The organism is Bacillus sp. 11C (assembly GCF_055486375.1).
Map to the genome: position 1 here is coordinate 1 of NZ_JBUPVZ010000009.1, position 115,343 is coordinate 115,343.

79 protein-coding genes, 2 pseudogenes and 2 riboswitches (1 of these 83 running past the window's edge) are annotated in these 115,343 nt (G+C 44.6%); of the genes and pseudogenes, 66 read left to right on the top strand and 15 right to left on the bottom strand.

From position 1 onward, the window contains the following. Nucleotides 1-254: 254 nt before the first annotated feature. From thiL to tsaD, 5 genes are read left to right on the top strand one after another with little or no spacing between them, the layout of a single operon-like run. The gene (gene thiL / locus ACY3LV_RS13630) at nucleotides 255-1,232 is read left to right on the top strand and encodes a thiamine-phosphate kinase (RefSeq protein WP_464863977.1); all 978 of its coding nucleotides are present in this window, start codon (nucleotides 255-257) and stop codon (nucleotides 1,230-1,232) included. Between the two features lie 14 nt (nucleotides 1,233-1,246). Beyond that, entirely contained in the window at nucleotides 1,247-1,723 is a 477-nt protein-coding gene (tsaE, locus tag ACY3LV_RS13635; RefSeq protein WP_333561758.1) for a tRNA (adenosine(37)-N6)-threonylcarbamoyltransferase complex ATPase subunit type 1 TsaE, read from the top strand. Then, nucleotides 1,704-2,393, top strand: coding sequence for a tRNA (adenosine(37)-N6)-threonylcarbamoyltransferase complex dimerization subunit type 1 TsaB (tsaB, locus tag ACY3LV_RS13640; protein ID WP_333561759.1), 690 nt, complete (start codon nucleotides 1,704-1,706; stop codon nucleotides 2,391-2,393). Before tsaE ends, tsaB begins: the two co-directional genes overlap by 20 nt. A 9-nt stretch (nucleotides 2,394-2,402) precedes the next feature. Continuing rightward, a complete protein-coding gene (gene rimI / locus ACY3LV_RS13645; RefSeq protein WP_333561760.1) occupies nucleotides 2,403-2,858 on the top strand; it encodes a ribosomal protein S18-alanine N-acetyltransferase in 456 nt (151 codons plus the stop codon). Next, on the top strand, nucleotides 2,851-3,891 hold the full coding sequence (gene tsaD / locus ACY3LV_RS13650) for a tRNA (adenosine(37)-N6)-threonylcarbamoyltransferase complex transferase subunit TsaD (protein WP_087991307.1): 1,041 nt from the start codon (nucleotides 2,851-2,853) through the stop codon (nucleotides 3,889-3,891). The genes rimI and tsaD overlap by 8 nt, the downstream gene beginning before the upstream one ends. A 227-nt stretch (nucleotides 3,892-4,118) precedes the next feature. Here tsaD and ACY3LV_RS13655 read toward each other — a convergent pair whose 3' ends face one another. Then, on the bottom strand, nucleotides 4,119-6,047 hold the full coding sequence (locus tag ACY3LV_RS13655; protein WP_464863978.1) for an ABC-F family ATP-binding cassette domain-containing protein: 1,929 nt from the start codon (nucleotides 6,045-6,047) through the stop codon (nucleotides 4,119-4,121). A 125-nt stretch (nucleotides 6,048-6,172) separates the two neighbouring features. Here ACY3LV_RS13655 and moaC point away from each other — a divergent pair, with 125 nt between their 5' ends. The 4 genes from moaC to tatC are packed head-to-tail and all read left to right on the top strand — an operon-like array spanning nucleotide 6,173 to nucleotide 8,295. Continuing rightward, entirely contained in the window at nucleotides 6,173-6,685 is a 513-nt protein-coding gene (gene moaC / locus ACY3LV_RS13660; protein ID WP_087991309.1) for a cyclic pyranopterin monophosphate synthase MoaC, read from the top strand. Further along, nucleotides 6,682-7,329, top strand: coding sequence for a redox-sensing transcriptional repressor Rex (locus ACY3LV_RS13665; RefSeq protein ID WP_087991310.1), 648 nt, complete (start codon nucleotides 6,682-6,684; stop codon nucleotides 7,327-7,329). The genes moaC and ACY3LV_RS13665 overlap by 4 nt, the downstream gene beginning before the upstream one ends. Nucleotides 7,330-7,350: 21 nt before the next feature. Beyond that, the gene (gene tatAY, locus ACY3LV_RS13670; RefSeq protein WP_003234072.1) at nucleotides 7,351-7,524 is read left to right on the top strand and encodes a sec-independent protein translocase protein TatAY; all 174 of its coding nucleotides are present in this window, start codon (nucleotides 7,351-7,353) and stop codon (nucleotides 7,522-7,524) included. 6 nt (nucleotides 7,525-7,530) lie between these two features. Next, complete coding sequence (tatC, locus tag ACY3LV_RS13675; protein ID WP_333561761.1) at nucleotides 7,531-8,295, top strand: twin-arginine translocase subunit TatC; 765 nt, start codon at nucleotides 7,531-7,533, stop codon at nucleotides 8,293-8,295. 39 nt (nucleotides 8,296-8,334) lie between these two features. Here tatC and ACY3LV_RS13680 read toward each other — a convergent pair whose 3' ends face one another. Both ACY3LV_RS13680 and ACY3LV_RS13685 read right to left on the bottom strand, forming a co-directional pair. Continuing rightward, nucleotides 8,335-8,526, bottom strand: a complete 192-nt coding sequence (locus ACY3LV_RS13680; RefSeq protein WP_003225680.1) for a YdiK family protein — start codon at nucleotides 8,524-8,526, stop codon at nucleotides 8,335-8,337. Continuing rightward, nucleotides 8,523-9,257 (bottom strand): type II CAAX endopeptidase family protein, encoded by a 735-nt coding sequence (locus tag ACY3LV_RS13685; RefSeq protein WP_333561762.1) that lies wholly within the window; start codon nucleotides 9,255-9,257, stop codon nucleotides 8,523-8,525. Before ACY3LV_RS13685 ends, ACY3LV_RS13680 begins: the two co-directional genes overlap by 4 nt. A gap of 237 nt (nucleotides 9,258-9,494) precedes the next feature. Here ACY3LV_RS13685 and groES point away from each other — a divergent pair, with 237 nt between their 5' ends. From groES to ACY3LV_RS13700, 3 genes are all read left to right on the top strand, one after another. After that, a complete protein-coding gene (groES, locus tag ACY3LV_RS13690) occupies nucleotides 9,495-9,779 on the top strand; it encodes a co-chaperone GroES (protein WP_003155970.1) in 285 nt (94 codons plus the stop codon). A gap of 46 nt (nucleotides 9,780-9,825) precedes the next feature. Then, nucleotides 9,826-11,463: a chaperonin GroEL gene (gene groL / locus ACY3LV_RS13695; RefSeq protein WP_333518825.1), complete on the top strand. Its 1,638-nt coding sequence runs from the start codon at nucleotides 9,826-9,828 to the stop codon at nucleotides 11,461-11,463. Nucleotides 11,464-11,788: 325 nt separating this feature from the next. Continuing rightward, nucleotides 11,789-14,104 (top strand): glycoside hydrolase domain-containing protein, encoded by a 2,316-nt coding sequence (locus tag ACY3LV_RS13700; protein ID WP_333561763.1) that lies wholly within the window; start codon nucleotides 11,789-11,791, stop codon nucleotides 14,102-14,104. A gap of 586 nt (nucleotides 14,105-14,690) precedes the next feature. On the opposite strand, the gene ACY3LV_RS13705 is transcribed toward ACY3LV_RS13700, so the two are convergent. Continuing rightward, a complete protein-coding gene (locus ACY3LV_RS13705) occupies nucleotides 14,691-17,165 on the bottom strand; it encodes an NB-ARC domain-containing protein (RefSeq protein WP_333561764.1) in 2,475 nt (824 codons plus the stop codon). A 201-nt stretch (nucleotides 17,166-17,366) separates the two neighbouring features. Here ACY3LV_RS13705 and gutB point away from each other — a divergent pair, with 201 nt between their 5' ends. From gutB to ACY3LV_RS13730, 5 genes and pseudogenes are all read left to right on the top strand, one after another. Continuing rightward, nucleotides 17,367-18,428: a sorbitol dehydrogenase gene (gutB, locus tag ACY3LV_RS13710; protein ID WP_333561765.1), complete on the top strand. Its 1,062-nt coding sequence runs from the start codon at nucleotides 17,367-17,369 to the stop codon at nucleotides 18,426-18,428. 73 nt (nucleotides 18,429-18,501) lie between these two features. Continuing rightward, nucleotides 18,502-19,878 (top strand): glycoside-pentoside-hexuronide (GPH):cation symporter, encoded by a 1,377-nt coding sequence (locus ACY3LV_RS13715; protein WP_333561766.1) that lies wholly within the window; start codon nucleotides 18,502-18,504, stop codon nucleotides 19,876-19,878. 101 nt (nucleotides 19,879-19,979) lie between these two features. After that, a complete protein-coding gene (locus ACY3LV_RS13720) occupies nucleotides 19,980-20,942 on the top strand; it encodes a carbohydrate kinase (protein ID WP_333561767.1) in 963 nt (320 codons plus the stop codon). Between the two features lie 165 nt (nucleotides 20,943-21,107). Continuing rightward, nucleotides 21,108-21,251, top strand: a pseudogene (locus ACY3LV_RS13725) (PspA/IM30 family protein); the annotation flags it as partial. A 29-nt stretch (nucleotides 21,252-21,280) separates the two neighbouring features. Then, nucleotides 21,281-21,643 (top strand): annotated as a pseudogene (locus ACY3LV_RS13730) (SPFH domain-containing protein); the annotation flags it as partial. Nucleotides 21,644-21,690: 47 nt separating this feature from the next. Here the strand turns inward: ACY3LV_RS13730 and ACY3LV_RS13735 are convergent. Further along, entirely contained in the window at nucleotides 21,691-22,695 is a 1,005-nt protein-coding gene (locus ACY3LV_RS13735) for a potassium channel family protein (RefSeq protein ID WP_333561768.1), read from the bottom strand. Nucleotides 22,696-23,299: 604 nt separating this feature from the next. Between ACY3LV_RS13735 and ACY3LV_RS13740 the strand changes: the two genes are divergently transcribed. Further along, nucleotides 23,300-24,721 (top strand): sugar porter family MFS transporter, encoded by a 1,422-nt coding sequence (locus ACY3LV_RS13740; RefSeq protein WP_333561769.1) that lies wholly within the window; start codon nucleotides 23,300-23,302, stop codon nucleotides 24,719-24,721. Between the two features lie 48 nt (nucleotides 24,722-24,769). Here ACY3LV_RS13740 and bdhA read toward each other — a convergent pair whose 3' ends face one another. After that, a complete protein-coding gene (bdhA, locus tag ACY3LV_RS13745; protein ID WP_464863979.1) occupies nucleotides 24,770-25,810 on the bottom strand; it encodes a (R,R)-butanediol dehydrogenase in 1,041 nt (346 codons plus the stop codon). A gap of 439 nt (nucleotides 25,811-26,249) precedes the next feature. Here bdhA and walM point away from each other — a divergent pair, with 439 nt between their 5' ends. Further along, nucleotides 26,250-26,621 (top strand): cell wall metabolism protein WalM, encoded by a 372-nt coding sequence (gene walM, locus ACY3LV_RS13750; RefSeq protein ID WP_087991324.1) that lies wholly within the window; start codon nucleotides 26,250-26,252, stop codon nucleotides 26,619-26,621. Nucleotides 26,622-26,686: 65 nt separating this feature from the next. Beyond that, nucleotides 26,687-27,727, top strand: a complete 1,041-nt coding sequence (locus ACY3LV_RS13755) for a hypothetical protein (protein WP_464863981.1) — start codon at nucleotides 26,687-26,689, stop codon at nucleotides 27,725-27,727. Nucleotides 27,728-27,758: 31 nt separating this feature from the next. Here ACY3LV_RS13755 and ACY3LV_RS13760 read toward each other — a convergent pair whose 3' ends face one another. The 6 genes from ACY3LV_RS13760 to gabP all read right to left on the bottom strand — a co-directional run bounded on the left by ACY3LV_RS13760 (nucleotide 27,759) and on the right by gabP (nucleotide 33,426). Continuing rightward, nucleotides 27,759-27,917: a hypothetical protein gene (locus ACY3LV_RS13760; RefSeq protein WP_333561772.1), complete on the bottom strand. Its 159-nt coding sequence runs from the start codon at nucleotides 27,915-27,917 to the stop codon at nucleotides 27,759-27,761. Nucleotides 27,918-28,107: 190 nt separating this feature from the next. Continuing rightward, the gene (locus ACY3LV_RS13765; protein WP_087991327.1) at nucleotides 28,108-28,317 is read right to left on the bottom strand and encodes a cold-shock protein; all 210 of its coding nucleotides are present in this window, start codon (nucleotides 28,315-28,317) and stop codon (nucleotides 28,108-28,110) included. A gap of 83 nt (nucleotides 28,318-28,400) precedes the next feature. Further along, the gene (locus ACY3LV_RS13770; protein WP_464863982.1) at nucleotides 28,401-29,216 is read right to left on the bottom strand and encodes an alpha/beta fold hydrolase; all 816 of its coding nucleotides are present in this window, start codon (nucleotides 29,214-29,216) and stop codon (nucleotides 28,401-28,403) included. A gap of 12 nt (nucleotides 29,217-29,228) precedes the next feature. Continuing rightward, nucleotides 29,229-30,218: a DUF4003 family protein gene (locus tag ACY3LV_RS13775; RefSeq protein WP_333561773.1), complete on the bottom strand. Its 990-nt coding sequence runs from the start codon at nucleotides 30,216-30,218 to the stop codon at nucleotides 29,229-29,231. Nucleotides 30,219-30,318: 100 nt separating this feature from the next. Next, nucleotides 30,319-31,863 carry an outer spore coat copper-dependent laccase CotA gene (gene cotA / locus ACY3LV_RS13780; protein ID WP_333561774.1) on the bottom strand — a complete coding sequence of 515 codons (1,545 nt, stop codon included), beginning with the start codon at nucleotides 31,861-31,863 and terminating at the stop codon, nucleotides 30,319-30,321. A 153-nt stretch (nucleotides 31,864-32,016) separates the two neighbouring features. Next, nucleotides 32,017-33,426, bottom strand: coding sequence for a GABA permease (gene gabP, locus ACY3LV_RS13785; RefSeq protein WP_148963473.1), 1,410 nt, complete (start codon nucleotides 33,424-33,426; stop codon nucleotides 32,017-32,019). 411 nt (nucleotides 33,427-33,837) lie between these two features. Here gabP and ACY3LV_RS13790 point away from each other — a divergent pair, with 411 nt between their 5' ends. The 24 genes from ACY3LV_RS13790 (at nucleotide 33,838) to purD (ending at nucleotide 60,185) form a co-directional block, all read left to right on the top strand. Beyond that, on the top strand, nucleotides 33,838-34,710 hold the full coding sequence (locus tag ACY3LV_RS13790; RefSeq protein ID WP_087991332.1) for a cation diffusion facilitator family transporter: 873 nt from the start codon (nucleotides 33,838-33,840) through the stop codon (nucleotides 34,708-34,710). Between the two features lie 151 nt (nucleotides 34,711-34,861). After that, nucleotides 34,862-35,824, top strand: coding sequence for a MoxR family ATPase (locus ACY3LV_RS13795; protein ID WP_333561775.1), 963 nt, complete (start codon nucleotides 34,862-34,864; stop codon nucleotides 35,822-35,824). Continuing rightward, nucleotides 35,821-37,017, top strand: coding sequence for a DUF58 domain-containing protein (locus ACY3LV_RS13800; RefSeq protein ID WP_333561851.1), 1,197 nt, complete (start codon nucleotides 35,821-35,823; stop codon nucleotides 37,015-37,017). The genes ACY3LV_RS13795 and ACY3LV_RS13800 overlap by 4 nt, the downstream gene beginning before the upstream one ends. A 20-nt stretch (nucleotides 37,018-37,037) precedes the next feature. Beyond that, nucleotides 37,038-39,242 carry a DUF4129 domain-containing transglutaminase family protein gene (locus ACY3LV_RS13805; RefSeq protein ID WP_464863983.1) on the top strand — a complete coding sequence of 735 codons (2,205 nt, stop codon included), beginning with the start codon at nucleotides 37,038-37,040 and terminating at the stop codon, nucleotides 39,240-39,242. Nucleotides 39,243-39,403: 161 nt separating this feature from the next. Next, nucleotides 39,404-40,945, top strand: a complete 1,542-nt coding sequence (gene guaA, locus ACY3LV_RS13810) for a glutamine-hydrolyzing GMP synthase (protein WP_087991386.1) — start codon at nucleotides 39,404-39,406, stop codon at nucleotides 40,943-40,945. Nucleotides 40,946-41,059: 114 nt separating this feature from the next. Next, complete coding sequence (locus tag ACY3LV_RS13815) at nucleotides 41,060-41,593, top strand: sigma-70 family RNA polymerase sigma factor (protein ID WP_464863984.1); 534 nt, start codon at nucleotides 41,060-41,062, stop codon at nucleotides 41,591-41,593. Next, on the top strand, nucleotides 41,575-43,041 hold the full coding sequence (locus ACY3LV_RS13820; RefSeq protein ID WP_333561778.1) for a DUF4179 domain-containing protein: 1,467 nt from the start codon (nucleotides 41,575-41,577) through the stop codon (nucleotides 43,039-43,041). The genes ACY3LV_RS13815 and ACY3LV_RS13820 overlap by 19 nt, the downstream gene beginning before the upstream one ends. A 146-nt stretch (nucleotides 43,042-43,187) precedes the next feature. Continuing rightward, a riboswitch (purine riboswitch) is annotated at nucleotides 43,188-43,289 on the top strand. Between the two features lie 142 nt (nucleotides 43,290-43,431). Beyond that, nucleotides 43,432-44,754: a hypoxanthine/guanine permease PbuG gene (gene pbuG / locus ACY3LV_RS13825; protein WP_333561779.1), complete on the top strand. Its 1,323-nt coding sequence runs from the start codon at nucleotides 43,432-43,434 to the stop codon at nucleotides 44,752-44,754. Between the two features lie 207 nt (nucleotides 44,755-44,961). Next, nucleotides 44,962-45,768 carry a hypothetical protein gene (locus ACY3LV_RS13830; RefSeq protein WP_333561780.1) on the top strand — a complete coding sequence of 269 codons (807 nt, stop codon included), beginning with the start codon at nucleotides 44,962-44,964 and terminating at the stop codon, nucleotides 45,766-45,768. 159 nt (nucleotides 45,769-45,927) lie between these two features. Then, a complete protein-coding gene (locus ACY3LV_RS13835) occupies nucleotides 45,928-46,095 on the top strand; it encodes a Fur-regulated basic protein FbpA (protein ID WP_052245624.1) in 168 nt (55 codons plus the stop codon). Nucleotides 46,096-46,309: 214 nt separating this feature from the next. Then, a complete protein-coding gene (locus ACY3LV_RS13840; RefSeq protein ID WP_148963481.1) occupies nucleotides 46,310-46,864 on the top strand; it encodes a DUF2179 domain-containing protein in 555 nt (184 codons plus the stop codon). Further along, nucleotides 46,864-47,061, top strand: a complete 198-nt coding sequence (locus tag ACY3LV_RS13845; protein WP_148963482.1) for an NETI motif-containing protein — start codon at nucleotides 46,864-46,866, stop codon at nucleotides 47,059-47,061. Before ACY3LV_RS13840 ends, ACY3LV_RS13845 begins: the two co-directional genes overlap by 1 nt. 79 nt (nucleotides 47,062-47,140) lie before the next feature. Beyond that, nucleotides 47,141-47,242, top strand: a riboswitch (purine riboswitch). 140 nt (nucleotides 47,243-47,382) lie between these two features. Next, the gene (gene purE / locus ACY3LV_RS13850; RefSeq protein WP_087991339.1) at nucleotides 47,383-47,871 is read left to right on the top strand and encodes a 5-(carboxyamino)imidazole ribonucleotide mutase; all 489 of its coding nucleotides are present in this window, start codon (nucleotides 47,383-47,385) and stop codon (nucleotides 47,869-47,871) included. Beyond that, a complete protein-coding gene (gene purK, locus ACY3LV_RS13855) occupies nucleotides 47,864-49,006 on the top strand; it encodes a 5-(carboxyamino)imidazole ribonucleotide synthase (protein ID WP_148963483.1) in 1,143 nt (380 codons plus the stop codon). The genes purE and purK overlap by 8 nt, the downstream gene beginning before the upstream one ends. Continuing rightward, nucleotides 49,003-50,298 (top strand): adenylosuccinate lyase, encoded by a 1,296-nt coding sequence (gene purB, locus ACY3LV_RS13860; protein ID WP_148963484.1) that lies wholly within the window; start codon nucleotides 49,003-49,005, stop codon nucleotides 50,296-50,298. Before purK ends, purB begins: the two co-directional genes overlap by 4 nt. A 73-nt stretch (nucleotides 50,299-50,371) precedes the next feature. Continuing rightward, nucleotides 50,372-51,097 carry a phosphoribosylaminoimidazolesuccinocarboxamide synthase gene (gene purC / locus ACY3LV_RS13865; protein WP_148963485.1) on the top strand — a complete coding sequence of 242 codons (726 nt, stop codon included), beginning with the start codon at nucleotides 50,372-50,374 and terminating at the stop codon, nucleotides 51,095-51,097. Continuing rightward, complete coding sequence (purS, locus tag ACY3LV_RS13870; RefSeq protein ID WP_003219409.1) at nucleotides 51,090-51,344, top strand: phosphoribosylformylglycinamidine synthase subunit PurS; 255 nt, start codon at nucleotides 51,090-51,092, stop codon at nucleotides 51,342-51,344. The genes purC and purS overlap by 8 nt, the downstream gene beginning before the upstream one ends. After that, a complete protein-coding gene (gene purQ, locus ACY3LV_RS13875; RefSeq protein WP_087991343.1) occupies nucleotides 51,341-52,024 on the top strand; it encodes a phosphoribosylformylglycinamidine synthase subunit PurQ in 684 nt (227 codons plus the stop codon). The genes purS and purQ overlap by 4 nt, the downstream gene beginning before the upstream one ends. After that, the gene (purL, locus tag ACY3LV_RS13880; protein WP_333561781.1) at nucleotides 52,008-54,236 is read left to right on the top strand and encodes a phosphoribosylformylglycinamidine synthase subunit PurL; all 2,229 of its coding nucleotides are present in this window, start codon (nucleotides 52,008-52,010) and stop codon (nucleotides 54,234-54,236) included. Before purQ ends, purL begins: the two co-directional genes overlap by 17 nt. Continuing rightward, nucleotides 54,212-55,642, top strand: a complete 1,431-nt coding sequence (gene purF, locus ACY3LV_RS13885; RefSeq protein ID WP_148963487.1) for an amidophosphoribosyltransferase — start codon at nucleotides 54,212-54,214, stop codon at nucleotides 55,640-55,642. The genes purL and purF overlap by 25 nt, the downstream gene beginning before the upstream one ends. Before the next feature lie 99 nt (nucleotides 55,643-55,741). Continuing rightward, nucleotides 55,742-56,782, top strand: a complete 1,041-nt coding sequence (purM, locus tag ACY3LV_RS13890; RefSeq protein ID WP_087991346.1) for a phosphoribosylformylglycinamidine cyclo-ligase — start codon at nucleotides 55,742-55,744, stop codon at nucleotides 56,780-56,782. Then, nucleotides 56,779-57,366, top strand: a complete 588-nt coding sequence (purN, locus tag ACY3LV_RS13895; protein WP_148963489.1) for a phosphoribosylglycinamide formyltransferase — start codon at nucleotides 56,779-56,781, stop codon at nucleotides 57,364-57,366. The genes purM and purN overlap by 4 nt, the downstream gene beginning before the upstream one ends. Then, nucleotides 57,363-58,901, top strand: coding sequence for a bifunctional phosphoribosylaminoimidazolecarboxamide formyltransferase/IMP cyclohydrolase (purH, locus tag ACY3LV_RS13900; RefSeq protein ID WP_333561782.1), 1,539 nt, complete (start codon nucleotides 57,363-57,365; stop codon nucleotides 58,899-58,901). Before purN ends, purH begins: the two co-directional genes overlap by 4 nt. A 15-nt stretch (nucleotides 58,902-58,916) precedes the next feature. Further along, nucleotides 58,917-60,185 (top strand): phosphoribosylamine--glycine ligase, encoded by a 1,269-nt coding sequence (gene purD / locus ACY3LV_RS13905; protein ID WP_333561783.1) that lies wholly within the window; start codon nucleotides 58,917-58,919, stop codon nucleotides 60,183-60,185. A gap of 40 nt (nucleotides 60,186-60,225) precedes the next feature. Here the strand turns inward: purD and ACY3LV_RS13910 are convergent, their stop codons facing one another. Further along, nucleotides 60,226-60,648 carry an Lrp/AsnC family transcriptional regulator gene (locus tag ACY3LV_RS13910; protein ID WP_148963492.1) on the bottom strand — a complete coding sequence of 141 codons (423 nt, stop codon included), beginning with the start codon at nucleotides 60,646-60,648 and terminating at the stop codon, nucleotides 60,226-60,228. Between the two features lie 143 nt (nucleotides 60,649-60,791). On the opposite strand from ACY3LV_RS13910, the gene ACY3LV_RS13915 reads away from it, so the two are divergent. Then, a complete protein-coding gene (locus ACY3LV_RS13915; protein WP_333561784.1) occupies nucleotides 60,792-62,066 on the top strand; it encodes an amino acid permease in 1,275 nt (424 codons plus the stop codon). A gap of 15 nt (nucleotides 62,067-62,081) precedes the next feature. Here the strand turns inward: ACY3LV_RS13915 and ACY3LV_RS13920 are convergent, their stop codons facing one another. Further along, complete coding sequence (locus ACY3LV_RS13920) at nucleotides 62,082-62,315, bottom strand: YgaP family membrane protein (protein WP_148963494.1); 234 nt, start codon at nucleotides 62,313-62,315, stop codon at nucleotides 62,082-62,084. A 129-nt stretch (nucleotides 62,316-62,444) separates the two neighbouring features. Between ACY3LV_RS13920 and ACY3LV_RS13925 the strand changes: the two genes are divergently transcribed. Genes ACY3LV_RS13925 through ACY3LV_RS13935 form a run of 3 tightly spaced genes read left to right on the top strand, consistent with a single transcriptional unit; the run spans nucleotide 62,445 to nucleotide 65,526 of the window. Beyond that, nucleotides 62,445-64,187 carry an adenine deaminase gene (locus ACY3LV_RS13925; protein ID WP_333561785.1) on the top strand — a complete coding sequence of 581 codons (1,743 nt, stop codon included), beginning with the start codon at nucleotides 62,445-62,447 and terminating at the stop codon, nucleotides 64,185-64,187. A 26-nt stretch (nucleotides 64,188-64,213) separates the two neighbouring features. Beyond that, nucleotides 64,214-65,209 (top strand): DUF3048 domain-containing protein, encoded by a 996-nt coding sequence (locus ACY3LV_RS13930; protein WP_333561786.1) that lies wholly within the window; start codon nucleotides 64,214-64,216, stop codon nucleotides 65,207-65,209. Nucleotides 65,210-65,211: 2 nt separating this feature from the next. Beyond that, nucleotides 65,212-65,526: a YerC/YecD family TrpR-related protein gene (locus ACY3LV_RS13935; protein WP_148963497.1), complete on the top strand. Its 315-nt coding sequence runs from the start codon at nucleotides 65,212-65,214 to the stop codon at nucleotides 65,524-65,526. A gap of 37 nt (nucleotides 65,527-65,563) precedes the next feature. Here the strand turns inward: ACY3LV_RS13935 and ACY3LV_RS13940 are convergent, their stop codons facing one another. Next, a complete protein-coding gene (locus ACY3LV_RS13940; RefSeq protein WP_333561787.1) occupies nucleotides 65,564-67,141 on the bottom strand; it encodes an FMN-binding glutamate synthase family protein in 1,578 nt (525 codons plus the stop codon). Between the two features lie 247 nt (nucleotides 67,142-67,388). On the opposite strand from ACY3LV_RS13940, the gene pcrB reads away from it, so the two are divergent. The 18 genes from pcrB to ACY3LV_RS14030 all read left to right on the top strand — a co-directional run. Then, the gene (gene pcrB / locus ACY3LV_RS13945; protein WP_333561788.1) at nucleotides 67,389-68,075 is read left to right on the top strand and encodes a heptaprenylglyceryl phosphate synthase; all 687 of its coding nucleotides are present in this window, start codon (nucleotides 67,389-67,391) and stop codon (nucleotides 68,073-68,075) included. A 60-nt stretch (nucleotides 68,076-68,135) separates the two neighbouring features. After that, on the top strand, nucleotides 68,136-70,355 hold the full coding sequence (gene pcrA / locus ACY3LV_RS13950; protein ID WP_333561789.1) for a DNA helicase PcrA: 2,220 nt from the start codon (nucleotides 68,136-68,138) through the stop codon (nucleotides 70,353-70,355). Nucleotides 70,356-70,378: 23 nt separating this feature from the next. Continuing rightward, nucleotides 70,379-72,385, top strand: coding sequence for an NAD-dependent DNA ligase LigA (ligA, locus tag ACY3LV_RS13955; protein WP_333561790.1), 2,007 nt, complete (start codon nucleotides 70,379-70,381; stop codon nucleotides 72,383-72,385). Between the two features lie 15 nt (nucleotides 72,386-72,400). Beyond that, a complete protein-coding gene (locus ACY3LV_RS13960) occupies nucleotides 72,401-73,591 on the top strand; it encodes a CamS family sex pheromone protein (RefSeq protein ID WP_333518783.1) in 1,191 nt (396 codons plus the stop codon). Between the two features lie 125 nt (nucleotides 73,592-73,716). Next, complete coding sequence (locus ACY3LV_RS13965; protein ID WP_148963503.1) at nucleotides 73,717-74,910, top strand: MFS transporter; 1,194 nt, start codon at nucleotides 73,717-73,719, stop codon at nucleotides 74,908-74,910. A gap of 86 nt (nucleotides 74,911-74,996) precedes the next feature. Further along, entirely contained in the window at nucleotides 74,997-79,490 is a 4,494-nt protein-coding gene (locus tag ACY3LV_RS13970; RefSeq protein ID WP_464863985.1) for an amino acid adenylation domain-containing protein, read from the top strand. Next, entirely contained in the window at nucleotides 79,487-80,989 is a 1,503-nt protein-coding gene (locus ACY3LV_RS13975; RefSeq protein WP_464863986.1) for a serine hydrolase domain-containing protein, read from the top strand. The genes ACY3LV_RS13970 and ACY3LV_RS13975 overlap by 4 nt, the downstream gene beginning before the upstream one ends. Further along, entirely contained in the window at nucleotides 80,979-81,962 is a 984-nt protein-coding gene (locus tag ACY3LV_RS13980) for a cysteine peptidase family C39 domain-containing protein (RefSeq protein ID WP_289346610.1), read from the top strand. Before ACY3LV_RS13975 ends, ACY3LV_RS13980 begins: the two co-directional genes overlap by 11 nt. Then, nucleotides 81,959-82,660 carry an alpha/beta fold hydrolase gene (locus tag ACY3LV_RS13985; RefSeq protein WP_333561794.1) on the top strand — a complete coding sequence of 234 codons (702 nt, stop codon included), beginning with the start codon at nucleotides 81,959-81,961 and terminating at the stop codon, nucleotides 82,658-82,660. Before ACY3LV_RS13980 ends, ACY3LV_RS13985 begins: the two co-directional genes overlap by 4 nt. Before the next feature lies 1 nt (nucleotide 82,661). Further along, the gene (locus ACY3LV_RS13990) at nucleotides 82,662-83,516 is read left to right on the top strand and encodes a 3-hydroxyacyl-CoA dehydrogenase family protein (RefSeq protein ID WP_333561795.1); all 855 of its coding nucleotides are present in this window, start codon (nucleotides 82,662-82,664) and stop codon (nucleotides 83,514-83,516) included. A 15-nt stretch (nucleotides 83,517-83,531) separates the two neighbouring features. Next, on the top strand, nucleotides 83,532-84,593 hold the full coding sequence (locus ACY3LV_RS13995; RefSeq protein ID WP_464863987.1) for an HAD-IIIC family phosphatase: 1,062 nt from the start codon (nucleotides 83,532-83,534) through the stop codon (nucleotides 84,591-84,593). Nucleotides 84,594-84,618: 25 nt separating this feature from the next. Next, nucleotides 84,619-84,888, top strand: coding sequence for an acyl carrier protein (locus ACY3LV_RS14000; RefSeq protein ID WP_003240117.1), 270 nt, complete (start codon nucleotides 84,619-84,621; stop codon nucleotides 84,886-84,888). Further along, nucleotides 84,875-86,017: an acyl-CoA dehydrogenase family protein gene (locus tag ACY3LV_RS14005; RefSeq protein WP_464863988.1), complete on the top strand. Its 1,143-nt coding sequence runs from the start codon at nucleotides 84,875-84,877 to the stop codon at nucleotides 86,015-86,017. Before ACY3LV_RS14000 ends, ACY3LV_RS14005 begins: the two co-directional genes overlap by 14 nt. A gap of 21 nt (nucleotides 86,018-86,038) precedes the next feature. Beyond that, nucleotides 86,039-95,134: an amino acid adenylation domain-containing protein gene (locus ACY3LV_RS14010; RefSeq protein WP_464863989.1), complete on the top strand. Its 9,096-nt coding sequence runs from the start codon at nucleotides 86,039-86,041 to the stop codon at nucleotides 95,132-95,134. A 19-nt stretch (nucleotides 95,135-95,153) separates the two neighbouring features. Next, on the top strand, nucleotides 95,154-97,823 hold the full coding sequence (locus tag ACY3LV_RS14015; RefSeq protein ID WP_464863991.1) for a non-ribosomal peptide synthetase: 2,670 nt from the start codon (nucleotides 95,154-95,156) through the stop codon (nucleotides 97,821-97,823). After that, a complete protein-coding gene (locus tag ACY3LV_RS14020; RefSeq protein WP_464863992.1) occupies nucleotides 97,816-102,336 on the top strand; it encodes a type I polyketide synthase in 4,521 nt (1,506 codons plus the stop codon). Before ACY3LV_RS14015 ends, ACY3LV_RS14020 begins: the two co-directional genes overlap by 8 nt. Before the next feature lie 17 nt (nucleotides 102,337-102,353). After that, complete coding sequence (locus ACY3LV_RS14025; RefSeq protein ID WP_464863993.1) at nucleotides 102,354-109,916, top strand: type I polyketide synthase; 7,563 nt, start codon at nucleotides 102,354-102,356, stop codon at nucleotides 109,914-109,916. 1 nt (nucleotide 109,917) lies between these two features. Then, nucleotides 109,918-115,343, top strand: the 5' portion of a protein-coding gene (locus tag ACY3LV_RS14030; protein ID WP_464863994.1) for an HAD-IIIC family phosphatase. It continues 1,003 nt past the right edge of the window; the window shows 5,426 of its 6,429 coding nt (coding positions 1-5,426); it begins with the start codon at nucleotides 109,918-109,920; the stop codon falls past the right edge of the window.

A 115,343-nucleotide genomic window follows, 5' to 3' on the forward strand; every position in this document is an offset into this window, starting at 1 on the left:
CGGTAGTTCAGTTGGTTAGAATGCCTGCCTGTCACGCAGGAGGTCGCGGGTTCGAGTCCCGTCCGGACCGCCATTTTTTATTAAACGAAACGATCATGTTTTCGTTTTTTTTGTGTTTTCTTTTACTGTAGCTTCTGCTTGGTGTCATAGCCAAGCTTTCTTTTATATCAGCAACATCTTGGATATTACAGCAAAATTCGATACACTAGGAAGAGCACATATAGGTTTAAGCAGGTTGAAAGGGGTTTAGGTTCATGGATGAATTTGATTTGATACATAGCATTACTCCGCGGGCCATTCACCATTCTTCCGTTGATGTAGGAATTGGTGATGATGCAGCGCTCTATACTGCAAAACACGGCGTTCAGGAAATTGTTTGTGTTGATACTATGGTAGAAGACGTGCATTTCAAATTGCACTATTCCTCACCTAAAGATATCGGGTATAAGGCATTAGCCGTTAATATAAGTGATATTGCCGCAATGGGAGGCATTCCGAAATTTTATTTGGTATCACTTGCAGTACCTTCAAAATGGACGGAATCGGAAATTAAGGCGATGTATGAAGGTATGAATGAACTGGCGAAACTATATCATATGGATTTGATTGGAGGCGATACAGTCTCTACCTCTGACAAATTAGTTGTCACAGTCACTGTAATCGGGGAAGTTGAAAAGGGACAGGCTTGTTTGCGCAGCTTGGCAAGACCGAATGATATTGTGTTTGTAACCGGTGAAATCGGTTCTTCTGCAGCTGGACTTTCTTTATTGTTAGAAGAGATTGATCTCCAAAACTCAGCTATTGAAGCGGATTACTTTATCAACAAGCATAAACGGCCTCAGCCGAGAGTAAGCATCGGCAGATTATGCTCGAATGTTCAGCGGGCAGCTTTAAATGATATTAGTGACGGATTAGCAAGTGAATTAAATGAGATTGCGGAAGCCAGCTGTGTTTCAATTGAAATCGATGAAAGCATGCTACCAGTCCATTCTGACTTGCCTAAGCTCCATCATAACTGGAAAGAGTGGGCTTTGTTTGGCGGTGAGGATTTTGAGCTGACAGGGACGGTTTCAAAGGAGGAATGGGAAGTGTTGAAGCAAGCGTGCGAAACACTTAAACTGCCCGTTACAAAGATTGGTCATGTCAGAGAAAAAACTGAATCCAACGTGATCCTAAAAACAAATAAAACATCAAAGATCATAGAAAAAAAAGGATATAATCATTTTAAATAAGACGGGTGACTCGTGTGAAGCAATTAAAGTGGAGAACTGTAAATCCTGAAGAAACAAAAGCGATTGCTAAGCTGACGGCATCGTTTGCTAAACCGGGAGACGTCCTGACATTAGAGGGCGATTTAGGGGCCGGAAAAACGACTTTTACGAAAGGTTTTGCGGAAGGACTTGGAATTACACGTGTTGTAAACAGTCCGACTTTTACAATTATAAAAGAATATAACGATGGCACACTTCCTCTTTATCATATGGATGTGTATAGAATGGAAGATGAAAGTGAAGATTTGGGACTTGACGAATATTTTCACGGACAAGGTGTCTGTCTCGTTGAATGGGCCCATTTAATTGAAGAGCAGATTCCGAAGGAGCGACTGCAGATTGTCATTAAAAGAGCTGGCGATGATGAGCGGGAAATTACCTTTACTGCTGACGGGAATCGGTATGAAATGCTTTGTGAGGAGATAAGTGGACATGACAATATTAGCAATTGACACATCAAATTATACGTTGGGCATTGCGCTGCTTCGAGAAGACACCGTCATAGCAGAACACATTACATATTTGAAAAAGAACCACTCTGTCAGAGCAATGCCTGCTGTTCATTCATTGCTGAAGGATTGTGATATGACACCGCAGGATCTTTCTAAAATTGTGGTTGCGAAAGGACCTGGTTCATACACAGGAGTCAGGATTGGCGTGACGCTCGCAAAAACGCTTGCCTGGTCTTTACACATTCCGATTACTGCTGTATCAAGCCTTGAGGCGCTTGCGGCAAATGGACGGCATTTTGACGGGCTGATCAGCCCTATCTTTGATGCCAGACGTGGACAGGTGTATACAGGTCTGTATGAATACAAAAACGGGCTTTTGGATCAAGTTGTTCCTGATCAAAATGTGATGCTGGCCGATTGGCTGGAGATGCTAAAAGAAAAAGAACGCCCTGTTTTGTTTTTAGGTCATGATACTTCCATTCACAAGCAGATGATAGAGGATGTGCTTGGACCAAAAGGGATGATTGGAGCTGCTGCTCAGCATAACCCGCGTCCTTCAGAATTGGGTTTTCTAGGGGCGGAAAAAGAAGCAGCTGATGTTCACGGCCTTGTCCCGGAATACTTGCGGCTGGCGGAAGCTGAAGCGAAATGGATTGAAAGTCAAAAGTAGGGTGATAGGATGAAAACAAAAGCAGCGGTCAGAAACATGCGGCATGATGATATTGATCACGTATACGAAATCGAAACATCCTCCTTTACGTCTCCGTGGACGAAGGATTCGTTTTATCATGAGCTGCTGGAAAATCCGTATGCTCATTATCTCGTGATTGAAAAGAACGGCCATGTTGCTGGGTATTGCGGGATTTGGATTGTGATGGACGATGCGCAAATTACGAATATCGCGATCAAACCGGAGTATCGCGGCCAGTTTTTAGGAGAAACGCTTTTTCGCTCAGCGATGGAACTGTGCAAAGAAAAAGACGCAAGGCGGCTTTCGCTTGAAGTGAGGGTTTCTAATCATCCTGCTCAAGGCTTATATAAAAAGTTCGGGATGCAGCCCGGCGGAATAAGAAAGAACTATTATACTGATAACGGGGAAGATGCGTTAATTATGTGGGTGACGATAAATGAGTGAGCAAAAAGAGACTTACGTATTAGGAATTGAAACAAGCTGTGATGAAACGGCGGCAGCAATTGTGAAAAACGGGAAAGAAATCATTTCGAACGTAGTGGCCTCTCAAATTGAAAGCCATAAGCGCTTTGGAGGCGTTGTTCCGGAAATTGCTTCAAGACATCATGTTGAGCAGATTACTTTGGTCATAGAAGAGGCTTTTCGTAAAGCTGACATGACGTATAGTGATATTGACGCGATTGCAGTAACTGAAGGTCCGGGACTTGTGGGAGCTCTTCTTATCGGAGTGAACGCTGCTAAAGCATTGAGCTTTGCGCATAACATTCCGTTAATTGGCGTCCATCATATAGCCGGTCATATATACGCGAATCGTCTTGTAGAAGAGATCGTGTTTCCGGCATTGGCATTGGTCGTTTCAGGGGGCCATACGGAATTGGTCTATATGAAGGAACACGGATCATTTGAAGTCATTGGGGAAACGCTCGATGATGCAGCGGGTGAAGCTTATGACAAGGTGGCGCGAACAATGGGACTGCCGTATCCGGGCGGACCGCAAATTGATAAGCTTGCTGAAAAAGGGAATGGCAATATTCCGCTTCCTCGGGCATGGCTTGAAGAAGGCTCTTACAATTTCAGCTTCAGCGGGTTGAAGTCTGCCGTGATCAATACGCTTCATAATGCGTCTCAAAAAGGACAAGAGATTGCTCCGGAAGATTTGTCTGCGAGTTTTCAAAATAGCGTAATTGATGTCTTGGTGACGAAAACGGCGCGTGCGGCAAAGGAATATGGTGTTAAACAGGTCCTTTTAGCTGGTGGAGTAGCTGCAAACAGAGGACTCAGAGCAGCACTAGAAAAGGAATTTGCACAGCATGAAGGGATTGCGCTTGTCATTCCTCCGTTAGCGTTGTGTACGGATAATGCTGCGATGATTGCTGCGGCTGGTACCATTGCTTTTGAGAAGGGGATTCGCGGTTCATATGATATGAATGGGCAGCCTGGCCTTGAATTGACTTCTTATCAAAGTCTCACGATATAAATGACGTGAGGCTTTTTATCTTTTATTAACAGATAATTCTCAATTTATCCACATGTCTGTGAGTAATTATGGAGATATAGATGGATAAAGGGCTGAAGACGCTGTTAATAAAGTGAATAAATTCAGAATATTTTGTGGATAATGTGTATAAAGCGCTTACTTTGTTTACTTAAAAGGTTATTTTCTGTGGATAAAAAGCACCTCTAAAAAGAGGTGCTTGACTTTTTTTAAGCTTCTTCTGTGGATAGTTCTTCCCATTCGGATAAAAGAATCTCCAGCTCCTGATTGAGTTTCTCGTTGTCTGCATGGATGTCTTGTACCTTTTCGTGATCTTTAAAGACTTCCGGGTCACAAAGCAATTCATCATTGCGGCTGATGTTTTCTTCAATGGTTTGAACAGTGGTTTCAATTTCTTCAATCCGACGGAGCCGTTGGCGTTCTTTCTTTTTCCATTCTTTTTCTTCTTCGTAGGAACGTTTGGAGTCAGACTTTACTGTAGCTGGCGTTTTTTCAGTTTCCTCTTGCTGATTCATTTTCTCCAGTTCAAGCTGTTCTGTTTTTTTCTCTGTATAATAATCGTAATCTCCCAGATATTCTTCTATATGGTTTGAAGAAAGCTCCAAGACTCTTGTGGCGATTCTGTTAATAAAATATCTGTCATGTGAGACAAATAACAGTGTGCCTGGATAATCAATCAGCGCGTTTTCGAGAACTTCTTTGCTATCTAAGTCCAGATGGTTTGTTGGTTCATCAAGGATGAGAAAATTTGCTTTTTGAAGCATCAGCTTAGCAAGGGCCACTCTTGCTTTTTCACCCCCGCTCAGTGAATGCACGGGTTTCAATACATCATCTCCGGAAAACAAGAAGTTCCCGAGACAAGTTCTGATTTCTTTTTCCGGAAGCCCGGGGTACTCATCCCACAGCTCATCAAGGACACGTTTGGAGGAAGTCAGCTCAGCCTGCTCTTGATCATAGTAGCCGACACTGACATTTGAGCCGTATGAGATCGTTCCTTGATCTGGCTTCAGGGTGTCCATTAATGTTTTCAGCAATGTCGATTTACCGATTCCGTTAGGGCCGACAAGCGCAGCGCTTTCTCCTCTTGTGAGCATAAAAGACACTTCTCTTAAAAGCGGCGGCTGGTTTTCATAGCTGATTGTGAGTTCCTGAACACGCAGGACTTCGTTTCCGCTTTGTTTTGTAATATCAAAATGAAAGTTTGCGGATTTTTCATCGCCAAGCGGTTTTGCCTTGACTTCCATTCGGTCAAGCTGCTTTCGGCGGCTTTGCGCTCTTTTTGTGGTAGAGGCTCTTGCCAGATTTCGGTCTACGAAGTCCTGGAGCTTTGCGATTTCATCCTGCTGCTTTTCATACACTTTAAGATCTTTTTCATATTGCACGGCTTTTTGGTCGAGATAAGCGCTGTAGTTGCCGTGATACTTTTTACTTTCAGCTCTAGATACCTCGTATACTTGGTTTACCACTTTGTCCAAAAAGTAGCGGTCATGAGAAACGATGAGAATGGCGCCTGAATAGCCCTGCAAATAATGTTCAAGCCAGGTTAGTGTATCAATATCGAGATGGTTTGTCGGCTCATCAAGAATGAGCAAATCAGGCTGTGTTAACAGAAGCTTGCCTAGGGCCAGTCTTGTTTTCTGGCCTCCGCTGAGGCTTTGCACCTGTGTAGAATCGTCAAAATGGCTGAAGCCGAGGCCATGCAGCACAGATCTGACATCCGCTTCATATTGATAGCCGCCTTTATCTTTGAAATCCTGCTGAAGCCGGTCATAGGTTTTCATGATGCTTTCCAATTCATCCGGATCAGCTGCCGCCATTTTTTCTTCCATAGCCCGCATTTCCTTTTCCATTGCTTTTAAGTGGTCAAAAACAGTCAGCAGCTCTTCTTTTATGGTAAGCTTAGAATCCAAGCCCGTATGCTGGGCGAGATATCCCATTGTAATATCTTTCGGTTTAATGACTTCGCCCTTTTCATACGATAGCTGGCCTGCGATAATTTTAAGCAACGTGGATTTTCCCGCGCCATTTCTACCTACAATGGCGATGCGATCACGATTTCTGACTTCCAGCTTTATATTGTTTAAAATAGTATCAGCACCAAATGATTTGGACAGCTGATTAACTTGTAAGATCATCATATTATTTCACCTCTGCTATAATAAGTTAAGTGTAGCTTATGAATCAGAAGTCAGCAAACAATACATTGGCCGAATAAGACATAGAGAAGAAAATAGTGTATGATCTTTTTAAGGAGAGTTTTAATATGAATGGATTTTCTCATTTTAATGAACAGGGAAGAGCCCAGATGGTGGATATAAGCGAAAAATCTTCGACTGTCCGTACTGCGGCGGCTGTTTCAAGCGTACACATGAAGAATGAAGTGTACGAGAAAATACAAAGTCACGATATCGGCAAAGGAGATGTACTGGCTGTTGCACAAGTGGCAGGCATTATGGCCGCAAAGCAAACGTCCAATATCATTCCGATGTGCCATCCGCTTTCACTGAGCGGAGTAGATATATCGTTTGACTGGAAAATAAAAGAAAAAGAAGTTATACTTCATATAAAAGCACAGGTCAAAACGAAAGGGAGTACAGGTGTGGAAATGGAAGCGCTCACTTCTGCATCGGTGTGCGCTCTTACCGTTTACGATATGTGCAAGGCCCTTGATAAGGGGATGGTCATCGGCCCTACTTTCTTGCTGGAAAAGACAGGCGGGAAAAACGGTGACTTTAAGAGAGAACTATCCGAGTATAATTTGGAGGACCAAAAATGAATAAGGATCAATCAAAAATTCCGCAGGCGACGGCAAAAAGGCTGCCGCTTTACTATCGCTTTTTAAAGAATCTGCATGCGTCAGGAAAACAGCGTGTATCTTCCGCTGAACTCAGTGATGCCGTAAAGGTTGATTCTGCCACGATTCGCAGGGATTTTTCCTATTTTGGAGCTCTTGGCAAAAAAGGATATGGATATAACGTGGATTATTTGCTGTCTTTTTTCCGCAAAACGCTTGATCAGGATGAGATGACAGACGTCATCTTGATTGGTGTCGGGAACTTGGGAACGGCATTTCTTCACTATAATTTCACAAAAAATAATAACACAAAAATTTCTATGGCTTTTGACATAAATGAGAGTAAAATAGGAACTGAGGTAGGCGGCGTGCCCGTCTATAACCTTAATGACCTTGAACAGTACGTAAAAAATGAATCAGTTGCCATTCTAACAGTGCCAGCAGTTGCTGCTCAGCCTATTACAGACAGATTAGTCGCGTTAGGAATCAAGGGTATTCTTAACTTTACGCCGGCCCGCTTGAATGTGCCGGAACACATTCGAATTCATCATATAGATTTAGCTGTAGAGCTTCAATCACTGGTTTATTTCTTGAAGCATTATTCAGTTTTGGAGGAAATCGAATAGAGGGAAAGGAGGAGCCCACATATGCCGATCGGTCCTGGAAGCCTTGCTGTTATCGCAATCGTTGCTTTAATTATCTTCGGTCCTAAAAAGCTGCCTGAACTGGGGAAAGCAGCGGGAGACACACTTCGTGAATTCAAAAACGCTACTAAAGGATTAACGAGTGATGAAGAGGAAAAAAAGAAAGAAGATCAGTAGGTTAGGGTGACACGAATGAATGTGAATCAAATGTCGCTGCTGGAGCATATTGCTGAGCTTCGAAAACGATTGCTGGTTGTGGCGCTGGCGTTTGTCGTTTTTTTCATCGCGGGATTTTTCTTAGCGAAGCCGATTATTGTGTATCTGCAAAAAACAGATGAAGCGAAGGAGCTTACGCTTAACGCGTTTAACCTGACAGATCCGCTTTTTGTGTTTATGCAGTTTGCGTTTATCATAGGCATTGTTCTGACCTCCCCGGTTATTCTTTATCAGCTTTGGGCTTTTGTGAGTCCAGGCCTCTATGAGAAAGAGCGAAAAGTAACGCTCGGTTACATTCCGATCTCTGTTTTGTTGTTTTTAGCGGGCTTATCTTTTTCGTATTATATTTTATTTCCTTTTGTTGTTGATTTTATGAAGCGAATCTCTCAGGACTTGAATGTCAATCAGGTGATCGGAATTAATGAGTATTTTCATTTTCTTCTGCAGCTGACAATTCCGTTCGGACTGTTGTTCCAAATGCCGGTCATTCTCATGTTTTTGACCAGGCTTGGAATTGTGACACCCATGTTCTTAGCGAAAATCAGAAAGTATGCGTATTTTGCGCTGCTTGTGATCGCTGCCCTGATTACTCCTCCTGAGCTTTTGTCTCATATGATGGTCACTGTTCCGCTGTTGATTTTATATGAAATCAGTATTTTTATATCGAAGGCCGCCTATCGGAAAGCGCAGAAAAGCAGCGCTTCCGATCAGGACGTGTCTTCCGGGCAATAATAAAAAAATCCATTTCTCATACGGAGAAATGGATTTTCTTTATTTCTGGTTCTTTTTGATTTTAAATGAAAAGGCGAACATCTTAAATGAAATGCTGATGTTGTAAGCGGCGAACACCATCAGCAGGATGGAGTAAAATGACCACATGCTGCCTGGCGAGCTTGCGGCAAGATAAGTAAAGATGCACCCTACGGCAAAATAGATCATTCCCCAAACTACCGGGTTTCTCATAGAAATAATCCTCCAATAATCAATTGCATTTGTGTGCTTTGCTGTTCAAGGTACTTCTGAACAGGTTCAAGCTGCATGATAACGACAAATGTATTCATCATGACATGGGCGAAAATCGGCACCCATATCCGTTTTGTCCTCGCATACAAGAAGGCAAAGGTAAAGCCCATAGCTGTATAAAGAAGAAGATGCTTCAAATCAGCGTGAACAATACCGAAAATAATCGAGCTAAGCAGTCCTGCAAAAAAGAAATTCGTTTTTTCGTAAAGCGCCCCGAAAATGATTTTTCTGAAGAGGATTTCTTCTAATATAGGCCCGACGATAGAAGAAACGATAATCATGAACGGGACTGCCTGAATGACTTTAAGAATGGCTTGTGTATTTTCTGATTCTCTTCCGATGCCGAATATATAATATTCAATAGAGCCTGCTATTCCTTGAGAGAAGAGGGCAATGAAAAAACCGGCTATCGCCCATAGGATAGAAAGCCCGACGGAGTCTTTCCGGCCGTTTCGCAACGTTGTCTTCGGAACCGTTCTCAGAATAAGCAGAACGACAATGAGACAGGCGATAAAGCTGATGACGGACCATAATCCTTGTGCGTGCAGCATGTTTTCCTTGGTAGGCTGTCCTCCGGCATAACCGAATCTAAAGAACAAGGGAATCGCAATTATGTAGGAAAACTGCATAATGATATATGTCAAAATAATAAACCAATACTGTTTTCTCAAATGGTATGTACTCCTTTGTTAAATGGGTTTCGTTGTCTACAGCTATTGTAACATAATCAGAACGGGGGTGAAAAAGCTAAGGGATAAGGGTGCTGAAAAGAATCATGTAAGCGTGAAAATTTTTTTATCTTATCACTTGAAATTGGAAGTGAGATTCTTTATTATAAGAATTGTGTTAGCACTCTTTAGTGTTGAGTGCTAAAATTACATATTCATACTATTGAGGAGGTTATTACATTGTTAAAGCCATTAGGTGATCGCGTTGTCATTGAACTCGTAGAATCTGAAGAAAAAACTGCCAGCGGAATTGTGTTGCCGGATTCTGCAAAAGAAAAACCGCAAGAAGGCAAAATCGTGGCAGCTGGTTCAGGTCGCGTGTTAGAAAGCGGAGAGCGCGTTGCTTTAGAAGTAAAAGAGGGCGACCGCATTATCTTCTCAAAATACGCAGGTACTGAAGTGAAATACGAAGGTACTGAATACTTAATCTTACGTGAAAGCGACATTTTAGCTGTTATCGGCTAATTCTTAAATAAACAAATACTTAAAAATTCGAGGAGGTTTTGTAAAAATGGCAAAAGATATTAAGTTTAGTGAAGAAGCTCGCCGCGCAATGCTTCGCGGTGTCGATGCACTTGCTGATGCTGTAAAAGTAACTTTAGGACCAAAAGGACGCAACGTGGTTCTAGAGAAAAAATTCGGTTCTCCGTTAATCACGAATGACGGTGTAACAATCGCTAAAGAAATCGAACTCGAAGACGCGTTTGAAAACATGGGTGCTAAGCTTGTTGCTGAAGTAGCCAGCAAAACAAACGACGTTGCCGGTGACGGTACAACAACTGCGACAGTTCTTGCGCAAGCAATGATCCGTGAAGGCCTTAAAAACGTAACAGCAGGCGCTAATCCTGTAGGCGTGCGTAAAGGTATGGAAAAAGCTGTAGCGGTTGCGATCGAAAACTTACAAGAAATTTCTAAGCCGATCGAAGGCAAAGAGTCTATCGCTCAGGTTGCTGCGATCTCTGCTGCTGATGAGGAAGTCGGAAGCCTTATCGCTGAAGCAATGGAGCGCGTAGGAAACGACGGCGTTATCACAATCGAAGAGTCTAAAGGCTTCACAACTGAGCTTGAAGTTGTTGAAGGTATGCAATTCGACCGTGGATATGCGTCTCCTTACATGGTAACTGACTCTGATAAGATGGAAGCGGTTCTCGACAATCCTTACATCTTAATCACAGACAAAAAAATCACAAACATTCAAGAAATCCTTCCTGTGCTTGAGCAGGTTGTTCAGCAAGGCAAACCATTGCTTCTGATCGCTGAGGATGTTGAAGGCGAAGCACTTGCAACACTTGTTGTGAACAAACTTCGCGGCACATTCAACGCAGTGGCTGTTAAAGCTCCTGGCTTTGGTGACCGCCGTAAAGCAATGCTTGAAGACATCGCTGTCCTTACTGGCGGAGAAGTCATCACAGAAGATCTTGGCCTTGACCTGAAATCGACTCAAATCACACAATTGGGACGTGCTTCTAAAGTTGTGGTTACAAAAGAAAACACAACAATCGTTGAAGGCGCTGGCGAAACAGACAAAATTTCTGCCCGCGTGACTCAAATCCGCGCTCAAGTGGAAGAAACAACTTCTGAATTCGACAGAGAAAAATTACAAGAGCGTCTTGCGAAACTTGCTGGCGGCGTAGCTGTCATCAAAGTCGGCGCTGCGACTGAAACTGAGCTGAAAGAGCGTAAACTTCGCATCGAAGACGCCCTGAACTCAACTCGTGCAGCTGTTGAAGAAGGCATCGTATCCGGCGGTGGTACAGCGCTTGTAAATGTATATAACAAAGTGGCGGCAGTTGAAGCTGAAGGTGATGCTCAAACAGGTATCAACATCGTGCTTCGCGCGCTTGAAGAGCCAATCCGTCAAATCGCACACAATGCTGGTCTTGAAGGATCTGTCATCGTTGAGCGCCTCAAAAACGAAAAAATCGGCGTAGGCTTCAACGCTGCAACTGGCGAATGGGTAAACATGATCGACAAAGGTATCGTTGACCCAACGAAAGTGACACGCTCTGCACTGCAAAACGCGGCTTCTGTAGCAGCAATGCTCTTAACAACTGAAGCTGTTGTCGCTGACAAACCAGAAGAGAATGCTGGCGGCGGTGCTGGTATGCCTGATATGGGCGGCATGGGCGGTATGGGTGGAATGATGTAATTAAACGGCGAAAACTCTTGATATATTAGGGGTTTTACCGTTTCTCATCACCCGAGTAGCTGGAAAAATAACAAAAAAATAACATTCATTGAGGATGCTTCCAAAAGTCTACTGGACTTTAGAGGAAGCATCCTTTTTATTATGAGGTGAAAAGTAGGTATATATTTTATTGTTGACTCCGCTTACCTTTTTCAATAATTGCATGGTATTAATTTAAAATGTCTTAATTTTTCATTTATAAGTGTTTTAATGCAAAAAAGCCTTTTGATGGAGTTTGTCATACGCTTGCCACCTAGATATGAATACTATAAAAGAGGTGACCATAATGGATGAAATGATTCAGAAAGTTCAACTATGGGTAAATGCTGCTTACTCTGGAAAGCCCGGCTTTGTTCCAGCTCCTGAAAGTGGGAAAACTGGTTGGTCCACGATGTATGCTTTAACTAGAGCTTTGCAAATTGAACTTGGAATCTCTACACCTGCTGATAATTTTGGACCAGGAACTGAAGCAGCGTACAAATCCTGGGGAGAAATGGAAATGGGGCGTATTCCTACTGATGACAAGGGAAAAAGAATCGTACTAATCCTTCAAGGAGCAATGTATTGTAAAGGTTACAATCCAACTGGATTTACAGGAACTTTTGGGGAAGGGACTAAAGCTGCAGTAATTAAATTACAAACTGATGCGGGACTGCCTATTCGTGACGGGAAAGTTTATTCCTATATATTTAAAGCATTTTTAACTATGGATGCTTATGTGCTCACATCTGGTGGTAATTCTAGAATTAGAGAAATGCAAAGAGATCTTAATTCAAAATATTACAAAACTTCTGGAGTCCAACCATGTGATGGTTACTACCAAAGAGGGACTAATAAAGCTTTAATATACGGTATTCAAACAGAAGAGGGAATTTCTTCCTCTCTACAAACGGGATCAATTGGGCCTTCTACGACCAACCTTTTACCAACTTTGAGCATAGGGAGTACTAATGCGAACTTTGTTAAGCTCCTTCAATATGCATTATATGTAAATAACTTTAATCCAGGAGATTTCAATGGCCAGTACAGTACACTATTAAAAAATGTAGTAAGTGAATTTCAACAATTTGTTAAGTTGCCAGCTGATGGAGTTACAGGAAAACAAACTTGGCTTTCTTTGTTGCAGAGTAAAGGAGATCCTAATCGTAAAGGAACAGCTTGTGATTGTATAACAGAAGTTACGTCTGCTAGAGCTAAAGCTTTAAAAAAAGCAGGCTATGAAACTATTGGTCGTTATCTTGTAGACATTCCAGGGGGATTGGAGAAAAAAATAAAACCTGGTGAATTAAAAACTATTTTTAATGCTGGTTTAACTGTTTTTCCGATATATCAAACTTATGGGAATAATTCAAGACATTTCAGTGAAGCACAAGGGAAAAGAGATGCTCAAGATGCTTTTACGGCTGCTAAAAATTATGGATTTAAAAATGGAACAACAATATATTTTGCCGTGGATTTTGACGCTTTAGGAGATGATATAACTAACAAAATACTTCCACACTTTAAGGGTATTAATGAACAAATGAAATATCTGGGGAACCGTTACAAAGTTGGAATATATGGAGCCCGGAATGTTTGCAGTCAAGTATCGGAGAAAGGGTGGGCAACAACCAGTTTTGTAAGTGATATGTCCACGGGATTTAGTGCAAATTTAGGCTACCCATTGCCAAAAAATTGGGCATTCGATCAAATTTCAACTATTAGTGTTGGTTCAGGAGACAGTAAAATTGAAATAGACAATAATATTAAGTCCGGACTTGATGATGGGGCTTCAAGTCTTGATTTCTCAACTGATCTCAATCAAGAGCTATATAAGCAATTATATGAAATTCAACTTTTAGGACTTCAATATACAAACAATGATATTAATCAAGCGAATAAGCTTACAACCAACTATTATCGTCGCAAAAGATATGAATCATTAATATGGACATTAACTTCTGGACAATTTGATAAAGACTTTGAGGAGCATATTATTAATGCTGTAGGAGAAAATAGTTTTGTCTATGCAACTGATCCCGTTTCAAAATCTGAAGTTATTGATTTTCCTCATCTTATGGCTACATTATCTGCTCTATTGTATGCGAATCTTCCGTTAGTTGGAACTACACAGCAAGATTTAGCAGGGTGGGGTGGTGATTTATTTACTGTTGCTGCAGATGTATATAAAAATAGAGATAAGTATAGTGGCGACAATGAAACAAGAACATATAAAGCTGCCTACGAATTGATTGGTACAAAATCATCGGCTGGTAACTTTGATAATTCGGATTTCCTTGGAGATATCGATGCTATTAACATCGCACAGATCTTATTAAATAATAACACTAAGCCAATTTTAAATGCAGTTCAAGAGTATTATAATAGTCTTGTTTTCTCAAGATATAAGCTATTTTATAAAAATAAATTTAATAGTAATGAAAATAACTTGAGACTGAATGCAAGAAATATCATGATTGGAGATAATCCTGATATTACAGCGGCGAGGGTAGCTCTGAGAGGTTCAATGCAAATGGAAGTCCCTTATTACACGGAAGAAGAGGGAGAAATTATTGCAAATGCTTTCGCTGATAAAATACTAGACCTTGTAGCAAGTGAATAGAAAATTTAGAGTAGAGTACCATACATTTCAAAAAATATGGTACTCTATATTTTAAGATCTCAAGAATATATAACAAATTATAAGTTCAATTTTCTTTTTGATTTAATGGAGGAAAATAGAAAGGGGGGGGACATGAGGAAATATTCAGGAACAGTGTCGCTTATCATCCTTTTATTCACATTGTGTTTTCTACCCCATATCCATTGGGCGCTTGGAATTCTAGGGATAGTTGTGGGGAGTATTCTAGCAATCAAAGCACCTAAAGGGATTAGTAAGTATATTTCTTTTTATATTCTAATACTTTGTATTCTTTTACTCTTATTTTTAATTGTAATGGGAATTTTGATGGCGGGTTTAGTGTAAAGAATAACAATCATCCATAAACAAAACATATGGAAACAATATTTTTAGTTAAAAATAAGTAATTGTATTTGTTTCTGTGAAATATTAATTTTTTTAAAAAAGTATCTCACCAATTTGCTGTACTGGTGAGACGCCTTTTTTATCATTATAAACAACAAGGGCATGTATATTTTAAAAGCTCATACCACTAGCTAGATTATAGTTGTCTTTTAAATGGCATTAATTAATTAAATCGCTCCACCTCACCCCGAATCCCAATCGCAGGCTCCCACGAATCAATCAAACGAATCGCCTTCTGATTAGATTCCATCGCTTTCGTTTTCTTTCCTTTACGATACAACAGCTGCGCCATCCCATAATAATAATAGATCAACTCAACCTGATTCTCGTTGTGTTTGTCATAAAGCATCTGCTCAAAGGCTTCTTCCGCTTTCTCAAACTGATCACACTTCACGTAAGCGACACCCAGATTGAAATAGGCTTCTATCGTTTTTTCGCCGCCGTACGTTGAGCTGATCTCATTTGCCGCTTCGTATAATTGAATGGCTTCTTCATCATGACCTCTCGCGAAGCTTAAGTCACCGCGAACCAGTAGTACCCTGTGTTGAATTGTAGGTGAAATCTGTTGATCTTCGATTTCATTTAAAATGGTTTCTGCTTTTTCCTGTTGCCCGGCTTTTAAAAACAGCCTCGATTGCAGTGCGAGTCCCCAAACTTTTAGATCATGAGCGTCGTGATCTGCCGCGTCCGATTGTTCAAGAATCTTCAGGCCGGCTTCTATTTGCTGAAGCGCTCCGTCTAAATCATTGACTTCCATCAGTGCCCAGCCTGCTGTGTCGATTCGGAAGTATGCTTCTCGTGTGTGTTTGCCTAATTGGTTGGCGGCGTTGGCGGCTTTGCACCCGTATTCGATTCGCAAGGGCAGGTTGATTCTGCTCAGAAAATGGCTGACGCGGGTGATGAGTTCGATTAGGAATTCTTTTTGTCTGGTTTCGCTTGCCCATTTGATGACCTTTAAGATATTTGGCCATTCTTGTTTCATTTGATCTAAATTCCGTCCCAACAGGTAGCTCCAATAGATAGAGTTGGGCTGTTCCCGCTTTAAATGGGTTTCGGCATACTCAATATAATAGTGAGCCCAGCGGCTGCGGGCTTCCTTTTCATATTCGTGATGTTCGGATAAGTACTGTTCTCCGTAAGCGACAACGGTTTGATGCGCTAAGTACTGTGTTCTTTCTTCGTTTCGTTCCGGCTGAATCAGAGCATATGCCCGCATTTGTTCAATTGCATAATGAAAACGACGGGCATTTAATCCGGCCGCTGCCGCCAGGCTTTTTTCATCTGGCGGCTTGCTGAAAAAGCATAGCACCTGCCATAGCTTTCGCGTATCTTCATTGCATCTGTCCCAGGTGCGGCCAAAGAGGAACGCAAACAATTCCAACAGAGAGTAGCCCGCTTTTCCAAGTTCATGAATCAGCTGCTGAGCGGGAATGTCATCGTCTGACATATAGGCGATGCTGAGTGCCATGGCTTTCGGGTTTCCGGCAGTCGCTGATATGAATTCGTTCTTCAGTTCAGACGATAGATGTAACAGCTGTTCCAGTTTTTCCTGTTTATGTGGGAGGTTGCATGTTTGTAAGCAGCGATGCACTTCTTGATGAAAAAATACTAGGGCATCTGTTTGGTCAAGGCCGCTCAGCTGGATGGCTGCCATTTCTCTGGAGCCTTCCCGATAGGTTTGTTTTACGTTTTCTCGTGCTGTGAGCAGAACTTTCACGCCTTGCGGAAGCCCTGTGATAAATTCGTGAATGTCACGTTCTGCGGTATCGATGCTGTCAACGATCAGCAGTACTGGTTTTTCTCTTGTGTAATTGGCTAATGCATTGCGGACGACGAAGCGTTTTTCATTGATTGATTTATCGATTTGTTCAGCGCGTCCGAGCTGATAGGCGATCGTATTTAAAAAATCGCTAAAGCTTAAACCTTTCCAATCGGCGCTGACCCAGATGATGCTGTTGAATGCCGGCCAATCTGAAATATCGTCGACACAGGAATAGGCAGCTTCAAGAGCGATTGTGGTTTTCCCCATGCCGGCCCAGCCAGTTATTAAACAGACTGGTGACGGAGAAAGCATCCATTGCCGTATCGCTTCCATATCAAAGCTGCGACCAATAAAGCTCCCGGACCAGCGTGACGGTAGGTTATGCGTGATAGGCTTTTCTGTAAGCGCATTCGTTTTTTGGACGGGGATATCATGAAACAGCCGTTTTACTGCTATTTCAATATCGTCATCAATCGGAGCTCCAAACGATCCATCTTTTCCTAGCGTTTTTGCTTTTTTAAGACAAGACGCTACCCATACAGGCAATGCGGGTTTAATGACAGGAATGGTGGTGGTTCCCAGCAGGTTCGTCAGCCACTCGATATCGAAGTCGGTCTGTTCGAGAATGATCCAGATCATCCCGAACAGTTTTCCGTCCTCAATTCTTCCGGGAATATAGTTTGCACCCATCTGTCCGATCCAGCTTTTGATCGTGTTAGAGGAGACTCCCAGCTGGAGTGCGATTTTATCTATATAAGACTGTCCTGTTTTTTCGTTCTTTTTCCTTCTGACTTTATAATCAGGATGAAGCTTGAGTGATTTGACGGCAGGTGCCAGCAGTTCTGCAAATTGTTTTCGGTTTTCAAGTTCAGCCATAAGCCTGCACCTCCTATTAGTACTATTTTATCAATCCAGCGTTTTTTGTATATGAAAAAATAAAAGTACAGTGCAGCTGTCCTTTTATACAGCAGGAAAGGCTGTTGAACGTCTTGAAAAGCAGATAAAATGGGGGCAGTAACAGAGAAAACAAAAATGTATGCACTTACATTTTATTTTCTAAAGAAAGGAATTTGCCAAATGACTCACACAGTACCTCAGAACATGAAAGCGGCTGTTATGCACAACACAAGAGAGATCAAAATTGAAACATTGCCTGTGCCTGACATCAATCATGATGAAGTGTTGATTAAGGTGATGGCTGTCGGAATTTGCGGATCGGATCTGCATTACTATACAAATGGCAGAATAGGCAATTATGTAGTAGAAAAACCATTTATTCTCGGTCATGAATGCGCGGGTGAAATTGCCGCAGTCGGATCGTCTGTCGAACAATTCAAGGTGGGAGACCGTGTAGCTGTTGAACCGGGTGTCACGTGCGGACGCTGTGAGGCGTGCAAGGAAGGACGTTATAACCTTTGTCCGGATGTACAGTTTTTGGCTACACCGCCGGTAGACGGCGCGTTTGTCCAATATATTAAAATGCGTCAGGACTTCGTTTTTTTTATCCCAGACTCACTTTCCTATGAAGATGCGGCTTTGATTGAACCGTTTTCTGTTGGCATTCATGCAGCGGCGAGAACGAAGCTTCAGCCTGGATCAACGATTGCGATTATGGGAATGGGCCCTGTGGGGTTAATGGCTGTTGCGGCAGCTAAAGCGTTTGGGGCAGGCACAATTATTGTGACCGATTTAGAGCCGCTGAGGTTAGAGGCTGCGAAAAAAATGGGAGCGACTCATGTCATTAATATCCGTGAACAGGACGCGCTTGAAGAGATTAAAACGATCACGAATGATAGAGGCGTAGATGTTGCTTGGGAAACAGCGGGAAATCCAAAGGCATTGCAATCCGCACTGGCTTCTGTGCGCCGGGGCGGAAAACTGGCGATTGTCGGTTTGCCTTCACAGAACGAGATTCCGCTTAATGTGCCGTTTATTGCAGACAATGAGATTGATATTTACGGGATCTTTCGTTATGCCAATACGTATCCAAAGGGAATCGAATTTCTCGCTTCAGGCATTGTAGACACGAAGCATCTTGTAACGGACCAATATACGCTGGAGCAGACGCATGAGGCGATGGAGCGGGCGCTTCAATTTAAGAATGAATGTTTAAAAGTAATGGTGTATCCAAATCGCTGAGTGAACTGGGAGGGGCTTTGGATTCTCCCTCTTGTTTACTAGAAATAAAAACGGATTCTTGGGGTGGGAAATGATGATTGAAACAGAAAAAGCAACGGCATTAAAGGCGAAGCATCATGGCCTGTCCTGGTTTGAACGAATCGGATATGGATTCGGTGATATGTCGTATAATATTGTCTTTCAGTTTGTAAATGCATACCTATTATTCTATTATACAGATGTCGGCGGCATTCAGCCTGCGGTGATCGCCACTTTGTTTCTAGTTGTGCGGGTGCTGGATGCTATTTTTGACCCAATCATGGGATTGATTTTAGACAAAACGAATACACGGTGGGGAAAGGCACGGCCATATCTGCTGTGGGTGACATTTCCTTTTGCGTTATTTACGTTTTTATGTTTCACGACGCCTCATTTTGGTGAGACGGGGAATATGGTATATGCGTATATCACCTATATTCTGCTTGGGATGTCCTTTAGTATGCAAACGATTCCGGTGAACAGCTTAACGGGGCGGATGACGAATTCTGTGGAGGAACGAACGGTTCTGACCACAACCCGGATGATTTTGGTCTATATCGGCATCCTTTTATCCATTTCCTGTGCGACACCGCTTGCAACTGCTATCGGAGGAGAGGATCAGGCGTTTGGATTTCAGATGACGGCGCTCATTTATGCGGCGGTCAGCATTGCTTTGAATCTATTTAGTTTCTTTACTGTGCGGGAGCGGATTCAGCCTAAAAAAAGAAAAAAACAAGGAATCAAAAAGACGTTATCCGTTTTGTTTCGAAACAAACCTTTGCTTGTGTTAATTTCATCATTTTTGGCTTTTGCGATCGGATTTAATATTAAGCTCAGCACGATGGTGTACTATTTTACGTATAACGTCAATCATAAAGAATTCGTGTTTTTGGGTACCGTTTTATTTTTCGGAGCAGCGCTGATCAGCAATCTGTTTATTCCTTTCTTTTCTGAGAAGTGGGGCAGAAAACAAGTCATGATCATCACGGCGGCTCTATCGCTTCTTTCTTACGCCGGCCTTCAGTTTACATCGTATTCTTCGATTCCGCTTATTTTCTTTTGGCTTTTCGTTTCTGGATTTTTCACGACGCCTTTGAATACCCTTGCTTGGGGAATGGTTGCTGATTGTGTCGATTATGCGGAATGGAAAACCGGAGTCCGGGCCGATGGCGTGGTGATTTCGAGCATGAGCTTCATCAATAAGTTCGGAGTCGCGTTAGCCGGGTCATTTTCGGCCGTTTATCTCGGAATCGCCGGGTATGCCGCGAATACTGATCAGACGGCATCGTCATTGAATGCGATTAAAAATATGAATGCGCTCATTCCGGGATTGTTCATTCTGCTGTCTATTATTCTCATTTCTTTTTATCCTTTAACTGAAAAAAAATATAAGCAGATGATGTCTGATCTGGAGAAAAGGGCTGCAAGGTGAGTATACGTAAAATTTAAAATATTCTATGTAAACGGTTGTATTTATGACAGAAAGCACTATACTGAAACTATAATCGAGAACTGACAAATGAGTGTGATAATGTGGGAAGCCAATCTGTTGTTTGTATTGGAGAATTGTTAATTGATTTCTTTTGTACCGATGTGGATGTTGATTTAATGGAAGGCCGCCATTTCTTGAAAAGTGCCGGGGGGGCACCGGCGAATGTGTCGGCAGCGATTGCTAAGCTGGGCGGAGACGCCGCTTTCAGCGGAAAAGTAGGCAAGGATCCGTTTGGGTATTTTCTGAAGAAAACATTGGACGCTGCACAGGTGGATACCTCTATGCTGGTCATGGATGAGAAAGCGCCTACAACGCTTGCTTTTGTTTCATTAAAACAAAATGGGGAGCGCGATTTTGTTTTTAATAGAGGCGCGGACGCTTTGTTTACGCTGGAGGATATTGACCAGGATAAATTAAACGAAGCGAAAATCCTTCATTTCGGCTCAGCGACGGCATTGTTATCAGATCCGTTTTGCTCAGCCTATTTACAGCTGATGTCGATTGCGAAAGAAAATGGACAGTTTATTTCGTTCGACCCTAACTATCGTGAGGATTTATGGAAGGGGAGGGTTTCGGAGTTTGTAAGTGTCGCAAAAAGAGCGATTGCTGTAAGTGATGTTGTGAAAGTCAGTGACGAGGAGCTGGAGATCATCAGCGGTGCGAAGGATCATGAAAAGGGTGTTGCGATCCTTCATGAGATTGGAGCCAAAATTGTTGCTGTGACACTTGGGAAAAGCGGAACTCTTCTTTCGAATGGAAAAGATCATGAAATCATTCCGAGCATTCCGGTTACATCAATTGACTCAACAGGGGCGGGAGACGCTTTTGTCGGTGCTGCTTTATATCGATTGGCAAACACGGATCAGATTCAATCCGTAGATGCTGATTTTGCGAAGCTGCGGGACATTGTGTCCTTTGCCAATAAGGTGGGAGCTCTTGTGTGCACGAAAATTGGAGCGATTGATGCACTGCCAAGCATGGATGAGATTGAAGTTTCTTTGTAAATCATTGAGGATGTTTCTTGAAAGTCTTTGGACTTTTGGGAGGCATCTTATTTATATTTTTGTACTTAATTCAGGTGAAAAGTTAGTTGTTTTACCTTGAAGTGTAATTTTTTATTAAAGAATTACATTTTTAATGATTCATTAAATTTGGGTGGAAATGACATCATGAGTATAATTGTGAGATTCAAAGATATTATGTCAGCGAATATCAATGCTTTATTGGACAAAGCTTAAATTCCAGAGAAAATGGTATATCATTTAAGAAACATGACTAGCGATTTGGCTAAGGTTAAGACAGAAACAGCGGCATGCGCGCCGAGGTGCTTTTTGTCAATACGTTAGATATGCAATTAATCGGCGACGGAATGACGATCACTGGTTTTCAAATCATGAGCTTTAATTATCCTCAAGAAGTTCAGGATATGATTACGAAGAACGCTTCCTATGGTATGGTTGGGGATGTGCGCAGATACCAGCAAATGTAAATGGCTGATGGAATGGCACTCGGAAAGATGAGCGGAGGCGGAGCGGCTTCTGATATGGCTGGAATGATGATGGGAATGAATATGGCCAATCAAATGAATCAGAATCAGCAGGTACAGCCATCAGGCAACGGAGGCAAACCTAATTTTCGTCCGAACTGCGGAACAAAAACCGGTGAAGCTAATTTTTGCCCGAATTGCGGCCAGAAGCTTGTGTGAGAATGATATAGTGACAAGTCCGGAGTGATCAGACACTCCGGACTTTTTTATTCAGTAGAATCCTGAACAGGCCATTTTCGGGCACCCGCTTGGACAATGCCCAGCAGCAATTGACGACGTTCCTGTAAAGAATTGATGGTCGTTTGAAATGTTTTCTTTGATAAAGTTGGTATGCCTGATTGTTGAAGCTTTGTGATATCTGGTTCCGCCGGTACTTGTTCAGCCGAATGGATATAGGCGGTATGAACGGTATCTAAGTAGTTTTTGATACTTGAGCGTGTTTCTTTGATGTGAAGCTGATTCGGCTGATATTGTTCAGGGATGCCGTATTTCAAAATGGTTAATGCTTCATCCAATACAGTGACGGCTATAATGGATGATTCCTGACGCTGCGTGCTGTGGTAAAAATGAAGGATAGGGAAGGCGTAATGCTGAGCAGTCAGCTTTCCCAAGTCTGATGAAATCGTGACAAGAAGAAAATCAATGTCGTGAAAGTCTTTGCCATTCCATGCATTCTTGACAATTTCTGTTCCGTCGCGCCCCATACTTAATACACTTTGGGCAAATGAACGCTTTTGATTAACCGCACTCAATACAGAAATCAAATAGGTGACAGAAAATGTGATGGTAAGCAGGCCATGAGCGGTTTCTATGACCGTGACCAGCTTCCATAGGTGTCCGTTCGGTGCGAGGTCGCCATTCCCTAATGTAAACATGACATAGCCGGCAAAATAAATTCGATCTGACCAGGATGCCGGGTCATTCGATTGAGTTTCCACGAGTGAATGGGGGTCACTTGAAAAAATCAAAAACCATCCGCCCCAAAATAAAATGATCCATATCACTAACGTCAGGCATAACAGCAGAGGACCTGCCGTGCTGAGAACCTTTGCGTGGTCTCCGCTGATTTTGCGGAAGCCTTTCCACAGCCATGCTGACAAACATCTGGTGATCGGGCCTGCGCCGCTCTCTAACCATAATGTGGTCCATAAAAAATCGATCATGCCTGCTGTTAACAATAAAAGGCCTGCAATGACATAAACCTCATTCAATTTTGTTGCCTCCCTTAGCCAGCCATCTTTTCTTTTTTATTTCCTCTTACCTTTAGTCTGAAACAATTGTTCAAATGTTTGATAAGAAAGTCATTGTATAGAAGAAAAACAGGAGGAGTTACCCAACAGTTACCCATCTTGTCGTTGATAGCAGATAAACAGAAACTCACAGAGATTTTGACTAGATTTACTTATTTTCACAAAGAAAAAAGTTCATTTTCCCCTTGAATTGATGATTTTTCTTTGATTAGATAAAAAAATTTTCAGAAATTTATATTGACTGTAAGTGTTTTTATAATTATGATAATATCAGAAGTAACAAAAATGTCACTATTATATTACTAAAATAGAACTATCAAGTGACTATAAAGTAACAAGTTGTCGAGTATATGTGCAAAGAAATGCTCACTGTTCTTTTAGATGAAAATGAAATCGCTTCCAAAAGAACTGAGAGGCTAAGCAGAAGGGAAGGGTATAAGGCCATTGGATAAACATGAACAATTTTTTCTGAAGCCTGCTCACCAGATGTAAGAAAAGCAGCAACCCTAGAATAAGTTTTTGAAATACGCAGTAATCGATTTTGAAAAAGACTGGGGGAAACAGTATGAATAAACAAGGTAATCAAATGTCATTTTTACGTACAGTTATTATAGTCTCGACTTTCGGCGGTCTCCTCTTCGGTTATGATACGGGAGTGCTTAATGGAGCTTTGCCGTATATGGGAGAGCCGGACCAGCTTAACCTCAATGCCTTCACAGAGGGGCTTGTCACCAGTTCACTTCTTTTTGGAGCCGCACTGGGTGCCGTGTTTGGCGGCAGGATGTCTGATTTTAACGGCCGCCGCAAAAATATTTTGTTCCTCGCTGTTATATTTTTCATTTCAACGCTCGGGTGTACGTTTGCTCCAAATGTAACGATCATGATTATCTCCCGTTTTGTGCTCGGAATTGCGGTCGGGGGCGCATCAGTTACGGTTCCTGCCTATTTAGCGGAGATGTCTCCTATGGAAAGCAGGGGGCGGATGGTGACGCAGAATGAACTGATGATTGTATCGGGACAGCTTTTGGCCTTTATTTTTAATGCGATCCTCGGAACAACAATGGGAGACAGCTCCAATGTGTGGAGATTTATGCTCGTCATTGCGTCGCTCCCTGCGGTATTCTTGTTTTTCGGTATGCTTAGAATGCCTGAGAGTCCTCGCTGGCTCGTCTCTAAAGGGAGAAAAGAAGATGCTTTGCGGGTTTTGAAAAAAATTAGGGATGAAAAGCAGGCTGCGTCTGAGCTGGAAGAAATTGAATTCGCTTTCAAAAAAGAAGATAAGCTTGAAAAAGCGACGTTTAAAGATCTTGCGGTACCGTGGGTGCGCCGGATTGTGTTCATTGGAATCGGGATTGCGATTGTACAGCAAATTACAGGTGTAAACTCAATTATGTATTATGGTACTGAAATTTTAAGAGATGCCGGTTTTCAAACGAAAGCCGCATTAATCGGAAATATCGCGAATGGCGTGATTTCGGTATTGGCAACATTCGTCGGAATCTGGTTGCTAGGGAAAGTTGGCCGCCGGCCGATGCTGATGACAGGTTTGATCGGTACGACAACGGCATTATTGCTGATCGGGATATTCTCACTTGTGCTCGAAGGATCACCGGCTCTTCCATATGTGGTTCTGTCGTTAACAGTGACATTCCTTGCATTTCAGCAGGGTGCGATCTCGCCAGTGACGTGGCTGATGCTTTCTGAGATTTTCCCGCTCCGCCTTCGCGGTTTGGGAATGGGCGTCACGGTATTCTGTCTGTGGATGGTGAATTTTGCAGTCAGTTTCACTTTTCCGATATTGCTGGCCGCGATTGGGCTGTCCACAACGTTCTTTATCTTCGTTGTACTAGGAATTTGCTCTGTATTTTTTGTGAAGACATTTTTACCGGAAACGAAAGGGCTTTCGCTTGAGCAGCTGGAGGATAATTTCCGCGCTTATGTTCGCGGCGGGGCGAAGAAAGATTCCAGCTCTGAAGTGGTTGGATAAGGAATATAAAAAGAATCCGCATCTGTGTGCGGATTCTTTTTTGTTCCATTAGTTAGGTCTGACAAGGATTTTGACTTGGTTTTTCTCTTTAATAAGAGCCCCGAAGCCTTCCTCGATCAAATCGTCTAATACGATTTTTTTCGTTACAAGTTTGTCAGCTGCAAAATAACCTTCTTTCATTAATGACAATACAGCCGGGAAGATGTCGCGGTATCCGATAATTCCTTTGACTGTACGTTCTTTGATGACGATATCGTTCGGGTGGATTTCAGCGCCTTTTTCCCAAATGCTTACAATGACTGTTTCACCGGCAATTGTAGTGGATTGGATCGCTTGCCGCAGTACCACTGGAACGCCAGTGACTTCGAATGCTACTTCGACACCGCCTCCAGTACGTTCTGCAATTTCAGCGACTACATCATCTGTTTTGGACGGATCAACGATGATGGCTCCAAGCTCCTCAGCTTTTTGCTGGCGTTCAGGTGAAAGCTCGACAGCGTAAATGTCAGTCGCGCCAGCAGCCTTCAGCGCTTCAATCACAAGAAGCCCGATCGGTCCGCAGCCGAATACAGCCGCTTTGTCACCGGCTTTGATTTTGCTTGAGCGGACAGCGTATAAAGCGACCGCGGAAGGCTCAACAAGAGCGCCTTGTTCATATGATAATTCCTCAGGAAGTTTGAACAACAGCTCTTCATCTACAGAGACGTATTCAGAGAAACCGCCGCCTCCGCCGGCTAAGCCGAGGAATCCCATTTGTTCATCAAGGTTGTAGGCGCCCTGGTGACCGTGTGTTGCAAAAATCGGTTCGACTACGACTCGGTCTCCTGCTTTATAATTTTCAACGCCTTCGCCGACTTCAACAACTTCACCGGAGAATTCATGGCCCATTGTGACAGGTGCTGTTTCATTCGTTAATGGATGTGGTTTGTCAACCGGAATAAAGATCGGGCCGCCAAGATACTCGTGTAAATCACTGCCGCAGATACCGCACCATTTGACTTTGATCTTTACTTTTCCCGGCTCTGTTTTTGGCTCTTCAATATTTTCAATACGGATATCCTTTTGGTTATGCCATCTTGCTGCCTTCATGGATTACCACTCCTATATCTTTTTATATGAGTAATTCCGCACTGATCAATATGAACTGTTCACAAAATCGCCATTTTTAAAACCAAAAAAGAAATGAAAATTTTATATAATGTAATTTGCGTTTTTAAAAAAAGAAACTTTGAAGAAAAAAGAGTCTCGCACACTCTTTTTTCTTTATTATGAGAGAGTATGAATCGTTTACATAACTATGAAATTTGGTTTGAACAATACGGTCATGGTTCGTTCATATTGAATGCGATAACTACTCTATCAACAATTATAACGCTTATATTCCAATTATAATAGGATAATCTTCCATGGTTTATTTTAGCATTGGTAACTATTCTGACTTTGTAACATTACTGTAAGGATATTGAAATAAAAATTCCCTGGTTGATCGTGTATAATTTTTCTAGATGTTAACAAACAGGGGGACGAAATGTTGAAGAAAGTCATTTTAGCCGCTTTTATCTTAGTAGGAAGTACTTTGGGAGCTTTCAGTTTTTCAGCAGATGCCAGTGCGAAACATGTGAATGGAAATATTACTTGGTATAATGGAGTCGGGAAAAAAGGCTCTTCAGGAAAAAAACTTGGGCACTGGGACTGTGCGACCAAGATCGGATTTGATGTTCCTAAAAACGGGACAAAAATCAGAGCTTATGCAAAAGCGAAGCCTAAAAAGGTGATTACGGTTTACAAAAATGATGTTGGCAGAATGCCTCATGCAGTACTGGATGTAAGCCCTAAAGCGTTTAAAGCGCTTGGATACCCATTAAGCAAAGGAAAAGTAGCGGGACATTACAGCTATTAATCTACATATATAATCTGTAAAGCAAGAAGTCACATTCTTGCTTTTTCTATTGGTGGAGATAAGAGATGAAAAAAAGAATCATATTATTGTTAACAGTCGTGATAGCGGCAGCGGGCTTTGTGTTTTATGTTGTAAAGGATAAAAGCCATGAGAGCGTTGCTGATGTTTCAGTCAATACGGAAAGCGGTGATCAGCTGCTCGTTTCGATCACGAATACCGATCTGCTGACGAAGTATTATGAAAATGACAAGGTGATCCATGAGGAGGAGCTAACCAGCTATCCGGCATTTGCCTTGGATCAAAAGCAGCGGGTGCTCTATTATACGGGCAATAATGATCAAAATGAAATGAGGCTCTTTAAGCTGGATCTAAAGTCTAATAAAAAGATGATGCTGTATAAAGGCGCTGAGAGTGCGGACAGCTTGTTTTTATCGAGGGACCGTTCAACCATCTATTTCCGTTTAGGAAAAGCGGACGAAAGCAATTTTCGGATCGCATCCTTTGATCTGAAAACGAAGAAATACAAAAACCTTTATCCTGCCGTGAATGATCAGGATGACAGCGTCAGCAGCTTCTTTTATAACAAAAAAACAGATTCTTTTGCATTGCTTCATTATTCTGTAGAAGAAGATTACAAGAAAACAGATGAAGCGAACGAAAAGGGGATCGATCCTGAACCGACAACGATTCATTTTGCGTCAGGCCGTCAAAACAAATTTGATGAGCTTAAGAGCCTTGACCAGTTTATCAGCGATATTGCTGTTTCTGATGATGATAAACGTATGTTGTTTACATCATATACACAAAAAGGCACGGAGCAAACAGCTTCTATTCAGATGCTGAATGCGGATGCGAAAAAATATGAAAATATCATTTCGAATCAAAAAAACTTTAAGCTGTTAATTGACGCTCAGCCGCAGTTTTCTAAGGATGGAAAGAAAATTTATTTTCTCGCCGAAGCCAAGGGAGCTAAAAAACTGAAGGATGAAACAGGGCGTGAAGCGAAGGTTCGGACGATTTATTCCTATAACTTAGAAAATAAGACGTTCAAAAAAGTGTGGGAAAATCCGAACGGCATCATCAACAGCTTTTCTGTTATTAGCTGAAAAAACCACTCGGCATGGGCTGAGTGGTTTTTTAATGGACGAGATGCAGGGCTAATGATCCGAGCCATTTAAAGAAATGGATCAGCGGTATCGACAAAAACAGGAGTTCAACATATGAGTTGACGGCAAGGTTCAGCTTTTTGACCTGAGCTCTTTGTTTCAGGTCTTTTTGCTGCTGGTTTGCGATCATGTTATCACCTCTTCGGTATCTATATTATACCATAGAGAGAAACGAAAAAGCCCAAATGTTTACAGTTTTGGGCTTCTTTCTTTGTTTCAGGCCACTTTTGAAATGGAGGCTTTTAGTCTGGATATAGAATTTGCGTCTCCGTTCGGGGAATGTTTGCTTGCAGGAGACTGCATTTGTTTATAGGGAAGAGCTAGCTTGTTTTCGTTTGACCGTTGTTTTGGAGATTCACTAATGAACGGATGCCGTCAATCATTTTGCTGCCGCACAAAGGGCATGATGGCGAGTCACTGCTGGCAAAGTTTTTTCTGCTCCAGCCGTTGCAGTCTTCTTTTGTGCATTCCCAAGTACTCACATCTTCTTTAGGCAGCGGTTCTTGATTACGTTTATTATAGTAAGACATAAAGTCACTTCTTCCCTCATGTATTTTAACTGCACATTTCTTATTGTCTCATACTTTTCCCCAATCTCCTAATTCCTTTTTCTTTATGGCTTTCCAATCAGACCATCTAAAAAGGAGAGGAGTGTACTGTTAAAAGCATCAGGCTCTTCTAAAAACGGGCAATGGCTGCTGTTAGAAAAGGTGACGAGCGTTGAGTTGGAAATTTTGCCGCGCAAGTGTTCTCCAGCTGCTGTAGAGAAAAATTTGCGGTCTTCCCCGAAGCAAAGCAATGTCGGTACAGTGATGTTTTGAAGGGTGCCGCGGTAATCAGCAGCCGTTTGGTTAAATAAAATCGTGCTTGAAATGGCAGCCGGCTGTTTGAGGATTTCTGCCAGCATCCATTCTTTTTCTGTCTCAGCAGGCGGTTCCGCGAACATATTCTGAATGAAGCTTTCGTAGAATGGCAGCGGATCAGTCTGAATGGCGTGCATCGCCGTTTTTAAACCGTCAAAATCAAACGGGCCGTGTTTCCAGCCCTCCCACTGATAGTCGGAAGCGGATTGGTCGATGATCACAGCGGCTTGTATGTTATCATTCCCAAATTGATTGAGATAATCCCATACGACAAAAGCGCCCATTGACCAGCCGGCGAGAACGGCACGATCAAGCTCCATTGCTTTTAGAAACTCCCTTACGTCGCGGGCGTATTGGGAAATGGTGTGGCCGTGAAGCACTTTGTCGGATTCGCCGTGTCCTCTAAGGTCGAGACGAATAAACTGATAATTGGCAGATAGTGCTGAACATTGTTTATGAAAAAACTGCCCGCTCATCAGCACCCCGTGTATAAACAGGATCGGTGTACCGCTCCCGTGCGTTTCATAGTATAGACGTGTCTGATCTTCTAATGTGATGTATGGCATGTTTCTCCTCCTCTAGTTTCCGTCTTGAGAATGAATGGCTGCTGTTGAGCTGATGATGGCAGCTGTCGCGGCTGTCTGCTGAGCCTGAATTGCCGCTTCGATTGCGGTGTATAGGCCTGATTCCATCAGCAGATTGTTCTCCATATACTCACTGAGATATAAGCAGACAGCAATTTTAAAATTAATCTCCTTTTGCCGTTTAAATGCTTTTTCTTGGTTTAATTCGCGAGCGATAGCCAAAACGGTTTTGATATCTGGCTCTTCCAGAAATGTGAGAAAGGAAAGGTCTGGATAATGATAATCCTTAGGCTTTTTGAAAGATGCAGTGATGGATTGAAATATATGTTTGCAATGGGAAACAAGCGTTTCAGGGTCTTTTTCACTTTGCAAGGCCAGAATATGGCTGACCTGATGTAAGTACTGCCCTTTTTTAAACCCGTTGGCCGCCAGCAGCTGATAGCATGTTTCCGCCTTGTTTAGCGCCTGCAAACCTTTTCCGTTTTCGCCAAGCAATACGGCAAGCGGAACATTCTGGGGTGAAGTGAGGAAATAATGATTTTTCTTCATCTGCCGATAAACAGAAAGCCCCGTGTTCATCTGTTCTCTTAGGTTTGTTGTGTCTGATTTGCCGGTGAGCAGGATCAGGGCGGAAAGGTACGTGAATATATCCCGCTTATATCCAATCTTCACCATTTCATTGTATACGTCGATGAAAGTCAGAAACGTTTGTTTTGCCTCATGCTGAAAATGAATGTCCAGAATGGAAGCAACTGTAAAGCGGTGGTGGGAATTGAGTGTCGAGAAGCTGCCGATGTTTGATTTGATATAGCTGCTCAAATCATAAAAGCGCTCAAAATCAAACTCTCTTTTATTCACAATATATGCAGACGAAATGAGTATTAATATCTGATCTTGTGCAACTTTCCATTTTAATTTTGATTTTAATTCGGCATAAATGGAAATGTATTGTTTTGTCTTTTCGCTAAGACTGTTTGTCAGCATAAAAACGCTCCTTATTGCTGTTTTTATGTTATACGAAAAATGGGGCCAAAAGTTTCTTAAAGAAAAAACTTGCCTGCGAGAGGCAAGTTTGTCGGGTTATTTACGGGGATTGGGGATCTGTTATATCCATCGGTCTCATCATGTCATAATCTTCATGCTCAAGAATATGGCAGTGCCAAACGTATCGTCCGCTGTATGGCCCGAATGTCGCCGCGATTCTCAGGACTTCACCGGCGTGAGCTTGAATGGTGTCTTTCCAGCCCTTTTCACTTGGAGGCGGCGGAACAGCCGGGCCTGTATAGGACAATTCCCCACTTTCTTGATAACGTGCGATATCAAATGGCCGGCGGTCTAATACACGGAAGGAGACCAGATGCAGGTGAATCGGATGTGTTCCGCGTGTCGGATTGATAATGGACCATATTTCAGTTGTGCCGGCTTTTGGTGCTTCTGTGACAGGGTCGTGCCATCGTTTGTTATTGAGAAGAAGGACAGGTCTGCCGTATTCGTCCTGGGTGCCTGCCAGTTTCAGTGTTCTGATGTTTTGGATTCTTTCATTCTGCACCGAAGGGTACGAGGCGAGGTACTTCGGCTTTCTGCTTTCATCTTTTTGTGCCAATGGTTTTGTGACTCTGAATTGCATGATATTCGCATCTGTTTCGGGATTGACGTCACCGCCGCAGCCTGCGCTGTTTGCCAAAATGATCGATTGTCCTTCATAGGCTGTGAAATCAATGATGATATCATAACGTTCAGCAGGTGCAAGACTGAAAGAGTTCAGTTTAGCAGAGCGCGGAAGAAGCCCGCCGTCTGAACCGATCTGAATAAATTCTCCGCCGTTATCGAGTGACAGATTATAGGTTCTCGTATTGGAGGCGTTGATGACGCGGAAGCGGTATTTCCTCGGTTCGACCTCCAAGTATGGCCAAACCTTCCCATTCACCAGTATGGTTTTTCCGCAAAAAGCCGGAACGATTGAAGGATTGGGAAGTGTCGGGGAAGGGTTTTCCGGTCCGTTTGGATAAAACAAAGAACCGTCCTCGTTGATCGTGCGGTCTGTGATAAGAAGCGGTATGTCGTATTCGCCGGAAGGCAGCTTTAAGCGTTTTTCCTTTGGATCGTGAATGAGATAAGCGCCGACGAGTCCGGCATAGACATTCAGCCTGGTAAGCGCCATGGCGTGATCGTGATACCACAAAATAGCACCGCGCTGCTGATTCGGATAATGATAAACCTCTCGTTTGAAATAAGGGCCTGTTTGCTCAAAGTTTTTGGAAAACCAAGCTTCCGGATACCCGTCACTATCATCTGGCGTGACGCCTCCGTGTAAATGAACAACAGTCTTTACTTCGGGCTCATCATGCTGGCTGTCGCTGTGATGAATCGTATGGTCAATCGGAAGGAAATGCGTTGAAGGAAGGTGATTCATCCATTTCACATAAACGTTCTCATTTCTTTTGACCTCAATGGTAGGCCCCGGAAATAAGCCGTTGTAGCCCCAAAGGCGGGTCGGGGGGAGATCGCGGTGGAGTTGGTGAGTGCATTCTTCCATAGTGACTTCGTAGTATGTCTTTTCTTTTGTTTGCTGAACAGGCTTTAGTGTATCTGGGATTGGGAGAGCATCCGCAAATTTTTCAAGTATCATTTTTCATCTGTCCTTATCTAAATTTTCTATATTGGTATTATAGTTAATGACAATAAGGGCGTGATGGTTACAAAAAAAAATGGCGTGCCGCTGCCTGCCCGAAGAAGAAATAACAAAATCCTAAACGGGAGTCCGTTTAGGATTTGATCAGCATTAAGGGAGGATGTCGGGCTGCTGATGTGTGACAGACTTGGCTGCCGCTTTTTCGCTCACCTTGCGTTTTCTGAACACAAGATAAGAAATCAGAACGATTCCTGTGATGACGCCTGTCAGCAGCAGCTCGTCTCTCATGGAATCAATGAATGCCATAGATACTAAAATCCCGCAGATGGCGATAATGGTCACGTAGGTTAAGTATGGGAAGAGCCACATTTTAATCTTTAAAGCTTCAGGGTTCGTTTTTTCAAGTTTTTTACGCATTCTCAAATGGGAAACAGCGATGACGAGATAGACGAGCAGTGCAATTGCGCCTGATGAATTGACTAAAAATAAAAAGACGGTATCAGGAGAAAAGTAATTCATCACAACCGCGATATATGAGAAAAGTGTACCGGCAACAATCGCCTGTACGGGAGCACCTTTTTTGCTTAATTTCATAAAGCGGCGCGGTGCTTCGTTTCTTTCTGCAAGTGAATACAGCATTCTGGATGTGGTGTACAAACCTGAATTCAGGCAAGAGAGTACAGCGGTGAGGACGATAAAATTCATAATCTGGGCGGCAGCGGGAACACCGATATGCCCGAGCACAGCGACGAACGGACTTTCTAAAATATTGGCTGAATTCCAAGGCAAAAGCGCAACGACAACGGCAATAGAGCCGACGTAAAAGACAATGATGCGCCACACAACGGAACGCGTCGCTTTGGTCACGGATTCCAACGGATTGGATGTTTCTCCTGCAGCGATAGCAACGATTTCCGTTCCCATAAAGGAAAAAATAACGACGACAATGCCAAGCAATACGGAGCTGATGCCTTGCGGGAAAAATCCGCCTTGGCCCGTCAAGTTGGAGAGGCCCACTGGACTGCTTCCTGGTGCGAATCCAAAAATGAAAGCGAATCCAATAATTAAAAACAAAATAATCGTAACGACCTTAATAAGGGAGAACCAATATTCGAATTCACCGAATGATTTAACGGAATAAATATTGGTCAGTGTGAGCAATACGGTCAAAATTAAGCTTGTGAGCCACAGAGGAATATCGTGGAACCAGTATTGAATGATGCTGGCTCCGGCAATTGCTTCAATCGCGATAACGACGACCCAGAAAAACCAATACAGCCAGCCGATTGCAAATCCGGCCCATGGCCCGATGGCGTCATGAGCGTATTGGGAAAACGATCCGCTCGTCGGGTTTACGGAAGACATTTCACCGAGCATTCTCATGATGAAAATAACCAGTAAGCCGGCTAGCGCGTAAGAAACGATAGCACCAGGACCGGTCGAGTGAATGACTGAACCGCTGCCTACAAATAGGCCGGCTCCGATCACGCCCGCGATCGAAATCATGGTCATATGGCGGGTCTTTAATTCTTTTTTTAATCCTGATTGAGACTGGTTCATAAATTACCTCCTTAAAGAATGAAACTATTACTGAATATTATGATAATTGAAACTCTATCATAAATATACAGTTTGTCGAAAATTCGTGTAAGAAAATATAACAGTTTATTTCAAATTTGTAGGTTTTTGTTTGTGGTGTTTTCAGCAGATAAGCTTGGATTAAAAGAAAAAATGTTTCGTTAATTATTCATTTTTGGAGCTAGCGTAATGTTTTAAAATATTGAAGATCGCAGAGGTATTGGCGGCATTGAATTTTAAGGGATTTTTAGAGGAGAAAGTAAATTGGTTTAGAGAAACAGTGTTCCGCCATAACTATTTTTCTGTGGCGAGTGAATCATGTTTCTGTAGACCCACTGCTATTCAGCTTTGTATCATTATAATAGGAATTCACGAGCGGAGAGGAGGTTTTGTATGGAGAGATACGATGAACTGAAAAAGGGAGAAGCCGGGGCTATTGTCAGCATTTCCGCGTATCTTGTCCTGTCCGCGATTAAGCTGATCATCGGTTATTTCTTTCACTCGGAAGCGCTTATGGCAGACGGGTTTAATAACACAACTGATATTATTGCTTCTGTTGCTGTGCTGATCGGCCTTCGCATCTCTCAAAAGCCTCCTGATGAAGATCATCCATACGGCCACTTTCGGGCGGAAACGATTGCATCACTTATCGCATCCTTTATTATGATGGTTGTCGGACTGCAAGTGCTGTTCAGCGCCGGAGAATCTATTTTTTCTCCTAAACAAGAGACACCGGATATGATTGCGGCTTGGACGGCAGCGGGCGGGGCAGTCCTGATGCTTATGGTGTACCAGTACAATAAAAGGCTGGCCAAAAAGGTGAAGAGCCATGCGCTCCTTGCCGCGGCCGCTGATAATAAATCGGATGCGTTCGTCAGCGTCGGCACGTTTATCGGAATTACGGCTGCGCAATTCCGCCTTGCTTGGATTGATACGGTCACGGCGTTTGTGATCGGTCTGCTCATTTGCAAAACGGCATGGGATATTTTTAAAGAATCGTCTCACTCTTTGACAGATGGATTCGACGTAAAAGACATTTCAGCTTATAAACAGACAATCGAAAAGATTCCAGGTGTACGCCGTTTAAAAGATATTAAAGCGAGATACTTGGGCAGTACGGTCTACGTTGATGTGGTGGTTGAAGTATCCGCTGATTTAAATATTACGGAAAGCCACGATATTGCCAATGAAATTGAGCGGAGAATGAAGGAGGAGCATGCGATTGATTATTCACATGTTCATATGGAACCTTTAGAACGCAAATAATTGAGCTTCCTGTCATAGGAAGCTTTTTTGGTGTGATTTATTCTGCTTTATTGGAAACAATTTGCTAGAATCGTTTTTTTATACAAATCGCTTTTTGTGGTAAAGTTAGGTTACAATATGATGAATTTTGTAGATGACTAGGAGGAAAAGAATGGCATACCAAGAAGACCTGCATCCTTTGCTGGGGAAAGCAGTTGAACATATTAATAAAGTAATGGTTGGAAAACGAGACATCGCCGTACTCAGCTTAGCAGCCATTCTTGCCAAAGGGCATGTGCTGCTTGAGGATGTGCCCGGAGTCGGTAAAACGATGATGGTCCGCGCGCTGGCAAAGTCAATCGGCGCCGATTTCAAAAGAATTCAATTCACTCCGGATTTGCTGCCATCTGATGTCACAGGCGTGTCCATCTATAATGCGAAAACGATGGAATTTGAATACCGTCCCGGCCCGATTATGGGAAATATCGTGCTGGCCGATGAAATCAACCGTACCTCTCCGAAGACACAGTCTGCTTTGCTTGAAGCGATGGAAGAAGGAAGTGTAACGGTAGATGGCCATACGATGCCGCTTGCGGCTCCGTTTTTTGTGATGGCAACGCAAAACCCGTTCGAATATGAAGGGACGTACCCATTGCCGGAAGCCCAGCTTGACCGTTTTTTATTCAAACTTCGCATGGGTTATCCGACCTTTAATGAGGAGCTGGACGTCTTATCTCTTCAGGAAAAAAGCCATCCGATTGAGACGCTTGAGCCGGTTATTTCAAAAGAAGACTTCATCCGTTTGCAGCGGGAAGTGCAAAATGTCCGTGCCGATGACAGCATTAAAGAATATATTGTGGAAATCGTGCAGAAAACGAGACAGCATGCCTCTGTTCAATTAGGTGTCAGTCCGCGCGGATCAATCGCTCTCATGAAAGCGGCCCAAGCATATGCGCTGCTCCATCATCGCGACTATGTCATTCCGGATGATATTCAATATTTGGCTCCTTTCGCGCTTCCGCACCGGATGCTGCTGCAGCCAGAGGCGAAGTTTGAAGGAATCGAGGCAGGCGCGATCGTACGGGAGATCATGTCCATTGTGAAGGTACCGGTTCAAAGGTCGTCGATCCGCTGATGAAGAAGACGCAATGGCTGGTATATGGGTGGAAGCTGATTGTATTAACGCTATTGACGGCTGCTGTTTTTTCTTACGCGATGTTTCAAGGCGGCTTTGTCAGCTGGTTTTTGTTTTACGCGTTTCTCCCTTTTGTCGTGTATGCCGGGCTGCTGGCGTTGTATCCGCTCCGCTCTTTCCAGGCTTCACGGCAAATGGCCAAAACACAATTGCAAGCGGGGGACAGGCTGGGCGTGTCGGTAACGCTGAGAAGGAAGCTGCCGTTTCCGCTGATGTATATGGTGATTGAAGATTGCCTGCCAGAAGGAATCGAGTCATTGAACCGAGACGAAGCCGCGGCCAAACGTCTCGTTTTTCCTTGGTTTAAACGGCGTATGACGATGTCGTATGAATTAGCTCGCGTACCGCGCGGAGAACATCATTTTCATGCTGTCAGGGTACGAACCGGGGACGTTCTCGGCTTGATTGAAAAAACAGCTTTTTATGAGCTGGATGATACCCTGTTTGTCTATCCATCCTTTCAGCGTCTTTCTTATCAGGTGAATGAGAGGCATCAGGAAGATGGTGTAAGCGGTTCTTCTCCGGTTCATCAGCACCATTCCGCAGTCGCAGCGAGTGTTCGGGATTACCAGCCGGGAGACCGGTTTGCCGCGTTAGACTGGAAGACTTCTGCACGGCGGAGCCAGCTGATGACGAAGGAATTTGAACCGTCTCGAAGCAAAAATCTGTTTCTTCTGATGGACCGTTTTTCCTCTGAAGCATTCGAAGAGGTCGTTTCTGTGTCAGCTTCGATTCTTCATTCTGTTTTACAAAGCGGCGCGGGGGCAGGTTTGGCCTCAGTCGGAAAGGAAAAAACGCTTTTTCCTATTCAAGAAGGGGAGCAGCATTTTAAGCGCATGCTTCGGCATTTAGCCGTCGTTCATTGTGATGCGGCTGACCCGGTAAGCCGATATGTACGGGAGGAGCTGGGTAAGCCGTCTGTTCGCAAAGCTGATAAGGTGATCGTCACGGGGCAGTTCACGGAAGATTTGTTGAACTTAGCAGAAGCCGGGGGAGGCCGGTTTACAGTGATTCTGGCAAAAGAGAAAGACGCTGAGCTTTCTCAAGCTGAAAATGTCATGGTCGAACGCATGATGAAACGCCAAATCAGAGTTCAGGTCATGAGGGGCGGACGAGTTTCGCGTGTTGTTTAGAAAGAGGGGTGACGGTGCACATGCCGCACGATGATCAGAAGGGAAGCCGTTTGAGCTTGCTGCTATTTTATTTTCTGGCGTTTTTATTGCTGTGGGAGTGGCTCAGGCCGCTTGACCGTTTTACAGATACGAAACATACGGGCTTTTTTATTATCTTTATCGGCTTGACGTTTCTACTGAGTTTTTTCAGAATGAGGTGGTTTGTCACCGTTCCTTTTTGTGTCTTATTTACGTTGATCTCGGTGCACATCCTGTTTTATCAAGGGTCCATATTTGACTTGAACTGGGTCGGCTCTTTTTTGCGGGATGTCTATTTGAATATCACGCTGATACAATCAGGGCAATGGAATGACATGATTCCTTCGTTTCGGACCCTGCTGTTTTTTGTGCTGCTGTGGCTGCTGGTCTATCTCCTTCATTATTGGGTGATTTACCAGAGAAGAATCTTATTTTTCTTTATGATGACAGTAGCGTATATTACGATTCTTGATACCTTTACGCCATATGATGCCACTTTTGCCGTCATCCGTATCGTGCTGATCGGCTTCTTAATGCTTGGCCTTTTATACTTAGAACGCATCAAGCTGATGGAAAGAATCGCATTGCCAAAAGTATCTGTCCTGAAATGGTTTCTGCCGTTATCGGTATTCATTTTGGCTGCCGTGGGATTCGGACTTGCCGCTCCGAAATCAGATCCGGCTTGGCCTGATCCGGTGCCTTTTCTTAAAAAAATCACCAATCAAGAGCGTGTGCCGGCTGGTGAAAGCAAAATCGGATACGGGAACCATGACGAATCACTCGGCGGCCCGTTTCAGCAGGATGATACCCCTGTTTTTACTTGGCAGGGAAAAGAGCGTACGTATTTCCGTGTGGAAACGAAGGATACGTATACCGGAAAAGGCTGGATTGAAACAGACACAGGCATGTCATATCAGCTAAGCGGAGGGAAAGTTGAAAATCTATGGTTTGACCACAAGGTTGCGACAGAGCGCAGCGCCGTCCGTGTCAAAGTTGATGAACACTACGGGTATAACCATGTGATGTATCCGATCGGTGCGAAAACCATACAGCCAAAGCAGGCTGTCTCGCTTGAAATGAACGGAAACACGGAACAAATTTCCCCGATCAGTGAACAAGCCGGTGAGATCAGAAATATGGGGAGCTATACCGTAACGTACAATTCCCCGGTCTACAAGCTGGATGAGCTGAGAAAGGTGAAAGTGAGAAACAACAGTGAGGAATACACATTCAGCAACCGCTATATGCAGCTGCCGGATTCACTGCCTGAGCGGGTGAGAACCCTTGCGGCCAAGCTGACTCAGGATCATGATAATATGTTTGATAAGGTGAAAGCGGTTGAGGACTATTTAGGTTCAAATCAGTTCACATATGAAACCGAAAACGTGACCATCCCTAAGGATGATGAGGATTATGTCGATCAATTTCTGTTTGAAACAAAGATGGGCTACTGTGATAACTTTTCTTCCGCTATGGTAGTGCTCCTGCGTTCGGCCGGCATCCCGGCCCGCTGGGTCAAGGGGTATACATCAGGCGAATATAAAGAAGCGGGAAACAAAAACGGCAGCATCTACGAGGTGACCAATAACAACGCCCATTCCTGGGTAGAGGTGTATTTTCCAGAACAGGGCTGGGTCACATTTGAGCCGACTAAAGGGTTTACAAACCCGGCTGCGTTTACTTCTTCTGACACAAAGGATTCCGGCAGCGAAAGCAGCAGCTCACCGGAGAAAACAAAAGAAGAGCAGAAAGAAGAGAAAAAACAGCCGGAAAAACAAAAGGAAAAACGGGAGACACCTGTTTCTAAAAAACCGTCCGCTTCACATGAAAATGCCGGGGCGGGCTGGTATGGAGCGCTTGCGATTCTTGCAGTCCTGCTCTTGGCAGCGATCTTTCTGTATGTTTTCCGTTCGCTATGGATTCCTATTTTCATTGTAAGAAAATTGAAGCGGCGCAGCGATCAGCACGTGTTTTTTGAGGCATATGGCGCGCTGCTGAAACAGCTGAAGAGAAGAGGCATGCCGAAACGAGACAGTGAAACGCTGCGTGACTATGCGAAACGAAGCGATGGAAAATATGGCTCGGAAGACATGTCAAAGCTGACATCAAGCTATGAACGGGCGCTTTACAGAAATGAAGATTCGACGGCGCTTTGGAATGAAACCAGAGAGTTATGGGAAAATTTAATTAAAAGAAGATGGTCTTGACCGCTTATCGACGTGTTGTTAGAATTAGTGAATATTATCGGAGTCTGGGAGCGAGTTACCGGACTCCGGCAAACGGCCTTGCCAAAGAGGGCGGATCGTGCTTCATATCTGTCCTCGTTTTTTTCTGTGTCAAAAAACTTAGAGGAGATTAGGTGACAACCATGACAAAGTTAGTGAATGAAATGATTCTTGTCCTTGATTTCGGCAGTCAGTATAACCAGCTGATTACACGCCGTATCCGTGAATTCGGTGTATACAGCGAGCTGCATCCCCATACATTGACGGCTGAAGAAATTAAAGAAATGAATCCGAAAGGAATTATTTTATCCGGCGGTCCAAACAGTGTGTATGATGAAAACTCTTTCCGCTGTGACGAGAAAATCTTCGAGCTTGATATTCCTGTTTTGGGAATTTGCTACGGCATGCAGTTGATGACTCATTACCTTGGCGGTAAAGTTGAAGCGGCAAGCCAGCGTGAATACGGAAAAGCAAACATCCACATCGAAGGCGCACCTGATTTGTTCAAAGATCTTCCGAACGAACAAGTGGTTTGGATGAGCCACGGCGATTTGGTTGTAGAAGTTCCTGAAGGCTTCACTGTTGACGCGACAAGCCATCACTGCCCGAATTCAGCGATGAGCAAAGCGGACAAAAAATGGTACGGCGTTCAGTTCCATCCGGAAGTGCGCCACTCTGAATACGGCAATGACCTTCTGAAAAACTTTGTATTCGGCGTTTGCGAATGTGAAGGCAAATGGTCAATGGAGAACTTTATCGAAATTGAAATGCAAAAAATCCGTGAAACGGTCGGAGATAAGCAGGTTCTTTGTGCGCTTAGCGGCGGCGTTGATTCCTCTGTTGTTGCTGTTTTGATTCATAAAGCGATCGGTGACCAGCTGACTTGTATCTTTGTAGACCATGGTCTTCTCCGTAAAGGCGAGGCTGAAGGGGTTATGAAAACATTCAGCGAAGGCTTTAACATGAACGTCATTAAAGTAGACGCACAAGACAGATTCTTAAATAAACTAAAAGGCGTTTCTGATCCTGAGCAAAAACGCAAAATCATCGGTAATGAATTCATTTACGTGTTCGATGATGAAGCGGACAAGCTCAAAGGCATCGACTATCTTGCACAAGGAACGCTTTACACTGATATCATCGAGAGCGGTACGGCAACGGCGCAAACGATCAAATCTCATCACAATGTCGGCGGGCTTCCAGAAGACATGCAGTTTGAATTGATCGAGCCGTTAAACACGCTCTTCAAAGACGAAGTGCGCGCGCTTGGCACAGAGCTCGGCATTCCCGATGACATCGTATGGCGCCAGCCTTTCCCAGGACCGGGACTCGGTATCCGCGTTCTTGGCGAAGTAACAGAAGAAAAACTGGAAATCGTTCGTGAATCAGATGCGATTTTACGTGAAGAAGTTGCGAATCACGGGTTAGAGCGTGATATCTGGCAATACTTCACTGTTCTTCCTGACATCCGCAGCGTTGGTGTAATGGGTGATGCAAGAACATATGATTACACAATCGGAATCCGCGCCGTTACTTCAATTGACGGCATGACATCTGACTGGGCTCGTATCCCGTGGGATGTGCTTGAAGTCATTTCGACACGTATCGTAAACGAAGTGAAGCACATTAACCGCGTGGTGTACGATATTACAAGTAAGCCGCCTGCGACGATTGAGTGGGAGTAAGTAAATAGCGAGTAGAAAAACGTCCCTTTTACAAAAAAAAGGGGCGTTTTTTTTGTTACCTTTTTGAAACCGTTTCGGCGATTTTCATATCTAACAATATAGGAGGTGGATAAGGTGAAGGAAGAAAGATTGATTACAAAGGCGAGAAAAGGAAATACGCGCGCCTTTGAAAAGCTTATGCTGGCACATCAGGATACTTTATATAAAACAGCTTATCTCTATTTGAGAAATAAAGAAGATGCACTTGATGCTGTACAGGAAACGGCTTATAAAGCCTTTATTCATATAGAAAAACTAAAAGAGCCAAAGTATTTTTTAACATGGCTTACTCGAATATTGATCAATTCCATTTTCACCATGAATAAAAAGAAAGGAGATTTGGTTCCGTTAGAGAAACAGCATGATACTGGCACTGATCAAGCCAATATCGAGGAATACATGGATTTGCGAAATGCGATTGATTCACTTGATGAACATGTTCAGCTCACGATTCAGCTCTATTATTTTCAAGATTATTCGATTTCAATGATAGCTGAACAAACGGGAATGGCAGAAGGCACAATAAAAACACATTTACAAAGAGCGAGAAAAGCATTGAAACAGGAGCTGGAAAAGGAGGACCAAAACAAATGGACAAATACCAAGTAAAACAGATGTATGACGAAATAAAAGTGCCAAAGAAAGCACTCAAAAAGGCAATACATCAAGCTGTCGTTCGTGCTGAAAATGAAAGTGACAGCAGGCGCCGTTTTAAATGGGGACGAGTCCTAACAAATGGTATCGCTGTTACTGCTGTGGTAGGTATACTGTATTTAACGTCCGGTCTTTTTCTGCCATCTGTAAACAAAGCGATGGGAAGCATACCCATTGTCGGCCAAATTTATAAGGATTTTCAAGATAAAGTTGGCCTATCATTGTTTAAAAGCAATTTGGTCACAGCTTTAAATGAAAAAGCAGAGTCTAGGGGAATCACTGTTTCTGTAAATAGCTCATATTACGATGCCGGACAGCTTGTCTATAACTTTACTGTGGATAACTTCCAGTCTGATGAAAAAGAGATCATGTATGATGTGGACGAAGCGAGTTATAACGACAAGTTTTCGATCAACTACGATTCTTTAATGCTTAAAAAATTAAATAACAAGCAATACGCAGGACAATTAAGGATTTATACAAATGGTACTGAAATAAAAAATGGGGATACCGTGCCTTTTGTTATTACTCATATTAATGAAATACAGGGGAATTGGAGATTTAATCTGCCTATTACCAAAAAGAATGCAAGTTTTTTAGAAAGTTCAAAGGTGGTATCGGCTTATCATAATCGTTATCAATTTTCCAATATTCAAGTGGAAAACGGAAAACTTGGATCTGTCCTTCAATTTACAATCGATTATCAAGGCATAGCAAAGAATGATGAGGTTGAAATTAACGAGGTCAAAGATGATTTAGGAAACACATATGAGATGACAGCGTCAAACATCGAACTTGGAGATCGCAAAAAAATGAACGAGAGAACGGTAAGAGCCAAAGGCCAAACACAGTTAAAATCACCAATCAATCCAAAAGCGAAAAAGCTAACATTAATAGCAGATATTAGATCTGAGGCTGAGGGCAGTGAAATCGTTCCGCTAAATGCAGAGATGCCGTTTCGTGTTTCAGAAACAAAACATCAAAACATAGGGATTGAAATCAATAACATGAAACAAGAAGGGAGGAAAGTATTGGTTCATTACCGCTTCACTGGAGTTGATACTTCAAGTATGAACGAAGATGACTTAGTGAATATAGGTGAAATGATTGGCCTTGGTGATATAAAAAAAATGCAATCATGGCCTGATCCAATGGCTTATTATGAAGAAGGTTATTATTTGAAATGGAATAAAGCTGAAGTGAAAAATGTGAACACAGCCGAAATGTTATCTACTTTTGAACTGGATGATGCCTATCTTGATAAGCTTTCTTTAAAGCATTTTGAGTTTAATGAATACGGTCTTTATATTGATAAAGGCGTTTTAAATGACCTGTTTCAACGAAAGCCATTCTCGTTTACTGTACCAGTGCATCAGGTGAGTCAGCCTGCCAAGATAAAATAAGCATAAGTTGAAAAGCCGTATGAAGTCATACATACGGTTTTTATAATTGTTACCAATTTAGTCAATAGACGAATAAACCAATTTTTTTAATAAGTAATGTTCGTTTTTTATATTGTCATTTCAAAACGAACTTGGTACAATAGACACAGAAATCAAATAAGATAATTCGTATAATCGCGGGGATATGGCTCGCAAGTCTCTACCAAGCTACCGTAAATGGCTTGACTACGTAAACATTTCTTTCGTTTGATATAAATAAAACACGTTTATTTATTCGAACTGAAATCCGTCTGTAGTCAAGCGTCCCAAAATGCAAAATGCATTGGGGCGTTTTTTATTTGGCGTTTTCAGGGCAGGATAAATAACAAAGAGTGAAGGGAGTCAAATAGCTTGAAAAAGTTTTTTCAGTTTGATGAGCTGGGCACCAGCTATCGCAATGAAATCATTGGCGGATTAACGACTTTTTTATCTATGGCATATATTCTGTTCGTCAATCCGATTACACTTGCTTTGGAGAGCGTGAAAGATTTTCCGGAAGCGCTGAGAATTGACCAAGGAGCGGTCTTTACAGCGACAGCACTGGCGTCTGCAGCAGGCTGTATCTTAATGGGTCTGATCGCGAGATATCCGATCGCCATCGCGCCAGGTATGGGGCTAAACGCGTTTTTTGCGTTTTCTGTCGTCCTCGGCATGGGCATTTCATGGCAGGCCGCTTTGTCTGGTGTTTTCATTTCAGGTCTTATCTTTGTTGCTCTTTCGTTAACAGGTTTTCGTGAAAAAATCATCAACGCCATTCCCCCAGAGCTGAAATTGGCAGTCGGCGCGGGTATCGGCCTGTTTATTACATTCGTTGGATTACAAGGTTCAGGAATTATTACATCCAACCCTTCCACACTCGTCACCATCGGAAACATTCACAGCGGTCCTGTGCTGTTAACGATTTTCGGTGTAATTGTAACGGTTATTTTAATGGTGCTTCGCGTTAACGCGGGCGTGTTTATCGGGATGCTGTTAACTGCGGTTGCCGGCATGATTTTCGGTTTGGTTCCGGTTCCGACTCAAATCATCGGCAGTGTGCCGAGCCTTGAGCCGACTTTCGGACAAGCGTGGCTTCACCTGCCGGATATTTTCTCCGTACAAATGCTGATCGTCATTTTAACGTTCTTGTTTGTCGGATTTTTTGATACAGCGGGTACACTGGTTGCTGTGGCAACTCAAGCTGGTTTAATGAAGGAAAACAAATTGCCGCGTGCGGGCCGTGCGCTTTTAGCTGATTCATCTTCCATTGTCATCGGCGCCATGCTCGGTACGTCTACCACAACTTCTTACGTGGAATCAAGCTCAGGTGTCGCTGCGGGTGCCCGCTCAGGATTGGCGGCAATTGTAACAGGTATTCTCTTTTTACTGGCTACGTTTTTCTCGCCGCTTCTATCAGTCGTTACCTCAAATGTAACGGCTCCAGCGCTGATCATTGTCGGTGCATTGATGGTGGCGCCGCTTGGCAAAATCGCTTGGGATAAGTTCGAGGTGGCCGTTCCCGCTTTCCTTACCATGATCATGATGCCGTTAACATACAGCATTGCAACCGGGATTGCCATCGGATTTATTTTCTATCCGATTACGATGGTATGCAAAGGAAAAGCCAAAGAGGTCCATCCGATTATGTACGGGCTGTTTATCGTTTTTATCCTGTACTTTATCTTCTTAAAATAACGAATGAAACCAGCTGCCTCGGCAGCTGGTTTTTTGTTGCAAAAGGTAAAACCATTTCATACGATATACCGTCATGTAGATGTGCCGCCATGCTTTACTTAAATGGAAATGACTTGACTGTTTAGGAAGGCTTCGGTACCTTATATAAGTGTTTTATTTTCTTGCTGAATGGTATTCCGCCGTATTTTTTTGATAGGAGTTGCTGACATGACGGAAGAAAGAAAAGAAACGTTTGAAGAAGAAGTTAACCAGAGTGAAAGAATAGATACAGATGAAGAACCGCTATCGAGAATGTCCAGAAAGGCGAGCCGGCAAAGCAAGCAGAAGCAAAAACAAAAGCAGAAACCGCATCAGGAACGCGGTGGTGTATCCATTGCTAAAGACAAGCTTGCGTCTGTATGGGCAGCCATCAACAGATATTGCGGTTTTGCGTTCTCGATTTTAAAATCACCGGCGAAAACCGTCGTGGCGGATGGTTTTTCTCATTATAAGTATGGTTTGATTTCAATGCTTATATTCAGTATGATCTTTTCAATCGGGAACTGGTTTCAGTTAAAGGCCAGCTGGAATCGGCCGCTCGGTTTCGGAGAACGCCATCATGCTTTCTATGACGGATTTTTAATTGTTCTTGTCTATTTGCTTCTCTTTTTCGCGGTAATGGTCTTAGCCGTATGGGCCGTCTCCCGCTATATGATGAAGCAGAAGGTGACGTTTAGAGAAGTGGCTGCAGGTTTGGGTTCATTGCTTGTACCGGTGATTGCTGTTTCAATTCTTTGGCTGATCTTTGCGATCGTGAATATCCCGATGCTGACAGTTCTTTTTACAGTGCTGATCTTGTTTTCGATCTTTTTTATGATGGCGCTGTATGTGCAGCGTCTGTATCAGGCGGCACAAGATGCACCGATTGATTATATCTATTGTGTATTTGCAGTAGTTGCGGCCGTGCTGCTGTTTGCGGCGGTGACTTGGCCGTTTATTTCTGAATATTTCACAGCGTCGCTGATTCCGCTTTAATTTGAAAAAACCGGCTGTTCATAGCCGGTTTTTTGATGTCACAATTTTTACAAATATATCTAAAAAACATAGTTGATTTGTAGGATTAATCCGTGTATGATGAGGAAAATGCTGTAAACGTCCAGCGTACAAACCTTTATATTTTGGAGGATGATGGACATGGCTGAAGTACTTCGCCGAGCGATTAATCAAAAGAAGCAATTTTTAAAAACCAAATTACTGCTCTCGGAATTTTATCAGGGAAGAGGGGAACAGCTTGCTGATTATACGCTGAGTGAGCTTGAGAAAGAATACAAGTCCCTTCTGAAAATGAAAAAAGAGATCTGACAATATATGAGAAAAGGTGAGTCTGCTGAAAAGCGGGCTTTTTTGTTTTGATGTTGAAAAGGTAAGAAAGAGGGTAAACTACTACTGTTCAATCTGAAAAAGCGTGTCGAAATATTTTCCTTAGGCTTACGGCCTCAGTTGATTGTAAACGACGCGTTTCTCTAGTAGAATATGATTGCTTTATGCAAGATGAAGAGTAGGGGGATGAAATGAAATGATGCAAACCATCTTATCAAATGGAATAGCCATGGTTCTCATAATTCTCATTATTAATATTGTCTATGTGTCATTTTTTACGATAAGAATGATTTTAACGCTGAAAGGCCAGCGTTATTTAGCGGCCGGCATCAGTACGATTGAAATACTGGTTTATGTGACAGGATTGAGCCTGGTGCTCGATAACTTAGACCAGATTCAAAATGTGATTGCGTACGCGCTCGGTTACGGTCTTGGTGTCATTGTCGGCATGAAAATAGAAGAAAAATTGGCGCTTGGCTATATTATGGTCAATGTGATTACGAAGGAGCTTGATGTTGATCTTCCGAGGCAGCTCCGTGAAAAAGGCTACGGTGTGACAAACTGGGTGGTCGGCGGGCTTGAAGGCGACCGCACAGCCCTTCAGATTCTGACACCGAGAAAATATGAACTCCAGCTGTATGATACGATTAAGACAATTGATTCAAAAGCCTTTATTATTGCGTATGAACCAAAATCAATCCACGGCGGCTTCTGGGTCAAAGCGGTGAAGAAGAGGAGAATTAAAGAATAATGGCAAAGCCCAAGAAGAAAAAGTTTGAAGTGACAGAGCAGCAAACGATTGATGCTGTGCTTCAGCAAATGAAAGAAGAAGGATATTTGCCTGTGCGGCGAATGGAGGAGCCTGTTTTTATGGAGAAAAAGGAAAATGGGTCAATTCAGATCGTTCCATGCGGGAAAAAAATCGTATTTGAAGGGAAATTGATCTAAAACACGAACATTAGCAGAATGAATTTTTGTATCGTTCGATAATGTCGTTGACATTATCCATGTCCGTTGTTAAGATAAACATGAAATCAAAACACGACCTCATATAATCTTGGGAATATGGCCCATAAGTTTCTACCTGGCAACCGTAAATTGCCGGACTATGCAGGAAAGTGATCGATAAAACTGACATGGATATATCGCAGAAGCGAACGACTGACGATACATGTACCATGCCCGGTTTGTATTGCTTCCTCATAAGTGCAATGCAGAGCGGGTATTTTTTATTTTCTGAAAACAAAAGCATGAGAAGGTGGGAACAGAATGCAGCCGCTAGTAGGAATCATCATGGGAAGCACTTCCGATTGGGAGACAATGAAAAACGCATGCGACATACTTGACGAACTTAATGTTCCGTACGAAAAGAAGGTCGTTTCCGCTCACCGGACGCCTGATTTCATGTTTGAATACGCTGAAACCGCGAGAGAAAGAGGCATCAAGGTGATTATCGCAGGTGCCGGAGGAGCGGCGCATCTGCCAGGGATGACGGCGGCGAAAACAACACTGCCGGTCATCGGAGTTCCGGTTCAGTCCAAGGCGCTGAACGGAATGGATTCTCTGCTTTCCATCGTCCAAATGCCTGGAGGCGTGCCTGTTGCGACAACAGCTATCGGCAAAGCGGGCGCTGTGAACGCCGGGCTGTTAGCGGCGCAAATGTTGTCAGCTTTTGACGAGGATCTTGCCCGTAAGCTGGATGAGAGAAGAGAAAATACAAAACAGACAGTGTTAGAAAGCAGTGATCAGCTTGTCTAAACAAATCATCTATCCAGGAGCAGTGATCGGCATTATCGGCGGCGGCCAGCTTGGAAAAATGATGGCTGTGTCCGCCAAACAAATGGGGTATAAAGTCGCGGTCGTGGATCCGGTGAAAGATTCGCCATGCGGGCAGGTTGCGGATATTGAAATTACCGCTCATTACAATGACCGTGAAGCGATTCGAAAATTGGCTGAAATCAGCGACATCATCACGTATGAGTTTGAAAACATCGATTATGATGCGCTGCATTGGCTAAAAGATCATGCCTATCTCCCGCAAGGAAGTGAACTGCTGCTCATTACCCAAAACCGTGAAACAGAGAAAAAAGCCATTCAAGACGCGGGCTGTGAAGTTGCTCCGTACAGCATCGTCAATACAAAGGATGGATTGAAACAGGCGGTACAGGAGCTTGGACTTCCCGCAGTGCTGAAAACATGCCGCGGCGGATACGATGGCAAAGGCCAATTTGTGATCAAGGAAGAGGAGCAAATTGAGCAGGCTGCCGCTCTTTTAGAACACGGTACTTGCATTCTCGAAAGCTGGGTTTCTTTTGAAATGGAAATGTCGGTCATCGTCGTCAGATCGGTAAACGGCGAAATTTCAACATTTCCGGCAGCTGAAAACATTCACCACAACAATATCCTCTTCCAAAGCATCGCGCCTGCACGGGTGGAAAAAGCGATCCAGAGGAATGCTGCTGATTTGGCCGTTAAGCTTGCAGATGAGCTTCACCTTGTCGGGCCGCTCGCTGTTGAAATGTTCCTGACAGAAGACGGCGAGCTTTTGGTCAATGAACTGGCGCCAAGACCGCATAATTCAGGGCATTATACGCTGGACCTTTGCGAAACGAGCCAGTTTGAACAGCATATCAGAGCGGTATGCGGCCTTCCGCTCGGTAAAACAGATTTGCTGAAGCCGGGCATGATGGTGAATCTACTCGGCGATGAAGTGAAACTTGTTGAGGAAGAGCCAGAGCTTATAAAAGAAGCAAAGCTCTATATATACGGAAAACATGAAATCAAAAAAGGCCGCAAAATGGGGCATATTACATTTATGAAGCAGCCTGAAGACCAATGGATTCAGGAGATCACAAATAAATGGATGAATAGAGATGGAGGACAAGCAGAATGATCGAACGTTATTCAAGACCTGAAATGTCCGCAATTTGGACGGATGAAAACAGATTTCAAGCATGGCTGGAGGTTGAGATTCTTGCCTGTGAAGCGTGGGCGGAGCTTGGCGTCATTCCGAAAGAAGACGTAAAGGTCATGCGCGAGAACGCGTCATTTGACATCAACCGCATTTTAGAAATCGAACAGGATACCCGCCATGACGTTGTCGCTTTTACACGCGCCGTTTCCGAATCACTGGGCGAAGAAAGAAAATGGGTGCACTACGGCTTAACGTCAACTGACGTTGTGGATACCGCTCTTTCTTACTTATTAAAACAGGCAAACGATATTCTGCTCAAGGACCTTGAGAGATTTGTTGACATTATAAAAGAAAAAGCGAAAGAACATAAATACACAGTGATGATGGGGCGCACACACGGCGTACACGCTGAGCCTACAACATTCGGCTTAAAACTTGCGCTTTGGCATGAGGAAATGAAACGTAATCTTGAGCGTTTCAAACAAGCGAAAGAAGGCATCGAGGTTGGAAAGATTTCCGGCGCTGTCGGCACATATGCGAACATTGACCCATTTGTTGAGCAATATGTCTGTGAGAAGCTCGGATTGAAAGCAGCACCGATTTCAACCCAAACCCTTCAGCGCGACCGCCATGCTGATTATATGGCGACACTTGCTTTGATCGCGACAAGCATCGAGAAGTTCGCAGTGGAAATTCGCGGTCTGCAAAAGAGTGAAACACGCGAAGTTGAGGAATTTTTCGCGAAAGGGCAAAAAGGTTCATCTGCAATGCCGCACAAACGCAATCCGATCGGCTCTGAAAACATGACAGGCATTGCGCGCGTCATCCGCGGCTACATGCTGACGGCTTACGAAAATGTTCCATTATGGCATGAGCGCGATATTTCTCATTCTTCAGCAGAACGGATTATTCTGCCGGATGCGACAATCGCGCTGAACTACATGCTGAACCGCTTCTCTAACATCGTGAAGAACTTAACGGTCTTCCCGGAAAACATGAAGCGCAACATGGACCGCACACTCGGCCTTATTTACTCTCAGCGTGTGCTGCTTGCTTTGATCGACACAGGTCTGACTCGTGAAGAAGCCTATGATACAGTACAGCCGAAAGCAATGGAAGCGTGGGAAAAACAAGTGCCGTTCCGTGAGCTTGTGGAAGCGGAAGAGAAAATCACGTCCCGTCTTTCTCCAGAAAAAATGGCTGACTGTTTTGATTACAACTACCATCTGAAAAATGTTGATCTGATCTTTGAACGTTTAGGTTTAGCATAGAAGAAGCTTTTAGGCGGCTTCTTCTATGCCGCCGTGTTTGAAAATTCCCAAGATTCGGATTAGGAGGCCTTCCGTGAATATTGTGAAGAATGAACTTTTATACGAAGGAAAAGCAAAAAAGATCTACAAAACCGATGACGAAAACACGTTGTATGTCGTGTATAAAGACTCCGCCACTGCTTTTAACGGCGAGAAAAAAGCAGAAATCAGCGGCAAAGGGCGCTTAAATAACGAGATTTCAAGCCTGATTTTCAAACATCTTCACGCTAAAGGCATTAACAACCACTTTATCGAGCGCATGTCGGAAACGGAGCAGCTCATCAAAAAGGTAACGATTGTGCCGCTTGAAGTCGTCGTCAGAAATGTTGTGGCAGGAAGCATGTCTAAACGTCTCGGCATTCCAGAAGGCACCGAGCTTGAACAGCCGATTATCGAGTTTTACTACAAGGATGACGCGCTGGGTGATCCGCTCATCACGGAAGATCATATTTGGCTCTTGAAAGCGGCAACTCCTGAGCAGGTAGAAAACATTAAGTCCATTACAAAAACAGTAAATGAAGAGCTTCAAACCATTTTTGCCGATTGTCACGTCAGATTAATAGATTTTAAGCTTGAATTCGGTTTAGATCCAGACGGACAAGTGCTTTTGGCCGATGAAATTTCACCAGACACATGCCGCTTGTGGGATAAAAACACGAACGAAAAGCTGGACAAAGATTTATTCAGACGCAATCTTGGAAGCTTAACCGACGCATATGAAGAGATTTTCAAAAGACTGGGAGGCATTCATCATGTATAAAGTAAAAGTTTATGTCAGCTTAAAAGAAAGTGTACTAGATCCACAAGGGAGCGCTGTCCAGCATGCCTTGCACAGTATGACTTACAACGAAGTTCAAGATGTGCGCATCGGGAAATATATGGAGCTTACGATCGAAAAATCTGATCGTGATCTTGACGTGCTAGTGAAAGAAATGTGCGAAAAACTTCTTGCGAATACAGTGATTGAAGATTACAGATATGAAGTTGAGGAGGTAGTCGCACAGTGAAATTTGCGGTGATTGTGTTACCTGGATCCAACTGTGATATCGATATGTATCATGCTGTAAAGGATGAGCTCGGCCATGAAGCGGAATACGTCTGGCATGAGGAAACAAGCCTTGACGGCTTCGATGGCGTATTAATTCCGGGAGGATTTTCTTACGGCGATTATTTGAGATGCGGGGCTATTGCCCGATTTGCGAATATTATGCCAGCTGTCAAACAGGCGGCGGCTGAAGGAAAACCAGTTCTCGGCGTCTGCAATGGATTCCAAATTTTACAGGAGCTTGGCCTTCTGCCAGGCGCAATGAGACGTAACAAAGATTTGAAGTTCATTTGCCGGCCGGCTGAATTAATTGTTCAGAACGACGAAACATTATTCACATCTTCCTACGAAAAGGGCCAATCGATTACAATCCCGGTTGCCCATGGAGAAGGGAACTTCTACTGTGATGACGACACGCTTGCTTCATTGAAAGAAAACAACCAAATTGCTTTCACATACGGCTCCGATATTAACGGAAGTGTCAGCGGCATTGCCGGTGTCGTGAATGAGAAAGGCAACGTATTAGGCATGATGCCTCACCCTGAGCGCGCGGTCGATGAACTGCTTGGAAGCGCCGACGGTCTAAAATTATTTCAGTCTATCGTGAAAAATTGGAGGGAAACTCATGTCACTACTGCTTGAACCAAGTAAAGAACAAATAAAAGAAGAGAAAATGTATCAGCAAATGGGTGTCAGTGATGATGAGTTTGCATTGATTGAATCCATTCTTGGAAGATTGCCGAACTACACAGAAATCGGAATTTTTTCTGTCATGTGGTCAGAGCATTGCAGCTACAAAAACTCAAAGCCGATTCTGCGTAAATTCCCGACAAGCGGCGAGCGCGTGCTGCAAGGTCCGGGGGAAGGCGCTGGAATCGTTGATATCGGTGATAACCAAGCGGTTGTGTTCAAAATTGAATCACATAACCACCCATCAGCTCTCGAACCTTACCAAGGCGCTGCGACTGGCGTAGGCGGCATTATCCGTGACGTATTCTCAATGGGTGCCCGTCCAATCGCTGTATTGAACTCTCTTCGATTTGGTGAACTGACTTCACCGCGCGTGAAGTACTTGTTTGAAGAAGTAGTAGCGGGTATCGCGGGGTACGGCAACTGTATCGGCATCCCGACAGTCGGCGGAGAAGTGCAGTTTGACAGCAGCTATGAAGGAAATCCGCTCGTCAACGCAATGTGCGTCGGATTAATTAATCATGAAGACATCAAAAAAGGCCAGGCGAAGGGTCTCGGCAACACAGTGATGTACGTAGGAGCGAAAACGGGGCGTGATGGAATCCACGGCGCTACGTTTGCTTCTGAAGAAATGTCTGATTCGTCTGAAGAAAAACGCTCTGCTGTTCAAGTGGGCGATCCGTTTATGGAGAAGCTTTTGCTTGAAGCATGTCTGGAAGTCATCCAATGTGATGCGTTAGTCGGCATTCAGGATATGGGAGCTGCCGGTTTAACAAGCTCAAGCGCGGAAATGGCAAGTAAAGCCGGCTCTGGCATTGAGATGAATCTTGACCTGATTCCTCAGCGTGAAACAGGTATGACTGCATATGAAATGATGCTTTCTGAATCACAGGAGCGGATGCTTTTGGTCATCGAGCGCGGACGTGAGCAGGAGATCATCGATATTTTTGACAAATACGATCTTGAAGCGGTTTCTGTCGGACGTGTAACAGACGATAAGATGCTTCGCCTGACACACAAAGGTGAGATTGTGTGCGAGCTGCCCGTTGATGCCTTGGCAGAAGAAGCGCCGGTTTACCATAAGCCTTCTCAAGAGCCTGCTTACTACCGCGAGTTTTTAGAGACGGATGTTCCGGCTCCGCAAATTGAAAATGCGAATGAAACACTGAAGGCACTCCTGCAGCAGCCGACGATCGCAAGCAAAGAGTGGGTTTACGATCAATATGACTACATGGTGCGGACGAACACAGTTGTCGCTCCTGGATCTGACGCAGGTGTTCTCAGAATCCGCGGAACGAAAAAGGCGCTGGCGATGACGACAGACTGTAACGCGCGTTATCTCTATCTTGATCCTGAAGTCGGCGGGAAAATTGCTGTCGCTGAAGCGGCGCGCAACATCATTTGCTCAGGTGCAGAGCCGCTTGCGGTCACAGATAACCTTAACTTCGGAAACCCGGAGAAACCGGAAATCTTCTGGCAGATCGAAAAAGCGGCTGACGGCATCAGCGAGGCGTGCAATGTTCTCAGCACACCGGTTATCGGCGGAAACGTATCGCTTTATAACGAATCAAACGGCACGGCGATTTACCCGACACCTGTTATCGGCATGGTCGGCTTAATTGAAGATACAGCCCACATTACAACACAGCATTTCAAACAAGCGGGTGACCTCGTCTACGTGATCGGTGAAACAAAACCTGAGTTTGCGGGAAGCGAGCTGCAAAAAATGACAGAAGGCAGCATTTACGGAAAAGCGCCGCAAATCGATCTTGATGTAGAGCTGTCACGCCAAAAAGCATTGCTTGACGCGATTAAAAAAGGCTTTGTTCAATCCGCGCATGATGTGTCTGAAGGCGGTTTAGGCGTAGCGATTGCAGAAAGTGTCATGACGACGGAAAACCTTGGCGCGAACGTGACTGTAGAAGGGGAAGCGGCGTTATTATTCTCTGAATCTCAATCCCGCTTTGTCGTTTCTGTGAAAAAAGAACATCAAGCAGCGTTTGAAGCGACTGTAAAAGATGCCGTTCACATCGGTGAGGTTACAGCGGACGGACTTCTGGCGATTCAAAACCAAGACGGACAACAATTGATTCATGCGCAAACGAATGATCTTGAACGCGCATGGAAAGGAGCTATCCCATGCTTGCTGAAATCAAAGGCTTAAATGAAGAGTGCGGCGTATTTGGGATTTGGGGACATGAAGAAGCTCCACAAATCACGTATTACGGTCTCCACAGCCTCCAGCACCGAGGACAGGAGGGCGCTGGCATTGTGGCGACAGACGGTGAAAAACTGACGGCGCACAAAGGCCAAGGGCTGATCACTGAAGTATTTCAAAATGGCGAGCTCAGCAAAGTAAAAGGAAAAGGCGCAATCGGGCACGTTCGGTACGCAACGGCTGGAGGCGGCGGATACGAAAATGTTCAGCCGCTCCTCTTCCGTTCCCAAAATAACGGAAGCCTGGCGCTTGCCCATAACGGAAACCTAGTCAATGCCACTCAGCTGAAGCAGCAGCTCGAAAATCAAGGGAGTATCTTTCAGACCTCTTCGGACACAGAGGTTTTGGCTCACTTGATCAAAAGAAGCGGCCACTTCACGCTGAAGGATCAAATTAAAAACTCGCTTTCCATGCTGAAAGGGGCCTACGCATTCCTGATCATGACCGAAACAGAAATGATCGTCGCGCTCGACCCGAACGGGCTCAGACCGCTGTCAATCGGCATGATGGGCGACGCTTATGTGGTCGCATCAGAAACGTGCGCATTTGATGTGGTCGGCGCAACGTACCTTCGTGAGGTAGAACCGGGCGAAATGCTGATCATCAATGATGAAGGCATGAAATCAGAGCGTTTTTCCATGAATATCAACCGTTCCATTTGCAGCATGGAGTACATTTATTTCTCAAGGCCGGACAGCAATATTGAAGGGATTAACGTGCACAGTGCTCGTAAAAACCTTGGGAAAATGCTTGCTCAGGAATCCGCAGTTGAAGCCGATGTCGTAACAGGGGTTCCGGATTCCAGTATTTCAGCGGCGATCGGCTATGCAGAAGCAACAGGCATCCCGTACGAGCTCGGCTTAATCAAAAACCGTTATGTCGGCAGAACGTTTATTCAGCCGTCTCAGGCTCTTCGTGAGCAAGGCGTCAGAATGAAGCTTTCTGCTGTGCGCGGGGTTGTGGAAGGCAAACGCGTCGTTATGGTAGATGACTCGATCGTGCGCGGAACAACAAGCCGCCGGATTGTCACGATGCTCAGAGAAGCGGGTGCGACAGAAGTGCATGTGAAAATCAGTTCACCGCCAATCGCTCATCCGTGCTTTTACGGCATTGATACTTCCACTCACGAAGAACTGATCGCGTCTTCCCATTCAGTTGAAGAAATCCGTCAGGAAATCGGAGCCGACACTCTCTCATTTTTGAGTGTGGAAGGGCTGCTGAAAGGCATCGGCAGAAAATACGATGACTCTAATTGCGGACAGTGTCTCGCTTGCTTTACAGGAAAATATCCGACTGAAATTTACCAGGATACAGTGCTTCCTCATGTAAAAGAAGCGGTATTAACCAAATAAACCTTGAAAATGACATAAAGGCAGCGCAGTTCGGCTGCCTTCTCTTTCTGCCCTCGTTCGGGGAGATATTTTGAAAAGCGCCTAAAAGGAGTGAATAGGATGTCTGAAGCATATAAAAACGCAGGGGTTGACATCGAAGCCGGATATGAAGCTGTAAAACGAATGAAAAAACATGTGGAGCGTACAAAACGGCTTGGCGTTATGGGCAGCCTTGGCGGTTTTGGCGGCATGTTTGACCTGTCTGAGCTTTCTTATCAAAAACCGGTTTTAATTTCGGGAACAGACGGTGTCGGCACAAAATTAAAGCTCGCTTTTTCTATGGATAAGCACGACACGATTGGCGTTGACGCTGTTGCGATGTGTGTCAATGACGTGCTGGCACAAGGTGCAGAACCGCTGTTTTTCCTCGATTATTTAGCGGTCGGCAAAGCGGATCCTGTGAAAATTGAGCAGATCGTACAAGGTGTGGCGGACGGCTGTGAGCAGTCAGGTTCAGCCCTAGTTGGCGGCGAAACGGCTGAAATGCCGGGACTATATACAGCTGATGAATACGATATTGCCGGTTTCTCAGTCGGAGTGGTTGAAAAGGACGAAATCGTGACTGGTGAAAACATCGAGGAGGGCCATCTTTTGATCGGCCTCAGCTCGAGCGGCCTTCACAGCAACGGATTTTCCCTTGTAAGAAAAGTGCTTCTAGATGATGCGGAGCTGGATCTTGATAAAACATACGAACCGTTTGACCGCCGACTTGGCGAGGAGCTGCTTGAACCGACAAGAATTTACGTGAAGCCTGTGCTTGCCGCGGTGAAGAGCGGAAAAGTCGACGGCATGGCGCACGTGACAGGCGGAGGATTCATCGAAAATATCCCGCGCATGCTTCCAGAAGGCTTAAGTGCGGAAATCGATCACGGCTCATGGCCGATCCCGCCGATTTTCTCTTTCCTGCAAGAGTACGGCAAGCTGAAGGAAGAAGACATGTTCAATGTCTTTAATATGGGCATCGGCTTTGTTTTGGCAGTCAAAGAAGAGCATCTGACAGATGTGATCGAAACGCTTGAAAGCCATGGCGAAAAAGCCTATTTGATCGGGCGTGTGAAACAAGGTGAAGGCGTCACATTCGGCGGTGCGGCACTTTCATGAAAAAAATTGCGGTATTTGCATCCGGAAACGGTTCAAACTTCGAAGCCATCGTCACGCGTTTGAAAGAGGAGAACTGGGATGCGTCCGTATCGCTTCTCGTTTGCGACAAACCGCAGGCGAAAGCCATCGAACGGGCGGAAACGTTCCATATTCCATCCTTTGCATTTGAACCGAAGTCTTATGAAAACAAGGCCGCATTTGAACGGGCCATTATTGAACAGCTTCACCTTCATAACGTTGAACTGATTGTTCTTGCCGGCTATATGAGGCTGATCGGTGACACGCTGCTTCAGGCATACGGAGGAAAAATCATTAACATTCACCCGTCGCTTCTTCCGGCGTTCCCCGGAATCGACGCAGTCGGGCAGGCGTACCGCGCGGGTGTGAAGGTTGCCGGAATCACCGTGCATTATGTCGATGAAGGAATGGATACAGGCCCGATCATCGCTCAAAAGGCAATCGAAATTAACGAACATGATACATTGGAAACAATCGAACAGCGGATTCACAAACTTGAGCATAAATGGTATCCCAGTGTGATTAAACAGCTATTAGGATTAAATAACAGAGGTGAAAAGGCATGACCATTAAACGTGCATTAATCAGTGTTTCAGATAAAACAAATCTCGTTCCTTTCGTAAAAGAACTGACAGAGCTTGGCGTTGAAGTCATTTCAACAGGCGGAACGAAAAGGCTTCTTCAAGAAAACGGTGTGAATGTCATCGGAATTTCTGAAGTGACAGGCTTTCCTGAAATTATGGACGGGCGCCTTAAAACACTTCATCCGAATATTCACGGCGGCCTTCTGGCGGTTCGCGGCAATGAAGAGCATATGGCGCAGATCAATGAACACGGGATTCAGCCGATTGACCTCGTTGTCGTCAACCTCTATCCATTTAAAGAAACGATCTCTAAAGCAGATGTCACATATGAAGAAGCGATCGAAAATATCGACATCGGCGGCCCGGGCATGCTGCGTGCGGCATCAAAAAACCATCAGGATGTGACGGTTATCGTCGATCCGGCGGATTACAGCCCAGTGCTGAATCAAATCAAAGAAGAAGGCGGCGTATCACTTCAGAAAAAACGCGAGCTGGCGGCAAAAGTATTCCGTCATACTGCGGCGTATGATGCACTGATCGCTAACTATCTGACAGATGTTGTCGGTGAAAAAGAACCAGAGCAATTCACTGTGACATTTGAGAAAAAACAATCACTTCGCTACGGAGAAAACCCGCATCAGGAAGCGACATTCTATCAAACAGCTCTTCCTGTCAAAGGCTCCATTGCGCAAGCAGAACAGCTTCACGGAAAAGAGCTTTCTTACAACAACATTAAAGACGCGGACGCGGCAGTTCAAATCGTCCGTGAATTCACTGAGCCGGCTGCGGTTGCCGTCAAGCATATGAATCCGTGCGGCGTAGGAACTGGAAAAACGATCGCAGAAGCGTTTGACAGAGCGTTTGAAGCGGATAAAACTTCTATCTTCGGCGGCATTATCGCGCTGAACCGGGAAGTGGACAAGGCAACTGCCGAAGCGCTTCACAACATTTTCTTAGAAATCATCATTGCGCCTTCATTCAGCCAAGAAGCGCTTGACATCCTGACTGCGAAGAAAAATCTTCGTCTGCTGACGCTTGATGTGTCTGCTGCTGCTCAAAAGGAAAAACAGCTGACATCCGTTCAAGGCGGGTTGCTGATTCAAGATTTGGATATGCACGGCTTTGATGATGCTGAGATCAGCGTTCCGACAAAAAGAGAGCCAAACGAGCAAGAGTGGGAAGACTTGAAGCTTGCTTGGAAAGTCGTCAAGCATGTGAAATCAAATGCGATCGTTCTCGCGAAGGACAACATGACAGTCGGCGTGGGAGCAGGCCAAATGAACCGCGTCGGATCAGCGAAAATCGCCATTGAGCAAGCAGGTGAAAAAGCGAAAGGCAGCGCGCTCGGATCTGATGCATTTTTCCCAATGCCGGATACTGTCGAAGAAGCGGCAAAAGCGGGCGTAACGGCTATTATTCAGCCGGGGGGATCTGTACGTGATGAGGATTCCATCAAAAAAGCGGATGAGTACGGCATTGCCATGGTATTCACCGGCATCAGACACTTCAAACATTAAGGGGATGAAAACGACGTGAATGTATTCATTATCGGTAAAGGCGGAAGAGAACATACGCTGGCATGGAAGGCGGCGCAAAGCAGTCTCGTAGAGAACGTATTTGCAGCTCCAGGAAATGACGGTATGGCTGATTCCGCACAGCTTGTAAACATTGAGGAAAGCGATCACGCCGGGCTTGTCTCGTTTGCAAAAGAGAATCAGGTCGGCCTGACCATCGTTGGCCCCGAGGTTCCTTTAATAGAAGGTCTGGTGGATGAATTCGAAAAGGCCGGTCTGCGTGTGTTCGGCCCGTCAAAAGCCGCTGCGATCATCGAAGGCAGCAAACAGTTCGCTAAGGATTTAATGAAGAAATACGATATTCCGACCGCAGAATACGACACGTTCACATCCTTTAAAGAGGCAAAGGCATATGTGCAGGAAAAAGGCGCTCCGATTGTCATAAAAGCAGATGGACTTGCGGCTGGAAAAGGCGTAACCGTTGCTATGACAGAGGAAGAAGCGATTGCATGTCTGCATGATTTTCTTGAGGATGAAAAATTCGGTGATGCGAGCGCGTCTGTTGTCATTGAAGAATTTCTTTCCGGCGAAGAATTTTCTCTGATGGCATTCGTCAAAGGAGAAAAGGTGTATCCAATGGTGATTGCCCAAGATCACAAGCGGGCGTTTGATGGAGACAAAGGCCCGAATACGGGCGGAATGGGCGCTTACTCTCCAGTTCCGCAAATTTCAGAAGAAACCGTCCGCCATGCGGTGGAAACGATCGTCAAACCGACTGCAAAAGCAATGGTACAAGAAGGCCGTTCCTTCACTGGCGTTTTGTACGCGGGATTGATGCTCACTGAAAACGGCTCAAAAGTCATTGAATTTAATGCCCGTTTTGGCGACCCGGAAACACAGGTCGTGCTTCCGCGCATGGAATCTGATCTGGTACAGGTGCTTCTTGATCTTTTAGAAGATAAAGAAGTCGACTTGAAATGGAAGGATACCGCGGCAGTGAGTGTGGTGCTTGCTTCAGAAGGGTACCCGGAAAGCTATGCAAAGGGCACGCCGATCGGCAGCCTTGCAGCGGAAACTGATCAGGTTGTGGTCTTTCATGCCGGAACGAAAGCAGAAGGCGGAGAGTTCATCACAAACGGCGGCCGCGTCGCCAATGTGACGGCTTTTGATGAAACATTTGAAGCGGCGAGAGACCGAGTGTACAAAGCCGTTGATGAGATCATCAAGCCGGGACTCTTTTTCAGAAAAGACATTGGGGCACGCGCTTTAAAGGCGGCCCAAAAATAAAGTGAAGAAAACCCGCAGAGGTTGAACTGCGGGTTTTTTGTTATACAAAAGCTGGATGGTGAGCGGAAGAAGAAAGCACAACCAACGTAGTCGGTTTTCCGTGGGCCATCGAGGCGTCAATAAAATCTTCAAGCGTATGTACCGATTCTGTCACCACTTTTGTCACATAGCTGTACATCCCTGTAATGCGGTGGTTTTCTGTCACATCCGGGTGCGCTGTGGCAAAGGCGGCGTAGTGTTTGCAGCTTTTCGGTTCCATCAGGATAAAAGCGGTGACATGCTTGTTTAGTTTTTCGTAACAAATATTCGCGCTGTAGCCGGTAATCACTCCTTTGTCTTCCAGCTTCCTGACACGTTCCGCCGCGCTTGGAGAGCTGAGTCCGACAAGCTTTCCCAGCTCAACCATCGTTAATCTGCCATTTCGCTGCAAATACGAGAGGATGTGAAGGTCTGTATCGTCCATTTGTCTGGCTCCTTTACATGTTTAAGAGAATTCGTGAAAATTCCTTTTATCATAAGGTGATGCTGTCGATTTAACTTAATTGTAGCATATGGATGCCGTCTTATTTTTCCTATAATAAAGCCATCAACGGGAGAGGAGGCATCATGTTGCCAGAATTGCAGCGTTCGATCACTTGGATACAAGGGACGGCATTAACGATTGGGGCCGTTTTAGGCTGCGGGATATTAATTCTGCCGTCTGTCACAGCTGACGCAGCCGGTCCTGCTTCTTTATTTGTTTGGGTGTTCATGTCTTTCTTATCATTTCTTCTTGTCGGCACGCTGGCCCGGCTTGTGAAAATAGCGCCCAGCGCGGGAGGAATCACGGCTTATGTGCAGTTGGCTTTTCAGAAAAAAGCCGGAACGGTTTTGGGCTGGATCATGTTAGGGTCCGTTCCGATCGGTGTTCCTGTCATCGCTTTGACTGGCGCGCATTACGTCAGTTACGTCACAGAGGCTTCGAATTGGCAGATTACATTGATTGCAGGTTGTATGTTGGGTGTCTCTATTTTGCTTCATATGAAAGGCATTCAACTATCCGCTAATATCAGTACACTCGTTATTTGTGTCATCATATTTCTGCTTGTCACTTCGATTGCCGTGTCATTTCCTCACGTCAAAGCAGCAGAATTCAAGCCGTTTCTTCCGCATGGCTGGTCTGCCGCAGGATCTGTTTCTGTTATGATTTTTTTCTCTTTTGTAGGCTGGGAAATGATTACCCCATTGGCTGAAGAGTTTACACATCCTGAAAAAGATGTCCCGCTCAGCTTGTTTTTAGCGGCAACTTGTGTGGCAGGGCTGTATATCATGCTGTCGTTTGTGACGATAGGGACTCATTCATACGGAGTGAATGGAGAAATTGCATCGCTTGCCATGCTCATATCAAAAGGAGTCGGTGAAGGCGGAGTATATGTAACGGTGTGTTTAGCACTGTTTATCACATTCGCCACCGTTCATGCTAATATTGCGGGTTTTTCCAGAATGGTGTATGCATTGGCGAGAGATGGGCACATTCCCGTATATTTCGGGAAACTCAGTGAGACAAAACTTACGCCTATCCGTGTATTAACAGCGCTGGCCGCAGTGTTTGGCTTCGTGCTTGCGGCATATGGCCTGTTTCAAACCGATTTAACGACACTGTTAAAAGGGCCGAGTGCAGCATTCATCGCATCTTACATATGTACAATGGCGGCAGCGCTAAAACTGTTGAGCTGGAGAGATTCAGGCTGGTGGATGGCGTTAGGGGCTTTTGCGGTGTGCGCAGTGATTTACTCATTCAGCGGCTGGGCAGTCCTTTATCCAGCAGCACTGGCAGCTGCAGGATATTTCTATATGAAGACAAAGAAATGTCATGAGAAAAAGCCTGATCACGTTTCGTGATCAAGCTTTTTTCGTTTATCTGTCTTGATGCTCTTGTTCGTTAAGACCGGAAGCGCTGTTTTGAAACATGTAGGTCACAGGGCAGAAGCGCAGGATTCCCGATCCTGCTTTCATGGCCCCCATAAAGATGTAAAAGAGGTGCATTCTGCACCAAGGCTTTTTCGTAAACTTTGCGCTGGCGGCTGACATAATCGTCAATCCGCAGGCGATTCTAAAGACGGCATTGATAAGACTGATGTTTGGCTTCATGAAAATCCGCTCCTTTTTAATTAAAAAAGTTTTTTAATTGAACCTTCAAAAATTTGTAACGTTTTTATCGTGCGTGATGAGGGAGGATGTGATAACATGAGTCTAATACATGTAAAGGAGAGTATGTGAATGTCCGAACGCACCTTTAACTGGAAAAACAAAGACATCAGGGCACAGGTTGATGTTGTAGACTCAAAGCTGCTTCCAACGCTCCTTTTACGGAATGCTCTCGTCTTAAATCCATATGTAAAACAATGGCTGAAAAAAAACATTTGGATTTATCAGGACCGCATTGTTTATGTGGGTCATGAACTTCCGAATAGAGCCGAAGAAATTCATACAATTGATTGTGAAGGAAAATACATTGTGCCAGGGTATATCGAACCGCACGCACATCCTTTTCAAATATATAATCCCCAAACGCTGGCGGAATATGTGTCTCAATACGGAACAACGACATTTGTGAATGATAACTTATTTTTGCTTTTACAAAGCGGAAAAAAGAAAGCGCTTACTATTTTAAATGAACTCAAAAAGCAGCCTGTTCAATATTTTTGGTGGTCACGTTATGACCTCCAAACCGAAGTTCTGAACGAGGATCATGTTCTTTCGTTTGATGTCAGAAAGCAGTGGATTGAACATCCGGATGTGATTCAAGGCGGAGAAATGACCGGATGGCCGCGTTTGGTAGATGGTGATGATTTAATGCTTCACTGCATGCAAGCTACAAAGAAGCAGAGAAAACGCATTGAAGGGCATTTTCCCGGCGCTTCAAATAAAACGCTTACAAAAATGAAGCTGTTCGGAGCGGATTGTGATCATGAAGCGATGACAGGTGATGAAGTGATGAGAAGGCTGGAACTGGGCTACTATGTTTCCCTTCGGAACTCTTCCATTCGCCCTGATGTAAGAAAAATCTTGCGGGAGCTGCATGAGAAGGGTTTCCGCTATTATGACCATTTCTTTTACACGACAGACGGCGCGACGCCTAATTTCTATAAAAGCGGCATGACAAACGAGCTGATCCGCATCGCGTTAGAAGAAGGAGTCCCGGCAATCGACGCCTACAATATGGCATCATTTAATATTGCAAAGTATTATCAAATGGATGATTATTTAGGAGTTGTCGGACCGGGAAGGCTGGCATCGCTGAACGTACTAGAAGATCCGTTAAATCCCAATCCCGTGACCGTTCTCTCAAAAGGGGCCATCCTTCGTGAAGATGGCTGTGATTTGAAGGCGTTTACAAAGACGGGCTGGAGCAAAGGCGGTCTTGTCCCGCTTGAGCTTTCATATGATATGACGATGGATGATTTACAGTTTTCCATGCCGATGGGCGTGAAAATGCGGAATGCGGTCATTATGGAGCCGTATATGATTGAGATCGACAATTCGATGGAACAGCTCTCGTTTGACCATGATGAAAGTTATTTGACGATGCTTGACAGACATGGGAAATGGCGTGTCAATACGATGATAAAAGGCTTTGCCTCAAGCGTGCAGGGATTTGTGAGCTCCTTTACGACGACAGGTGATATTGTCGCGATCGGAAAAAATAAAGCGGATATGCTGCTCGCTTTCGCCCGCATGAAAGAGATCGGAGGAGGAATCGTTCTTGCGGAAAACGGGAACATTCTGCATGAAATTCCGCTTGCGCTGTGCGGCTGCGCCTCTTCGGAAGCGTATGAAGACGTGCTGGAGAAGGAACAAAAGCTGAAAGATCTTTTGACTGAAAGAGGTTACGAGTTTTGTGATCCCGTCTATACGCTGCTCTTTTTGCAAAGTACGCACCTTCCGTATATACGCATCACGCCTAGAGGAATCTTCGACGTCATGAAAAAAACTGTACTCTTTCCATCGATAATGCGTTAAAATATAAAAGAGCGGGGAGCCGACATATGAAAAAATGGATGACAGTTTGCGTGCTGTGTATCGTGTTTTTTCTGCTGGTATCCTGCCAGCAGAAGGATGCTGTCCCGGATTCTGCAAAGAAGCCGAAAGCTCCTTTGACAGGACTGGAGACGGAACAGAAGGTGACTGAACGCCGGCCTGTTGCTGTTATGGTGAATAATCACCCGAAGGCGAGGCCGCAGTCAGGACTGTCTAAAGCCGATATTGTCATAGAAGCGCTTGCCGAAGGGCAAATTACGAGATTTTTGGCCATTTTCCAAAGCCAGATGCCCGAAACTGTCGGGCCTGTGCGGAGCGCGCGGGAATATTTCATCACTCTCAGCAATGGCTTTGACAGCATATTTGTCCATCACGGCTGGAGTCCCGGCGCCAAAGAGCAGCTGGAATCCGGAGCTGCCGATTATATGAACGGATTGGATTTTGACGGAAGCTTATTTTGGAGAGCTGATTTCAGCGAACCGCCCCACAATTCCTACACGTCTTATGATTACATAAAAAAGGCGGCGGAGCAAATGGGATATGAGCTGAAGCAGAAAACAGATCCGCTGCTGTTTCAAACATCAGAAGCAAAACCTGCAAATGACTTTTACAATGTTCGGGTAGATTATGGAACAAAGAACGTTACGAATCTTGTCGAATACAACTATGATAAAAAAGCCGAAGCTTATACAAGAAGCTCTGATGGTGTCATTACGACAGACCGGGAAACCGGAAAGCCGGTTGCAATGCAGAATATTTTCATTGTTGAAGCCAGCCATCATATTATTGATCAAGATGGAAGGCGGGACATCGATCTAGAATCAGGGGGGAAAGGTCTGTTGTTTCAGCGCGGAAACGTTATTGAAACAGACTGGAAACAAGTAAACGGCAGAATTGTGCCGGTAAAAGGCGGCAAATGGCTGCCGCTTGTGCCCGGAAAAACTTGGATCAATATCGTGCCTGATCTCGATGCGGCTTCCATTAGTAAAGGAGAAGGTGTGTAACGATGCAAATCGATAAATTACGCGGCAAAGAGCTGGACCAGTTATTCAACTCGATCTTATCGCTGAAAGACCTGGAGGAATGTTACCGGTTCTTCGATGATCTTTGCACAATTAACGAAATTCAATCGCTGGCTCAGCGCCTAGAAGTGGCGCGCATGCTTCGCGAAGGTAACACGTATCATAAGATTGAAACAGAAACAGGCGCTTCCACGGCTACGATTTCCCGTGTGAAACGCTGCTTAAATTACGGAAATGACGCTTATGAAATGGCGCTTGACCGTGTGAAGGAGACGGAAACAGGGTCTTCTTCAAAATAACAAAGAGCCGCCCTGCCGTTTGGCATGGGCGGTTTCTTTATGAAACAAATTGGTTGATCAGTTTGTTGATGTCGATGATGCTTCCGTCTTCTTTTCGATAGACAACATGCTCCTTGGAAAAGTGGATGGGCGAATTGATGCCGGCTGCGGCTGCGAGATTAAACAGTCCCTCGCGCAGCGAAATGACGTAGTTGCAGACACGATGCTGTTTTTCCTCAACGCTCAGTGCTTGTTGCAGTTTTGGATCTGTTGTCGCTACACCTGCCGGACATGTGTTGGTGTGGCAGACGAGGGCGCGGATACAGCCGACAGAAAACATCATCCCACGGGCAATATTGACAAAGTCAGCGCCGAGGGCTAAGGCGACCGCAATTTTGTCAGGAGTCAGGAGCTTTCCGGAAGCAAAGATTTTCAGTTGGCCGCGCAATCCGTATTGTCTAAGCAGTGTATCAACCATAGGCAGCGCTGTCATAATCGGAAGGCCGACTGTGTCAGCGAGCTCATAAAAGGAAGCGCCAGTACCGCCTTCACTCCCGTCTATCGTAATAAAATCCGGATGCTTTCCGCTTTTCTGCATATAAGAGAAAAGCTCGTGCAATTCGTCAGGGTGGCCTGCGACAAGTTTGATTCCCACAGGCTTTTGCCCGACATCTCTAAGTTTCTCAATAAAGTCGAGCATTTCAGGAGCGTTTGAAAATTCATGAAAGCGGTTCGGGCTGTCAATTGATTTCCCGGGTTCGACATTCCGGATGTCTGCCACTTCCTCTGATACTTTGGCGCCATCCACATGGCCTCCGCGGGTTTTCGCTCCTTGCGCCAGCTTTAGCTCAAACGCTTTAATTTGGCCAAGCCTGCTTTTTCTTTTAAACTCCTCCCATGAAAATTCTCCGTTTCTTTTGCGCACACCGAAAAGACCCGGCCCGATTTGGCAAATGATATCGGCGCCGCCCTTTAAGTGATACTCAGATAATCCCCCTTCACCGGTATTCATCCATGTGCCGCCAGCCTGATGAAGCCCTTTTGAGAGCGCCGTAATCGCTCGTTCTCCAAGGGAACCGTAGCTCATGGCGGACTGGCCGACTAATCCCTTCACATAAAAAGGCTTCTCGCATGTATGGGAGCCGATCACCTGCACATCATCAGGGTGGAGATAATACGGATCGGCCTTGATTTGTTCGGTGTGTTCCTTTCGTTTGAACAGATTGTCAGCTTCGATTTCATAGATTTGGGTTTCAATTTTAGGCGTTTGGTTTACGTGCAATTCTTTTTTTTGTTTCGGAAATAGAGCATTACGGATATAAAAGCCTGGTTTGTCAAAATCTTTTACAGATCCAAAGCCCATCATTCTGCTTTTGTATTTGCCCGAGATAACGGTTTGTTCATATTCCTTTCGTGAAAAGGGCCTGCCCTCATTGTCATTGCTGAATAAATACTGCCTGAGTTCCGGCCCGATTTTTTCAAGGATATATCGAAATCTTCCTAGCAAGGGGTAGTTGCGGAGGATCGAATGCTCCTGCTGTTTTTCATCCTTTATGTAGATCCAGACAAACAAAACGATGGGGATGGCAATGATCCCGATAAGAAATGCGATAAGTGCAATGATGAAGGTTTCCATCTGTCAGCCTCCCTTTTTTATGTAACCTTTTCCACAGTTGAGCGTTTTCCAAACAATAACAGAAGGGAGTCATTTGCCTAGGCCTTGAAGCTATTGAAGGCTTTTTGAAGCTTTCTTTTTTTATGAAAAAAGAATCAAAACACCTTTTTCAGTGAATAACGAGATTAACGGCTTTTTCCGTTTTTCCACGCTATGTGAATTTGTTATAATGTTTAAATGGTAACAAACGAATGGAGGAACGTATGACGTGTACGATGTAACGGAGTGGAAGCATGTCTTTAAACTCGATCCAAATAAAGATTTGCCTGATGAACAGCTGGAGATTCTTTGTGAATCAGGAACGGATGCGGTCATAATCGGAGGAAGCGATGGTGTGACAGAGGACAATGTCCTGCGCATGATGTCTAAGGTGAGACGGTTTTTAGTGCCGTGTGTCCTTGAGGTGTCAGCGATTGAAGCGATCGTTCCCGGCTTTGACTTATATTTTATTCCGAGTGTATTAAATAGTAAAAATGCGGACTGGATTGTCGGAATGCACCAGAAGGCCATGAAGGAATTCGGAGAACTGATGTCTATGGAAGAAATCGTGGCGGAAGGCTACTGCATTGCAAATCCGGATTGCAAAGCCGCGGCATTGACTGAAGCGCAAGCCGATCTGAGTATTGACGATATTGCCGCCTATGCGCGTGTGTCTGAGCTGCTGCATCTTCCCATTTTTTATTTGGAATACAGCGGTATGCTTGGAGACATAGAAGCCGTGAAGAAAACGAAGGCTGTATTGGAAACGTCCACCCTGTTTTACGGCGGCGGCATCAAGGACGCGGAAACGGCAAAGCAGTATGCAGAGCATGCGGACGTGGTTGTTGTAGGCAATGCGGTGTATGAAGATTTTGACCGGGCTTTAAAAACAGTAGCGGCTGTGAAAGGCGAGTAGTAAATTGTACGGATTTGGTTTATGATAGAACATATGTTTTGTATAGGCGGGTGAAAGATTTTGAATTACATTAGCAATCAATTATTAAGCGGACTAAACCCTGTTCAGCAGGAAGCTGTAAAAACAACGGACGGGCCCCTCTTGCTGATGGCGGGAGCGGGAAGCGGAAAGACGCGTGTTCTGACACACAGAATCGCTTTTTTAATGGCGGAAAAACATGTGGCGCCGTGGAACATTCTGGCGATCACATTTACAAATAAAGCGGCACGAGAAATGAAAGAACGTGTGGAAAGCATTCTCGGACCGGGCGCTGACGATATCTGGATTTCCACATTCCACAGCATGTGCGTGCGGATTTTGCGCAGGGATATCGACCGGATCGGGATCAACCGCAATTTCTCCATCCTTGATACGGCGGACCAGCTTTCGGTCATCAAAGGGATTTTAAAGGAACGCAATCTTGATCCGAAAAAGTTTGATCCGAGAAGCATCCTGGGCACGATCAGCGGTGCGAAAAACGAATTGACCGAACCGGAGGAATTCTCTAAGGTTGCCGGCGGCTACTACGATCAGGTGGTCAGCGATGTGTATGTTGATTATCAGAAGAAGCTTTTAAAAAACCAGTCGCTCGATTTCGACGATTTAATTATGACAACGATTAAACTGTTTGACCGTGTGCCGGAAGTGCTTGAATTTTATCAGCGCAAATTCCAGTACATCCATGTTGATGAATATCAGGATACGAACAGAGCCCAATACATGCTTGTTAAGCAGCTTGCGGAGCGTTTCCAAAACCTTTGCGTGGTCGGGGACTCTGATCAGTCGATCTACAGATGGCGCGGCGCGGATATCACCAACATCCTTTCGTTTGAAAAAGATTATCCGAACGCAAGCGTGATTTTGCTTGAACAAAACTACCGGTCAACGAAACGGATTTTGAGCGCGGCTAACGAGGTCATCAAAAACAACTCAAACCGCAAACCGAAAAATCTGTGGACGGAAAACGATGATGGCGTCAAAATTGCTTACTACCGCGGAGATAACGAGTTCGGCGAAGGACAGTTTGTTGCCGGTAAAATTTATCAGCTTCACAGCTCGGGCAAGCGGAAGCTGTCGGATATCGCCATTTTGTACCGGACAAACGCTCAGTCCCGTGTAATTGAGGAAACGCTTCTCAAAGCTGGCTTGAACTATAACATTGTCGGCGGCACAAAGTTCTATGACAGAAAAGAAATTAAAGACATTCTCGCGTACCTGCGCCTCGTATCCAACCCGGATGACGATATCAGCTTCACACGTATTGTCAACGTGCCGAAGCGCGGAGTCGGCGCCACTTCACTTGAAAAAATCGCTTCGTATGCGGCGATGAACGGCTTGTCGTTTTTCCAAGCGATTCAGCAGGTTGATTTTATCGGCGTCAGCGCTAAGGCGGCCAACGCGCTCGACAGCTTCAGACAGATGATTGAGAACCTGACCAATATGCAGGACTACTTGTCCATTACAGAGCTGACAGAAGAAATTCTCGATAAGACCGAATACAGAGAAATGCTGAAGGCTGAGAAATCAATCGAAGCCCAAAGCCGTTTAGAAAACATCGACGAGTTCCTGTCTGTCACGAAAAACTTTGAACAGAAAAGTGAAGACAAGACACTTGTTGCGTTCCTGACAGATTTGGCACTGATCGCCGATATCGATCAGCTCGACCAGAAAGAAGAGGAATCCGGCGGCAAGGATGCAATCACTCTGATGACGCTGCACGCCGCAAAAGGACTGGAGTTCCCGGTTGTTTTCTTGATGGGGCTTGAAGAAGGCGTCTTCCCGCACAGCCGTTCTCTCATGGAGGAAGCGGAAATGGAAGAAGAACGCCGTCTTGCTTACGTTGGGATTACAAGAGCGGAGCAGGAGCTTTATCTGACCAACGCCAAAATGCGCACCTTGTTTGGCCGAACAAATATGAACCCGGAATCTCGCTTTATTGCTGAAATACCGGATGATTTATTGGAAAACCTAAATGAGAAAAAAGAAACGAGAGCGCCGTCTGCGAGAAAAATGCAGCCGAGACGCGGTCCTGTTTCACGTCCGGTATCCTACGCCGGCAAAACAGGCGGTGACTCCTTAAACTGGGCAGTTGGAGATAAGGCGGGCCATAAAAAATGGGGAACAGGAACTGTCGTCAGTGTGAAAGGCGAAGGAGAAGGGACGGAGCTTGATATCGCCTTCCCGAGCCCTGTCGGCGTAAAACGCCTATTAGCGGCATTCGCTCCTATTGAAAAGCAGTAATTGAAGAGGAAAGGAAGAAGCAGATGGACCAAGAAACAGCGAAGCAGCGGGCAGAAGAACTGCGCCGCACCATCAACAAGTATAGCTATGAATATTACACCTTAGATGAACCGAGCGTCCCTGATGCCGAATACGACAGATTGATGCAGGAGCTGATTGCGATCGAGGAGGGGCATCCAGACCTCAGAACGCCTGACTCTCCTACGCAGCGTGTCGGCGGAGCCGTGCTTGAAGCGTTTCAGAAAGTCACTCACGGCACGCCGATGCTCAGTTTGGGCAACGCCTTTAATGCCGATGATCTCCGTGATTTCGACCGCCGGGTGCGTCAGGCGGTCGGTGACGATGTGGCGTATAATGTGGAGCTGAAAATAGACGGTCTTGCTGTTTCTCTCCGTTATGAAGACGGCTATTTTGCCAGAGGCGCCACAAGAGGTGACGGCACGACTGGTGAGGATATTACGGAGAATCTGAAGACGATCCGCAATATCCCGCTCAAAATGAAACGTGATCTGTCCATCGAAGTGCGCGGCGAGGCGTATATGCCGAAGCCTTCGTTTGAAGCGCTCAATGAGGAACGGATCAAAAATGAAGAAGAACCGTTTGCCAATCCGCGAAATGCCGCCGCGGGCTCACTCAGACAGCTCGATCCGAAAATTGCGGCGAAACGAAATCTCGATATCTTCGTCTACAGTATAGCGGAGCTTGATGAAATTGGGGTGGAGACGCAAAGCCAGGGACTTGATTTTCTCGATGAAATCGGATTTAAAACGAATCAGGAGCGACAAAAATGCGGCAGCATAGAAGAAGTCATCGCGCTGATCGATGAGTTTCAGGCTAAGCGCGCTGACCTCCCGTATGAAATTGACGGCATCGTCATTAAAGTAGATTCCCTCGATCAGCAGGAGGAGCTCGGTTTTACGGCGAAAAGCCCGCGCTGGGCCATCGCGTATAAATTTCCTGCTGAAGAGGTCGTGACAAAGCTTCTCGATATCGAATTAAATGTCGGCAGAACGGGTGTCATTACGCCGACCGCGGTTCTCGAGCCGGTAAAAGTTGCCGGCACAACGGTCGCAAGAGCATCCCTGCATAATGAAGATTTAATTAAAGAGAAGGACATTCGGATCTTGGATAAGGTCGTCATCAAAAAAGCGGGCGATATCATTCCGGAAGTCGTAAACGTCCTAGTTGAACAGCGCACGGGAGAAGAAAAGGAATTCAGCATGCCGACGGAATGCCCGGAATGCGGAAGCGAGCTCGTTCGTATCGAAGGAGAAGTGGCGCTCCGCTGCATTAATCCTGAATGCCCCGCGCAAATCCGGGAAGGGCTGATCCATTTCGTTTCCCGCAATGCCATGAACATTGACGGGCTTGGCGAACGAGTCATCACACAGCTGTTTGAGGAGAACCTTGTTCGTAATGTGGCGGATTTGTATAAGCTGACAAAGGAACAGGTCATTCAGCTCGAACGAATGGGAGAAAAGTCCACTGAAAACCTGATCAGCTCCATCCAAAAATCAAAAGAAAATTCGTTTGAACGCTTGCTATTCGGACTCGGCATCCGTTTTATCGGCTCAAAGGCCGCAAAGACGCTCGCTATGCATTTTGAAAGTTTGGAGAACCTGAAAAAAGCTTCCAAAGAGGAGCTTCTCGCGATCGATGAAATCGGTGAAAAAATGGCTGACGCGGTCATCACTTATTTTCATAAAGAAGAAATGCTTGATCTCTTGAATGAACTTCAGGAGCTGGGCGTAAACACACTCTACAAAGGCCCGAAAAAAGTAAAAGCAGAGGACAGCGATTCTTACTTTGCCGGTAAAACAATTGTTCTGACAGGAAAGCTGGAAGAACTGTCTAGAAACGAAGCCAAAGCGCAAATCGAAGCGCTCGGCGGAAAGCTGACTGGAAGCGTCAGCAAAAACACAGACTTGGTCATCGCCGGAGAAGCGGCGGGAAGCAAGCTGACAAAAGCGCAAGAGCTGGACATTGAAGTGTGGAATGAAGAGCAGTTAATAGGAGAGCTAAAGAAATAAGAGGAGTGTTTTCTATTGAAAAAGACGTTGGCAATGGCGGCAACGGCGGCAGTGTTAATGCTGTCTGCCTGCTCGTCAGGTTTTGGGGGGGAGAAGGAGGAAGAGATCACGCAAAAGACAGCGAAATCGTCAGAAAAAGCGATTGTCCCGAAATATAATATCTCTGACTCCTATTACAAAATGGTGCTGCCATTTAAGGCGGGAAAAGCGCGAGGCTTGACGACGGAACAGCTGAATACAAGACTGGACATTGATGAGTTTGAAACAGGGCTGATGCGTCTTGCCCAAGATTCTTTCTCGACTGAAGATTACCTGTTCCAAGAAGGGCAATATTTAGATGAAGATACAGTATTAAGCTGGCTGGCACGGAAAAAAACAGGCTCAGATCTGAAAAAAGCCCAAAAAGAAGATAAAGACTTCAAAAATGAAGGATTGAACCCGGCGCTTCCAAGCTCCGGTTCAACAGAAGAGAAATACGAAAGCAGCCCGGTTTATTTAGCGTCCATGCTGGAGCACGATTATTTAGTCAGAAAAGACAAGAATTCCATCCAGCTTGGCGGCGTGATGATCGGACTGGCGTTGAACTCTGTGTATTACTATCGTGAAAAAACAGGCGACCCTCAAAAAGAGGTGGAGATTAAGGACAGCACGCTCCGCAAACAGGGAGAAAAAATCGCACAGGAGGTCATTAACCGCCTCCGTAAAAAAGATAACCTGAAGAATGTGCCGATCACCATCGCGCTTTACAAGCAGGCGTCAAAAACATCGATTGTACCGGGGAATTTCATCTCCAAAACAGAAGTCAAAGCAGGCTCCACGGATATCTCGAATTGGGATAACATCAATGAAACTTATGTTTTCTATCCGGCGGATACAACCACAGCAGAAAAATACCCGGATGACACCGAGGTCTTTAAGCGGTTCAAAAACTCAATCGAAGAGTATTTCCCGAACTACACAGGCGTTGTAGGTACAGCGTTGTATGAGAATGATGAAATGACGAAAATGAAGATCGACATTCCAATGCAATTCTATGGAAAAAGTGAAGTCGTCGCGTTTACCCAGTTCTTAACGGGTGAAGTGATGGATTACTACTCTAAGAGCTCACTTAATCTCGAAGTGAATATCACATCTTCAGATGGACAGGAAGCGGTCATTATCCGCAATGCAGGAGATAAAGAGCCGACTGTTCATATTTATGACTAAAATAAGGTAACCCCTTGCGTCGCAACGGCGCTGGGGTTATTTTGCGTTTGTGTTGAATTTAGGTATCATTGGAGAGGGTATATATTTATGTTATGATGTTCTAAAAATAGAAAAGGGTTGAAATTATGAAAAATAAATCCTTTTATTTCATATGGGCGGGTCAATCAATTGCCAATTTAGGGGATTCTCTATATGTGCTGGTTCTGACCCTATTCACCTATCAAGTCACAGACTCAGCTTTTTTGGCATCGCTTGTGGCTATGATGCAATTTGTCGGACAGTCATTAAGCGCAGTATTTATACCTGTTTTTATTAATAAATACAGGCTCAAACAAATTTTGATTTTTTTGCAGCTGACGCAAACTATTCTTTTATCTTTGCTGCTTGTTATATTTATCATAGATTTTAAATCTATTTTTATCTTTTTTTTGATCGTATTTTTCATGTCGCTGTTAGATGGAGGAACCATCCCGGTCAGAAATTCTATGATTCCCCGTTTTGTTCCCAAATCCATGCTATTGAAAGCAAATAGTCTTGTATTAACCTCTGATCAAATCGTGCTCTTGCTCGGTTGGCTGCTCGGCGGCATTTTGATCAAATGGCTCGGGCCCCAATTGCTTTTAATGCTGACTTTTGTGCTTTATGGCACTTCGACAGTGTCTCTATTTTTTGTCAAGGATGCCGGGAAAGGAGATGCCGAAAAAGAAGAAAATGAGTCTTTTATTGATAAAATCTCAGCTGGCTGGAAAGCGATTTATCAAATGCCTGTCATCAGAATGCTGACTGTTCTAGAACTTTTATCTATGTTTGGCAGAAGCATTTGGACTGGGGCCATCATTCTTGTTTATGTCGATGAAGTGCTTCATAAAAGTGAGACATGGTGGGGATTTATTAATGCAAGCTATTTCGCCGGCACCATTACAGGCGGTTTAATTGTATGGAAACTTTCGAAAAACATCAGCGGAAAACTGTTCTCAATGATCTTATGGACATCACTTGCCATAGGCGCTTGCACTTTATGTCTTGCACTAAACAAGTATGCGCTGGCATCCCTGCTTTTTGTCTTTATTCTGGGACCATCATTTCAGCTCAGGGGGATTGCGATCAGAACGTACGTACAGGAGAACATAAACGAAACAATGCTGCCGAAAATCCTGTCTGCTCAGCATACGATAAGTACATTTGTATACGGCGCTTCCATCTTAATTATGAGCAGTCTTACTGATTGGCTTGGTGTGCAATATGTCTTTTTCTTGAATTTTATCATTTTTACTGCTTCAGCACTTCTATCATTAAAATTAAAAAATGAACAAATATAGACAATATATTATAAATATTTACAAAAGGTATTTTAGTGTGTTTAAATTGGTGGTATCAAACAATTTTTATAAAGAGGTGGGAATTTTTGAATGATAAATTGAATTTATTTCCTCTTTCTCATCACCAAAAAAGAATTTTAAATATCGAAAATTTATATCCTGATACAGCTATTAATCATATCGGCGGCCTTATACAAATCAATGGAAAGCTGAATCTTGAGACATTACAAAAAGCCATTCAGCTTTGTATCAGACAGACAGAATCCCTCAGAATACGGCTCGTGAAGCAGGAAGAATCAGTTCTTCAATACATAGACGAAAAAACTCAGGCGCAAGTGCCGTCAGCCGATTTTACCCAAACGGATTATCCTTATGAAAGAATGCTGGATTGGGCAGAACGGGAGTTTAAAATACCATTCTCTTTATATGATAACGCACTTGCTCAATTTTATGTGTTTCAAACAGATGAAGCGACATGCGGATATTTAATCAAATGCCATCATATTGTCGCTGATGGCTGGTCTATGAAAATCATCATTGATAAGATTAAGAATCTGTACATGCAGCTCACATCCGGCGAACTTCTTACAGAAGAGGCTGACAATTATTCGATTCTTATAGAAAAAGAGAAAAAATACCTTTCTTCATCACGATATGACAAAGATGCTGCGTTCTGGAAAGCTGAATTTTCTCACTTGCCGGACAGCTTCTTGTCAAAAAGCTCTGCACACATTGCCGGAAAGCGCAAGCGGTATAAGCTTGACCAAGAGCATTCTGCCGCAGTTTATGAATTTATTCAACGACAAGGCTCTTCGTTAAACGCTTTGTTTACTGCATCGTTGTTTTGGTATTTAAGCAAGGTAACCGGAGAGAATGATTTTATTATAGGCACGCCGGTATTAAACAGATCAGGCAAGAAGGAAAAAAGCACTGCAGGGATGACGGTCAGTACGATGCCGTTCAGAAAGAAAACAGACAGTGATGTATGTTTTTCGGACTTTTTAAAAGAAGTCAATTCCGATTACATGAAATACTTTCTCCATCAACGATACCCCTATGATGAATTGGTGAAGGAACTGCAGCTTGCAAAACAGGGATACGACCAGCTTTTCCAAATTTATATGAATTCATATAACACTGACCTGGCTTCTGATATAAGCGGGTGTCGTGTCGAATATGATGAATTATATAACGGGTCACAGCCTTATTCCCTGCAGATCGCTGTTAAAGAGTGGGATGAAGGCGGAGCGATCGAATTGCAGTTTGACTACAAGGTATCCGATCACAGCGAAGCGGACATTCAGCTATTGAATGAACGTTTACAGCGCTTGATTTTATCAGTCATCGAGAATCCAGATCTGGAATTAAGGAATTTGTCTCTATTAACAGAACAAGAAAAAAGAGACGAAATCGTGAAGTGGAATCAGACACGGGCTGATTATCCGAAAGATCTGACAATCGATCAATTATTTCAAGGAAAAGCTGCACAGTATCCGTTTCATACAGCGATTGAGGATGGAACAAAACAGGTTTCCTATCAAGAACTGGATGAACGCTCCAGCCAGATTGCCCGTTACCTTATCCATAAAGGAATAAGCCGCGGTCATTTTGCCGCCGTGAGCATGAAACATTCACCCGATTTGATCGCTGTGTTGCTGGGCATTTTAAAAGCAGGCGGCGCCTATGTGCCGATCGATCCCGAATATCCCGCCGAACGCATTCAATATATTTTGGAAAACAGCGAAGCGGCATTTTTTATCACAGATCCGCTTTTTGAGACAGACTGCCGTTTGCCAAGCCAAGTGAAAAAAATCAGTTTTGACTGCGCCATGTTTCATGATTTAGATACGGGACAGTTAGACATCAAGAACGATCCTTCCGACATTGCATATATGATTTACACTTCTGGATCAACAGGGCAGCCGAAAGGCGTGATGATCGAACATCAGAGCCTTGTAAACTACATTATATCAGCCTCTCAGAATTACACTTCTTCCCAAGATGATAGCTTTGCGCTCTACTCATCCATAGCTTTTGATTTAACTGTTACATCCATTTATACCCCATTAGTGACAGGGAATAAAATCATCATTTACAGACAAGAAGATATACCGGAGTTTGTACTCCATCGAATCGTAAAAGAAAAGAAAACAGCTGTTATCAAGCTGACGCCAGCACATTTAGCGTTATTGAAAGATGAAAATTTGTCAGAATCCTCTATAAAAAGAATGATCGTCGGCGGAGAGCAGCTGCCTGTTTTATTAGCACGCCAAATAACAGAATCATCAGATCAATGCATTGAGATTTTCAATGAATACGGACCGACAGAAGCGACAGTGGGATGTATGATCCACAAATATGACCTAAAACGAGATCAGCAGGCTTCGGTGCCAATAGGGATTCCGATGCAGAACACTGAAATTTATTTATTAGATGAACAGCTGCAGCCTGTATTGCCGGGAACTCAAGGTGAAATGTATATATCAGGCGATAATGTCGCCAGAGGATATTGGAAGCGTCCGGATTTGCAAACCGAGCGTTTTCTGGATAACCCTTTTATGAAGGGCAGAAAAATGTATAAGACAGGCGATCTGGCGAAAAGAACGAATAATGGACTGCTTGAATATGCGGGGCGGAAAGATCATCAAATCAAATTAAAAGGCTACCGTATTGAACTGGGAGAAATTGAACTAGCTCTGCTTTCGCTTGAAGACATAGATGAGGCGGTTGTCATTGATTTTAATGATTCACAGGGCAGAAAACAATTGGCGGCATATGTTGTCAGCTCAACCAAAACGGCAGCGCTGGAGCTCCGGAAAAAGCTTTCTGACAAACTGCCTGTTTTTATGGTTCCGGCCTACTTTATTCATATGGATCGGATTCCGCTGACGCAAAATGGAAAAACAGACAGAGAAGCTCTCCCTGACCCTTTACTGTATCAAGAGCAGACAGATTATGGATTGTTAACTGAAGAGCAGAAAGAAGCGGAGGCGGTTCTTTTAGAAACGGCGAAGGAGATTCTCGGCCAGACTGATATTCGCCCAGAGGATCATTTTTATCAGCTTGGCGGAGATTCTATCAAAGCCATTCAATTCGTTTCAAAAATGAAAGAAAAAGGTCTTTTTATCAAGACTCAGGATATGATGACATATCCCGTATTTAGAGAACTTGTCAGTGCCGTGACTAGCAAACAATCGGTTTCAATTTCTCAACAACAAGCAGAAGGCAGAGTGATGGGAACGCCGATTACCCAATGGTTCTGGTCCTTGAATTTAAAGTGCGCTCATTTCTGGCATCAATCGGTTATGCTAACTGCTGAAAAAGAGATTCATCTTGAAGATGTAAAAGCGGTTCTATCTATTTTGATCAATCATCACGACAGCTTGCGAATGAATGTAGAAAAAGAAACGAATACCTTGTTTTATCACAATACAGATATCGAACCTTATACCGAATACTGGGATCTGTCTAATTTTTCCGAGGAAGAGCAAACCAAACAAATAGCGGTCATCGGACAGGAAATGAGAGAAAGCACTGACTTATACAATGGAGTGCTTTTTAAAACCGGAGTGATCAAAGCAAACAAAAAAAACCATTTGTTATTTACAGCTCATCACCTGATCACGGACGGTGTATCATGGCAAATTTTGATTGATGATTTTCTTACTCTTTTACATTCAATAGATAAGAAGGAAGAGAGGAGACTTCCTTTAAAGACACATTCTTATCAAAAATTTTCAGATTCGATCCATGAATATGCTAATTCGCGTGAAGCGGAGGAAGAATGCAGCTATTGGGATGAAAAAGTGAAACAGATTGAGCCTCTCTATGAGTTTTGTTCGGAAAATTCCAAAGTTAAAAATAGCTTAAAACTGAAACGGGCTTTGAGCCGCCAGATGACTCAAAAACTGCTCAGTGAAGCAAATGAGGCGTATCAAACCCAAACCAATGATTTGCTTATCGCTGCGTTAATCCGTGCTTGCCATCATTGCACAGGCAAAGAGGTTATTTCTTTGGAATTAGAAGGTCACGGAAGAGAACCAATAAAAGAAGATTTAGATTTTTCAAGAACGTTCGGGTGGTTTACAGCGATGTATCCTGCCGTATTTCAGGCAGAGGGTGAACTGCCGGCGCAAATCCGGTCAGTGAAAGAAAACCTGCGAAGCATTCCCAAAAAGGGTATTGGCTACGGCGCTCTTACCTATTTGAGTAAACGAATGCCGGCTCACAGGAAGCCTGAGCTGCGCTTTAATTATCTAGGAGAAGTTGACCGTTTTTTAGCAGACAAATCAGAATACCGGATAACTTATTTAAATTCAGGAGCCGAGTCATCACCGGAAAATGATCTGACAGTCAGTCTTGATTTGACAGCAGGAATCTATGACGGACAGCTAACGTTGGATTTAATCTGCACCGATCTTTATCAAACAGGAGATATGGAACAGCTTTTAGATGAGTTTTCTGTACAGCTGAAGGAGCTGGCAGAACATTGTTGTAAACAAGAGTCTGTCGAATATACGCCATCAGATTTCGAGACCGCCTCATTATCTATTGAAGAATTGGATTCTTTGTTCAAATGATGAGAAACGTATGGCTGGTTTTATGTTTTTGTCTGTCAATTCTAGTCTGGGATGGCGGGCAGGTAAACGCTCAGACGCCAGTTGATAAGCGCATTGACGCCCTGATTAAAAAGCAAATGAAGGAAAGCGGAATACCCGGGATCTCTATGACAGTGGTAAAAGGAGATGATGTTGTATATGAAAAGGGATTTGGTTATGCCGGCGAAAGGCATAGCCGCCCTGTAACTACTTCGACATTATTTGAGATGGGCTCAACCTCTAAAGCGTTTACTGCACTGGGTGTACTTAAGCTTGTACGTTCGGGGGCAATCAGACTAAATGACCCTGTCAGCCGGTATATCAGCGGATTTTATCCAGTTTATGACGGAAAGAAAGTAGATGTCACAATTGATCAGCTGCTTCATCATACTAGCGGGATTCCTTTTTTATCGATAGCTGATATCAAAGTTGATTCAAAAGAAGATGCCTTAGGGAAAACGGCGAAGGGATTAAGGGGAGTTGAGCTTAGCCATAAACCGGGAAGCACATTTGAATATGCCACAATCAATTATGATGTGCTGGGATATATCATCGAACAGGCATCAGGCCAGCCGTACGAGCAATATATGGCTGAGCACGTTTTTAAGCAGTTAGATATGCCAAACACGTATGCTGGACGTCACGCTGGACATGCCGGCGATGTATCATCAGGTTTTAAAATTGGATTTTTAAAGGCCAGAGCCTATAATGCGCCTGAGTATCGAGGGAACACGCCTGCTGGATATATCATCACGAACGCAGAAGATTTATCCAAATGGCTTCGTTTTCAGCTCAATCGCAGTGACACTGATATAAGCCGTTTGATCGAGCAGAGCCACCTGCCTGATAAAAGCGTAAAAACGGATGAGCCGGGCGTGTATTATGGTGCGGGATGGTCAATTTTTGAAAAAAAGGGCGCAGTCAAAGAAATGTTCCATGCCGGCTCCAACCCTAACTTTTCTTCGTTTATTATCATCAGCCCTAACGATAATGCGGCTGTAGGGGTTTTGGCAAATATGAACAGCGCGTACGCTGAGAAAATCGCACGTTCTGTTTTAGAAGTGGTTGCCGACCAAAAGCAAAAACAGGACGGTTCTGTCACTGACCCGTTTCAGGTCATTGATCAAGTTGCGGTTGCCATGCTGGTTTTATTCAGTTTATTGCTTATTGTTTTGCTGTGGAGAATTTATATTTTTCTTAAAAGCGTAAAATCGAAAAATGTTCCTGTTCAGCAGCGAATCAGAATAAAGGCGCTGCTTTGGGGGATTTTGCTGGCAGCCGGAATAGCGGCGCCTAAGCTCATTTCCGTCTTCGCCTTTAATGGATTGCCTTGGAGCATGATATTTATTTGGGGGCCCGGTTCTCTTCTTTATTTGGCAGCGGTTTATTATATGCTGCTCTTTGCCTCCTGTCTATTCGGTTTAGCCGCATGCTTTTTCAATCACCGCGCCGCAAGAAGGAGTGAAACGCATGAAATGTGAAGCATACATCCCTGGTATTCAGCCGTTTAACGATTTATTTTATCGAAGCTGTTTTTTTAACTGTTATTTTTCCGTGGTTCGCTCGTTTCAACAAGAAATCTATCCTTATCTTTTAAATGACATATATTCGTATCAATTGGATGAAGACGGTTACCCAATGATTGATCGGACTGAAGTTTATGATCCTGAGTATGTCATGAATCAGCAGGGAATAAGCGCGGATAAGCAATCGATGAGCAGCAGTCTCATAACTGATCTGAAAGGGGATGTTTTTAAAAATAAACCCGTTATCATTTGGTTGGATACATATGCGCAGCCTTATAGACAGGAATATATGTCTAAGCATAATCGGAACAGCATACTGATTTATGGCTTACATGATGCAAATCAAACTGCTCTTGCCCTTGAAAACCGTTATCCCGATAACTTGTCATATGAAGCCAGACACATTTCATATGATCATTTGGCCAAAGCCTATCAAGGCTTTCATCGTTATTTTCAGACTCCTGCCGCTTTTCATTCTTATGCCTCCTTTTCTTATGATCCGGGCAGGGATCGCTCAGGGCAAAGCCTTTTCAAAGATGCTGCTGCCTTTTTTGTTCATAACATCACCGAGCACTTAGATCGGATGTTATCCGGTTTGGCGAGCTTCAGCCGGTTTACTGAGGAATTTCACGGCATAAGAGACAGCGAAAAACTCCTTCATTCATTTAATGGAATTTTAAATGTGAAAAAAACAGAGCGATACCGTCTCGCATTTCTTCCGGCTTTTGAACAGCTTGCCGCTGTGACATCTGACATTATTGATGAATGGGAAGCAGCGCGGCATCTTGCGGCTAAGCTTTATTTTTCAGGAAGATCTTCTTCTGGTTATAAAGACCGGATCAAAGATTCACTGCAGAAAGTGCTGGAGCTGGAAGCAGCCCATATTGAATGTTTGAAGGATATTGGTAAAGAGGAGAGGGTCAAATGATCAAATTATTCTGTCTGCCGTATGCCGGGGGTTCGAGCACCATCTTCAGCGGATGGAAAAGGTTTCTTGATGCGTCAGTTGAATTGGTGGCCTTAGAGCTTCCCGGACACGGAACGAGAATGTCTGAACCGTTGCTTCATCATGCGGAATCCGTGGCGGAAGATCTTTTGGAACAAGCAATATCCCATTTGGGCCATTCGGATTATGCCATTTTTGGACACAGCATGGGATCGCTGCTTGCATATGAACTGCAAAAGAAGTTAGCCGCGGAACATAAACAGCCGATCCATATGTTTTTTTCCGGACGTTTCCCGCCCCACATCCCGGAAAAGAAAGTGCTTCATCAGCTTTCAGATTCCGCTTTAAAACAAGCGATTATTGAAATGGGGGGTGTGCCAGAAGAATTCAGCAAAAATGAGCAGGTGCTTGACTTTTTCCTTCCTATATTAAGAGCTGACTTTGAGTTGCTGGAAACATACAAGAATACAACTGTTGCTCCTTTATCCTGCGATATTTCGGTTTTGTATGGAGAACGTGATCTGCCGTCAGTGCTGTTTGATTTATCCGACTGGAATCAGTACACCGATCAGTCATGCAGATTTTACGAATTTGAAGGAGATCATTTTTTCATTAATCAGAAGACAGAAGAAGTGACCGCTAAAATCAATCATATTTTGAATCAGACAGGAGTGGTGTGAAATGGATTTCAGAACTGCCGGTGTTATCGGAGGAGGCGTCATGGGGGCCGATATGGCTCTTGATTTGTCTGCGAACGGGTATCAAGTGATTTTGCTGGATATCAGTGATGAAAAACTGAAAGCCGCAGAGGAAAATATTAAAAAGACATTCAGGCTTGTTCAACTAATGCGGAAAGAAAAATTCAGCATGTCACTGGAAAATGTGCTTGATAACATTCAATTCACGACTGAGCCGCACAATTTGGAGCCGGCTGATATCGTCATTGAAAACGTAACAGAAGATTGGGAGATAAAAAGACAAGTGTATTTACAACTAAAGGATATCTGCCGAGAGGATACCATCTACCTTGTAAATACAAGCTGTATCTCAATCACGAAGGTTGGTTCACTGATGCATCGTCCGGATAAGGTAATTGGAGCGCATTTCATGAATCCTGTTCCTCTGAAAGAACTTGTAGAGGTGATTCGGGGCGATGCCACTTCTGACGAGACTGTCAATGCAGCCGTCGGGTTTTTGAAATCTTTCGATAAAAATCCTGTCGTCGTTTATGATTTGCCTGGCTTTGTGTCAAATCGTGTATTAATGCTGACCATTAATGAAAGCATTTGGACGGTTCAAGATCAAGTGGCCACACCAGCCAATGTGGATAAAATCTTCCGCGGCGGGTTCGGGCATAAAATGGGTCCGCTCGCGACTGCGGATTTAATTGGTCTTGATACGATCCTTAACTCCTTGCTGGTTCTATATGAAAGCTACAAAGATTCAAAATTCAGGCCATGTCCGCTGCTCGTGAAAATGGTAGACGCAGGAAAGTTAGGGAGAAAGTCAGGACAAGGATTCTTTCAATACAGTTAAAGGAGGAGCAGACCATTGAAAAAGGGAGTTAAGTGTGTTGTCTGGGATTTAGATCATACGCTATGGGATGGTATTCTGCTTGAATCTGATGATGTAAAGCTGAAGGACAATATCAAAGAAATTTTGACTGAGCTTGATGAACGCGGCATATTGCTGTCTGTCGCAAGCAGAAATGACGAAGCTGCTGTTATGGAAAAATTAATGGAATTTGGAATTGATCATTTCTTTCTATATCCGGAAATCAGCTGGAATGCCAAATCGGTTTCTTTGGAAAAAATCAGCAAAAACCTCAATATCCATAAGGATACGCTTCTTTTTATTGACGATCAAGCATTTGAAAGGGAAGAAGTGAAAAATGCCCATCCGGAAATTTCGTGCTGGGATGCCGTTCGATATAAGGATCTCATCGTCGATCCTTTGCTGAAGCCTGCATTCGTAACGGAGGATGCCAAAAGACGCCGGCAGATGTATCTTGAGGATGACCGCAGAAAAGAGGACGAAGAGCAGTTTGAAGGACCGTCCGAACAATTCCTTGCCACTCTGAATATGAAGTTTACGATCAGCCATGCGCAAGAAAGCGACTTGCAGCGGGCAGAAGAGCTAACGGTACGTACAAACCAGCTGAATGCAAGCGGAAAAACATATGATTATCAGGAATTAAATGATTTCCGAAAGTCAGATTCTCATATGCTGTTAGTTTGCGAGCTAGAGGACAAGTACGGTTCTTATGGAAAAATCGGACTCTCTCTAATAGAAGAAAAGGGAGATGAATGGCATATAAATCTTCTATTAATGTCTTGCCGCGTGATGTCCCGCGGCGTCGGTACGATTTTGCTGACAGCCATTATAAATGAAGCGAAACAACAAGGGAAAAAACTGTTTGCCGATTTTAAACAAACGGATCGAAACAGAGTCATGTATATCACATATAAATTTGCCAATTTCAAAGAACATACGAAGGGCCCGGACGGCTTCATCTTATTTGAAAATGACTTGAGCCGGATTCAGCCTTATCCTGCATATGTCGAGGTCAAAACGGAATTCAGCCAATCACCTGTTGCAAGAAGCAGAAATTAATCTAAATAGCGGGGAGAGCAAATAGATGAATCTTCATGAACAAATTAGAGAATATATTGAACAAAATTTGGTGGTCTTTGACGATGAAATCGAATTAACCAATGATGATCACATTTTTGAAATGGGATTTGTGAATTCTTTATTTGCGATGAAACTTGTAACATTTCTTGAGCAAAACTTTGGGTTTCAGCTTGATAACGAAGATTTAGATATTGCTAACTTCAGCACGGTAAACCGAATCGTCAGCCTAATTGAAAAGAAACAGAACGGGGCTCTTGCTAATGAAAACAGCTGAGATGAAAGCTGACATCATTCAAGATTTCCAGGCTTACTGTGACGAAAAAATCCGACCTTTTGCAGGAGAGTTTGATGAGAAGGAATGCATCCCTGCAGCATTAATAAAAGATTTAGGGAGCAAATCTTATTTTGCCGCGGGTATTCCGAAGGTCTATCACGGATTGGGATTGAACCCTGTCGAATACGGTTTGTTTACTGAACAAGCAGGTAAAGCGTGCTGTAATATTCGAACCCTTTTGACTGTGAATTCGTTAGTCGGTGAATCTCTGCTACGGTACGGTACAGAGTACCAAAAAGAAGAATGGCTTGTCCCAATCGGAAAAGGAGAGAAAATCGGAGCGTTTGCATTGTCTGAACCAAACATTGGTTCAGACGCAAACCACATTGAAACATCTTATACAAAAAACGGAAGCTGCTATGTCATTAACGGGAGAAAAAAATGGATTTCTTTTGGCGCCATTGCTGACTTTTTTCTGGTTATAGCCCGTGATAAAGAAGTGGTTACAGCCTTTATCGTAGACAGCCGCCAGAGCGGAGTAACGGTTAAAAAAATGGAAGGCATGATGGCCAATAGAGCTTCTTATCTTGCGGAAATAGAGTTTGACAGCGTCGAGGTTTCTGATGACCGGATATTAGGGCCAATCGGGGGCGGCTTTAATTACATCGTTAATTTAGCCTTGGATCATGGGAGGTACAGTGTGGCATGGGCCGGCTTGGCGATTGCACAGGAAGCCGTCGATTCTTTAGTAACATACTCACGGAAGAGAAGCCAATTTGGAGAGAAGCTCTACAAACATCAAATGATTAAAGGAATGATCGGTGATGCTGTAACACAGCTGCATGCAGCCCGAGCCTTATGTATGAAAGCAGGCGAAATGCGGATGAAACAAGATCCGGAGGCCGTGACGGAAACGTCTATCGCGAAATATTTCACTTCAAAGATTGCTGTGGAGATTACCAATTCAAATGTGCAGATCCATGGAGGAAGCGGTTTCAGCAGAGATCATTCAGCTGCCCGCTTGTACAGAGAAGCCAAAGTGTTGGAAATCATTGAAGGAACATCTCAAATTCAGCAGCAAGTCATAGCGAATTATGGATTGAGACGATATTTTGTCAAACATATATAGGCAGAGGATGGAGAGGATTCTGTGAGTGAGCAAATGAAAAAAATAGATAAAAATAACATAGCCAACATTCTCGGACTGACCACCATTCAGGAAGGTCTGCTTTTTCATCATTTAATGGAGCCGGAAGGTAATGCTTATTTTGAACAAATGCTAATCAAGCTAGAGAGTGAGCCAGCCCGCGATCTTTTTGAAAAAGCATGGCAGCAAACGGTTCAGCAAAATGAAATGCTTCGGACGGTGTTTAGGTGGAAGGAAACAGCTAAGCCAATTCAGGTTATATTAAAGCATCATAAAATAGATATCCGTTATCTGAGCCTCTCGTTCGACAAAGGCATTTCTCAGGAAAAGCTGAAGGAAGAGCTTGCGGAGAGTGATCGGGAAGAGCCGTTTCAGCTTCAAGAAGTACCTTTCCGTGTCACACTGTATCAAACAGAAGAAAACGGGACCTGGATGATGATCAGCTTTCATCATATCTTGATGGACGGCTGGAGCATGGGGATTGTCCTTAAAGAGTGGCTGGAGTCCTATCAAGCGTTAGCCATGGGTCAGACACCTGTTATACCACAAAAACCGTCATATCAAGCATTTGTGAAATGGCAGCAGGAACAGCAGCGTAAAACAAAAGACAGCCAGGCGTCATTTTGGAAAGGGTTATTGAAAGACTGGGAGCCCGTGCAATTGCTGCCGAATTCAGAAAGGCAAGGGAAGCGAAATGGTACTTTTTCTAAACATGAGATACAGCTTCCAGCTTCAGCAGGAAAAGCTCTGCGCTCACTCGCTTCTGAAAGGCAGGTTACACTGGCTTCAATTCTATATAGTGTCTGGGGTCTGCTGCTAAAGAATTATTCTGATCAAGAAGAAGTGGTGTTCGGGACAACCGTTTCCGGAAGAGGCGCGGATGTACCGGGAATAGAACAAATGACGGGGCTGTTTATCAATACCATTCCGCTTCGTCTCCGCTTCACGCCTCACTCCACTCCTTTAGATGTGATTCAGCTTGCACATGAGCAGATTGCTAAGAGAAGTGAGTATGAACATACACCGCTGTCTGATTTAAAAACCTATGCGGGTCTGACCGCTGAGCAGTCATTATTTGACACGATTGTCGTGATTGAAAATTATCCGCTTGACCAGATGCTTAAGTCAAACAGTCTTCCTCTTTCAATCGAGCAATATGACATGTTTGAACAAACTGAATTCGATTTGACATTGAGTGTACAAGCTTTTGATGAGCATATCCATTTTTTATTTATATACAATCCTGGTGTCATGTCTGCCCTTCAAGTGAAGCAGCTTGGAGATCATTTTCTCAACCTGTTATCGGAAGTGATTGAGTATCCGGCAGACAGATCTGTGCACCGCTTGAATATGCTTTCCGAAGACGAAGTGCATTATCAGCTTGAAGAGTTTTGCAGCTATAAAGGTATGACCGGCAACAAACATCAAACTGTTATTGATTTGTTTGAACAGCAGGCGGAAAAGACGCCGGACGCGCTTGCTGTGGACTTTCGCTCGGAATCCCTGACCTATGATCAATTAAATAAAAAAGTGAATCAGCTCGCCCGCTTTTTAGAAAGTCGGGGAGTCAAACCTGCACAAAGAGTCGGTATTTTAACAGAACATTCAATTGAAATGGTGATCGCTTGTCTCGCTGTATTAAAAGCGGGCGGCGCTTATGTCCCAGTTGATCCCGATTATCCTTCGGAAAGAATTGAATATCTCCTGCAGGACAGCGGGATAAAACTGCTGCTGACAGAAGATATTGAGGGGCTGGTTTACTCGTTCGATGGTGTGAAAATAGATATTACCGATCAAAACCTTTATCAAGGAAACGACAGCAATCTGGTGAAACAATACGGTTCGCAGGACATTGCGTATTGCATATATACCTCTGGAACAACAGGCAGGCCAAAAGGGGTGCTTGTTAAGCATCTTGGTCTTGAAAATTATGTTTCCTGGGCCGCCGAGCAATATGTAAGAGGTGATAAAAGAGATTTTGCCCTTTATACCTCCCTGTCTTTTGATTTAACTGTAACTTCTATCTTTACCCCGCTTATTACAGGAAACGCAATTATTGTGTATCGTGATAAAAACAAGCAGCTTCTTGTGGAACAGATTCTGAAAGATAATCGAGCCCATGTTATGAAGTTAACGCCGTCCCATCTGCATTTCATTTCCGGAATGCCGTTTCGGGACAGTGTGATGAAGTGCCTGATACTGGGGGGAGAGCAATTAGAAACTTCTCTTGCGGCGAAAATTGAACAGAACTTCGATGGGGAAATTGAAATCTTTAACGAATATGGCCCGACGGAAACGGTAGTCGGCTGCATGATTCACCGCTACTCATCTGAAAGGGATAAAGGTCTGTATGTGCCGATCGGCCGGCCGGCAGCACATACTGATATATACATTCTTGATTCACATATGTATCTGCTGCCTCAGGGAGCAGCGGGAGAACTATATATTGCCGGAAAAGGAGTAGCAGAAGGCTACTTAGACCGGGAGGAACTGACGGCAGAGCGCTTTGTGGCGCATCCTTTTAAACCCGGAGAAAAAATGTATAAAACAGGAGACGCAGCCCGCTTTTTACCGGATGGAACCATTCAGTTTTTAGGCAGAAACGATGACCAAATCAAACTTAGGGGCTATCGGATTGAGAGCGGGGAAATTGAGCACTGGCTCTGCCGGTACGGGCGTATAAAAGGGGCAGCGGCTGTCGTGAAGAAGGATGCGTCCCAGACGCCGTGCTTGGCTGCTTATCTTTTCACTGATGAGACGATTGATGAAAAGCAGCTGCGCGTTTACTTGCGCCGTTATTTGCCGGAATATATGATCCCATCCCGATTTATTGTGATGAGTGAGATGCCGCTGACGGCCAATGGAAAATTGGATAAAAAAGCACTGCCCGAGCTTGGAGCAGAGACAAAACGAGAGGTGTTTGCATCGGCCCCCGCTTCTGAAACAGAAAAGATGGTGCTGGAGGTTTGGAAACGCGTACTTGGTCAAGACAGCATCAATGTGCAGGATAAATTTTTTGAAATCGGCGGCACATCCCTGCATTTGATCCAAGTCAATCAGCAGCTTTCTAAGGAAACGGGAAAAAGTATTCCAATGGTTGAGATGTTCCGCCGTCCAACAGTCCAATTGCTTGCTGAGTTCTTGTCAGGTCATGATGAAGAGCAATCAAAAAAGAAAACACAATTAACATCAAAGCGGAAGGCACCATCAGATGAAAATATCGCCATCATCGGTATGGCCGGGCGTTTCCCTGGAGCTGAAAACATAGATGAGTTTTGGCATAACCTGCAAAATGGCAAGGAATCTATCTCTTTTTTCACTGATGAAGAGCTGTTTACGGCAGGCATTGATGAACAAACATTTACGAGAACTGATTATGTAAGGGCGAAAGGAATCATCGACGGCCCCGATTTATTTGATGCCTCCTTCTTCGGCTATTCACCGGGACAGGCAGAGGTCATGGACCCGCAAATCCGTCTTCTTCATGAGTATGTATGGAAAACACTTGAGGATGCAGGGTGTGTTTCAGCTGAATATGAAGGGAAAATCGGTTTGTTTACTGGAACAACCTCAAATTTTCAATGGCTCCAGCATTTCGCTGATTCATTAGACGGCAGGATGTCAGAGCTGTTTGAAATCGGCTCTTTAAATGATACCTATACGATCAGCACGCGAGTTGCTCATAAACTTAATTTAAAAGGTCCAGCCATTACACTGCAGACAGCTTGTTCAACCTCCTTGGTGGCGTTGCATTTGGCTTGCAAATCAGTGCTGAATGGAGAATCTGATGTGGCTCTCGCAGGCGGTGTATCCATTCTCCATCCGGTTAAGTCAGGCTACATCTACCAAGAGAATATGGTGAAATCACCAGACGGTCACTGCCGAGCCTTTGATAAAGACGCGAAAGGCACTGTAGGAGGCGATGGAGTCGGATTTGTCGCAGTGAAATCGTTGAGCCGCGCTTTGGCTGACGGCGATAGGATCTATGCGGTTGTAAAAGGGTCTGCGGTCAACAATGACGGTGACCAAAAGGTAGGCTTTAATGCGCCGAGTGTGGAAGGCCAGACAGAGGTCATAAGAGATGCGATTGCTGACGCAGGGATTGAACCGGAAACCATCAGCTATGTGGAAACTCACGGAACAGGCACAGCTCTCGGAGATCCAATTGAAATTGAAGCTTTAACAAAAGCGTTTCAAACGAATAAGACCGCGTTTTGCAGGATTGGTTCCGTAAAAACGAATATTGGGCACCTTGATGCTGCTGCTGGAGCGGCAGGTCTCATTAAAACAGTTCTCTCTCTGAAGCATCAACAATTTGTGCCTAGCCTTCATTTTAGGGAAGCGAATCCGAATATTGATTTTGAAAACAGTCCTTTCCTTGTGAATGACAAGCTCCGAATGTGGAAGAAAACAAATACCCCAAGACGAGCAGGCGTGAGCTCATTCGGTATGGGCGGCACCAATGCCCATGTGATTCTGGAGGAAGCGCCTGTCAGTGAACGTGAACAACATTCGCGTTCGTATCAGCTGTTTCCGCTTTCAGCAAAAACGATGAATGCTTTAGAAAAAACGAAAGACCTTTTGCTCGAGCACATGGAAAGGAACACAGAGCTTAATGCAGCAGACGCCGCTTATACGCTGCAGGCCGGGAGACAGCACTTTGATTATAGGCAAATGTTTGTGGCAAAGGACAGACAGGATGTCATCCGCCTGCTTTCCGAGAAAAAGGACAGAGGACTCAGCCGAATGTCGCGGCTTCAGGAAAAAAAGGAGAAAAAATTGATCTTCATGTTCTCGGGCCAAGGCAGTCAATATGTGAACATGGGCCGGGATTTGTATACGGAGGAGCCGTTTTTCAAAGAGACGATGGATCATTGTTTTCTAGAATTCTATGAAGCGACCGGCGAGAGGCTTGAGGATATTCTATACCCTGACCAGCAGGATGAAGACGCTGCCGCGAAAAAACTTCAAGAGACGAAATATGCCCAGCCTGCTATTTTTATGCTGGAATATGCGCTGTCACTTTTGCTGATGAAGTGGGGGCTGCGGCCATGGGCTATGATCGGCTACAGCTTTGGTGAACTAACGGCTGCCGCGGTATCGGGAGTGTTTACGCTCAGTGACGCCATCAAGCTAATCAGCTTACGTGGACAAGTTATGCACGAAGCTCCGTCAGGCATCATGCTAAGCGTCCCATTGCCAGAGGAAGAATTGAAACCGATTCTCCCTGATTGCATTTCCTTGGCTGTTGTTAATGACGCTTCTTGTATAGTGTCAGGGATTGAGTCTGACATTTCGGTATTTGAAGAACAGTTAAAAGCCAAAAAAGTGCTTTGTATGAGAGTAAAAGGTTCAATTGCTGCTCACTCGCACGTCATGGCTTCCGCCGCTGAACGATTTGGAAATACAGCAAAGCACATTTCTTATCAAAAACCGGATGTTCCTTTCTTTTCTAATTTAACGGGAGACTGGATAGCGGATGAAGAAGCCGCGGACTATGACTATTGGAAGCGGCACATGACTGAGACTGTTCGCTTTGCCGAGGGTATTGACGTGTTAACGAAGCAGGACCATGCTATTTTTATCGAAATCGGCCCGGGACAGGATTTAAGTGTGCTGGTGAAGAGATCGATTAAGGATGAGCTGCGCCAGCATACTTGCAATGTGCTGAAACACAGCAGACAGAGTATGTCAGATGTCCAATTTTTACTCAGCAGAATTGGCACGCTATGGATGTATGGCGCGGACATTGATTGGCGCGGGATGCAGGAGGGCAGAAATCCTGAAAAGGTCTCTATGCCTCAATATCCTTTTGAAAAGGAATCCTTCTGGTACAAACGGAAACATACTGCCAGCGGAAAAGGCAAAAAACATTTCGAAGGAAAGCTCCCGGTTCAGGAGTGGTTTTATCTGCCGCAATGGGAGAAAGAAATCCTGCCGATTTCTCGCGAGATTGAAGCGACGGAACAACGTTTGCTTGTCTTCATGGAGGATAGTGATTTTGGCCATAAGCTTATTCGGGGGCTTCAACCAGCCTGTGCTTCTTGTGTCATCATTAAAAAAGGGCATAGCTTTCAGCAGATTGAAAAAGGAGTGTACACACTCCGTCCGGACTCTGCGGAAGATTACTGCCGTCTCTTTGAAGTGTTGGAGAAGGAAAACATCCAGTACAGCGGGATTTTGCACCTCTGGGGGCTGGCAGAGAAGAATGAATCAGCTGCTGCCGAGTGGATTGAGCAGATGCAAAGCGAATCCTATTACTCTTTGCTTTACTTAGGGCAAGCATTGAAAAAGAAAGGAACAAAGCAGGAAATTTCGATCTTTGTTTTATCGTCCCTTACGTATCAGCTTGGCGGAGAAGACATGCTGTATCCAGAGAAAGCGATACATCTGGGGCCGAGTATGGTCATTTCTCAGGAAACACCGCTCCTTCGCTATCGAGTGATTGATATAGACAGACAGAAAGAAGATTCCTGGAAAGAAGACAAGCTGCTGGAACTCATTAGATCAGAGCTGATGACTGAATCCGGTAATCTCCTAACGGTTTACAGAAATAATAAAAGGTACACTAGGAATTTTATTCACAAAGCAGTGCCTGCAGAATCATCGCAGGGGCACCTTCGTCCCGGAGGTGTATATATTCTGATTGGCGGGCTGGGCTTCATCGGTTTACATGCTGCAAAAACCATTGCTGAGAAAACAAAAGCAAAACTTATTCTGACAAGCCGTTCCGGCCTACCGCCGCGGAGTGAATGGGAGTCCTTAATCAGCACGCATGCTGAGGATGATCCAACCGTTAAAAAAATAAAATCAATATATGAGATAGAAAAAACAGGCGCAGAAGTCATTGCCGTTGCTGCGGATGCAAGCTGTGAAGCGGATATGTCTGAACTGGTTCATATGGCTGAACGTAAGTACGGCTCCATCCACGGTGTAATTTATGCAGCTGGAATAACAGGCGAACAATCATTCAGAATGATGGAACAAACGGATAAAAGTTTCTCGGATGCTCACTTTCAAGCAAAAATGACGGGCGTTGCGGTATTAGAAAAAGTGCTGGCTGATCGACCGCTTGATTTCTGCTTTTTGATTTCGTCCTTGTCTCCAATATTAGGAGGACTTGGATTTACCGCCTATACTGCCGTTAACCAGTTTGTTGATGCCTTTGTATATAAACATAATGCGCAGCATCCTGTTCAGTGGACAGCCCTAAATTTAGACGGCTGGGAATTTGAAGACGGCAAAAAACCGGATATTCCAATCGGAGGGGATTTAGAAAATACCCTGATTCGTACACATGAGGGCAGAGAGATCTTTGAGAAGATTTTTACATTTGATCATATGGATCAGATTGTAGTGTCTGCCACGGATCTGCAGGAAAGGATACAAAAATATGTGAACCGTCTGCAGAAGCCTAACGGTGAAGAGCAAGAGGAAGTTTCGCTGTACGGCCGGCCGGAACTTACCGCTGAATATGCCGAACCGGTGACTGATATGGAAAAAGAACTTCTTGTTCAATGGCAGTCGTTTTTCAAGATTGATCAAATCGGCATAGACGATGATTTCTTTGAAATGGGCGGGGATTCGTTAAAGGCGATTACTTTCATTTCCATTATTCATCAAGCATTCAATGTGGAAATTGCGCTGCCGGATTTCTTTAACATTCCGACGATCAGGCAGATGGCCGAATTTATCAGCCAAGCCGACAAGAAGATTTACAGAAAGATAGAAAAAGCTGCGAAAAGGGATTATTATCCGTTATCCTCAGCGCAAAAACGGCTTTATCTTGTACAGCAGTTAGATCCAACAAGCACAGGCTACAATGAGTTCACTGCCGGCAAGATTGCAGGAAAGCTTGACATGCAAAGGCTTGAGAATGTGTTCAAGCAATTGATTATACGTCATGAGAGTTTAAGAACATCCTTTAAAGCAATAGACGGTGTTCCTATGCAGTGCATAGCGGAGCATGCGGAATTTCATGCAGACTTTTTTGACCTATCAAATGTGGCAGGCCAGGAAGGGCAAAGCCCAAAAGAACAAGAAGTCATCAGCAGCTTTTTAAAGCCGTTCCAGCTTGATCAGGCTCCCCTGATGAGAGCTGGTGTTATGAAGAACTCTGAAAACGAGTATATTCTGATGCTCGATATGCACCATATTATTTCTGACGGTTTATCTCAGGATATCTTGGTCAGCGAGTTTATGGATCTGTATGACGGCAAAGAGCTTGCACCGCTTGAACTGCAATATAAAGATTTCTCAGAATGGCAGAATCAGATGCTTCAGTCTGATGACCTGAATGAGGTGAAAACATATTGGCTGAAACGGCTTGACGGCTTCCATGAGCTTCAGCTGCCGGCTGATTACCGGAGACCCGATGTCAAAAGCTATGCCGGCGCCCATTATCGTTTTTATATAAACAAAAAAGAGCTTGAGGCGTTTAAATCCATTATGGCCGATGAAGATGCCACGCTGTTTATGGGACTTTTATCAATCTATCAAATCCTGCTGCACAAGCTCACTGGACAGTCCGACATTGTAGTCGGCGTTCCGGTCGCTGGGAGAAGGCAGGAGGAACTGCAGCGGATCATCGGTATATTCGTTAATATGCTTCCGCTTCGGTTTTATCCGAAAAAAGAGATGACGTTCACTCAATTTCTGCACCATGTCAAGCAGCTGGTGATTGATGATTTTGATCATCAAGATTATCAGTATGAACATATGGTTCAAGATTTGAAGTTAGATAGGACGTTAAATAGGAATCATATTTTTGATACTGTTTTTGCACTGCAGAATCTAAGCCAGCCTGCTTTAGAGGTAGACGGGATCACATTAACCGACTATGAATATGAAACAGCGGTTTCCCGGTTTGATTTGCTTTGGATCGCTTCAGAAGACGAAACCGGTTTATCTTCTGTCATTGAATACAGCACTGAGCTGTTTACAAGAGAAACCATTGAAAGCGTTGCGAAAGGGATTAAAAAGGTGCTGTCAGCCGTGATTGATTGTAAGCAAACCGCTCTCAAGGATATTGACCTGACTTCAGGCATCAATGATTTAGAAAAGGTATCGTTGCTGGAACTAGACGATCTGAAAATCTAGCAGAAATAGGTGAATAACAATGAACCAAACCGATGTCTTTCAATTGAAAACCGCAGCTCTTGAAAAAGTGAAGGAGCGGCAATATTGGACTTCTCTATTATCTCAAATCCCGTCGGACTGCCGGTTTCCTTATGATTCACAGCTTCTTGATCAAAACGATGAAGAAGCTTCATTCACTTTTTCATTCCCGGCTCAGCTGGAAAAGGCCATCTTAAAGGCATCCGGAGCTTCAGATTTGCGTATGTTTATCATTTTTATGACTGTGGCAGTCACATTGCTGCACAGGTACAGCGGAAGAACGGATATTCTGGCGTCGGCCCCTGTGTTGAGACAGCGGGAAACACAGCCGGTGATCAATGATCTTCTTCCGCTGCCGGTGAACATAAACCCTTCTATGAGTTTCAGAGACTGCCTTGAGCGCGTGAAACAGTCTTTTCAACAAGCGTATGCCCATCAAAATTATCCTGTGAAAATCCTGTTGGATGAGCTCTATCCTTTGCATATAAAAGGGGATCCCCGCTTCGGCATTTCCGTGGCAATGGCTGACCTTCAGCAGCCCGCCTCATTGAAAGAGATGGACACCGATTTGTTGATTTCCATTCAGCGTGACGAAGGGATACTGACTGGTAAGGTGAGCTGGAATTTAAGGCATTACACCTTTGAAACGGCTGAAAGGATAGCAGGCCATTTTTGCACGCTGGCAGAGCAGGCGATGTCAGCGCCAGAGACGCCAGTTACTGAGCTGCAATTTCTTTCTCAAGAAGAGAGAGAGAAAATCACCATGACATTTAACCAAACAAATCAGCCATATCCGAAAAACAAATCAATTGTCGATCTATTCAAAGAACAGGCCGATCGCAAGCCGGATCAGCCTGCGATTGTTTATGAAGATATCAGCTTCACATACAGTGAGGCTGATGAATTGTCAGACAGGATCGCTGCTTTTTTGATAAAAGAGGGTGTTCGTCATGAGGAGCCTGTTGGGCTGATGGTTCATCGTTCGGCAGAGATGGTTATCGGCATATTAGGCATATTAAAAGCCGGCTGTCCTTATTTGCCGATAGATGTAAAGATGCCGTCCGAACGTATGGATTATATGCTGAGAAACAGCGGTTCGCGGTTTGTGATCACGAACGAGGATCATGACATTTCTGCTGGGGATAAAAAAAGCTTATTGATAGAGGAAATGATGAAATTTGAAGGCACGGCGGAGCATGGGCGTCTGCCCTCTCCTGAAAATCTCGCTTATGTGCTGTATACATCCGGGACAACAGGCAAACCGAAAGGCGTGATGGTGGAGCATCGTCAAGTCATCAATTTAGTATATGGCATAGACAGCCTTCATTTTCAGCCGTTTTCACAAGTGCATCTCCGCATCGGCATGCTTGCATCTCATATTTTTGACGCATCTGTGCAAACGTTATTTCCTGCAGTGCTTCTCGGACACACCTTATATATTGCACCGGATCATGCAAGGATGGATGGAAAGCAGCTGTGGTCTTTTTATGAGGAGAACCGCATTCATATTTCAGATGCGACCCCCTCTCATTTGCGCCTAATGATCAAAGCCGCTGAGAAAGAGCCGCACCACGTTAACGAATTGAAGTTAATATTGGCAGGCGGCGAAGTTCTTCCGTCCCAATTGGTTGACCAGTTTTTACAAACGTTTCAAGCCGACAAGCCGGTGATGACAAATAATTACGGCCCGACGGAATGCGCTGTACAGTCAGCGGCTTTTATTATTCCTGAGCCTTGGAATGAAGCTGCCGTGCCGATCGGCAGGCCGATGCCAAATGAGCAGATTTTTATTCTGGATCATTGCGGCCAGCCTGTGCCCATTGGCTTGTACGGAGAATTATGCATTGCCGGCGACGGTGTGGCAAGAGGATATATCGGCCAGCCTGAGCTGACGGCTGAAAAGTTTACAGAACCGCAGCATATCCCCGCCAGCAAGCTTTATCATACCGGTGACTTGGCGAGATGGCGTTCTGACGGCTTAATCGAATTTTTTGGCAGATATGATGATCAAGTGAAAATAAGAGGATTCAGAGTAGAGCTGGATGAGATTAGAAAAGCCTTGCTTGATTACAGTGAGTCCGGACAAATCATTCATGACGTGGTGATTATTCCAGTTCAAAAGGAATCGGATGACCAGTTTCTTGTGGCGTACCTCATTTCCGATCAAAAGCTGAAAACTCGAAAAATGAGAGAATATTTAGCAGCAAAGCTACCGGCTTATATGATTCCAAGACGATTCATTCGCATAGATTCGTTTCCGATGAACCTGTCAGGAAAGCTTGATATCAAGGCTCTTCCAGATCCTTTGGAAGAGCCTGAATCTGACGAGCAGGTCATAAAACCGCACAATGAAACAGAGAAAAAGCTGGTTTCCATTTTTGCTGGCATTTTGAATATACCTGAATCTGAAATCAGCATGGAAGATAACTTTTTTGATATCGGCGGAAACTCATTTCACATCGTAGAACTATCGAACAAATTGAAAGAGCAGTTTGGACAAGAGCTGTCAGTTGTTCAGCTGTTTCAATATACATCCGTTTCAGCAATAGCTGCCCAGCTCAGCCGGCAAACGGAGTCTGAGGGTTCTCAGGCAAACGCTGAGAGAGCGGAAGAGGCAGCGGAAGATTTAGAAAATGTCTCACAACTGTTAGGCGGGATCTCTGATGAGTAAAACAACAGGCTTGGAAATCGCGGTTATCGGAATGGCTTGCCGTTTCCCAGGTGCCAAAAATATTGAAGAGTTTTGGGAGAATATCAAAACGGGCACGGAATCCATTACATTTTTCTCAAAAGAAGAGCTTATGGAAGCTGGTGTGCCTAAAGAGCAGCTCGATCATAAGAATTATGTCAGGGCCAAAGGAAAAGTAGACCGGCATGACCACTTTGACGCAGCGTTTTTCGGCTATTCACAGCGCGAAGCTGAGGTAATGGACCCGCAAGTGCGCATGTTTCATGAAGTCGCGTGGGAATCCCTTGAAAACGCCGGGTACAATCCCGAAAGCTATTCACAGCCTATCGGTTTATTCGGCGCTGCGTCTGCGAATTTGTACTGGCAGGCAAGTTCAATGCTGCTGAGAAGCAGCAGTTCTTCTGAGCAGTTTGCTGCTGTGCAGTTGACGGACAAGGACTTTATGAATACGCAAATTTCTTACAAATTAAATTTGAAAGGGCCGAGTATCGCAGTGGATACAGCTTGTTCTTCTTCTCTGACCGCTGTGCATCTCGCATCCAGAGCTTTGCTTACCGGCGACTGTAAAATGGCGCTGGCCGGAGGTGTAACGGTGACTTGTCCCCACAAAAAGGGTTATATGTATCAAGAAGGGATGATTATGTCGCCAGACGGCCGCTGCCGTGCATTTGATGCGGAAGCAAAAGGGACAGTCGGGGGCGAGGGCTGCGGTGTTGTAGTGCTCAAAACTTTAAAGCAGGCGCTGAAGGATCAAGACCATATTTACGCTGTCATTAAGGGATCAGCATATAACAATGACGGCAGCCGTAAAGTCGGTTACACCGCGCCAAGTATCGAAGGGCAGGCAGATGTCATTAGAAAAGCACTGAACATCAGCCGTGTAGAGCCCGAAAGTATTTCTTATGTCGAAGCGCATGGCACGGGGACTTCGCTAGGAGATCCAGTTGAAATAGAGGCGCTTAAACAAGCGTTTCAAACAGAAAAGAAGCAATACTGCGCGATCGGCTCTGTTAAAACAAATATCGGTCATTTGGATTCCGCCGCGGGAATTGCGGGGTTTATTAAGACGGCGCTGAGTCTCAAAGCGAGAATCCTGCCGCCAATCCTTCATTACAAAAAGCCCAATCCTAAAATTGATTTTGAAAACAGTCCTTTTTATGTCAGCACATCAGCAAAACAATGGACAGCATCTGACCGTGTGTTTCGGGCGGGGGTCAGTTCCTTTGGGATCGGCGGCACGAATGTTCATGTTGTCATGGAGGAGCCGCCGATGAAGGAAAGACGCCATAAAGAAGATCATGAAGACTGCCTTATGCTTATTTCTGCCCGGTCTGAAAAAGCTGCAACTAAGGCTGCGGATCAAGTCAAGCAATTTATAAAAGAGAATGAAGAGGTACCGCTCCAAGACATTTCATACACGCTGCAAGAGGGCCGCAGGCATTTTCAGTATCGTCAGGCATTTACGGCGGGTCCTTTAGGAATAACAAGCGATAAGGCAACTTCTTCAATAGCGCTGGAAAAGCCGGCGGTTATCTTTATGTTTTCCGGTCAAGGCTCTCAATACGTCAATATGGGGAAACAACTGTATGAAATGGAGCCCATATTCCAGGAGGAGCTGCACCGCTGTTTTGCCATTCTGCAAGCTGAGGAAGGACTTAATATTAGAAGCATCATGTTTCCGGCTAATGAAGCAGAAAGTAAAGAAGCCGAACGGCTTATCCATGAAACTTCATATACACAGCCTATTTTATTTTCTTTTGAATATGCGCTGGCGTCCTTCTTGATCAAAAAAGGTTTAAAACCGCAATACATGATAGGCCACAGCATAGGAGAAGTAACGGCAGCCTGTCTGTCAGGCATTTGTTCATTGGAAGACGCGCTTCATATGGTTGTGGTGAGAGGCCGATTGATGCAGGAAATGCCGGAGGGAGAAATGTTGAGCGTCGGACTGCCTAGCAGAGAGACAGAAATGGAATTGACAGAAGGGGTTGAGCTGTCGGCTTCAAACAGCTCTGATTTATCGGTTGTATCAGGCCTTATGGAGCCAATCAATGCTTTTGCCGCGCGCCTTCAGTCGAAAGGAGTGGCCATTCAGCACTTAAAAACGTCCCATGCGTTTCATTCAAGCATGATGAAGCCGGCAGCCTCTCGTTTTGCTGATATTTTGAAAAACATGGAATTCCAAGTGCCTGACCTTCCGTTTATTTCGAATGTGACAGGCGATTGGATACAAAGAGAGCAGGCGTCAGATCCGGAATATTGGGCTTCGCAAATCATAGAAAAGGTTGATTTTCATTCAGGGCTGAACACACTTTTACAAATGGGCAATGTTGTATTCGTTGAGATCGGGCCAGGGAACACTTTAACGCAGTTTGTGAGAAAGCATAAGGGTTTTATGACAGAGCGGCATGCCGCGGTAAATATCATCAGGCATCCAAAGGAAGTATCATCTGATCGTGTCTATCTGTTAAACAGCATCGGCAGGCTTTGGACGCATGGTGTAAACATGAACTGGGAGCAATTTCGCAAGGGAGACTCATACGAAAGGGTTCCGCTTCCGACTTATCCTTTTGAGCATCAAGTATTTCCCGATCCGCAAATATCTCAGGGCGGAATGGAAGAAAAGATCAAAAACGAATTGAAATTAAACATTGCTTCAAGTGAAAAACAGCTTCCTTTTGATAAGTGGTTTTCCGTTCCGTTCTGGGAACGAATGGAACCAGTCAATGAGACAATAACTCATCAAGGAAAGAGGATACTTGTTTTTGAAGAAAACGGTGATGTCAGCCAACATCTCATAAAACAGCAAGCGGAGGCAGTGTCTGTCCTGCCGGGTGATTGCTTTGCGGAAACAGTTAGAAACACGTTTACGGTAAACCGCGGGGATACGTCCCACTTTCGGAAGCTGCTGGATGAACTCAATTCAAGAGGGTTTGTCCCTGATGAAATCATCTGGATGTGGCTGCAAGACTGTGATTGCCGTGATGGAGACATTGCGGAGCACACAATAGCCGGTTATCTCCCTCTTCTTGATCTTGTCCGTTTACTTGGAACAGAGAGCAATAAAAGATTCAACATAACCGCAGTGACCAATCAAGCCCACGATGTGACGGGAACGGAGGAACTTCAGCCTCATCAGGCTGCGCTGACCGGAGTCTGTTTGACCATTCCGCAAGAGTATAAGCAGATCAGCTGTAAAGCGGTTGATCTTTGTCCGGACCACGGTCAATCAAGCTGGCCTGAAATGATTTCTTATGAACTTAAAAAAGAGGATGGTCAGCCTATTGTGGCTTATCGGGGAAACAGCAGATGGATTCGGCAGGCGAAGCAGCCGGCCAAGCAAGATGAGATGAATATGACCGGCAAACTCAGGCATAAAGGAGTTTATATCATTACAGGCGGCCTTGGCGGGATCGGGTTATCTCTTGCATCTCATTTAGCTGTAACGGTTCAAGCGAAGCTTGTGCTGCTAAGCCGGACAGGACTGACCGATCAACTGAGAGCAAATGACGATACTGCCAAAAAACTCAAAGCTGTGGAAGAACTCGAGAAGGCTGGAGCTGAGGTGCTGGTATTACAGGCGGATATTTCAGACGAGGCAGAGCTTCAAAAAGCCCTGCAAACAGCAGAATCTCGCTTCGGACAAGCTATTCATGGCGTTATTCATGCGGCAGGCATTCCTGATGGCAAAGTGATTCACGCAAGGACGCCAGACGATGAGAGGCATATGGCGAAAGCCAAAATAACAGGAACGGCTCTGTTAAGAAAAGTGCTTAGAAACAAACAGCCGGACTTCTTCTTCATTTGTTCCTCTCTTGTTTCATTTTTGGGAGCGGGGGGCCAAGTCGGCTACGCTGCATCAAACGCATTCTTGGACAGTTATGCTCACGCATGCCAAAAAGAAGGCGAAAACATGGTGACGGTTAACTGGGACCGTTGGGAACAAGTAGGGATGGCATATGAATCAGAAACGGCGACCATTCTTTCGAAGATAGCGAACAAAGAAGAGCAAAACCAAGGAATTCTGCCGAGTCAAGGCGCAAAAGCGTTTATGAGAGCTTTGCAGCTGCGCTACCCACAAGTCCTGATTTCACTGCAGGACGTAAACAAACGAATGAAAGACAGCTATGTGAACAAGGACAGACAAACCGCAGAGCATGTGCTGACAAAAGACCGGTTAGATACACTTGAAGATAGGTTAATGAATATCTTCAAAGATTATTTTCATTCTGAAACAGATGTAAATATGAATTTCTTTGAATTAGGAGCCTCTTCACTGGATCTGCTTCAGGTGAGCGGGAGAATCAAAAACGAACTTGGCGTGGATATCCCGGTTGTGATGATGTATGCCCACCCGACGGTTGCGGCGTTAACCCAAGCCGTCAAAGCGCAGCAAAGCGGTGATGACTTACACATAAAAGGAATAGAGCCAGATCGCCAAAAAGCCATAAATGAAGGGAAAAACCGGCGAAAACAGCGAATGAGACGAAAATAGATGGGAGGCTGATTTCCATGGCTGACGAGAAACAATGGACAGAAACAGGACTGGAAATAGCGGTAGTCGGTATGGCGGGCAAGTTTCCAGGTGCGGCAAATATTGATGAGTATTGGAGCAACATTTCAAAAGGAATAGAATCGGTCACTCAATTTACCGATGAAGAATTAATCAAAGCCGGAGTGGATGAGGCGCTGCTTCGCCAAGATGCGTATGTAAAAGCAAAACCGATCATTGATGAAGTTTCTGACTTTGATGCGGAGTTTTTCGGCTATTCACCGAGAGAAGCTGCCTTGATGGATCCGCAAATCAGACTCATGCATGAATGTACCTGGGAAGCGCTGGAGCATGCGGGCTGTGACGCTGAACGATTTAACGGGCTGATCGGGCTGTATGCTGGTGCTTCCAGCAATTTGTCCTGGATGGGCCGTCATATGTCTTCTCTTCATAAGAATGAAGACGCTTTTCAAATCATGCATTTAAATGATTCGTCGTTCGCATCACGAATCGCTTATAAACTTAATTTAAAAGGGCCGAGTGTATCAGTTCAAACCGCTTGCTCGACTTCTCTTGTCGCGATACATATGGCGTGCCAGGGCTTGATTGGGGGAGAATGTGACCTTGCATTAGCCGGAGGTGTTACCCTGAGCCTGCCGCATATATCCGGGTACCTTTATCAGGAGGGAATGATCTATTCTTCAGATGGTCATTGCCGTCCGTTTGATGAACAGGCGAACGGAACCATTTTTGGTGAAGGAGCCGGAGTGGTGGCGTTAAAGCGATTGAAAGATGCACAAGCTGACGGCGATGCGATTTATGCCGTCATCAAAGGCTCTGCCATTAATAATGATGGAAACAATAAGGCCGGGTATACGGCTCCAAGTGCTGAAGGCCAGGCGAATGTCATTGCCACAGCTATGGAGATGGCGGAAACGGAACCGGAAACCATCGGTTATGTTGAGGCTCACGGGACAGGAACGCCTGTCGGAGATCCGATTGAAATTGAGGCGCTGACCCGTGCTTTCAATACAGATAAAAAAGCATACTGCCGAATTGGTTCTGTCAAAGCCAATATCGGACATCTGGACGCCGCTTCTGGGGTAGCTGGATTTATCAAAACCGTTATGATGCTCCATCATAAAAAACTGCCGCCCGCTTTTCACTATCAAAATTCGAACCCGCGCATCAAATTTGAGAACACGCCGTTTTTTGTCAATACAGAGCTGACTGAGTGGGCATCCCTGCAAGGGCCGAGAAGAGCCGGCGTGAGCGCTTTTGGAATCGGCGGGGCTAATGCGCACGTTGTTCTTGAAGAGCCCCCATCTCTAACTGATGAAATGCCAGCCGGCGGTCCTGAGTTAGTTGTTCTTTCTGCGAGAACAAGACAGGAGCTGGCCCGCTCAATGGATCAAATGGCTGATTTTCTTCGCCGGAACCCGGAATCGTCGCTGCCAGCCATAGCTCGCACGTTACAGCTTGGCAGAAAGCAATTTCAGTACAGAGTCGCTTTTGTTGCCTCAGATCAAAAGGATCTGCTTGATCAGCTTTCTGATCATCGGCATGAGAAACAAATCAGCGAATCGGCGGCTGTATCAAGCAGCACCATGTTTGTATTTGCGGGAGACGTTCAAGAGGGCTTTGACCGATATGCGGAACTATACCGTACAGAGAACCTGTTCAAAAAAGAAGTTGATGTTTGCCTTGAAAAGGTGCATAACGCTTTTCAGCAGGATGTTCTCGGTTTCTTTAAAGTGTGCATTTCTGCTCCAAACACATACCGGGAAGAGAAAGATCTGGGATTGGTCCATACGTTGTCGTTCATCATGGAATACGCCGCAGTCCGTTATTTACAACACATCGGCATTACACCGGACCGCTTTATCGGGCGGGGATTCGGGGAGTTTACGGCGGCCTGTGCGGCAGGAATGTTCTCCTTTGAAGAAGGGGCTGTTGCTGCATATAAACGCGGAGAGTTCATCAGTCTGTCGCCGGCAGGAAAAATGCTCGGTGTCAGCCTGTCAGAACCGAATATCGTTCAATACTTAGAAAAATCATTATCTTTGGCGCTGATTGATGAGAGGTATTGTGCCGTCTCCGGTTTGCCAGAGGATGTGTATCAGCTGAAGGAGCGGCTTGAACAAGAAGGGATAGCTGCTGAATTATTTGATGGGGAGATCGCATATCAATCGGATCTGCTGGTTGACGCGGCCGAAGAATTCATGCACTTCCTTGGCAAGCTGGACATGAAATCACCAGACATTCCAGTCGTTTCGTCTGTCACTGGAAAAGTTATAGCAGATTCCGAAGCAGCGGATCCCAGCTATTGGGCCGGCCAAATCTGCAAGCCGATACGATTTTTTGAACATATCTCGTCTTGTTTGCGGGAGGAACCTGCTGTTTGCATAGATCTGCGTTTGACTCAGGGTGCATCAGTATTTACAGAGCGCCGTTCAGTTGGCGTGACAGATAAACTCGGCACACAAGGACACACAGACGTTTTAAAGTTACATATATACGGAGCGTTGTGGAGTCTCGGGGCTGAGATTGATTTCAGCGTCCTGCACGAACCTCAGGATAATAAAAGGTTAGCCCTGCCGACTTATCCTTTTACAAAGCAGCATTTCCCGCTGTCTGACAATTCAGCGCAGGATAGGGAGGAAGAAGCGCCTCGGCAACTGGCGGATACACATCCCGAATTGCCGGCACTGACGTTATCAGCTGTTGAAAAGACAATCGGAGAAATTGTCCTAAAGCATTTTGGATTCCATGAACTGGACGATGAGGTGCCGTTTTTTGAACTGGGGGCTACATCGCTTGATATCTCTCAATTAGCGGCAAAATTCACAGATCATTTGAAATGGAAAGTGGAACCAGTTGTGCTTTATCAATTTGCCACAGTTCGCAGCCTGGCGAAGCATCTTCATCAACAGGTTCAAACGGTGGCCGGCCAGCCGGAAATGATGCAGCCTCAAAAGGTGCCTCAAACCCATTCGAATGGCCGGGGATCGGATATCGCGATTATCGGTATGGCAGGGCGTTTTCCGGGAGCTGGCAATTTGGATGAGTTTTGGAATAATCTCGTAAACGGCAAAGAATCTATCAGCTTCTTTACGGATGAAGAATTAAAAGCGTCAGGTATGGATGATCAGCTCTTGAAGCACCCCAATTATGTAAAAGCGAAGGGTATCCTCGAAGATCCTGATAGGTTTGATGCTGATTTTTTTCAATATTCCTCAAGAGAAGCAGAATTGATGGATCCGCAATTCAGGCTTTTACATGAATGTGCATGGGAGGCTTTAGAAGATGCGGGCTGTGACCCTGAGCGGACAACAGGGAAAATTGGCGTCTACACTGGGACAAGTCCGAACCTCGAATGGATCACACGTTTTGCAGGAAAACTAGATGGGACTGAACAGTTCAGCTCCATGCTGTTAAATGACAGAGAATTTTTCAGCACCCAGCTTGCTTATAAATTAAACCTGCATGGGCCGAGCATCACAATGCAAACAGCCTGCTCCACTTCTCTAGTGAATATTGGAGCGGCATGCCAAGCGCTGCAAAACGGAGCATGTGACGCGGCGCTTGCAGGAGGCGTAACCGTCAGCACGCCTTTGCGGTCAGGTTATGTTTATCAGGATGGCATGATTCAATCACCGGATGGGCATTGCCGGCCTTTTGATGAGGAAGCGGGCGGTACAGTTTTTGGCGATGGCGCGGGAATTGTCGTTTTAAAAAGATATGAGGACGCCGTTAAAGAAGGGCATACCATTTATACGGTCATAAAAGGGGTCGGAATGAATAATGACGGAAGCCGAAAAGTCGGTTTTACCGCCCCGAGCGTAGAAGGCCAGACCGAAGTGTTAAAGAATGCATACGAGAATGCAGGTATTGATCCGAACACAGTAGGGTATATCGAAGCTCACGGAACCGGTACAAAAATGGGTGATCCAATTGAAATAGAAGCGCTGAGCCAAGTTTTTAAAAGTGACAAGCCAATGTCAATTCCAATCGGGTCAGTGAAAAGCAATGTCGGACATTTGAACAGCGCTTCCGGCATTGCCGGCCTCTTTAAGGCCGTTTTATCGATAAAACATAAAACAATTTTGCCAAGCTTGAACTACACAACACCTAATCCGCATATTCATTTTGACCGGACGCCTTTTTATGTCAATACCGAGGCGGCATACTGGAAGGAATCCGATTATCCTAGGCGGGCGGGTGTCAGCTCCTTCGGAATTGGCGGTACAAATGCGCACATAGTACTGGAAGAAGAGCCGGAGTCAGGCAGAGAAGCTTCCGAAAGCCAGCGGCATTTGCTTGTTCTGTCCGCAAAAACAGATACAGCCTTAGAGCGAATGACAAATCGATTGAAGGAATTTCTTCGAACGCATCCAAACATTCCATTAGAAGATGTGGCATACACCTTGCAAGTCGGCAGAAAACAATTTTCATACCGAAAATCTGTCGTGCTGTCAAAATCAACGGAATGGGAAAGCGGTTCGGAGCTCACCGGTTATCAAAGACATAGCGGGCGCCCGACTGCCTTTATGTTCTCCGGCCAAGGTTCTCAGTATATTGATATGATGAAAAATTTATATGAAGCTGAACCAGTATTTCAGAAAGAAGCAGACCGCTGTTTTGCCTTGGCTGAAAAAACACATCAGGTCGATTTGAAGGCAATCGTCTTCCCGGATTCAACTGATGGGGCGAAGCTGACGGAGACCGCTGTAGTGCAGCCGCTGCTGTTCATATTTGAATACGCGCTCGCAAAGCTGCTGCAAAGTGCAGGCATCTCGCCGGATTATATGATTGGACACAGCATTGGTGAATACACTGCTGCATGCTTGTCAGGCGTGTTTTCATTAGACACGGCTTTAACGCTCGTAATGGAGCGGGGAAGGCTGATGCAGCAGCTGGAATCTGGAGCAATGATGAGTGTTCAGCTATCAGAGGACGAGTTGCAGCCGCTGCTAACGAACGGTCTGTCACTTGCGGCTGTCAATGCTCATGACTTATGCGTAGTCTCAGGAAAAAGTGAGGAGATTGAGGCGTTAGCCGTTTTCCTTGAAGAGAAGGGCATTGCCGGACGGCAGCTGCATACTTCTCACGCTTTTCATTCTTATATGATGGAGCCGATTCTTGCGGAATTTGAAGCGCTTGTGAAGCAGATGGATATGCATATTCCTCGCATCCCTTTTGTCTCCAATGTCACAGGGACATGGATACTGCCGGAACAAGCACAAGATCCGGCTTATTGGTCTCAGCACTTAAGAGGCACAGTGCGTTTTCATAAAGGATTAGAGCAAATTCTAAATGATGAAAACGTGCTGTTGATCGAAGTCGGGCCCGGCAGCACACTCAGTACATTTGCCAAAAGGCACAAGAAGCGATCAAACCGGCATGACATTGTTCATACAGTCCGGCATGCTCAAGAACCGGCTGATGACCATGCTTATTTCTTGAAGAAACTAGGCCAGATTTGGGTATGCGGATATGAGATTGACTGGAATCAGTACAGCGTTGATAAGCCTAAGCGCCTCGTACCGCTGCCGCCTTATCCTTTTGAGAGAAAACGCTATTGGATAGAAGCGGCTGACAATGCGGCTACTGCTATCGCCTCCGCTGATGAGCCAAATAAAAAGAAGCAGATGGATCAATGGTTCTACCTTCCATCATGGGAAAGAAAGATCAAGTCCGCGAATGTCCGAAAAGAAGAACAGCCGGCTGAAAGCGGAAAAACGCTTGTGTTTCATGAAGGAACAGCCTTTGGAGACCGGCTTGTGCAATCGATACGCCGTCATGGACGTGAAGCGGCAGTTGTCACGAGGGGCCGGCAATTTGAAAAAGTGAGCAGCGGATTGTATGTCATCAATCCGGCTGACAGCACGCATTATGAGCGTTTGTTTTCTTCACTTGCTTCAGACGGACTTCTTCCAAACCGAATCATGCATCTCTGGAGCGTTTCTGAACAAAGTGAATCTCAGCAATCATTCAGTGCTTACAGTGAAAACGGCTATTACAGTTTGATTTTTACTGCACAGGCGGCAAATAATCAAAAACAAATGAACGAATGTAACATGTTTGTGCTAACAAGCGGGATTCATGAGGTGACTGGAGAAGAACAAATCAATGCTGAAAAATCGACGATTTTGGGGCCGTTGAAAGTCATCCCGCAGGAATATAACCATTTGAAATGCTGGAACATCGACATTCCTCCTTTACCGAATACATTGACATGGAAAGAAGAGGAGTTGATTGACCAAATCCTGACGGAAACTGATACTGCAGGTGAAGATCAAATTATCGCATACCGAAACCGCCGCCGATGGGTGCAGATGTATCAGCCTGTTCAGTTAAATAAAGCGACCGGCTTGCCGAATATGATCCGCCCGAAAGGTGTTTATCTTATTACGGGAGGGCTTGGCGGAATCGGATTTGTGTTATCAAAGCTGCTTGCGCAAGAAGGAAACGTCCGTCTAATTCTGACAGGAAGAAGTGAACTTCCGCAGCGCAGCCAGTGGGAAAGCTGGTGCGAAAAACATGAGGAAGATGATCCGATTACCGCGAAAATCCTGAAAATAAAAGAATTGGAACGGTTAGGTGCAAAGGTGACAGCTCTTCAGGCAGATGCGGGAAGTCTGTCGGATATGCAGGCTGTTATGAGAAAGGTTCATACTGAGTTTGGCCAGCTGAACGGCGTCTTTCACGCTGCCGGGCTTCCGGGAAGTTCGTCTTTCAGGGCGATAACAGATATACCTGCAACGATTGAAGGCGGAGAAGACCAGTTCCAGTCTAAAGTTAGAGGATTGAAAGTGCTTGAATCTCTATTAGAAAACGAAAATATAGATTTTTGTTTCTTATTTTCATCGATTAGTGCTTTGCTTGGAGGTCTCGGTTTCTCAGCTTACTCTGCAGCGAATATTTATATGGATGCTTTTGCGGCGAGGGTGAATCAGCGCAGCAAGACTCCTTGGGTTTGCGTGAACTGGGATGCATGGAACTTCTGGGGCCAGCTTGAATCTACTATCGGAGAATCTATTGCTGAACTTGCCATTTTGCCTGAAGAAGGAGCAGCTCTTTTTCAATATGTGCTGTCAGATATCAACAATCGCCATTTATTAGTTTCAACAGGTGATTTGGGATACAGAATGAAGCAATGGATATCTATGAATGCCGATAGCATAGCGAAAGAGGAGAAAAAGACGGGCGCCTTACACACCCGACCTGAATTGAATAATCCATATGTCGCTCCGCGCAGTAAAACAGAACAAGTTATTTGCGGCATCTGGCAGGATTTTATGGGTTTGGAGCAAGTCGGCATACATGATAACTTTTTTGATCTTGGGGCCAGCTCTTTAGATATCGTACAAGTGACAAACCGCTTAAATAAGGAATTGGGAACGAATGAGGCAGTGGTGACTTTATTCACATACCCGTCAGTGGCTGCTTTAGCGCAATTTATCAGTCCTGATCAAGAAGAAAGTGAAGAGGAGACAGAGGAAATGGCGGCTGTATCCAGCGTGCGGAGAAAAACGCGGTTACGCAATCAGCGAGATAAAAGATTGAGAGGCGGCGAATAGAATGAGTAATTCTAACAATTCGAATCACGGAGCTGAAATTGCTGTTATCGGAATGGCAGGCCGATTTCCGGGTGCGAAAAACATGCAGGAGTTTTGGAGCAATTTGATAAATGCGAAAGAGACGATTTCTTTTTTCACTGATGAGGAACTGAGAGAAGAAGGCGTGGATGAAGTTCTGCTGAATAATCCGCGATTTGTAAAAGCAAAAGGAATTGTGGAGGACGTAGACCTGTTTGACGCCGGCTTCTTTGACTATACGCCAAAGGAAGCTGCTATGATGGATCCGCAGTTCCGTATCTTTCATGAATGTGTGTGGACCGCGTTGGAAGACGCTGGATATGATCCCTTCACTTACAAAGGGCAGATCGGCCTTTATACAGGAGCCGGCCTCAATGCAGAATGGGTGCTGAGGGCTCTTCAGGGGGCAAAACATGGAGAAGACTCAAAGACACTGGAAACAGCTGTTTTGAATATGAGAGATTATATGGCAACACTTATCTCTTATAAGCTTAACCTGAAAGGGCCGAGCATGATGGTGCAGACTGCTTGCTCAACCTCGATGGTCTCTATTCACCTTGCTGCCCAGGCTTTGTTAAATGGAGACTGCCATATGGCGGTGGCAGGCGGAGTCTCTATCCGCCTGCCGCAAAAATCCGGGTATCTCTACCAAGAAGGTATGATCCATTCTCCAGATGGGCATTGCCGCGTCTTTGATGATGAGGCGGCGGGCACAGTATTTGGAGACGGGGCAGGAGCGGTCATTTTAAAAACGCTAGAAGATGCCGAAGCAGACGGAGATCATATTTATGCTGTTATAAAAGGTACTGCAATCAATAATGACGGCAGCAGAAAGGTTGGATATACAGCGCCGAGCACCAAAGGCCAGGTAACAGCTATCAAAACAGCCCTGCACATGGCAGAGGTGGAGCCTGAAACCATTACGTATGTCGAGGCTCACGGCACAGGGACGACACTCGGTGACCCGATAGAAATAGAAGCGTTAAAACAAGCTTATCAAACAGACCGTCGCGGCTACTGCAGAATTGGTTCTGTCAAATCCAACATCGGTCATTTAAATGATGCGTCAGGTGTGGCTGGATTTATGAAAGCAGTTCTAAGCTTAAAGCATAAAATGATTCCGCCGACTCTGAGTTTCGAAAAGCCAAACTCCAAAATCGATTTTGAGCAATCGCCATTTGTCGTCAACACGGAACTTACCCCTTGGGAAGAAAACGAATTCCCGCGCAGAGCGGGCGTTAGTTCATTTGGCATAGGAGGAACAAATGGCCATGTCATATTAGAGGAAGCACCGGCGCATCACAAGGCAGCGAAAAGACACGACGCGGAACTCTTATTGCTGTCAGCCAAAACACCGGCCGCTTTAAACAACATGACAGACCGGCTATCAAACTATTTCATGAAAAATCAGCAAGCCAATTTGGCAGCCGCCGCATATACCCTCAAAGTAGGGCGTCATTCGTTCCCTTATAAAAAAGCGATTGTGGCAGCGGATGTGCCTGAGCTTCTTCAGGCTATTCATGAAAATGACTATGAGTCTGTTAAAACCGGAAGCTCTCAATCAGCAAGCCGGCCCGTTGTCTTTCTTTTTCCGGGACAGGGGGCGCAGTATGTTGATATGGCTAAAGGGCTTTACAATACTGTACCGATTTTTAAGGAGGAGCTCGACGCCTGTTTTGACATATTAAAAAATCATATGGATACAGATCCGCGCTCGGTGCTTTTCTCTGACAATAAGCAGCATGAGGCGAAACTGATTAATCAAACTGAATATACGCAGCCTCTTCTGTTCTGTATCGAATATTCACTTGCAAAAATGCTGATCCACTGGGGAATTAAGCCGAAAGCAATGGCGGGACACAGCATCGGTGAATATACGGCTGCAGCCCTATCGGGTGTGCTCTCATTGGAAGATGCGCTTGACATCGTCAGCTTTCGAGGGACAGCGCTCCAAAATCTGCCGTCCGGATCTATGCTTAGCGTATCCTTAAGCGAAGCAGACATCAAACCGTATACAGACGAAACCGTTTCAATCGCTGCGGTGAATGCGCCAAATTCATGTGTTGTCTCAGGGGAACTAGACGAGATTGAGGCATTGGAAAGGAAGTTGAGCGCCGAGGGGCATAGCTGCAGAAAACTCCATACATCTCATGCCTTCCATTCACATATGATGGAACCGGTTTTAGAGAGCATGAAACATAAACTCTCTGCCTATCAATTTGAAAATCAAAAGATTCCGTTTGTTTCAAATGTAACAGGGAATTGGATCACAGACGAAGAAGCCGGAGATCCGGCATATTGGGCTCACCATTTACGTGGGACCGTCAGATTTATGGACTGCGCAAAACGTTTAAAAGAAGAATTAAATCCGATTTTTATAGAGGTTGGCCCTGGAAACGCTTTGCGATCGTTTGTCAGCAAGCTGTATCAGGCGGAGGATCAGCCGCAAATCGCCATTCAGCTGTTAAGGCACCCGAAGGAGTCAGCCTCCGATTATCGGTATTTGCTGAGCAGGCTGGGAGATATGTGGCTGCACGGGGTGCCGGTCGATTGGACAGCTTTTTATGATCAGGAGCAATGCCAGCTTATTCCGCTTCCAACGTATCCTTTCGAAAGAGAAAGATATTGGATTGGCCGGACAAAAGAACAGTCGGGAACACCGGTGGCAGAAAATGTCGAGCTTTTGGTGCCTGAGCAAGTAAATGACGAGAAGACAGCGGATACAGAATCAGATGTTCCATTGAATGAGACAGAAGCGGCTTTGGCGGTCATGTGGAAGGACATTCTCGGAGTCAAACATGTCACATTCGATACACATTTCTTTGAAACAGGAGGGCATTCATTAAACGCCACTGGTCTGATTTCCCGCATTCACAAGGAATTTGGAGCGGAGCTTACATTAAGCGACGTATTTCAGCATCCGACAATCCGTGCGCTTGCCGCACTTATTGAGCGTTCTGACCGAAATCAATATACATCCATTCAGCCTTCAGAAATAAAAGACGTGTACAGGCTTTCAGCGGCACAGCGGAGAACGTATTTGATTCATCAGAGAATCGGGCAAGTCACCACATATAACATGCCGATGGCCCTTTTATGCTTCGGGAAAATTGATGCCGCCCGCTTCGAGGACACATTCAAAAAGCTGATCGAAAGGCATGAAACACTGCGTACAACCTTTGAAATTAAGGATGGAGAACCTGTTCAGAGAATCCATCATAACTTTGATTTTTCGATTGAACAAACCGAAGCGAGAATGGATGAGCTCGATGACGAAATCAGTTCATTTATACGGCCGTTTGACCTTAAGGTCTCTCCATTAATTCGGGTGAAATTCGTCAAAATTGAAGAAGAAAAACATGCGTTGCTTGTTGATATGCACAATATTGTGGCGGACGGCGCCTCAATGAATATTTTTATAAAAGAATTTACTCAATTATATAGAGGGGAACAGCTCTCAGAAAAAATCATTCAGTATAAAGATTATGCGGAGTGGCAGCAGACATTTTTTAATAGTGAAATGTTTAAACGCCAGAAAGAGTATTGGCTGAAACAGCTTGAGGGTGAAGTGCCTGTGCTGAATATGCCTCTTGATTATGAACGAAAAGAACAAAGCTTTTTAGGCAGGGCAATCAAGTTTACAATCCCGCCGCGCGTTTTAGAAAAGCTTGAAAAAATCGGAGAGGCGCAGCAGCTGACCAACAATGTCATGCTGTTTCAGCTCTATGCCATGCTTTTGTCCAGCTATACAAAACAGCAGGAGTTGATGATCGGGTCATTGGTGGCAGGCCGGCGTCATGCGGATATTGAGAATACGATCGGAATGTTTACAAACTTTTTGCCGATCAAAATTCATTTAAATCCTGAAGAATCGTTTGCCGGCAACCTTCAACACACTAAACAAACTCTGCTTGAAGCTTATGACCATCAGGATTATCCGTACGATCAAATGGCAGAAACACTGAAGCCGGTGATCAAGCCGAACCGCAACCCTTTCTTTGACACCATGCTGATCTATCATAATGAGTATGACCCGAATATAAAAATGGAGGCCGGCGGATTAACATTTGAAACATATGAATTCGCAAAAGGCATTTCAAAGCTTGATATGAAAATGGACGTCGTCAAGGAAGTGACGGGAGAGCTTAAATGTGTGCTTCAATACAACCGGTCGCTTTTCACTCATGAATCCATGCAGGCATTTGTTTCTCATTTTATCTCTCTTGCTGAAAAAGCTGCAGAAGAGCCTGAAAAACGCATAAAGGACATTCCGGTGCTGAGCCAAAATGAGCAGGAAGAGGCCGAGCGAAAAAGGGAGAGAGAGTCAAATCGAGTCATCGCGTGCCCATTAACCATTTGTTCCAATTTTACGGCTGATCCGATTGTGCCTTACCTCAAATGGTGGGGCGAACAGTTTGATATCAAGCTTGATATAAAGCTGTCTCCTTACGGGCAAGTGTTTCAAGAATTGCTTAATGAAGAAAGTTTGCTGTCACGGCAAAAAAATGGTGCCAGCCTGCTGTTGATTCGCCTTGAGGATTTGGCGGGGGATTCAGGCCTTTCTTTGGAAGAAAGAATGGCCCACGTTCAATATAATTCAGATGAACTGCTCGCCATCATGAAACAAAAGAAAAAAGAAGTGCCTTATTTCATTGGATTGCTGCCGCTGGAAAATGTGAAAGAGCAGGAGCTTCGGGATATCCTTGTACAGTCTCAGCAGAATTGGATCGCGCAGCTTGCTGGAGAAACGGATATACATTTGATTGATCTCCGCCAGCTGCATCAAACATACCAGCTTGATGCCATATTTGACCCGCAAAGTGAAAGAGCGGCAAGAATACCGTTTACTGAAGAATTTTATGCGGCGATGGGAACACGGGTGGCCCGTGAGTTTGCGGCATGGCTCAAACCGCCATTTAAAGCGGCCGCCATTGATTGTGACTGCACTTTGTGGAGCGGAATCGTGTCTGAAACTGGGGCGGAAGGGATCATGATTACGCCTGCCCACCGAGCGCTGCAGCAATTTTTAAAGAAGAAACAAGAAGAGGGTCTGCTCCTTGTGCTTTCAAGCAGAAATAATGAAGAAGACGTCTGGAATGTGTTTGAACGTCATCCAGATATGATTTTGAAGAAAGAGGACTTTGTCCTGTCACGCATTAATTGGAAAGAGAAAGCCAGAAACATGAAAGAAATGGCCGATGAGCTGAACATTTCAGTGGATCGGTTCATATTCTTAGATGATGATCCGGCTCAATGCCTGGAAATGAACGAACGCCTGCCAGAGGTTCTGACCTTGCTTCTGCCGTCTGATACAGATTCTATTCCGATGTTCTTAGAACATGTCTGGGCATTTGACAGATTCAGAGTGACAGAAGCTGATCAAAAGCGCACGGAACGATATTTGGCCGC

Bases quoted from the DNA above. Each gene is read 5' to 3' on its own strand.
- thiL (WP_464863977.1), top strand. From the start codon at position 255: ATGGATGAATTTGATTTGATACATAGCATTACTCCGCGGGCCATTCAC.
- tsaB (WP_333561759.1), top strand. From the start codon at position 1,704: ATGACAATATTAGCAATTGACACATCAAATTATACGTTGGGCATTGCG.
- rimI (WP_333561760.1), top strand. From the start codon at position 2,403: ATGAAAACAAAAGCAGCGGTCAGAAACATGCGGCATGATGATATTGAT.
- tsaD (WP_087991307.1), top strand. From the start codon at position 2,851: ATGAGTGAGCAAAAAGAGACTTACGTATTAGGAATTGAAACAAGCTGT.
- ACY3LV_RS13655 (WP_464863978.1), bottom strand. From the start codon at position 6,047: ATGATGATCTTACAAGTTAATCAGCTGTCCAAATCATTTGGTGCTGAT.
- moaC (WP_087991309.1), top strand. From the start codon at position 6,173: ATGAATGGATTTTCTCATTTTAATGAACAGGGAAGAGCCCAGATGGTG.
- ACY3LV_RS13665 (WP_087991310.1), top strand. From the start codon at position 6,682: ATGAATAAGGATCAATCAAAAATTCCGCAGGCGACGGCAAAAAGGCTG.
- tatAY (WP_003234072.1), top strand. From the start codon at position 7,351: ATGCCGATCGGTCCTGGAAGCCTTGCTGTTATCGCAATCGTTGCTTTA.
- ACY3LV_RS13680 (WP_003225680.1), bottom strand. From the start codon at position 8,526: ATGAGAAACCCGGTAGTTTGGGGAATGATCTATTTTGCCGTAGGGTGC.
- groL (WP_333518825.1), top strand. From the start codon at position 9,826: ATGGCAAAAGATATTAAGTTTAGTGAAGAAGCTCGCCGCGCAATGCTT.
- ACY3LV_RS13700 (WP_333561763.1), top strand. From the start codon at position 11,789: ATGGATGAAATGATTCAGAAAGTTCAACTATGGGTAAATGCTGCTTAC.
- ACY3LV_RS13705 (WP_333561764.1), bottom strand. From the start codon at position 17,165: ATGGCTGAACTTGAAAACCGAAAACAATTTGCAGAACTGCTGGCACCT.
- gutB (WP_333561765.1), top strand. From the start codon at position 17,367: ATGACTCACACAGTACCTCAGAACATGAAAGCGGCTGTTATGCACAAC.
- ACY3LV_RS13715 (WP_333561766.1), top strand. From the start codon at position 18,502: ATGATTGAAACAGAAAAAGCAACGGCATTAAAGGCGAAGCATCATGGC.
- ACY3LV_RS13740 (WP_333561769.1), top strand. From the start codon at position 23,300: ATGAATAAACAAGGTAATCAAATGTCATTTTTACGTACAGTTATTATA.
- bdhA (WP_464863979.1), bottom strand. From the start codon at position 25,810: ATGAAGGCAGCAAGATGGCATAACCAAAAGGATATCCGTATTGAAAAT.
- walM (WP_087991324.1), top strand. From the start codon at position 26,250: ATGTTGAAGAAAGTCATTTTAGCCGCTTTTATCTTAGTAGGAAGTACT.
- ACY3LV_RS13755 (WP_464863981.1), top strand. From the start codon at position 26,687: ATGAAAAAAAGAATCATATTATTGTTAACAGTCGTGATAGCGGCAGCG.
- ACY3LV_RS13760 (WP_333561772.1), bottom strand. From the start codon at position 27,917: ATGATCGCAAACCAGCAGCAAAAAGACCTGAAACAAAGAGCTCAGGTC.
- ACY3LV_RS13765 (WP_087991327.1), bottom strand. From the start codon at position 28,317: ATGTCTTACTATAATAAACGTAATCAAGAACCGCTGCCTAAAGAAGAT.
- ACY3LV_RS13770 (WP_464863982.1), bottom strand. From the start codon at position 29,216: ATGCCATACATCACATTAGAAGATCAGACACGTCTATACTATGAAACG.
- ACY3LV_RS13775 (WP_333561773.1), bottom strand. From the start codon at position 30,218: ATGCTGACAAACAGTCTTAGCGAAAAGACAAAACAATACATTTCCATT.
- cotA (WP_333561774.1), bottom strand. From the start codon at position 31,863: ATGATACTTGAAAAATTTGCGGATGCTCTCCCAATCCCAGATACACTA.
- gabP (WP_148963473.1), bottom strand. From the start codon at position 33,426: ATGAACCAGTCTCAATCAGGATTAAAAAAAGAATTAAAGACCCGCCAT.
- ACY3LV_RS13790 (WP_087991332.1), top strand. From the start codon at position 33,838: ATGGAGAGATACGATGAACTGAAAAAGGGAGAAGCCGGGGCTATTGTC.
- ACY3LV_RS13795 (WP_333561775.1), top strand. From the start codon at position 34,862: ATGGCATACCAAGAAGACCTGCATCCTTTGCTGGGGAAAGCAGTTGAA.
- ACY3LV_RS13805 (WP_464863983.1), top strand. From the start codon at position 37,038: ATGCCGCACGATGATCAGAAGGGAAGCCGTTTGAGCTTGCTGCTATTT.
- guaA (WP_087991386.1), top strand. From the start codon at position 39,404: ATGACAAAGTTAGTGAATGAAATGATTCTTGTCCTTGATTTCGGCAGT.
- ACY3LV_RS13820 (WP_333561778.1), top strand. From the start codon at position 41,575: ATGGACAAATACCAAGTAAAACAGATGTATGACGAAATAAAAGTGCCA.
- ACY3LV_RS13830 (WP_333561780.1), top strand. From the start codon at position 44,962: ATGACGGAAGAAAGAAAAGAAACGTTTGAAGAAGAAGTTAACCAGAGT.
- ACY3LV_RS13835 (WP_052245624.1), top strand. From the start codon at position 45,928: ATGGCTGAAGTACTTCGCCGAGCGATTAATCAAAAGAAGCAATTTTTA.
- ACY3LV_RS13840 (WP_148963481.1), top strand. From the start codon at position 46,310: ATGATGCAAACCATCTTATCAAATGGAATAGCCATGGTTCTCATAATT.
- ACY3LV_RS13845 (WP_148963482.1), top strand. From the start codon at position 46,864: ATGGCAAAGCCCAAGAAGAAAAAGTTTGAAGTGACAGAGCAGCAAACG.
- purE (WP_087991339.1), top strand. From the start codon at position 47,383: ATGCAGCCGCTAGTAGGAATCATCATGGGAAGCACTTCCGATTGGGAG.
- purB (WP_148963484.1), top strand. From the start codon at position 49,003: ATGATCGAACGTTATTCAAGACCTGAAATGTCCGCAATTTGGACGGAT.
- purS (WP_003219409.1), top strand. From the start codon at position 51,090: ATGTATAAAGTAAAAGTTTATGTCAGCTTAAAAGAAAGTGTACTAGAT.
- purL (WP_333561781.1), top strand. From the start codon at position 52,008: ATGTCACTACTGCTTGAACCAAGTAAAGAACAAATAAAAGAAGAGAAA.
- purF (WP_148963487.1), top strand. From the start codon at position 54,212: ATGCTTGCTGAAATCAAAGGCTTAAATGAAGAGTGCGGCGTATTTGGG.
- purM (WP_087991346.1), top strand. From the start codon at position 55,742: ATGTCTGAAGCATATAAAAACGCAGGGGTTGACATCGAAGCCGGATAT.
- purN (WP_148963489.1), top strand. From the start codon at position 56,779: ATGAAAAAAATTGCGGTATTTGCATCCGGAAACGGTTCAAACTTCGAA.
- purH (WP_333561782.1), top strand. From the start codon at position 57,363: ATGACCATTAAACGTGCATTAATCAGTGTTTCAGATAAAACAAATCTC.
- ACY3LV_RS13910 (WP_148963492.1), bottom strand. From the start codon at position 60,648: ATGGACGATACAGACCTTCACATCCTCTCGTATTTGCAGCGAAATGGC.
- ACY3LV_RS13915 (WP_333561784.1), top strand. From the start codon at position 60,792: ATGTTGCCAGAATTGCAGCGTTCGATCACTTGGATACAAGGGACGGCA.
- ACY3LV_RS13920 (WP_148963494.1), bottom strand. From the start codon at position 62,315: ATGAAGCCAAACATCAGTCTTATCAATGCCGTCTTTAGAATCGCCTGC.
- ACY3LV_RS13925 (WP_333561785.1), top strand. From the start codon at position 62,445: ATGTCCGAACGCACCTTTAACTGGAAAAACAAAGACATCAGGGCACAG.
- ACY3LV_RS13930 (WP_333561786.1), top strand. From the start codon at position 64,214: ATGAAAAAATGGATGACAGTTTGCGTGCTGTGTATCGTGTTTTTTCTG.
- ACY3LV_RS13935 (WP_148963497.1), top strand. From the start codon at position 65,212: ATGCAAATCGATAAATTACGCGGCAAAGAGCTGGACCAGTTATTCAAC.
- ACY3LV_RS13940 (WP_333561787.1), bottom strand. From the start codon at position 67,141: ATGGAAACCTTCATCATTGCACTTATCGCATTTCTTATCGGGATCATT.
- ligA (WP_333561790.1), top strand. From the start codon at position 70,379: ATGGACCAAGAAACAGCGAAGCAGCGGGCAGAAGAACTGCGCCGCACC.
- ACY3LV_RS13965 (WP_148963503.1), top strand. From the start codon at position 73,717: ATGAAAAATAAATCCTTTTATTTCATATGGGCGGGTCAATCAATTGCC.
- ACY3LV_RS13975 (WP_464863986.1), top strand. From the start codon at position 79,487: ATGATGAGAAACGTATGGCTGGTTTTATGTTTTTGTCTGTCAATTCTA.
- ACY3LV_RS13980 (WP_289346610.1), top strand. From the start codon at position 80,979: ATGAAATGTGAAGCATACATCCCTGGTATTCAGCCGTTTAACGATTTA.
- ACY3LV_RS13985 (WP_333561794.1), top strand. From the start codon at position 81,959: ATGATCAAATTATTCTGTCTGCCGTATGCCGGGGGTTCGAGCACCATC.
- ACY3LV_RS13990 (WP_333561795.1), top strand. From the start codon at position 82,662: ATGGATTTCAGAACTGCCGGTGTTATCGGAGGAGGCGTCATGGGGGCC.
- ACY3LV_RS14000 (WP_003240117.1), top strand. From the start codon at position 84,619: ATGAATCTTCATGAACAAATTAGAGAATATATTGAACAAAATTTGGTG.
- ACY3LV_RS14005 (WP_464863988.1), top strand. From the start codon at position 84,875: ATGAAAACAGCTGAGATGAAAGCTGACATCATTCAAGATTTCCAGGCT.
- ACY3LV_RS14015 (WP_464863991.1), top strand. From the start codon at position 95,154: ATGAACCAAACCGATGTCTTTCAATTGAAAACCGCAGCTCTTGAAAAA.
- ACY3LV_RS14020 (WP_464863992.1), top strand. From the start codon at position 97,816: ATGAGTAAAACAACAGGCTTGGAAATCGCGGTTATCGGAATGGCTTGC.
- ACY3LV_RS14025 (WP_464863993.1), top strand. From the start codon at position 102,354: ATGGCTGACGAGAAACAATGGACAGAAACAGGACTGGAAATAGCGGTA.